The organism is Agrobacterium sp. 22-221-1 (assembly GCF_053522445.1).
In genome coordinates this window covers 173,015-285,175 of record NZ_JBNWCL010000003.1, presented here as the reverse complement: position 1 = coordinate 285,175, position 112,161 = coordinate 173,015, and the positions used below count along the sequence as shown (strand labels likewise).

The window sequence follows — 112,161 nt, the reverse complement described above, 5'->3', positions numbered from 1 at the left end:
CGGTGAATACCCGGTTTGTCGCATCCGTCCCACTGGCAGGTCGGGGCCTGAACCTCAGGTTCCCTCTCCCTTTTCCGGCGCGTGCGGATGCGATCGAAATATTTCGAATCCAGTTTCATGATGCCCTGATTATGGGGTGCGAAAAGCCGCACAACAAGAATTGACAAAGCGGAATGTTGCTGGCTTTTAGGTAGCCCCCTTTAAGACCAGCCAACGAGAATGGAGCCCGTCGCATGTCCCTGCGAGAACGCATAGAAACGAAGCTTCGGGAAAGCTTTTCACCGGAGCGCCTGAGGGTCGTCGATGAAAGCCGGATGCATGCCGGCCACCAGCCGGATATCACCGGCACGGGCGAGACGCATATGCGTGTTCAGATAGTGTCGGAAAGCTTTTCCGGCAAGTCTCGCGTCGAGCGCCACCGGGCGATCAACGCGCTTTTGAAGCCGGAACTCGATGCCGGCCTGCATGCGCTGGCGATAGAGGCGGCAGCGCCCGGGGAAGCGGTGCGGTTCTAGGCACGGCTTCCTTTGTCTCGCGGCCTTAACCCGGATGTTTTTCCGACAGGAAGGACTGCACCTCGGACGCCGCAACATCATCGGCCACGAAGGACTGGCCGATGCCGTGGGTGAGGATGAAGGTGAGCTTGCCGCCCTTGACCTTCTTGTCCTGCGCAATTGCCGTCATCAGCGTTTCGACCGGCGGCAACTCGCCGGGAATATCCTTCATCGTCGTCGGCAGGCCCACCGCCTTCAGATGCGCCTCGACGCGGGCGGCATCGTCCGGGCTTGCGAGGTTGAGGCGGGTGGAGAACTGGTGCGCCAGCACCATGCCGATGGCGACGCCTTCGCCATGCACCAGCCGCTTGCTGTCGTAATTGGTCGCCGCCTCCAGCGCATGGCCGAATGTATGGCCGAGGTTCAGAAGGGCGCGCACGCCGTTTTCCTTCTCGTCGGCCACCACCACCTCCGCCTTGGCCTGGCAGCTCGTTGCAATCGCCTGAATGCGGGCGGGTCCGCCGGTGCGGATTTCATCCCAGTTCTTTTCCAGCCAGAAGAAGAAGTCCGGCTTGTCGATCAGCCCATACTTCACCACTTCGGCATAACCGGCGCGGAATTCACGCGGGCTCAGCGTATCGAGCACCGCCGTATCCGCCAGCACCAGATCGGGCTGGTGGAATACGCCGATGAGGTTCTTGCCATGGCGGCTGTTGATGCCGGTCTTGCCACCGACGGAGGAATCGACCTGCGCCAGAAGCGAAGTCGGTATCTGCACGAAGCGCACGCCCCGGCGCACAATACCGGCCGCAAAACCGGCGAGATCGCCGATCACGCCGCCGCCGAGCGCGATTACCGCATCGTTACGCTCCACCCTTGCTGCCAGAACCGCATCGCAGACGGTGACCAGATGTTCGAAGCTCTTGGTCTTTTCGCCGGCCGGCAGGGTCAGCGAGACGGCCTCGATGCCATCCGTCTGCAGGCCATCCATCAGGCCTTCGAGGTAGAGCGGCGCGACATGTTCATCGGTGATGATGGCCGCGCGCCGGCCCTTCAGCCGCGCCGAAATCTCGCCGCCCGCCCGGCCGATCAGGCCCGGCCCGATCAGAATGTCATAGGCGCGCTCGCCGAGCGGCACATGGACGAGACGTTCATCGGCGTGGATTTCGGAAGGCGTCATGGGGATCAGTCTTTCTGTTCGATGCCGGCTATGGCGGCCAGCACTTCTGTCACGATGATTTCCTTGCGGACATCGCGGGATTCGATGGTCAGATCCGCTTCGGCATAGATCGGGTAACGTTTCTCCATCAGGGCCGCGAGCGTGGCCTTGGGGTTTTCGGTCTTGAGAAGCGGGCGGTGGTCGCGCTTGTTGACCCTCTCCCACAACACCTCGAGATCGGCCTTCAGCCACAGCGAAATACCGCCGCGCGTGATGTGCCGGCGGGTATTGTCGTTGATGAAGGCGCCGCCGCCGGTGGAGATGACCTTGGGGCCGCCGCGCAGCAGCCGCTTGATGACCCGCGTCTCCAGCGCCCGGAATTCTTCCTCGCCATAGGTGGCGAAAAGTTCCGATATCGTCATGCGCGAAACGCGCTCGATTTCGACATCCGTATCGATGAACGGCACCCTGAGCTGCTGGGCGACCATGCGGCCCACCGCCGACTTTCCAGCCCCCATCAGCCCGACGAAGACGATGTTGCGCCGTCCGAGCTTTGCCCGCGCTTGCTCCCCGAGTGTGGCCGGGACGGATAAATTCGTTTCATTCATAGATTTGAAAGCCCGTTTGGCATGGATATCTGCAAATGTTTACGAAGCGTCAAGCCAAATTGCTGACTGAATTGCGGTGAATCACAATCATCGCCGCATGCGGCACGGGGCGGAGCGGGCATTTTGATCTTGTCGCCGCTTTCGCCGCACCGCATATACATTTCGACCGCCACCTTCACGGAGCCGCCATGCCCACCCTCTTCCGCTTCACGATGATACTGGCGACCATCGCGGGGCTGATCTATGGCGGCATGGTGCTGCTCGTCATGGTCGTCAAACCGCGCGACCGCGAAGTGACGGTTCGCATTCCTTCCGAGCGACTGAACCCGCCGTCGACCGAACCGGCAAGGCGCACCCCATGAGCGGACAGCCGACGGCAGGACGCGACGGCGCGCGGCTCGAAAGTTTTCTGGAAATGATGAGCGCCGAACGCGGGGCAGCCACCAACACGCTTTCTTCCTATGAGCGCGATCTTTCCGATCTGCGCGAATTTCTCGGTCAGCGCGGCCAGTCCCTGACGCAGGCGCAGACGCCTGACCTTTCCGCCTATCTGACCCATCTTTCCGCTCAGGGTTTTGCCGCAACCTCACAGGCGCGACGTCTCTCCACCATGCGGCAATTCTATCGTTTTCTCTATTCGGAAGGGCTGCGCGGCGACGACCCCACCGGCATCATCGACGCTCCCAGAAAAGGTCTCGCTTTACCGAAAACGATGAGCGTCGCCGATGTGAACAGGCTTCTTAGCCTCGCGGCGCAGGAAGCCGCCACATCCGGTCCCGGCCAGATGGCGCGCATCCGCATGCATCTGCTGCTCGAACTGCTTTATGCCACCGGCATGCGTGTCAGCGAACTCGTCTCGCTGCCGGTCAAGGTGCTGCGTCAGGAAGGCCGCTTCCTGATGATACGCGGCAAGGGCAACAAGGACCGCATGGTTCTTCTTTCCCGCGCCGCCATCGAGGCGATGGAAAAATACGAGGCTGCCAGAAAGGCGCTTGCGTCGGAGAAAAGCAAGGTGGCCGCTTCGCAGAAAAAACCGGAGACGCCGGAGAGCCAGTGGCTGTTTCCTTCCAACAGCAAGGAAGGCCACCTGCCCCGCCAGGTCTTTGCCCGCGACCTCAAGGACATCGCCATCCGTGCGGGCCTGACCCCGTCTGCGATATCGCCGCATGTGCTGCGCCACGCCTTTGCCAGCCACCTTCTGCAGAACGGCGCGGATTTGCGCGCGGTACAGGAACTGCTCGGCCATTCCGACATTTCCACGACACAAATCTATACACATGTGCTGGAAGAACGCTTGCAAGAGCTGGTACAAACACATCACCCCCTTGCCAAACAGGGCAAAAACCTTGATTAGAGCGACCGGAACCGCCGGATAATCCGGTCAAACCTTGCGCAAAACGATCGGAAACGGATCTCATGCACAATTATCTCGACTTCGAAAAACCTATCTCGGACCTTGAGGGCAAGATCATCGAGCTGAAGAAGCTTGCCGATGAAGACGAGAGCATAGACACCTCGGAGGAGATCAACCGTCTGGAATCGCGGGTCAACGACGCGATGCAGGACATCTATTCCAAGCTGAACGCCTGGCAGAAAACGCAGGTCGCGCGCCATCCGCAGCGTCCGCATTTCGTCGATTACGCCAAGGCGCTGTTCACCGATTTCACGCCGCTGGCCGGTGACCGCAAATTTGCCGAAGACGCCGCCATTCAGGCAGGCCTCGGCCGCTTCAACGGTCAGCCCGTCGCCATCATCGGCCAGGAAAAGGGCAACGACACCAAAAGCCGCCTGAAGCATAATTTCGGCAGCCCGCGGCCGGAAGGTTACCGCAAGGCGATCCGCGTGCTGGAACTGGCCGACCGTTTTTCGCTGCCGGTGATCACCCTCATCGATACGGCAGGCGCCTATCCCGGCGTCGGCGCGGAAGAACGCGGCCAGGCCGAAGCCATCGCCCGCTCGACGGAAATGTGCCTCAACGTGAAGGTGCCGATCGTCTCCGTCGTCATCGGCGAAGGCGGCTCGGGCGGCGCAATCGCGATCGCCACCGGCAACCGCGTCTATATGCTCGAACATGCGATCTATTCGGTAATCTCGCCGGAAGGTGCCGCCTCCATTCTCTGGCGCGATTCGACCCGCGCCAAGGAAGCCGCAACCAACATGAAGATCACCTCGGAAGACCTGAAATCGCTCGGCGTCATCGACGGAATCATTCCCGAGCCGATCGGCGGCGCGCATCGCGCCCCGGAAACCGTCATCAATGCAACCGGTGACGTCATCGCCAAGGCTCTGGCCGATCTTTCCCAGCGTTCCGGCACACAATTGCGCGCCGAACGCCGCCAGAAATTTCTGGATATCGGCCGGAACCTTTAGAGCATTTCCAGTAAAAGTGCGCAGCGGTTTTACGTCCGGAAAATGCGTCAAAAGAAAGAGTCAGATTGTTTTGGCGGTTTGAAGAAAAGCCGAAACAATCTGACTCCGGCCTTATTTTCCTTGAATGTCGCCCCAACTCGGCCATAGTCCGGTCACATCAACAGATGTATCGGCGGCCGCGGGGCGGATCCGATTTGAGTTAAGAAGATGTAAACGGTTAATACCGTATTTAAAATACACACGGGACGGTGTAGAACTGCCGCCGCTTCGTGCCATCGTCTTTCGGATCAGATCATGCGTTTGACACATTTTGCACTTCTTGCCTGCACCGCGCTCGTTCTTGCCGGCTGCAACGATACGCTCGAAACCGTTGAGCGCGACGTCTCCCACGTCAAGAACAAGGTCGATTACCCGCTGTCTCCGTCCATTCTGGCCGAGATCGACAAAAGGGGCATGGACCGCACCTCGCCGATCATGATCCGCATCTTCAAGGAAGAAGGTGCCTTGGAAATCTGGAAAGCCAGGCGCGACAACCGTTTCGAGAAGATCGCCGGCTACGAGATTTGCGCATGGTCCGGCAAACTCGGCCCGAAGGTGAAGGAAGGCGACCGGCAGGCGCCGGAAGGTTTCTACAACCTGACGCCCGCGCATCTCAATCCGAACTCGAAATATTATCTCGCCATCAATACCGGCTTCCCGAACCGCTACGATGCCGCCAATGGCCGCAACGGCACCAATCTGATGATCCATGGCGCCTGCTCGTCCTCCGGCTGTTATTCGATGACGGATGCGCAGATTCTTGAAATCTACGGTTTTGCCCGTGACGCCTTCAAGGGCGGCCAGAAGACCGTGCAGCTGCAGGCCTTCCCGTTCCGCATGACGGCGGAAAACATGGCCCGCCATCGCCAGAGCGAACATCTCGAATTCTGGAAGATGCTGAAGGTCGGTTACGACAATTTCGAAGTGACCAAGCGCCCGCCGGAAGTGAATGTCTGCGAGAAGAAATATGTCTTCAACCAGCAGACCGAAGGCGGCAGCTTCAACGCCTCCGCCCAATGCCCGGCCATGAGCACCCCGCCGGCGCTCGTCAGCGCGCTTTCGAGCTACGAGAAGACCTACGATCTCGCCTATGAAAAGGCGATGAAGAAATATGACGGCATGGCCTGGTACGATCCGAGCGAAGCCGAGCGCAAGGCGCTCGTCGCCGAAAAGCGCAAGGGCCGCGAGCCCGCCTATGCCCCGACCGGCTCGGCGCTGAAGGCCGGCAAGCTTATGAAGGAAACGGAATATGCCGCGCTGATGGAGAAGAAGGCGCAGCAGGTGACGTCGTCCTCTCCGGCGACGACCGCAACCGCTTCTTCCTTACGCGGCCCGCGCCCTTCGGCTGTCCAGCCCGCCACGGCACCGCAATCGAACCCGGCCCCCGCGACACCGACGATGGTTGCCTCGGCTGCCCCCGCAGCAGCCGGCCAGACCGGAGCTGCCGCCCAGAGCATCCCGGTTCCGGCCATGAACCCGCTTGCCTATTCCGCAGCGCCTGCTCCGGAAGCGCCGGAAAAGAAGCCGTTCTGGAAATTCTGGGCCAAGGAATGAGCGACACGGCTGAGATCGTCTATGATTTGAGGGGGCTTAAATGCCCCCTTCCGGTTTTGAGAAGCCGCAAGAAACTCGCAACCCTCAAGGCAGGCGATATTCTGACCGTCGAGACGACCGATCCACTGGCGGTGATCGATATTACCCATATGTGTAATGAGGATGGGCATAGGCTGGTGGAAACCACTGCGCTGGATAAGGGGCATCGGTTTCGGATCGTGAAGGGCGGGTAACCGACGTCCAACGCTGACGCTCCGGGCTTACCCCCCTCTGCCCTGCCGGGCATCTCCCCCTCAAGGGGGGAGATCGGCAAGAAGCTCTCCCATCACTTCATTCTCAAATGTCGAGACGGCCGAAACCTCGCCTCGATTCGATCTCCCCCCTTGAGGGGGAGATGCCCGGCAGGGCAGAGGGGGGTAACCCCACCCGCCGATTTAAACACCGTCGCGCGATCTAAAACCGCAACCCCGAAACCGCCAGCGGATTATCCGTCATCGCCTGCCTGTCCGGCCGGTCGATGCCCGGTGCGCTTGTGAAGGCCGCGAAGAGGTCCTGCACGAAAGCCTCCGGCAAATCCTTCGTAATCAGCACCATGCGCGTGCGCTGATCAGCCGGGTCCGGCCACGCCGCGAGACGCTCCGGCGTGTGGAAAATATTCTGCACCCCATGCAACACCAGCGGTCGGCCCGGATTATCGGACAGCTTGACGATGGCCTTCATGCGCAGGAGCTTTTCACCATGTGCCGAGCGCAGCAGATCCACGAACATGTCGATCGCCATCGGGCTGACCGGCTGATCGTGAATGATCGAGAAGGAACGGATAGACGCATCGTGCCGGTTCACATCGTGATGATGGTGATGGTCGTCGTGATCGCCATGATGGTGGTGGTGGCCATGGTCATGATCGTGATCGTGGTGATCGTGTGCCGCCTCCTCGCCCAGCCAGCGGCCGACATCGGCGTTCTTGCTGCCGGCATCGTAAAGGCCGTTGTCGAGAAGCCCCGCAGCACTCCAATCGGTTTTGTCGCCATCCTCGATGGTCGCACGCGGATTGAGCGCCTGAAGACGGGCTGTCAGCGTGGAAATCGTAGCGGCATCGGCAAGCGCGCGCTTGGTCATCACCAGGCGGTCAGCCACGGCGGCCTGTTTCACCGCCTCCTGGTGATTGTCGAGCGTGGAAAGGCCGTTCACGGCATCCACCACCGTAATCATGCCGTTCAGCACGAAATTCTGCGCGATGACCGGGTTGCCCATGACCGACTGCATGACGGGGGCGGGATCGGCAAGGCCCGTGGTCTCGATCACTACCCGTTTTACCGGCTTCAGCTTGCCTGTCTGGATGCCGTCCATCAGTTCCGCCAGCGTATCCACCAGCTCGCCGCGCACCGTGCAGCACAGGCAGCCCTCCGCCAGCTCGATGATGCCCTCACCCGCGCTTTCGACGAGCATGTGATCGATGCTGACATCGCCGAATTCATTGATGATGATCGCCGCATCGCTCATCGCCGGATCCTTGAGAAGCCGGTTGAGCAGCGTCGATTTTCCGGCGCCGAGAAATCCGGTGATGATGGAAACCGGGATGCGATCGCGAGACATGACTTGCCTGTGTGTTGATGGCCGCTCCGGCAGGTCACTGGACGACACGAAACCCGGAGCCGCATGGAGCTAAAAGAAATCGCCCGCGCCTGGAAGCCGCGAGCGACACTGTAATATCATAACATCATCGACCTGCGAATACACAAACCGCATTGCAACCGCGAGGCTCTCCCTCGAGGCAGTCACCGATCATCAGAATGTCGGACGCGGGATCGGGATCGGCACGTTCGCGAGTTCGCCCTTGCCGGCTCCCTTGGTCGCATTCACCGCCACCGTTTCGCTGCCGGGAATGAGACCGGCGAAGGAATATTCCGGCGGGCGGGTCATTTCCTGCACATAGGGCGAATGGATGACCATGCGGCCAGCCTCGTCGCGGCTTTCGCTGCGCACCTTGGCGGCCTTCGGGTTGCAGATTTCAGCGCTGACATCGTTCACATCGCCGGTATCGCCATAGGGCGCCAGCGCGGCGAGCGAAACGCCTTGGCCCGAAGGCGCCGTCAGCCCCATCTGCAACAGATCGGCCGACTGGTCGGTGCGCCCCGCGAGGCTGTCCGCGCCCAGCACGACCGTGATGACCGAGCGGCCATTGCGCACGGCCGACGACACCTGGTTGAAGCCGGAGGCACAGATGAAGCCGGTCTTCATGCCATCCGCGCCATCGAAACGGCCGACCAGCATGTTGAAATTGGCGTAGTTCTTCTTGCCGGTGCTGACGCCTTCCAGCGAGAAATAATGGGCATATTCCGGAAACTCGCGCTTGATGATCAGCGCCAGCAGCGCCAGATCCCGGGCGGTCGTATATTGTCCCTTGCCGGGCAGGCCATTGGCGTTGATGTAACGGGTGGAGCTCATGCCCAGCCGCTGCGCCTGCGCATTCATCTGCGCCACGAAATTGTCGCTGGTGCCGCCGATGGTCTCGGCGATCGCCACGGCGATGTCATTGGCGGATTTGATGAGCAGCAGCTTCAAAGCGCTATCCATCGTCAGCTTCTGGCCGGGCTTGAAATACATTTTCGAGGCCGGCTGATCGGCGGCCTTCTTGCTCATCACCACTTCCGTCTGCGGGCTGATCTTGCCGGCCTTCATCTGCGAAAAGGCGATATAGGCGGTCATCAGCTTGGTGAGCGAAGCGGGATACCACTTGCGGAAGGCTTCCTGATGGGAAATCACCTTGCCGGTTTTGACATCGACCACCATTTTCGGATTGGCGTTTGCCACGGGTGCTGCGGCAACGAGGCCTGCGGTCATGATGGCAACGGCTGCGGAGAGCCGTCTGGCGGCGTTTGGCGATTTAAATATCTGTGGCAAGGCTTGTCCTCGAATTCCCGTCTTCGGTCGGGGAATGGCAATATTCACCATATATGTCCTAGCAATGGCAAAGTACATTGATTACGTCAATTATGCGGCGCACTATCCACCACGGAGGATAGGATTTTACGACACGCCGCACCGATGAACCCAGGAATGAACGAATGCCGATTTTGAACAGAGCCGCCGAACTCCAGCAGGAAGTCAGCGAATGGCGGCGTCACCTGCATGAAAATCCCGAGATTTTGTATGATGTCGACAACACCGCAGCCTTCGTTGCGGAGAAGCTGAAATCTTTCGGCGTTGACGAAATCGTGACCGGTCTCGGCCGCACGGGTGTGGTCGGCATCATCAGGGGCAATCTTCCGGGTAACCGCACCATCGGCTTTCGCGCGGATATGGACGCTCTCCCAATTTTTGAGGAAACCGGCAAGCCCTGGGCCTCCAAAACCGCGGGCGCCATGCATGCCTGCGGCCATGACGGCCACACGGCCATGCTGCTTGGCGCTGCCAGATATCTCACCGAGACCCGCAATTTCGCCGGCTCCATCGCCGTCATCTTCCAGCCGGCGGAAGAAGGGGGTGCCGGCGCGCTCGCCATGGTCGAAGACGGCCTGATGGAGCGTTTCGGCATTAACGAGGTCTATGGCATGCACAACATGCCGGGCATTCCGCTTGGCGCCTTCGCCATCCGCAAGGGCGGCATCATGGCGGCACCGGACAAGTTCTCCATCACCGTCAAGGGCCGTGGCGGCCACGCGGCGCAGCCGCACCGCACCGTCGACCCGATCACCATCGGCGCGCAGATCGTCGGCAATCTGCAGATGATCGCCTCGCGCAATGCCGACCCCATCCGCTCGGTGGTCGTCTCCGTCACCCGCTTTCAGGCCGGTTCCAGCCACAACATCATCCCCAACGAGGCATTGATCGCCGGCACGGTGCGCAGCCTGGATGAAACGGTGCGCGATCTGGCGCAGGATCGCATCAAGCAGATGGCTGAAGGTATTGCCCTTGCCAACGGCGCGGAAGCGGAAGTCGTCTATGAGCGTTATTGTCCGGTGACCTTCAACCACGCCGCCGAGACCGACCACGCCATCCGTGTTGCCCGCGATGTGGCAGGCGAACCGAATGTCGACCCCGATGTCGATCCTTCCATGGCGGGAGAGGATTTCTCCTTCATGCTGAAGGAAAGACCGGGCTGCTTCATCTTCATCGGCAACGGCGATTCGGCCGGGCTTCACAATCCCGGTTATGATTTTAACGACGACGCCATCGCTTACGGCATTTCCTATTGGGTGAAACTGGCCGAACAGCGCCTGACGAGCTGATTGCCGGCCAACGCGAAGAAAGCCGAGGAAGAGATCGACCGCGATGAAGAACGCGGTTGATCCGCAGGCATCGTCAGGTTAAAGAGCAATTCAGTGTCCACGTAGCTCAGCAGGATAGAGCACAGGATTCCTAAGACAAATTGGGGGTTGCGCCCGGAAACGACGCAATCGATCTGCTCAAAGTCGGGGAAAGCTTCGCTGGTCTTCCAGCATGCCAATCCCGAGCCAAGCTCCGGAGAAATCCGGTGAAGGTGTAGAGACTGGATGGGCAGCACCTAAAGGCCGCAAGGCCCATGGTGAAGGGACAGTCCAGACCACGAACGTCTTGCCGGCAAACGGCGGGACGGCGGCGAAAGCCGAAGCGGTATGAATCCTGGGGTCGGAGGTTCGAATCCTCTCGTGGACGCCAAAAAATCCTATGAAAATTCCCCTAATCGCTTGTAATTAAAGGGATTTTTCTGATAACAAGAGAGGCGACAAACCCTCACCGTGTGGCCCACTACGACTATTGATTTTGTTATTAAACCCGCCGCGAACCCCTCACCTTTTGTCCTTGTGAAAATCGATTTAGGATGCACAAGCGAATGTCGGAGGGCTGGAGACAACCTGATTGCAAATCCCATTGCACTTTCAATCTAATTCATGTGCGTGAAGTTGCGCCACGTATAAAACGAAAATCTCAAACGCTCGATGTTTCCAAGTGTGCCAGCATCAAATTGTAAGATGAAATCCACAGAATATGCCTGCTGTGGATGATGAATAGGAAGGGCCTAAAACAAAAATTGGAATTCAACGGGTTGACTGATCGGTTAGCCACTACTTTTCACGATGTGTTCCACAAAGCTTGGCTAACCATTTTAGAGAGGTGAAGCGCAGGCTACGCCCTACCGAGAAGCGCACCGGTTAACCCTCAGCCACACGTTTCGGCGTCGTCGCGGATTCCTAGTATCAATCAAGATTTCGTAGGCTCGAATCCATCCTGCGTCCCTTCTTGCGCCTAGAGATATACACGGGAACACACTACTTGCGCACGGCCAATCTCGTTTTCCACTTCAGCGAACCTGTCGGAAAAATGAACGAGGATTGACCGAAGATAATTTTTCTTCTTTAAGTTGAGTGCCAGATGTGCAAGCCTTTGCAATCAAGCTGATATCCTTAATTATTATTTCAGCACTTCGTGAAATTTAAGTTGCATTGGTAATCATGGGGATGGAAATGCGCCGTAAGACGATCATTGATGGGTTGCAAAAAATAACTACAGACATTCAGAATTCAGGCGTAGTTGACCTGATGCAGGGAATAATACAAAGAGCGGAAAAGAAGGACAGTGCGTTAAATATACTTCCAGTTTTCCAATCTCTATTATTGTCTTATCATACCTATTCTGAAGACGAGCGGCACCTAGTCAATTTGTTGGAAATCAGCCGTGTGTACACCGTTGATTTCTGGACCCCATTTCTTGAGAAAACAACCGACAATAATTTCCCTACGCACCTCTACCCAATGTATGGTGCTTTGCAAAGCGCACTCGTAATCTCAGGGCGTTTTGTTAACATTCTGAAAAATGATCGTGTTGAAATCGTTTTAGCCAACGATCCCAAGGCGCCTCAGATACTGAGGGACAAAGATCTTCTTACACTTATACTGCCAGAGACAAATGACCAGTTCTCGTCCCCAGCAAGAGTGGCTTTTGCAATCGAAGCAGTTGATCTGCTGTATAAGGCCTATGCGCAAATGTTTGGGTTGGAAACTGGTGACCTGGTGATATTGTCGTGCGATTCAGGAAGCGACAAGTCTTTTGACTTCACTGGTCTTCCTCAGGTAATCCAATCGGTCAAGGACACGGTATTCGGCATTTGGGATCGTATAGTTTTCCATAGCCACTCCCAGCAACATGCCAATCTGAAACTCATCGCAGAGTCGTTACCTGTATACGAGAAGATCGGCCAGATGGTGGACAGCAAGTCAATGTCGCCTGAGCAAGGTGAAATTCTGCGGCGACAGGTGATAGCGGCAGCCACCAAATTCATTGAAGCTGGCGCAACCATTCCTGAACTGGACTCACGAGCACTGAATTCTCCTCGTGAACTAATGGCGCCGGAACGGAAGCTTCTTGCTGGCCCCTCACAACAAGCTTCACCTGCCAATACCTCTGACACGGCGCCGCGGCCCCGTTCGGAAGAGCAAGCAAACGAGTCATATTTACTTAAAAGGATTGAGGAGCTCGAGGCAGAAATTCAAAAAAAATCTTCAGCGCCCAAGCCTGCCAAGCGGAAATTAACCGCAAAGACGATTAGAAAGCCAACGACTACCAGCAAAAATTGATCATAAAATTCGATTTCCCCATGCGGACGCGATTTTCATGAAATATTTTTAAAAACAATAGGATAGATGCTGATCAGATGATCTGCCCGCCTCCGGACATGGCGAAGACATCCCGCCATGCATGGAACCGTTTGGCAGACACCATAACTCTTCTGGATTGAGCGACGAAGTATCCCGCATTTCCTGCGAAGCCCATTTGCCGGATGGCAGAAAACTTGGCGCTGTGTGGGAATATTGAATGGGAACATTGAAAGCCGAAGATCGCTTCCTATTATGAATGATATGCGGCGAAGCAAGGTATCGAAGCAGCATCCGCAAGACGAAGGAGATTTGATGATCAACGAATATGGTCCATACGTGCAGATGTCGACGCTTGGAGAGCGCATGGCCGCCCTGTACCAGATGGATGCGAATCTCGCATTGGAGTCGCACCTGACTCACTATATGGACGAGGTCGAGGTCAACATTGCCGCCGATACGTTTGACCACGTTGGTTTCATGAACAAGATCAGTGGCCAGTTGCAGGTAAAGCTGAAGGCAACGGACGACTCCAGACGCCGGGAGTTTCTGCAGGCCATCGTCTCATCGCTCCAGGAGCGTATCCGCCGCCATTCACTGGATATTGCTTGACGGCAGGCCGCCGCACGACATTGTCCTGCCTGAACCGCATGGCGCTGCCTCGTCGGGCGGACTTTTCTGCCGGTTACTCGACGAAAACCCGCACGCTCGAGGCGCGGCCGTCGGCGTCGATCACCGTAAGTGTGGAAAATCCCTGGCCTTCCGGCCGCCATTCGCTGTTGCGGCGATGGGATGCGTTCGGCAAGGGCAAACCATTGGCGAGCCAGCGGAAGGGTGCGCGCCCGCCCTGCAGCTTCAGTACCAGCGGCGAGATGCCCGACTGGCCGGAAAGCTCCACGCGCGCGCCTTCGGGCGGGTAAACGATGCGCGGGGCGCTTTCACGTCTTGAAGCAGAAAGCAGGCCGCTGGCCGTCGTGGTGAAACGCCGCTGGTTGGCGGGGAGGTCATTGACCGCGACCCGCGCGACACCGGAAGGTGCGGCCGGCATCGGCGTGATCGCCACGCCGGATTTTTCGAAAGCCTCGAACAGGATCGGAGCGGCCGTCGCATAACCGGCAATGCCCGGCACCGCACCATTGTCGGCCCGACCGACCCAGACACCGACCACATGCCGCCCGTCATACCCCACCGACCAGGCATCGCGATAGCCATAGCTGGTGCCGGTCTTGTAGGCGATGCCGCGCTGTTTCATGCCGAGCGGCGGCAGCACGCCGGACAGGATGTCGGAGATATTCCAGATCGCGGCATCGGAGAATAGCCGGTCGCTATCCAACCGTTCCGGGTCCGAGCGGACGCCGTCTCCAAGCCGCACGGGATCGCCGCCGCCGGCAAGCCCCGCATAGAGCTGCACCAGATCGACCAGCGAAACACCCGCGCCGCCAAGGGCGATGGCAAGCCCCGGCGCTTCATTGGCGGGAAGCACGAGTTTCACGCCCACCCGCCGGAACCGCACCATCAGCGCCGAGGGGCTGACGGCGTCGAGCAGCTTGACGGCAGGCACGTTGAGCGACAGTTGCAGCGCCTGCCGGATGCTGACATCGCCCTGATAGTGCATGTCGAAATTGCGCGGCCTGTAACCGGAAAAGTCGGCCGGGCGATCCTCGATGATGGTTTCCTGCCCGACAAGACCGTCTTCGAAGGCAAGGCCGTAGATGAATGGCTTGAGGGTGGAGCCCGGCGAGCGAACGGCCCGGCTCATCTCCACGAAACCGCGTCTTGCCGTATCGAGATAATCCGCCGAGCCCACTTCCGCCAGAATATCGCCGCTCTGCGCATCCGCCATGACGATGGCGACGGAGACCCTGTCGCCGAGCTTTTCCGCCGCATGGCGGGCGACACCCTCCAGCTCCCGCTGGATCGGCAGCTTCAGCGTGGAGCGCACCTCGGCAGTATTTGGGAATTTCACCCGTGCGGCGACGGCCATATGCGGCGCATAGGCCGGCAGGTCCCGCCGGTTGGCGGGCACATTCGCAAGAGCCGACCGTTCCGCCTCCCCCTCACCCACCACGCGTTCCACGGCAAGCCGCTGCAGCACCCGCTCGCGCGCCTGCTTCGCCGCCTCAGGAAAACGATCCGGACGGCGCTTTTCCGGCAATTGCGGCAGCGCCACCAAAAGGGCCGCCTCCGCCGTATCGAGCCGGCCCGGCTCCTTGCCGAACCAGGCGAGGCTTGCGGCACGAATGCCTTCGAGATTGCCGCCATAGGGCGCGATATTCAGATAGAGATCGAGGATTTCCGCCTTGCTTAGCCGTCTCTCTATCTGGAGCGCGCGTGCGGCCTGTAGGAATTTCGCCGAAAACGACCGGTCGGCGCGCGGCTCGATCAGCCGCGCCACCTGCATGGAAAGCGTCGATGCGCCGGAAACGATCCGGCCGTTGCTGGCCAATTGCCAGGCGGAGCGCAAAAGCGCCCAGGGATCGACGCCGTGATGCTCATAGAAACGCTGGTCTTCATAGGCCACCAACATGCGCAGGAACTGTGGGTCGACTTCGGCGGCCGTGGTTTTCAGCCGCCAGCGGCCATCGGGTGTCGCAAAAGCGCGCAAAAGCTTGCCGTCACGATCCAGAACCTCGAAGGATCGTTGCTGCGCAGCGTCCAGCGGCGGCGGATAGGCCTTGTCCAGCGCATCGAGACCGAAGGCCGCACCGCCCATAAGCAACGCGGCCGTCATGATGCCGACAATGATCGCCTTCTTCCGCCTCATGGGTTTGCCGAGCGCACCTCCATGCGGCCGGTTGCCGTGCGGGCGGCAAATTGCGGCCGGTACATATCCTCAACCGAAGCTGCCGGATGATCGTAGGTGCCGGGGGTAACGGCGCGGACCACATAGGCCAGCGCAATTTCCGAACTGTCGCCCGCCGATCGGTCGAAGGCCGCCACGAAACGGTCGTAGCGGAATTCGGTATGCGCCGCTTCCGTTTCCGGCAGCCAGTCGAAATTCGACAGTTCGGCCGAATTGACGAGGCTCGGATTGTCGATTTCGAAACCGGAGGGCAACAGGTCCGTCACCAGAATGCGCGACTGCCAGTTATTCTGCGGCACCACATTCAGCACCACGACATAACGCTCGTTCTGGACCACCTCGCTCGGGTTCACCTCTTCGCCATCCATGGAATAATAGGTGCGGGTGATGGTGAAGCCCTCGCCGCCTGCGGCAAGCGGCTGGGCCGGCGGCGCCACCGTGGTGACGACGGCCGTGACCGGATCGGCCGAGGCATTGGCGATCTTCAAGGGTGCGGCCAGCAATTCGTCGCCGCTCATCCTCTTGCCGAAGCCACCGGTCTGCAGATCGCCGTTCACATCGAGACGGATATCCTTGTCCTCGCCTTTGACGGCGCGGGCGGCCAGCAGCATCCATGCCTGTTCCTGGGTGCTGGTATAGGGCTTCTTTTCCCATTCCTTGGCCACCGCACCGGCAAGCTGCGGCACGACGGCCGGAACCGGCCGGCTTTCCGCCGCAAGCGCCAGCGTCGCCGCGCTGTCACGCAGGGCGGAGCCATAATCCGCGCGCGAGAAGCTGACATTGGTGGTGCGGCTTGCCATGTCGAGCGAAGCGCCGAATACGGCCTTCGAACGGGCCTGATCGCCATAAAGCGAGAGGGCCGCGGCAACCTGCGCCTTGGCAAGCGGTGTCGGGAAATCGGCAAGCGCCGTATCCGCGTAATAACGCAGATCGTTGATTGCCGCCTTGCGGTTGCGCGCCAGCACATAAAGCGAATAGGCGATCTCGTTGCCGCGATCCTTGACATTGCTGTCATAGGAAAGACCGTTTTGCAGGTTGTTCAGCGCCTGCACCATGGCGGCTTCGGGCACATCGTAATTCTGCTCACGGGCGCGGGTCAGGAAGTCGCTGATATAGGCATCGAGCCACAGATCGCCATAACCCGGCGACCAGAGGCCGAAGCTGCCGGAACTCGACTGGAAGGACAGCACGCGGTAGATCGCCTCCTGCACCCGCCGGCGGGTGTCGGGGTCTTCTGCAAGGCCGCTATCCTTCGTCAGTTCCGAAACGTAAAGCAGCGGCAAAGCGCGGCTCGTCGTCTGTTCGGCGCAGCCGTAGGGATATTTGTCCAGCATCATCACCAGCGCCGGAATATCGAAAGCCGGCGAGCGCGTGACATTGACCGCGACGGACGAGCCGAGCAGCATGCTGTCGGCCAGAAGATCGCCGTTGATCGTCAGGCTGCTATTGGGCGCGATCTTGATTTCGCGCCGCGTTGTGACGGGCAGAACGGCCGGACGTACCGGCACGTTCAGAACCTGCTCCAGTGAAAGACCGGCGGCATTGGAAACCTTGATGGTGATCGCGCCATTGCCGGGCTGTTCGCCCGTCAGCGGGACCGTCAGTGAAGACTTGCCGCCTTTCTGAAGCGCGAGAGTTTGCGACATCTCGCCCTGATCGACGGTCAGCGCCGTATTGCTGGTCACGTCCAGCCGGTAATCGCCGGCCTCGCCATCCGTATTGGCGATATCGAGCCGCAATTGCGAGACATCGCCGGGAGCGAGGAATTTCGGCGCGCTGGCCGTGACCACCACGGGATCGCGAATGATGGCGTCAGAGACGGCATGTCCCACGCCTGTCTTCGTCCAGGCCACCGCCATGATGCGGGCCGTACCGTTGAACTGCGGGATATCGAAGCTGACCGTCGCCTTGCCGTCTGCATCGAGTTCGACCGGACCGGCAAAGAAGGCCACGAGCTTTTCCGTGGGCGGGCTGCCCTGAAGGGCTGCCCCGCCGCCGTCACCGCCGGTGCGCAGCCGGCCGGTGGCGCCGAGCGAACCGTCGATCAGGCGGCCGTAAAGGTCGCGGATTTCCAGCCCCAGCCGGCGCTGGCCGAAATACCATTCATCCGGCTTTGGCGGCTCATAGCGGGTAAGGTTCAATATGCCGACATCGACGGCCGCAACGATGGCATAGGCCTTTTCGCCCACGCCGGCACCGGCAACGGTGATCGGAATTTCAAGCGGCTGGCGCGGCAGCGTTTTCTGCGGCGCGCCGAGCGTGACGGCAAGTTTGCGCTCGGCCGGATCGACGGCGAGCCATTTGATGCCGATGGCGCGCATCGGCATACGGCTTTCCTGCGCATCGCCGGGACGGAACAGCGTGGCTGTCACATAAGCGCCCGCACCCCATTCCTCGGTGACGGGAATGTCGATCTCGCCGCCATCCTCGCCGATCTCGGCATTCTGCACGGCAATCAGCTTTTCCGAACCGGAAGTCACCATCAACTCGCCGGCAAAACGCGAGGAAACCTTGAGTTTGGCCGTATCGCCGATCTTGTAGCTCTGTTTGTCGAGAGCGATTTCCAGCGCATCCGGCGTTTCGGTCGAGCTTGCCTCGACATAAAAACCGGCATCGAACTCAACGCTGGAAACAGGCGCGCCATTGCCGGCGCCCTCCACTTCCAGCCGGTAGCGGCCCCAGGTGACAGGCACGGAAATCTCGCCGCCATTGGCATCGACCGAAAGCGTGCCGGCTTCCTGCTGCTTGGTATATTCCACCGGCTCGTAACGCCAGGAATTGCCCTGACGATACCATTGATAGTTCCGCTCGACCTTGATGAGCTTCCAGGTAAGGCCATTCATCGCCTGTCTGGCGCCGTCGGCACTGACACCGATGATGTGGAAACGACCAACGGAGTTCTGGGCGAGATCGCCGGAAAATTGCGGTTTGATACCGATGACCGGCGCTTCAGCCTTGATGGGCAGCGTCAGGGAGCGCTCCACGGCACGGCCGCCGGCCTCGCGCATGCGCACGGTGATGTTGGCGGAAAGAAGCTGCGTTGTGAATGGCAGGTCGGTCAGATCGACATTGAAGCTCGCCTTGCCTTCTTCGTCCAGAACCGGCAGATCGGCAAGTGTGGTGCGGTTTTCCTCTTCGCTCTCCTCATCGGCCAGACCGAAGAAATAGCCTTCGAAATCGGCACTGGTGCGCGTCGGTTTGATGGCGACCTCGCCTTCCAGCGTCAGGCCGGCAGCGGGCGCGCCATAGAGATAGCGGCCATCGACGTCGATTGCCGTTTCCGCGCCAGGGTCGATCTGCTTTGCCTTGCTGGAAAGATCGAACTCGGTGCGGTCAGGCACGAAATCATCGACGAGGAAGCTCTTTTCGCTGATCGCAGGCGTTTTCGGATCGGTATGGATGCGCAATGTCCAGGTGCCGCGCATCGCATTTGCCTGCAATGGCAGATCGACCGCATGGCCGCCCAGCGCCTTGCCGTCGCTGACGAAACGCCGGTCCTCGACACCATCCGGGCGCGAGAAGATGAAGGTGAGCGGCAGATCCTCGATTGCCTTGCCGTCGACATCGCGGGCAAGGGCTGCGGCATGCACAGTCTCGCCGGCGCGGTAGATACCGCGTTCCGTCCAGCTGAACACGTCGATGGCGCCGGGGGCTGCACGGCCCGTCACGCCGCGATCCGAAAGATCGAAGCCGGCGCGGGTCATGTCGAGGAAGACGTAATCCTTGTCGCCGTTGCGCGCCGTCAGGATCGCAGGCGCCTGCGCCGCCGTGCCGCGCATCAGGCCAGCCGAGAACACCGCGCGGCCGTCCGCATCCGTCTTCGCGGTGCCCAGCACCTCGTTATTCTTGGCGAGCAGCTGCAAATCCACATCTGCTAGCGGCTTGGCGCTGCCAAGTGCACGGACAAAGACATTCAGACCATCGGTTCCGGCATAGGTGGTGATGCCGGTATCGGAAACCAGGAACCATTGCGTGGCGCGCGAATCCCACGTTTCCGGCGCGGTGCCCGGCGGCACGGCGGTCAGCACATAGATGCCGGGCTTGCGCTCCGGCAGGGCCTCATCCACCGGGAAGCTCGTCACCACATCCTTGTTGAGATCGGGCTGGATATCGATCGAGCCCTGCCAGACAAGCTCGCCAATTTCGTTTTCGATACGGTCGGCGTTGTAGCCGTCCATCTGCGTCAGAAACTGCGAGTTTGAAAGAAGCGAGGTGATGTTGCGGTCGCCGACGCGATAAAGCTTCAGGTCGGCCTTGTCGGCATTGACAGAGACGATTGGAATGCCTCGGCGCGCCGTGCCCGGCAGCACGAAATTCTCGCCGGTGAAGCGCACGCTGGCGGCGCGGTCACGCACGTAGATATCGAGATCGACCTGCTTTTCCAGAGGCTCTTCCACCGATGACGGCAGGCCGGCGCGAAACGCGATCTTGTAACGCTGGCCATGGGTCAGGCCTTCCACGCAAATCTCGCTGCCCTTCGCCTCGATGGCCTTGGGGGCTGCCCCATCCAGCGTGATGAAGGAGGAGTAATCGACGCCGTTCTTCACCAGCGGCTCGGAAAACTGCACGCAGGCGCGCGGGCTGACGCTATCCGTATCCACGGTATTATTGATGACGCGGAAACCCTGCCGGGTGCGCAGATCGGCATAGGCCGCCTTGGTCTGTGCATTGTCGACAAGCGCAAGGCTTTCCTTATAGGCATTGAGTGCCGCGCGATAATTCTGGGTTCTTTCAAACGCCTTCGCCAGCCGGTTCAGGGCCTCGGTGCGGGCGCTGACCGTGCGGCTCAGCTGGTAGGCATTGATGGCAGCGGAAGCGGCCTGTCCCGCTATCGAATAATTATCGGTGACCTGCGCGGCCTTTTCCGACAATTCCGCCCAGAGCGCGCCATCGTCAGGTGTGATCGCAAGGGCCTGTTTATAGGTCGTGACCGCATCGGGAATATTGCCGGCGGCTGCCTGCTGCCGCGCCGTCTCCACGAGGGCCTCCAGGCCCTGTTCGCCCTCACCTTCATTCGCCGCAAGGCCGGATTTCAACCGGCGCGCTTCCTGCTGCAGGCTGTCGGTCACGAAGGACAGGCGCTGCGGTGCGCCGATATCGGCTTCCGCGGCCACTTCCACGATCTTGCCGGCAACCGCGCCGGGGAAGGCGTTCAGCTGATTGAAATCCGATTTGAGGAAGCACCATTTCACCTTGGGATTGTAGGTAAAGGCCTTGCAGGCGCTATCGCCGACGCAAATCTCGCCACATTGCTCCAGCGAGACATTTTGCTCCGTCCTGAGATCGAAGCCGAAATAATCGCCATTTTGGGTCGTAACGACCTTACGGGAGGGTTCCGCCGCCATGGCTGGCGGAAAAAACAGGGCGGTTGAGACCGCAACCAGCGAAATCCGGACGAGCGCGCGCAACGACATCAGTTTTCTCCCCGCAACAGACATGTCGGGCGGGACTCTGGTCAAATCCACGCATGGTTGTCAACGCATCTTCGTCAATTCGCGACACGCAATGTGCGAAGGCGGGCAAGCGGGAAGGTTAGTCTTCTATTTTGCGGGCTTCCGAAATCAGCATGATCGGCACGCCATCGCGGATCGGATAAGCGAGCCTCGCGCTTTCGGAGATGAGTTCATTGCGGGCGCGGTCATAGGCAAGGCGCCCTTTCGTCAAAGGGCAGACCAGAAGCTCCAGCAGCTTGGGATCGACATTGCTCATCCTGTCGTCCATGGTGGCGATCCTATTGCAGCACGTTGCCGCTCTCGCCCGACCCCTGGGCAAGAACGATCTCGGTGATGGCGATCAATGTTTCGGCCCGCGTCTTCAGGTCCGGCGCTTCCAGCAGCGCCTGTTTTTCAGCCGGTCCGAACGGAGACATCATGGAAAGCGAATTGACGAGGACGCGGTTGCCAGCCCTTTCCACGCTTTCCCAATCCGCTTCCAGCTGGTTGGCATCCAGAAACGAGCGGAATACCCGGAGCAGGTTTTCGCGGTCCACCGCATCCTCGTCATATTCGCCGGAAAGATCGGCGATGAAGGGCGCATGCCGGAAGCTGCGGTAGGGTTTGCCCGCCTCCACCTCTTCCAGCAGGCGGAAGCGGCACACGCCGGTCAGCGAAATGATATAACGGCCATCGCCGGTTTCGGAAAAGGACGTGATGCGGCCGAGGCATCCGACGGCGCTCAGCGGACCGCCCTCAAGTCCCGCCTCGATGACATGCAGGGCGGGCTGCACCATGCCGATGATGCGATGGCCGGCCAATGCCCAGTCGATCATGGCGAGATATCGAGGCTCGAAAATATTAAGTGGAAGATGGCCTTCCGGTAGAAGCAGCGCGCCCGGCAATGGAAAGACCGGCACGGTTTCCGGCAGATCGTCGTTCTTTACATATCTCGCATTTCCGACATGCATGGGAATCAAGCCCCCTGTTCACTGCTGCCCGGCCGGCGGATCAACCGCCACGGCCGGGATATGCCCGCATTACGAAAACAGTATCGCCGAAAGCTTCCTGCGGCCGGCAACGGTTGCCGGGTCCTTGAAGCCCCAGGCCTCGAAAAACTCCAGAAGCTGGCGGCGCGCGCCGTCGTCGTCGAAGGTCCGGTCCTTGCGCATGACGTAAAGCAGATGGTCCGCAGCCTCGTCGCGCCGCCCTTGAGCATTCAGCACCTTGGCAAGCTTCACCCGCGCCTCGTGACGATCGGGATCGAGCGCAAGCTCGCGCTCCAGCGCCACCGGGTCGCCGATCTTGCGGGCTTCCTCATATTGCGCGATCTTTTTCGAAACGAGCTGAATGCCCGCATCTTCGTTGAGTTCCGCAGGCAGGGAAGAGAGCAGTTCGCTCGCCCGCTCATATTGGCCGGCGGCGATCATGCATTCGGCGATACCGGCAATCGCTGCCGGATTTTCCGGATCGGCCTGCATGACGGCGCCGAAAAGCTGCGCAGCACCATTAAAATCGCCATCCGCCAGAAGCTGCTTCGCCTCCGTCAGAACAGCCTCGATCTCGGCCTTGGGATCGCCCGCATCAGGCCCGGCGATCTTCTCGATGAACTGCTTGATCTGGCTTTCCGGCACGGCACCCATGAAGCCATCCACCGGCCGGCCGTCGGCAAAGGCGACGATTGCCGGAATGGACTGGATACCGAGCTGGCCGGGAATCGACGGGTGGTCGTCGATGTTCAGCTTCACGAGCTTCACGCGGCCATTCGCCTCGTTGATGACCTTCTCGAGCACCGGCGTCAACTGCTTGCACGGACCGCACCAGGGCGCCCAGAAATCCACCAGAACCGGCTGGCGGCGCGATTCCTCAAGAACGTCCCTGGAGAAACCCGCCGTCGTGGTGTCCTTGATGTGGCCGGAGGCCGCACCGTTCAGCTCGCCATTATGATGGGCGCTTGCGGTCATCTGCCCGCTATAGGAACCGCCGTAAGGATTATTTTCGCCGCTCATACCGGTCTCCCGTAACCTCTGTCATATGTCTTATTTGAAGCAAAGATCGTATCTCACTCGCTGACTTTCAAGACAAGCGGCGCATGTCCGGTTGCCTCGAGAAAGCGAATGAGATCCGTGGACGCGATCGTTGTCGTCTGGTCGTTGGAAAGCGGATGGCCATTGACCAGCTCGTTTTCCAGAAGCCCGCTGTCGAGCACGAAGGTGACCTGCCTGTCGGTGTCGTTGATGGCTCCGAACACCGTCACCGAGCCCGGCGCGACGCCCAGATATTCAAGCATCTTTTCCGGTCTGCCAAAGGATACACGGCTTGCCGCACCGATGGTCTTGTGAACGCTTTTCAGATCGACGACCGCATTTTCCTCAACGGTCAGAACGAAATACTGATCCTTCTTGTCCTTTACAAAGAGGTTCTTTGTATGGCCGCCGGGAATGAGGTCGCGCAGCGACTGGGATTCGGCGACGGTAAACACCGGTTCATGCTGCTTCGTGGTGTAGGAAATGCCGAGTCCGTCGAGAAACTCGAACAGCTCCGTTGCCGTCTTCTGGGAATTTTCCGCCATATCCTGCCGCCTGCCTCTACCGATTCCACTATCCTTGTTTCCTGATTAAGGGGGCAACCGACGCTTGGCAACGCAGGAAAAAACAGCCGAATGAAAAATTCTCAATCATTTCCGCCGCTTGTCGCATTTCTCAAAGAAATTTTCGCGTTTTTGTCATTTCCCTGTTGCATTCCAAAATCGATTGAGCGATATAGCGCCCGTCGCCGCTTGGCGGCCCACGGTTCAGCGAACTACCCCGGACCGGTGGATTTGAGCGGGTGTAGCTCAGGGGTAGAGCACAACCTTGCCAAGGTTGGGGTCGAGGGTTCAAATCCCTTCGCCCGCTCCAAATTTTCCTAAAGATAGAATTATCATCAAAGTATCGCCGTTCGCGCGTGTCGCATCGTTCCGTGTCGTGCGGCTTGAGACTCGGCCTGCGCAGCCCCTTGTCGGCAAGTCGCGACGGAAATTATTCCGCAAGCGGAACTTATGCGGAAGATGTCCGTTTCAGACCCGAGGCTCCTAACCTCAGTTCCCCTCTGATTGCCCGCCATGAGCGGGCATTTTTTTGCTGCCGCCCCTGGAACAGCTTATGTGCACAGCACGTTCTCCTGCGTTGTTCAACGCGGGGAAGAGCCATGTCCGCACATCCTGGAAGAATTCTCTTGATTGCCGCATTCGCCACCTTGTCGATATCAGGCACATCGCTTGCCGCCAATATCACGGTTTATCGTGAGGAACGGGTTTTGCCGCACAAAACACATCATCAACCGCGGCGGATCGGAAATACCTATTCCAATTCCGCAGAAATGCACTGCACCGAAAATATTGTGTCCTATCGCTCCCCTTACGAACGGCACACGGAACAGGTCACGCTCTGCCATCCGCCACTAAACTGGCAAACAGGGCCATCAACAGCAACAATATGGTCGCCTTGATCTTGCCATAATTCATTCAATGTGCTTTTGTGCAGCCGCCCTTGTGGGAGGGGGTAGAGGTTGAGACCCGCTGGCTGCATTTTGGCAGTAAGCGGGTTTCCCTTTTTTTTGGGCACAACTTACCGGCAGGCACCATCGGATCCATCGCTTCTCCGGCTCGGAAAAGCAATGAAACACGGGCGCAGAATGGTGCGATCTGGATTTTTCACATGAAGGAAAGTGGTAGCGGGAGAGGGACTTGAACCCCCGACACGCGGATTATGATTCCGCTGCTCTAACCACCTGAGCTACCCCGCCACAGGGGAAACGTGACAGTCATGTGACCGGCCGTTCCATCAGGATGAGCGGCTTATAAGGTGCCGCTCCCCAAAGTGTCAAGCGCAAGATGCGCAAAAAATTCGCTTTCCGCATCGCTGCAAAAAGCGAATGGTTTCAGGCGGCAACCGGCTTTTCCAGAAGCGCCTTCAGCGACGCCTCGGCTTCCGCCGAGCGTTCCGACCGTTCGATGAAACCGCCGCCGTAAACGCGGGCATCGGCACCCGGCGCGGAATAAAGCACGCAGGCCTGACCGGGAGCGACACCGGCCTCCCCGGTCATCAGGTCCACATAGATACCGTTTTCGTCCGCATGCAGCATCGCTTCCGTCGGCGGGCGGGTGGAGCGCACCTTGGCGAAACAGGCAAAGCCCTGCCCGGCATCGCTCGTCAGCTCGCCGTCACCCAGCCAGTTCATGTCACGCAGATAGACCCGGCGGGTTTCCAGCGCTTCGCGCGGGCCAACGATGACCCGGCGGCCGCGCGCATCGAGATGCACGACATAAAGCGGCTCCCCGGTCGCGACACCAATGCCTCGGCGCTGGCCGATCGTATAATGCACGATGCCATCGTGGCGGCCGAGCACGCGGCCGTCGAGATGGACGATATCGCCCGCCAATGCCGCATTCGGCTTCAGCTTGTTGATGATATCGGTATATTTGCCCTGCGGCACGAAACAGATGTCCTGACTGTCAGCCTTCTTGGCGACGACAAGCCCCATATCTTCCGCCAGAGCGCGCGTCTCGGCCTTGGAGAGGCCACCGAGCGGAAAGCGCAGATAGTCGATCTGTTCCTGCGTCGTGGCGAACAGGAACCAGCTCTGGTCACGGTCGCTGTCGATCGGCCGATAGAGCGCACGCCGCCCCGGCTGGCCGGAAACGGGATTGGGACGCGAGCGGATGTAATGGCCGGTCGCCAGCGCATCGGCGCCGAGTTCCTGCGCGGTGGCTAGCAGATCGGCGAATTTTACCGTCTGGTTGCAGGCCACGCAGGGGATCGGCGTTTCACCCATCGCATAGGCTTCGGCAAAGGGGTTGATGACGGTTTCGCGGAACCGCGCTTCGTAATCCAGCACGTAGTGGGGAATGCCGAGCGTTTCGCAGACCCGGCGCGCATCGTCGATATCCTGCCCCGCGCAACAGGAGCCCGCGCGGTGCACGGCAGCACCGTGGTCGTAAAGCTGGAGGGTAATGCCGAGGACATCATAACCCTCGCGCTTGAGGATACCGGCCACCACCGAAGAATCGACGCCACCGGACATGGCGACAACGATCCGGGTATCTTCCGGCCTCTTGTCAAAATCGAGCGTATTCACGTTTTTTCCCATCGTCAGTCATAACGGGGGTAAAGGCCCCGCCGCCTGTCGGTCATCCGCCGCGAGAAACCTGGCCATCAATGGGGCCGTCCTGTCTCGCCATCCTGCGGATTTAAGGGCTGCATATAGAAAGGAATGGCCGCGCACGCAAGTACGGGGCGGAAAACCGCCCCGCAAAGCCGCCAGATTCGGGCTGGGACCCGGCCGTCAGGCGCCGGCCGTTTTCTGGCCGCTGCTGCCGAACCACTTGTCGCGCTCCCGCCACAGGGCTGGCAGGGCCAGCAGTCCGATAGCCGTGAAGGCAATCAGGGTCTTGTTGAGCTGCGACAGTTCGGCTGTGCGGCCATCGAGATAATAGACGCCATAGACGATGGCCACGTGCCAGACATAGACCTGCAGCGAATGGCGGCCGAGCAATTGCAGGAACTTCAGCGACAGCACCCAGATGACGCCCTCGGCGATGGAGCGCACGAGCGGACGGTGGTGCTTCGGACCTGCGATGACCAGCCAGGTCAGGCCGACGCCGACAGCGAGGAAGTTCATGAGATAGACCAGGCCGAAATCGGCGCGGATTTCCATGGTGGAAAATTTGCCCATCATGAATTCCGGCATCAGGCCCCACGCTGTGGCGATGCGCAGCGGCATGAAGAACAGGCAGATGACGAGCGCCGCCTTCGGCAGCCACGTATGCTCAGGCGAGAAGATCGCCTTCCACGGAATGCGGTTCTGCGCCGTCATCGCGCCCATCACCAGCGCCGAATAGAATACGAGCTGCCAGCCGAGCAGGTTGAAGCTGACGCGAATGCCCTGCTCATCCGCACCCTTCACGAGTTCGTTGAGCGGGGTCGTCACGATCTGCTGCAGGCCAAGCTGGCCGGCCATCCAGACCAGCAGGGAGCCGGCCATGACATAGGCCCACTTGCCATCCAGGCAGAGCTTCACCAGCACCGGCGCAAAGATCATGTAGACGATATATTGCGGCAGAATATCCATGAAGGTCGGCTGGAACAGGAATGTCGCAATCGCCGCCAGTCGCAGCGGATCATCGAACGACGTCATGCCGAGCCAGTTGTACCAGATATAGGGTGCATGCGGGATGACCATGCGGAAGAACAGCACGGCGATGACGAGACCCATCGCGTAACGATAGAGTTCCAGCGCCCGGTTCCAGATCATCTGCTTGCCGGCATCATAGCCGTATTTCATCATCTTGCGCGCATAGACCATGCCGATCAGCAGGCCGGACAGGAACACGAAGCCCTGGGCGTCCTCGACAAAGGCAAACTGCCGGTGATTGATTTCCACCAGCCAGAAGCCGCCGGCAAACACCAGATGGTTGATCAGCATGAAGACGAGGAAGTAACCGCGCATCCCGTCGATCAGGTCAAAGCGTTTCATCTCGATAGCTCTCCGTTCTCGCAGGGCCTGCATTGCCCGGCCACCCAGCCCGGCTTGGGAGGGGCCGGGGATTGGATTGTCAACGCTGTTTTGCGCCTGAGGTTCCCTTTCCAAAGCGGTTTAGAACCGGCGCGAAAAGTCACATTGACGTGTATGCGTTCTGGTTAGGATGCAGGGACTGAATGCCGGATGAATAAAAAAAGGCAATTCCGTGAAGCGGATGAGCCATGCGCGGGTAACATGTCGCGGCAAGCAGGGCTCAAAGCCTTGCATAGCAGGGCGAAGCGGAATTCACCGCCGATGACCGGGGGAGATATCACCCGTTAGATTTATCAGTCGTTTTTTGACCGCATATTGCTGTCCCTTTGGCGGAGCGAGCGTCGGCGTGACCATGCTTTCTGGAAGCGAGACGAGCAAAGGCCCGGCGGTCACCAAACCGCCGGGCCTTTAACCGTTAAACACGCTCCGATTCGTCAGGCAGCGGCCTGAATAGCGGCCACCTGCCAGTTGTCGTTTCCGGGGCGGCGAACGAAGGTCCACATTTCCACCGCTTCAGAAGGCTGGTGCTCGTCGCCTTCGATCACCTTGCCGGAGGTGCGGTCGCGCATCACATCGATGGCGGAATAGCGCATCGCCACCGTTGCATAATCCTGGCCCTCTTCGTGCCATGCTTCGGCTACATCGCCCTGTAGCAGCGTCACGTCGCGCACGTCGTTTTTCACACCGCTCGTGGCGTTGTCGCTCAGTTCTTCCGCGAGGTAAGACATGGCTTCCGGCGTCGTCAGCTTGCGCAATGTGCCGTAATCCTCGGCGGCATAGGCGGCCTGCACGTCTTCCAGCATTTTCTGGAAAGTTTCGAGATCGCCCTGGGTAATGCCGATTTCATCGCCTTGCGACATGGCATTGGCATGAGGCGCAGGCTTTGCCGTTGCGGCAGTGGCGGCCACGCCGCCCGCAGCGCCGGCCAGCGCGCCGATCTTTGGAATCTTGAACGAGGATGCGGCAGAGTGCGCCTGCGAACCGCCATTATAGGAGGAACCGGAATGATCCGTGCGCTGCGACCCGCCAGCCGAGCCATAAGCGGGCTGGCCCTGACGGCGCGAGGCGAAGAAACGCATGGCGAGCATGACCAGAAGGCCGATCAGCGCCACCTGCAACAGCATGCCGAAGAAACCGGCCATGCCGCCAAAACCGCCACCGAGCAGCATGCCGAACAGACCGCCCATCAACAGGCCGCCCATCAAACCACCCATCATGCCGCCGAACAGGCCGCGATTCTGTTGCGGCGCCTGCGCGCCCGGACGGGCCGGCTGAGCAGCGCTCGGCGCTGCCTGATTGGTGTTGGGCGTCATGCTGCGGTTGATCGGCGCGGTCTGGCCGGGTGCCGTGCTGGTCGAAGGCGGAGCGGAATAGGTCCGCGTGCCGCGGCTGCCGAAACCGCCGCTGGCGCGACGCGCTTCTGCCATATCAACCGCCACGAAAGACACCGCGATACCAAGCGCGGCGACTGCGAACAAACCCTTGAAGCGCCGAAAGGCAGCAAACATCGTTATCTCCTGTTGGCCGCCCTCCCATGAGCGGCATGTCAGCAGGCGATATAGCAACTCATGATCATCATTTTTAGAGCACTTGGCTTAAATTTTTTGTGATATGCAACCAATGCGATAGTCGACCGTATTTTGCGACGAAACAGACACTGGAAAAACGAAAAACCCGGCACAGGGTCTCCCCTGCGCCGGGCCTTATTGTCCCCTTGGGAGGAACGATAAGATCAGTCGACGTTGAAGGTCAGCGGCTTGACCTGACGGATCGCCGGGTTGGCGCGCAGCTTGTCCAGCACGGCTTCGGAAACCGGGCCGTCGACATAAAGCAGCGCGATGGCGTCGCCGCCTTCCTTTTCACGGCCGAGCTGGAAGTTGGCGATGTTGACGCCAGCCTCGCCGAGCGTGGTGCCCATGAACCCGATCATGCCGGGAACGTCGGTGTTGGTGATGTAGATCATGTGCGATCCGACATCGGCATCCATGTTGATGTTCTTGATCTGGATGAAGCGCGGCTTGCCATCCGAGAACACCGTGCCGGCAACCGAGCGGATCTGGTTTTCCGTCTTGACCGTCAGCTTGATGTAGCCGTCGTAAACGCCGGTCTTGTCGCGCTTGACCTCGGAGAGGATGATGCCCTTTTCCTTGATCATGACAGGTGCCGAAACCATGTTCACATCCGCAACCTGGCTGCGGATAAGGCCGGCCAGCAATGCACTGGTCAGTGCCTTCGTGTTCATGCTGGCGGTTGCGCCGTCGTAAAGGATTTCGATTTCCTTGGTGGCGCTTTCCTGCACCTGACCGACGAAGGAGCCCAGAACATCCGCCAGACGGATAAACGGCTTCAGACGCGGCGCTTCTTCAGCCGTGATCGACGGCATATTGATGGCGTTGGAAACCGCACCCTTGACGAGGTAATCCGACATCTGCTCGGCAACCTGAAGGGCGACGTTTTCCTGCGCTTCCGTGGTCGAAGCACCGAGATGCGGTGTGCAGACGACGTTAGGCAAGCCGAAAAGCGGGCTCTCGGTGGCGGGCTCGACTTCGAACACGTCGAAACCGGCGCCGGCGACATGGCCGGACTTGATGGCATCGGCAAGGGCCGCTTCATCCACCAGACCGCCACGGGCGCAGTTGACGATACGCACGCCTTTCTTGGTCTTGGCAAGGTTCTCTGCATTGAGAATGCCGCGCGTCTTGTCGGTCATCGGCACGTGCAGGGTGATGAAATCGGCCTGGGCCAGAAGCTCGTCCAGCTCAACCTTGGTCACACCCATTTCCTGCGCACGCTCGGGCGACAGGAAGGGGTCATAGGCCAGAACATGCATCTTGAGGCCGAGTGCACGCGAGCAGACGATGGAGCCGATGTTGCCGGCGCCGATGACGCCAAGCGTCTTGCCGGTGATTTCGACACCCATGAATTTCGACTTTTCCCACTTTCCGGCCTGCGTGGAGCTGTCGGCGGCTGGAAGCTGGCGCGCGACGGCGAACATCAGCGCAATCGCATGTTCGGCTGTCGTGATGGAGTTGCCGAAAGGCGTGTTCATGACGATGATACCGCGGCGCGAGGCAGCCGGAATATCGACATTGTCGACGCCGATGCCGGCGCGGCCGATGACCTTGAGGTTGGTCGCCGCCTCGATCAGCTTTTCGGTTGCCTTGGTGGCGGAACGGATGGCCAGACCATCGTAATTGCCGATGATTTCGGCAAGCTTGTCCTTGTCCTTGCCGAGCTTCGGCTGGAAATCGACTTCGACGCCACGATCGCGGAAGATCTGGACGGCGGTTTCCGACAATTCGTCGGATACGAGTACGCGAGGTGCCATAGTTCACGGGCTCCTTGAAAAACGGTGCAGTTTTGAAAGCGGGGAATATGCGGCCCTGCATCAGCGCAGGGCCGGTATCAAAATCAGGCGGCAGCCTTGGAAAGTACTGCCTTCTGCGTCTGGTAGGCCCAGGCGAGCCAGGGCATGACGGCTTCCATATCCGCCGTCTCGATGGTCGCGCCGGCCCAGATGCGCAGGCCGGACGGGGCGTCGCGGTAAGCGCCGATATCGAGGGCGACATTCTCCTTCTCGAGCAGGGCGACGACGCCCTTGGCGAAATCGGCCTGCGCGGCCGCATCCAGCGCCTGTACCTCAGGATCAACGATCTTCAGGCAGACGGAGGTGTTGGAGCGGGTTTCCGGCTTGACAGCCAGGTTAGCGATCCAGCTATTCTTCTCGATGAAGTCGTAAATGACCTTGGCATTGGCATCGGCACGGCCGATCAGCGCCTTGAGACCACCGAGGTTCTTCGCCCACAGCAGCGCGTCGATGTAATCCTCAACGCAGAGCATGGACGGCGTGTTGATGGTTTCGCCGGTGAAGATGCCTTCGATCAGCTTGCCGCCGGAAACCATGCGGAAGATTTTCGGCAGCGGCCATGCCGGCGCGTAGCTCAGCAGACGCTCGACGGCGCGGGGCGAAAGGATGATGACGCCATGGCCGCCCTCACCGCCCAGAACCTTCTGCCAGGAGAAGGTGACGACATCGAGTTTCGTAAAGTCCATGTCCTGTGCGAAGGCCGCCGAAGTGGCGTCGCAGATGGTCAGGCCCTTGCGGTCAGCCGGGATGAAATCGGCATTGGGAACACGAACGCCAGAGGTGGTGCCGTTCCAGGTGAAAACCACGTCGCGGTCGAAATCGACTTCGGCAAGGTTCGGCAACAGGCCGTAATCGGCCTCGAATTTGCGGACGTCCTTCAGCTTCAGCTGCTTGACGACGTCGGTGACCCAGCCAGCGCCGAAGCTTTCCCAGGCGAGCATATCGACGCCGCGTTCACCGAGCAGCGACCAGAGCGCCATTTCAACGGCGCCGGTGTCGGATGCGGGAACGATACCGATGCGATAATCGGCAGGAACGTTCAGAACTTCACGGGTGAGATCGATGGCCTGCTTCAGCTTGGCTTTGCCAACCTTGGCGCGATGCGAGCGACCGAGCGGCGCATCGGAGAGAGCATCTAGCGACCAACCGGGACGCTTCGAGCAGGGACCAGAGGAAAAATGCATATTGCCCGGACGGACGTCCGGCTTCACGATATCTGTCATTTAACTACCCTTTCAGATAGGCGCCTCTCGTTAGGGAGAGGTGTCCTGACGCCGTTGCTATTCCTCTCGCCGATCCCAGTCAAGCGGAATATGTCGCTACGCAGAAGAATTTTGGTCCATATGCGTCATGCCCCGTGTCAGATGCCGGTAAAACAAAACCGCCCGCACCCGGAGGATGCGGACGGTCTGAAACTACCAGCTGGGCGTGACGTTTATTTATAAACGGCAGGCTGCAGCGGAATATCGGCGGGCGGCATGTATTGCGCGGTATCGCAGCCGTTGAAGACATAACGGCCACCGACGCGCACTTCATGCGAATAAAGGCCCTTGTCACGACCCGGCCCGCCGCCATTCTCATAAGCGAACATATCGCCCTTGTTGATGTGGCGGAAACGATAGCCGATATCGGCCTTCAGGTTACAGGTGACGTCGATGGATGCGCCGGCCATCAGAGCGTAGGCAAAGCGCCACTTGCCCTTGCCGCCATGTTCCGTGGTGGGGTCGCAGCCAAGGCCATTGACGCTGCAGGATGTGTTGCGCAGCTTGTCCCACTTGACGTAGGAGCCGCCGATACCGCCGCCGACATAAGGCGTCACCCGACCGTAAGTGCCGAGATCGACGTAGGCATTCGCCATCAGAGTATAGGCGCGAACCGAGCTAAGGTCCTCCGAGACGCAGCGACCGGGAACGGAACCGCAGAAACCGCTCGTGGAGCCGCGGAAATCAGACTTACCCATATAGTCGAAGGTCACGTCACTGCGGAAATAGTTGTTGAACTGATAACCGACACCGGCACCGATGACATAGCTGTCCTTGATCGTCGCGGTATCAAAATCCGCGAGATAGCCGCCGGGGCCGCCCTGATAATAATGGGCGCCGCGCAGCTTGTTGAAGGAATAACCGACATCGCCGCGCAGATACCAGCCGCTTGCCTGGGTGATCTCGACTTCGGGGGCCTCGACATAGGCCGGTGCGGGCTCGGCTTGATAAAGATCGGCAGCGATAGCGCTGGTACCGGTCAACAGGACGGCCAGAAATCCGGCCAGGGCGTTTTTCATGACTTCCACTCCAGAAGAGGCACGTGCGGTTTCGGCAGCAGATGCCAGTGAACTGTTCAGTCACGGAGATTGACGTAAAATGGTTAAGTCCCGATTAACCACGATCATTCACTATATTTATTAGGAAATACTCAAAGAAAAAGCCGGCTGCGGAGCCGGCTTTTTCAGGCGTTACTGTTGCGGAAGTTCACGCCGCCGAGCGGGCATTGGCGATGACGCCGACGAGATCGTTGACGATCTGCTCCACCTTCGCGCTGTCGTCGCCTTCCGCCATGACGCGGATCAGCGGCTCCGTGCCCGAGGGGCGGATGACGAGGCGGCCATTATTGGCCAATGCGCTTTCCGCATCCGCAATCGCCTGTTGCACGACCGGGTTTTCCAGCGGCTTGCCGCCGGAGATACGGACATTCTTCAAAAGCTGTGGCACCGGCTCGAACTTGCGGCAGACTTCGCTGACCGTGAGGCCGGATCGCTTGACCTTGGCGAGAACCTGCAAGGCCGCGACAAGGCCATCGCCCGTCGTACCATAATCCGACAGCACGATATGGCCGGACTGCTCGCCGCCGACGTTGAAATTGTGGTTACGCATGTGTTCGACGACATAACGGTCGCCCACCTTGGTACGGGCAAGGGTGAGGCCCTTGTCGCCCAGGAAGCGTTCCAGCCCGAGATTCGACATGACGGTCGCCACGATACCGCCGCCGCGCAGCGTGTTGTCGGCAGCCCAGCTATCGGCGATGACAGCCATCAGCTGGTCGCCATCGACGATCTCGCCGCGCTCGTCAACGATGATGACGCGATCCGCATCGCCATCGAGCGCGATGCCGATATCGGCCCGAACTTCATGCACCTTCTTCTGCAGCGCTTCCGGGTGGGTAGAGCCGCATTCCAGATTGATGTTGATGCCGTTCGGCTCATTGCCGATGGTGACAACTTCCGCGCCGAGTTCCCAGAGCGCAGCGGGCGCCACCTTGTAAGCGGCACCATTGGCGCAGTCGATGGCGATCCGCAGTCCGCTCAGCGTCACGTCGCGCGGCAGGGTGCGTTTTACGAATTCGATATAACGATAGATGTCGCCGTCCACGCGCTTGGCGCGGCCGATCTCGCTCGGCTTGGCAAGCTGCGCATAGATATCCTTGTCGAGAAGGTCCTCGATCTCCAGTTCCAGCTCATCGGAGAGCTTGTAACCATCCGGTCCGAAAAGCTTGATGCCGTTATCGGAGAAGGGATTGTGCGAGGCCGAGATCATCACACCGATATCGGCGCGCAGCGACCGGGTCAGCATAGCGACGGCGGGCGTCGGAATGGGGCCGAGCAGGAAGACATCGAGACCGGCGGCGGTGAAACCGGCGACCAGCGCGTTTTCCAGCATATAACCGGAAAGACGCGTATCCTTGCCGATGACCACGCGATGGCGATGATGGCCACGGCGGAAGATCGTCCCGACCGCAATGCCCACACGCATCGCCAGATCAGGCGTCATGGGAAATACGTTCGATTGTCCGCGGATACCATCGGTTCCGAAATAACGGCGTGCCATTTGAACTCCAAATCTTTTCCAGCATTCCGGCAAAAGCTGAAAACAGCCGGAAGCGTTTTTGGCTAGATGCCACAAACCACGATAAACAGCACGTAAATTAGCGCAAAAATGGCTTATATCTTGTTACCAAAATGAAAAGGCCACCCGGAAACCCGGATGGCCTTTTACAATTTTTAGCTTGCGCGAACGATCAATGCGGCTGCGGCTCCATGCCGCCTTCGGCCTCACCGTCGCCCTTGGCTTCGCTTGGGCCGTCCTTCTTGGTGCCTGCCTTCGGCACGGCCGAACCACGGCTGCCCGGAGAATCGTCGCCCAGATCGCGGGCGGGCTTCTCGCCCTTCAGCAGGGCCTTGATCTCGTCGCCCGTCAGGGTTTCGTATTCAAGCAGACCCTCGGCAATCGCAACGAAACCATCGTGGTTTTCCGTCAGGATGCGGCGAGCCTCACCATAAGCCTCGTCGATCAGGCGGCGAACTTCCGTGTCGATGGTCTGAGCCGTCGCCTCGGAGACGTTCTTCGACTGCGAGACGGAATGGCCGAGGAAGACTTCCTGCTGGTTTTCACCATAGGAGACCTGTCCGAGAGCATCGGAGAAGCCCCATTGGGTGACCATGGCGCGGGCAAGCTTGGTGGCCTGCTCGATATCCGAAGACGCGCCTGACGTGATGTTCTCCTTGCCGAAAGTCAGTTCCTCGGCAACGCGGCCACCCATCATGATGACGAGACGCGACACCATCCACTTGTAGCTCATGGAGTAGCGGTCGCCTTCCGGCAGCTGCATGACCATGCCGAGTGCGCGGCCGCGCGGAATGATCGTCGCCTTGTGCAACGGATCGGCCACAGCGACCTTCAGCGCGGTGATGGCATGGCCGGCTTCGTGATAGGCGGTCAGCTTCTTTTCGGCCTCGGTCATGGCGGAGGAGCGGCGTTCCGCGCCCATCATGATCTTGTCCTTGGCGTCTTCGAATTCCTGCATGGTGACGACGCGCTTGTTGCGGCGGGCAGCCATCAGGGCGGCTTCGTTGACGAGGTTCATCAGATCCGCACCCGAGAAACCGGGGGTACCACGGGCCAGAACCTTAAGGTCGACATTCGGCGCTAGCGGCACGTTGCGGATATGCACCTTGAGGATGCGCTCACGGCCGACAATATCCGGGTTCGGCACGACGACCTGACGGTCGAAACGGCCGGGACGCAGAAGTGCGGGGTCGAGAACGTCGGGACGGTTGGTGGCGGCGATGAGGATGATGCCTTCATTCGCCTCGAAACCGTCCATCTCGACCAGCAGCTGGTTCAGCGTCTGCTCGCGCTCGTCGTTACCGCCGCCAAGACCGGCGCCGCGATGGCGGCCGACGGCGTCGATTTCGTCGATGAAGATGATGCAGGGCGCATTCTTCTTGGCCTGCTCGAACATGTCACGCACACGGCTTGCGCCGACGCCGACGAACATTTCCACGAAGTCCGAACCGGAAATGGTGAAGAAGGGTACATTGGCCTCGCCGGCGACGGAACGCGCCAGAAGCGTCTTACCCGTACCGGGCGGGCCGACGAGCAGCACACCGCGCGGAATTTTCCCGCCGAGGCGCTGGAACTTCTGCGGATCGCGCAGGAATTCCACGATTTCCTCGAGGTCCTGCTTGGCTTCGTCCACGCCTGCAACGTCATCGAACGTCACGCGGCCATGCGCTTCCGTCAGCAGCTTGGCCTTGGATTTGCCAAAGCCCATCGCACCACGCGAGCCGCCCTGCATCTGCCGCATGAAGAACAGCCAGACGCCGAGAATGAGGAACATCGGCAGAAGCGTGCCGAGATAGCTCAGGAAACCGGAGGAACCGTCGCTTTCGGGACGCGCCACGATGGTCACGTTCTTGCTCTGCAAGCGCTCCATCAGGCTGTCGTCGATGACGGGGGAATAGGTCTGAAAGGCCGTGCCGTTTTCGGTATAGGTTCCGAGAACCCGGTTACCGGTGACGGTCACGTCGCGAACTCGCCCGGAATCCACATCGCGAAGAAATTGGGAATACGGAATTTCCCGCGAACCCGTTTGCGTCGGCGACGTCTGGAACATGCTGAACAATGCGATCAGCAAGAGGGCAATCACGGCCCACAAGGCGAAATTTCTGAAATTTGGGTTCATCGAACTCCCCGAACTCACACGGGCATATTTGCTGCCCGCTCTTACGTGCCCCTAACATAAGGACGACATCTGCCGTTGCCAAGGCAAAGCGCATTATCTGATGCGTTTTGGTGTAAAAACTATTCCAAGGCAATTCACGAAAAAGAGGCCGGATTTAAACCGGGGGCTGTGGATATGCCGCCCGCCCGAATAAATTGGCGATTGCATTCGCCAACTCAAGGTCGAAACGCGACAGAAACAGATCGAAAGGTGCGAGCCTCGGCGTGACGGTGACGGCATCCGCCCGCGAACCCGGCTCATCGGCCGCTGCGGCAATTTGCGGCAGCCCCGCCATCGCCTGTTTCGCCACCCCGGCCGGTACCGACGGAAAAAGCCCGGCCGCTTCCGCGGCATCGCTGGCCCTGCGCGCTTTGACATGGACTGGAAAAGCCGATCCGTTCTTCACGAGGAAACGATCGTCCCACAGCCCTCGGTCATTTGCGCCAATATGAAGCTCCGGCAGATTTCGCTGCTCGCGGAACATGTAGAGCCCGTCCCGCCGGCGATCGAGCAGGACGCGACCGACCGTCAGTCGCCCGTGTTCAGCCGTTTTGAGAAACCGCAGAACACGTTCCATGCTGCTTGCAGCCGGAAAATATGCCCTTCCGCCAAGGGTGGCGATCAGCGCCGCCAGCCCATGCCGGAACTCGGGAAGATCGGGATTGACGCCATCGCCGGCCAATCTGGCGAGCGCAGCGTTTAAAACCTGTGTGTGACCGCGCAGGAAAGCAGCCGTTGTTTCGGAAAGCGCCTGTCTTTTGAGAGAGGTTTCCCAATCGATCCGGACAGGAGAGACGGGAAGCGCCTGCCGTACACGCACCCTCTCATATCGGGTATTTTCATTGCTCGGATCGTCAAACCAGCCGCGCGAGCGGGAGGACACATAGTCACGGATCGCCTGCCTCTCACACATCAGGAACGGCCGCATGATCCAGTGGCGGCCATCGTATAAAACCGCATCCGCCATGCCGGAGAGACCGAGATTGTCAGAGCCGTCGCTGCGGGCGGCGCGCATCGCCACGGTTTCACGCTGGTCGCCGATTGTATGCCCCGTCACGACAAGATCGGCGCCGGTCTCGCGGGCGACCTCGGCAATCAGGCGATAGCGGGCAAGCCGGGAGGCTTCGGAGAGGCCGGAGGCCGGTTTGGCACCGTCCCATCGGCGGGTGACGTGGGGGATGCCGAGTTCGGCGCAGAGCATCGCCACCTTGCCCGCCTCATCGGCGGATTCCGCTCTCAGCGCATGGTCTATGGTGACGGCGGAAAGGCGCAAGCCATCCCGATCCATCTCCGCCATTGCCTCATGCAAGGCCAGCAACAGACCGGTGGAATCACTGCCTCCGGAGATTGCGACGAGGATATGGGCGGGTGTGTGGAGATTTTCGACAAAAGACCTTGCCGCCGCGAGCGGCGCAACAGTCTTTTCGTTCAGAATGCGGGCATCAACCGGCATGGAAATACCCGCGATCGCAGGGAAAAATCAGCAGCTAAGCCGTTTCTGTTCGCTGGCAACCTTGCTCAGCACGGTCTTGGAAGCATTGGGATAACGCTTCGGCACCTCGCGCAGCGTGGCGCAGGCGGTTTCGGTATTGTCGAGAGCGGCAAGCGACATGCCGAGCTTCATCAGCATTTCCGGCGCCTTCGGAGATTTGCCATAGGCCTGATGGCCGTTCAGGAAGGTCTTTGCGGCCTCATTGAACTTGCCCTGGGAATATTGCGCTTCGCCCAGCCAGAAGCTCGCATCGGCGGCCTTCGTGCCCTTGGGATAACCCTGCAGATACTGCTGGAACCCCTGTTCCGCCAGCTTGTAGTCACCGGAAAGAACATGGCCGTAAGCGGCCTGATAAATATCGCCTTCGCTGGTAAGCGCCGCCGTATTCACCGGATCCGTCTTGCGCTGGCTGTTGCCCGTGCTGACGCCCGGAAGGCTGGCGGAGGAATTGTTAGCGCCCTGATTCAACGTGCCGCCAACCGGCATCCCCTTGGAATCAAGCTCGATGGAACCGAGCGTCGTCTCTCCCGGTGCGCCCGTCGGGGCTGCGGAGGGAGCAGACGGAGAAACGGAAGCGCCACCCTCGGGTGGCGTTTCGATGATCGTTGCAACGTCGTCGGTCGGCGGTGAGGCCGGATTGACCGGACTGGCTTCCGCCTTCTTTTTCGGCGCAGCGGTCGGGCTTGCACCCTTGCCGCCGGCATTGCCGCTCTCCAGTTCCTGGAAGCGGAACTCATTGTCTTCCTGCGCCTTGCGGATCGTTTCCTGCATCTGCAGAAGCTGGAAGCTCATTTCCTCGATACGGCCGTTGAGCTGCCGGATCTGTTCTTCAAGCTGCTGAACCCGATAGGCTTCATTGGCCTGAACCCGGACGACCGGGGGCCGCTGAGAGTTGATCGTGCCGAAGCTACCCCCCGCACCGAACAGCGGACCCGAAACGGCGATGCCGCTCAAGCCGGTGCAGGCTGCAAGCCCCAGCATTCCCGCCACGACAAGTTTCTTCATCTCATTCGTCCTGCCTTAACTGATTTGCACCGGAATGGCGCAAGCCGGATTTTTTCCATATCAACCGAAAAAGCAACTTAACTTCGGCCAAACTATGAAAAAAACAAAAGGCGGCCCAAAGACCGCCTTTCATTCAAGATCACAATAACGTCAGGCAATCACATGCCCGCGCCACCGAGAACCGTCACGGCGCGGCGGTTCTGCGACCAGCAGGAGATGTCGTCGCAAACGGCGACCGGCTTTTCTTTGCCGTAGGAGATCGTCTTCATGCGGTTAGCCGGAACGCCCTGGGAGGCCAGGAAGTCGCGGGTTGCAGCCGCACGACGGGCGCCGAGCGCCAGGTTGTATTCGCGCGTGCCGCGTTCGTCGGCATGGCCTTCAACGGTGATGGCGTAGTTCGGATAACGGGCGAGCCACTGAGCCTGGCGCTGCAGGGTCTGCTGGGCGTCAGCGCGGATAGAGGTCGAGTCGGTGTCGAAGAAGATGCGGTCGCCGACATTGACCGTGAAGTCCTGCTGGGAGCCCGGCGTTGCGGAGCCCGCGCCACCAAGGCCGAGTTCACCGGCGCTGTTCGGCATGTTCTTCTTGTTCGCGCAGCCTGCGAGAGCGAGCGCGAGCGTCATGGCGATGACAGCCGGGTTACGGGCCAGTTTCTGCATGGGGCTGAGTGCCGAAATGTGTGTACGGCTCATCGCCGGTCTCTCCTTAGGATTTCAATAACGTTGCCGGACACTAACTGATCGCGGTTAATAGCCGGCAAACGCTTATGGTTAACAGAAAGGAAATGTCCCATTTTTTTGCTCCCTCACAACACTTTGCGGCAAGAAAGAGGCGCACTTCCCCATGGTATCAAGTAAAACATGACGGCGCCGGTTCATGCCGGCGCCGTCGTGGCAGGCATATCAGTCCAGAAGCGGCGACCATGCCGGATCCGAAGCGAAAGTCGGCGTCTTGATGAGCTGTTCATTGTAGCCCGTCAGGTCGATCGAATAGAGCTGCGGACCGCCCGCACCGGCGTTCTGACGGAAGAACATCAGCACGCGGCCGTTCGGCGCCCAGGTCGGGCCTTCATTGTGGAAACCGCTGGTCAGGATGCGCTCGCCCGAACCGTCGGTCTTCATCACGCCAATCGAGAACTTGCCGCCCGACTGCTTGGTGAAGGCGATCAGATCGCCGCGCGGCGACCAGACCGGCGTGGAATAGGAACCATCGCCGAAGGAAACGCGCTGCTGGCCGGAACCATCGGCATTCATGACGTAGATCTGCTGGCGTCCGCCGCGGTCGCTTTCGAAGGCGACGCGCTGACCGTCGGGCGAATAGGACGGCGCCGTATCGATCGCCGACGTGTTCGTCAGCCGCGTCGTGGTGCGAGAGCGCAGGTCCATGGTGTAGATATTGGCATTGCCATCCTGCTGCAGGCTCATGATGACCTTCTGGCCATCCGGCGAGAAGCGCGGCGAGAAAGTCATGCCGGGGAAATTACCGACGACTTCGCGCTGTCCGGTTTCCAGCTGCAGCAGATAAACGCGCGGCTGCTGGCCTTCGAACGACATATAGGTCACTTCCTGACGGTTCGGCGAGAAACGCGGCGTCAGGACGATGTCGTTCGAGTTGGTGAGGTTACGGACGTTGAATCCGTCCTGGTCCATGATCGAGAGCTGGCGCTTGCGGGCCGTCTTCGGGCCGCTTTCAGAGACGAAAACGACGCGGGTGTCGAAATAGCCCTTTTCACCGGTGATGCGCTCATAGATGGCGTCGGCGATGATGTGGGCGACGCGGCGCCAGTTTTCCGGCTGGGTAAAGAACTGCTGGCCAGTCATCTGCTGGTTGGCGAATGTATCCCACAGGCGGAATTCGGCGCGCAGGCGGCCATCGCTTTCACGCGTGACACGGCCGGTCACGAGCGCCTGTGCGTTGATGACCTTCCAGTCCTCGAAACGCGGCTGCTGATCCGGATTGCTGATCTTTTCGATGAAGGCGTTCTTGTTGACCGGCGCAAAAAGGCCGGAACGCTGCAGGTCGGCGGCAATGACCGCGGAAACCTGCGCGCCGATGCCGTCGCTCGACATGAAGTCGGTGATGGCGATGGGCAGCGGCTCGACATTGCCCTTGTTGATGTTGATTTCCACCCGCGCAAAAGCCGGGGCGGAGAAAACCGACATGAGGGCCGCGACAGCGAGCACCAGCCGGATCGGCGAAAATATCTTCATGTTGCCAGGCCTTTCAGCATTCATAGCAATTCACTGGGATCGAAGTTCACGACAACTTCGTTCCATGCGTCATATTTGTCGGCAGGAAGGTTGGTGAACGGAGCAGAACGCATGATGGCGCGATAGGCTCCGCCGGAAAGAGCACGGCGCGTCCCTTCGGAACCGCCGGTCGCCTCGATCTCGGGCCGACCGATGATGGTTCCATCACGGTCGAGCTTCATGGTGACCCGGACGCGAACGTCCGAGGCATCCGCCATGCCGGGAATGATCTGCCAGTTCTTCTGGATCGCGCCGCGCAGCGCATCCATTTCCGTCTGGCTGAGCGTCGAACCGCCCGTCGTCTTCTTGCCGCCAAGCGAGGCCTGCTGGGTGGAGCGCTTGGCGCCGCCGCCCGAGGGGGCCTGTTTGTTCAAAAGCGCGGCGATATCGTCAGCGTTAAAATCGCTTTCCTTCGAAGAAGCCGATTTCGCAGTCTCCTGCTTTTTCTCGCCGGGCTTCTTGTCGGAAGGCTTGTCGGTGGACTTCGCCTGATCGGGCTTGGTCTCGGCCGGTTTTTCCGCGGGCTTCTGCTCGGCAGGCTTGGTTTCGGCCTGCTTCGGCTCTTCCGGCTTCGGCGGCTCGGGACGGGAATTCGGACGCGGCACGTTCTGTGGCACGGGGATTTCGGCCGGTTCCTGCTGCGCGGGCGGCGGCTCTTCGGCCTTGGTTTCCTGCGGCGGCGGCTCCGTCTTCGGCTGCGGCGCGATCTCGGGCTTGGTCTGCGGCAAGGCGGCCATTTCCTGCGGCTTCGGAGCCGAGGTTTCTTCCTTGACGATTTCCTTCACCTCGTTCGCCTTGGTGTCGACGACGGGTTGCGGCTTTTCCTGCTTTGGCGGAGCGGCGGCGCTGATATTGTCGTTGGGCTTGGTGGTCGGCGTCGGCGGCGCATCAAGATCGACCGTGTTGTTGCCGACGTTCTGGGCGTTCTCGACAATATCCGGACGCGTGGTCGGAACCGGGGCCGACTTTTCCGCTTTCGGCGCGTTCTTGTCACCCTGCTGGATCTGGCTCAGCTCCTCGATGGGCACCAGTTCCACCGGCAGAGCCTCGGCCTGCGACACGTCAAGCGGCTCCGGCGAGCCCAGGGAAACGAGGGCGAAAGCCAGAAGCGACGCATGCACGATCGCGGATGTGGTAAGGCTGCCCTTCATCGTTTTACGTCAATTGTCCTGTTTCTGCTGGGTCACAAGGCCGATATTCTTGAAGCCCGCCGCCTGGATGCGCGCCATCACATCGGCAACGACGCCGTAAGCGGCAACGGAATCCGCGCGCACGAAGATACGTTCGTTATAACCTGTCGTGGCGATTGCCTGCAGCTTGTCGGCCACTTCGGCCGCCTGGATTTCCGTTTCCTGCAGATGGATCTGGCCATTGGCGTTGACGGAAATGGTGATCGGCTGCGTGTCCGAGTTCAGCGCATTGGCGGATGTCTGCGGCAGATCGATCGGCACGCCGACCGTCATCATCGGTGCCGCCACCATGAAGATGATGAGCAGCACGAGCATGACGTCGACCAGCGGCGTCACGTTGATCTCGCTGATCGCGCCGCCCCTGCGTCGTCCGCCGCGCCCCCGGCGTCCACCGGAACCGCCGCCGCTGCCACCTGCTGACATACCCATATCATCTACTCCATTTTGCCTTGCGGCAAATTACTGCACAGCATGTGGCCGCTTACTGGGCGGCCTGCCGCGTCTGAAGTTTTTCATCGATCTGGCGCGACAGGATCGCGGAGAACTCGTCGGCGAAACCTTCCATGCGGGCGGAAAGCTTGTGCGCATCGGCCGTGAACTTGTTGTAGGCGATAACCGCGGGAATAGCCGCGACAAGGCCGATGGCTGTTGCCAGAAGCGCTTCGGCGATACCCGGCGCCACGACCGCAAGGTTGGTGGACTTCGACCCGGCAATCGCCTGGAACGAGGTCATGATACCCACAACCGTACCGAAGAGACCGATGAAGGGACCGGCCGAACCGATGGTGGCGAGCGAACCGAGGCGCGCCTCGTATTGTTCACTTTCACGCGCCATGGTCACGTCCATCGCCCGGTCGATGCGCATCTGCAGACCGATGGGCGAGCGTGCGCCGCGCTCGAAGGATTTCTTCCATTCGCGCATGGCGGAAACGAAAATCGCCGCAAGACCGCCATTCTGGCGTTCCGCCAGCGTGCGATAAAGCTCTTCGAGCGACTGGCCAGACCAGAAGACCTGTTCGAACTGGTCGAACTGGCGTCTTGCCTTGCCGAAGCTCACATATTTGTCAAAGACGATCGCCCACGTCCAGACCGAGGCGGCGATAAGTCCGATCATCACGAGCTTCACGATGAGGCCCGCCTGCATAAACAGTGCCCAGAGACTTACATCGTGCGTCGCCGCTGCCAAACCTGCCTGTTCCATAAATATCCAATCCCCGAATCCAAACGCCCGGTACGGGACCGGGCGATTCAAACGCGTGTTAACGCTCGAAGTCCTGCGGCAACAGCCGCCAACCCCTTAGCCATACCCCGATACTTGCCAGTAAGCCTTACTTGCCAATAAATTTGGTGAAAGGAAGGCGTGCGCCGCACAAATGCCAGTTGCTAAAGTAAGACACCATTATGGTTAAAGGAGTGTTACAGCAGGGCCACGCCGGATGGATTTACTGGACCGGGCCGCCAATTACTTCAGGAATTTTTCCGCCACCGTCTCCGGAAGACGCCTTGGGCGACCATTGGCGTTGATGACGGCGATGATGACCTTGGCGGCGACCAGCAGCGTTTCGCCGCGCCGGATTTCCTGATTGAGCACCATTTTCGCCCCACCGGCCTTCTCTGTAACGGTGGTGATCGTCAAGACGTCATCCATCCGCGCCGGGCTTTTGAAATCGATCTCCATGCGGTGGACGACAAAGACCAACCCTTCCTCGTCAGCGGTCAGAAGCGCGCTTTGTTCGCAGCCGAGGCAGCGCAGGTAATCGGTGCGGCCGCGCTCGAGAAAATGCAGGTAACGGGCGTGATAAACGAGGCCCGAGAAATCCGTATCCTCGTAATAGACACGCTGCGTCAGGCGGTGGCCATGTTCGATAAGCTCACCCGAAAGCGAAACCACAAGCTCGCTCATACTATCTCCTTGGGAATTTCAACTGCATCGGGACGTCCTTCGCGGACGATAAGATGCTCGTGCCGGTGCGGCAGCGCCTCGATACGCTCCGCGATGAAACGGGGCCTCAGATCGCTCTTCAGAAGCGCGGAAGGCTGCGCGGGCAGCCAGCGGAACTCCACTTCGACGCCATCCAGCACCCGATGCACGATATCGCTTTCATGGAACGGCAGGGGCTGGCGAAGCGAAACGAGATAATAAAATCCGAGTTCATGCGCCGCAAAATCGTCATAGGCGAAAAAATTTTCGGCCGACCAGAGAAGACGCTCGACCGAGCAATCCCGGTCAAGCTCCTCGCCGATCTCGCGGATGATGGTTTCCTGCGAACTTTCGCCGATTTCGGCCCGCCCGCCGGGCAAGGCCCAGTAACTGTCCTTCGTGCCGCGCTGGACGAGAACATGGCCGTTCTGAAAGATCAGCGCCGCCACGCGCATGCTGAAAAGCTGCGGTTTCCGGTCCAGCCGGATCATGTGGCGTTCGGGGGCAGAGGTCATTTATCGTCCAGATCGCCGTCATGCCAGACGAGGTGTCTTGTGGCCTTCGGCAGGTGCTCTATTTCGTCGGCGATGAAATAGGGCGGAATATCAAGCTCCGTCAATGCCTGCCGGGTTGCGGCGACCCAGCGGAATTCCAGCTCGTTATCGCCATCCTGAACGCGGTGAATGATATCGGTCGGATGAAAGGCCAGCGTCTCCGGCAGGTCCATCAGGTAATAAAACCCGAGTTCGTGCCAGTCCTTGCCTTCATAATGGAAAAAATTTTCGACCGCCCAGAGAAGCCGCCCGATCTTGGCCTCGACGCCAAGCTCTTCCACCATTTCGCGCGCCAGGGTTTCTTCGGAGCGTTCGCCCATTTCGGCGCGGCCGCCCGGAAAGGTCCAGAATTTTTCATGCGACGCCCGGTGCACCAGCACGTGGCCATCGCGAAACGCCAGTCCCGCGACCCGCATCTGGAAAATGCGCTTCGGCTTGAACTTCATGCGGATGCGGGTGTCCTGCTTGGTATCGTGTGTCATGGCGCTGACCTGCGGGCTGGAAACATCAAATCGGTTTCCGTCCACCCTAGCGCATCCATCTCGTCTTTTCTCGCCTTTGCGTCATCTCCCACAATGAATTCATCCAGTTGCGGCGGCTTGAGCGCGGTGCCGGACAACATCGCATGCGCCTGCCCGCGATGATGCGTCTGGTGCTGGAAGAGATGCGACAGGATATCGTCGCAGCGATCCTGCTGGATGCGCGCGCCGCGATGAATATTGACGTTAGCCACAAGGCCGTCTTCATCGAGACTGTCGACAAATGCGATCAGCGCCTCGTCCAACTCCGTCTGGGCGACACGCAGATCCGCCATGGTGGCGAAAGGCTCTTCTTCGGCAAAGGCGGCAAGGCCGAGTGTGCCGCCCTGCAGGGCATCGATATAAAACCGGTCAACGGTGTAGATGTGGTTCAGCGTCGCGCGCAGCGTCGGAAAGAAACTCACACGGGAAGCCACAAACGCCTCCTGCGAAAGCTGATGACAGGCCCGATGCAGCCGAAAATTGGCTAGCCGGTTGTTGCGCGCGAGTTTGCGGAAGACCCGCAGCGGATCGTAAGACATGAAGGCTCCTCCATTGACGCCGAAGGACGGCGTCGTTCAATCGACGCGCTCAAGCTCCGATCTGCTTTTCAGAACACTGGCGCCGTCTTCCTGCTCGATCAGATAGGCAGGCTCCTGCCTGCTCGCTTTCCGCTTTATTCTGGAGCCGGCGATGGTGCGTTCGACATCATCCGTGAAAGTCTCGACGATTTTACCTTCACCGGTACCACTGCCCCAGTTCCACCGGACCTTCGTGCCCTTGCGATACACCGACATGATCATCTCCGTGCCAAAGACGATCAAATGCCGGCACAGCGGGCTTGTTCCCTCAATCCTCCTCCAGAGTCAGCCGGAACTGCGCCGCCTCGATATCCTTTGGCGGCTGCATGCCCAGATGTTTCCAGGCCGTGCCGGTCAGAATGCGGCCGCGCGGCGTGCGCTGGATGAAGCCCTGCTGGATCATATAGGGTTCGATAATATCCTCGATGGCGTCGCGCGGCTCCGAAAGGCCAGCGGCGATGGTTTCGATGCCAACCGGGCCTCCGCCGAAATTGACGGCGATCATGGTGAGATAACGCATGTCGAGTTGGTCGAGACCCATTTTGTCGACCAGAAGCCGGGTCAAAGCCTCATCGGCGATCTCGCGGGTAACGGCTTCCGCCCGCGCCACCTCGGCGAAATCGCGCACGCGGCGCAATAGCCGTCCGGCGATACGCGGCGTGCCACGGGCACGCCTTGCCACCTCGCGCGCGCCCTCGTCGGTCATGTTCAGCCCCATCAGCCGCGCGCCGCGCCGGACGATCAGTTCCAACTCATCCACAGTGTAGAAAGCCAACCGGACGGGAATGCCGAAACGGTCGCGCAGCGGCGTCGTCAAAAGCCCAAGACGGGTCGTCGCGGCGACAAGGGTGAATTTGGAAAGATCGATCTTCACCGAACGTGCCGCCGGTCCTTCACCGATGATGAGGTCGAGCTGGAAATCCTCCATTGCCGGATAGAGAATTTCTTCCACCGCCGGGTTGAGACGGTGGATTTCATCGATGAAGAGTACGTCGCGCTCCTCGAGATTGGTCAGAAGTGCGGCAAGATCGCCCGCCTTGGCGATGACAGGGCCGGATGTCGACTTGAAGTTGACGCCGAGTTCCTTGGCCATGATCTGCGCCAGCGTGGTCTTGCCGAGACCGGGCGGGCCGACGAACAGCACGTGATCCAGTGCTTCGCCACGGTTCTTGGCCGCCTCGATAAATACCTTGAGATTGGCGCGGGCCTCCGCCTGGCCGGTAAAATCGTCCAGGGACTGCGGACGCAGGGTGGTGTCGATGTCCTCACCGCGCTTTTCGGGGGTGATCAGCCTTGCCGCATCACTCATGTCAGAAGTTCCATTCCCGGCAGCTTGCGAGCAGCCTTTTTGTCAAACGTATATGTCGCCACGCAGCCATTGACCCTGTTGCTTTCCGATACAATCGCGTCGGAAAAATCCGCATTTGTATTCCGGCATATGTCGATGGCATTGCCAATCGCCTCATAATCCGGAATTTCCAGTTCCCGCCGCTCAAGCATAAGCTGGAAAAACTCCAGAACGGCGCTTTTAGGATAACCGTAGAACTGGCCTAGCACCCACGCCGTCTCCAAAATCACAGCGAGACTTACAAGCAGGGTTTCTCCGTCCTCAAGCCGTGTAAGAAGACGCTTCACCGTTTCTTTTTGTTCGACATCGTCATCTACCACGATACGGAGCAGAATATTCGTGTCTATTCCGAAACGGCTGGTCATTCGTCTTCCGTCTTACCCGTGGAACGCTTGTATCGCGCAACGGCTCCCTCACCAATCGCGTCATTCATCTGCTCGACGGTAAGCTTTTTGCCATTCGGGGGTTTACCGAGAATTCCTGCCAGATCGGCAAGAGATTTATTGCGAGGGACCACGATCATCTCCCCGTTACGAACCCAGGCGTAACATTTGTCGCCAGGCTTGATTTTCAATTGTTCGCGCACGTTCTTGGGAACTGTCATCTGCCCTTTGGAGGTGATTGTCACCTGAAAGCCCATGCTGCTGCCCTTTTCTTACTTTTCACCCATTGTAAGGAATTTAGCATTAAGCGCATCAACGCGAAAGCTCTTTCAGCCCGAGCCGGATCAGCTTGGCGCTGTCGCCGCCCTCCCCGCCGTTCTTCAGCGCGGCGGCAACCGCATTGGCGGCCTGGTCGCGCGAATAGCCGAGATTGGTGAGCGCGGAAACGGCATCCGCCACCGGTGCGGATGCGACGCCTTCGCCAAGCTCCTGCTTGAGGCCGATCGAGGCGGAAGCCTCTCCTGCGAAGGCCGGCGCCTTGTTGCGAAGCTCGGTCACAAGACGCACCGCCACCTTCGGCCCGACGCCCGGCGCGCGTGAGATCATCGTTTTGTCCTGTAGCGCAATGGCATTGGCCAGTTCGGAGGGTGACAGCGTGGAAAGAACGGCCAAGGCCACTTTCGAGCCCACACCCTGCACGCTCTGCAGCAGGTTGAACCATTCCCGCTCCAGCGCCGATAGAAAACCGAAGAGCTTCAGTTGGTCCTCACGCACATAGGTTTCGATGAACAGCACCACCGCTTCCCCGACGGAGCCGATTTTCGACAGCGTGCGCGCCGAACAATAGGCGACGTAACAGACGCCGTGCACATCCACCAGCACATAGTCCGCGCCGATTTCCTCGATGCTGCCTTTCAGTTTTCCGATCATGATGCCGCCCGCTGCAATGAGACTTTAAATATTCAACCGGCCGCCAGCAGTCGCCGCATCCTGTCACCGCCGCGATTATGGGCGTGGCAGATTGCGATGGCGAGCGCGTCCGCCGCATCGTTACCCTTGAATTCGGCCTTCGGCATCAGGATTTTCAGCATCATGTGAATTTGCTGCTTTTCGCCGTGCCCAACGCCGATGACGGCCTTCTTCACCGCGTTCGGCGCATATTCAAAGACCGGCAATCCAGCGCGCGCCGGAACCAGCATGGCGATGCCGCGCGCCTGGCCGAGTTTCAGGGTCGCAACCGCATCCTTGTTCACGAAAGTCTGCTCCACCGCCGCCTCGTCGGGCTGGTGGCTGTGCACGATATCAGCTAGCCCGTCATGCAGCTGGCAGAGCCGCGAGGCCAGATCCATATCACCGTCCGACGTCACCGTGCCGGAGGCGACAAACCGCAGGCTGTTGCCGAGGGTGTCGATCACCCCCCAGCCGGTGCGCCTTAATCCGGGGTCAATGCCGATGATTCGAATCGTCTTTTGCATGAGGCACCTTATCTTTCCGGCTGCGACCCTGCCAGCGATAAGTGAACAAAACGACAACATTCATCAAATTTGCAGTGCAGCATTTACCTCTGCTTAAACCGCGTACCGCATTGTTCCCCCACAAAATCAAAAAAGGGGAGCTGCGGACATGATGATCCGCAGCATAATATTTGAGCCATATCAGCCATCCGGTGGCGCCACATGCTTGGCGCGGGAACTGATCCGGCATTGGGGGCTGCATCGGCCATGCTGAACCGTTTTCATTCCATATCCACCAAAGTGCTGGCGATTTTCCTGGCGCTTATGGCGATCTCGACCGGGGCTCTGACACTTCTCGGTTATCAGAGCAGCAGCGGCGTTCTCGAAGAACAGGCGTCGAAATCCATGGAGAGCATTCTCGTCTTTCGCGGCGACATGCTCCAGGAGCGTCTTGAGCAGCTGAAAACACAGGCGGATTCCATTGCCAAGATCGAATCCCTGCAAATGGCTGTCGTCTCCATGCGCAGCGGCTGGGCGACCGTGCAGAAGAACTCCGGCGACGCGAAGGCGGAACTGCAGCGCGTCTTCGTCAAGGAAAACCCCTTCGGCGAAAAGGAAAAGCTGATCAAGCCGGAAAGCCCGAGCGGCTTTTATTATTCCACCCATGAAAAAACCCAGACGGATATTGGCGGTTATCTGCAGGGAACGCCGTTCAGCGACGTTCTCTTCATCGATCCCGCAGGCACGGTCTATTACTCTTACCTGAAAGGATCGGCTTTCGGGGAAACCGTCGCAGGCGGCGCCTGGGCGGAAAGCGGCCTCGGCGCGGCTTTCGCACGCGGTGCCGCGAATGCCGAAAAGGCCGTGAACGACGTGGCGCAGACCAGCTTCTCCGGCCTGCGCATTGATGCCGCCACGAAAGAGGCCGGCATTTATTTCGGCGTTCCGGTCGTCAAGTTCGGCGCTTTCAAGGGCATCGTCCTCTTCCGGGTCAAGGAAGAGGTCTTCAGCCAGATCCTCACGAAGGGTGTGACGGCCGGCAGTTCCGAACAATCCGCGATCGTTTCCGCCGATGGCAAGGTTATCGGCGTGGAGGGTAACAGGCTGGTCGGCCTCGATCCGGCAATCTATGGTTTCCATGGGCAGGCGCTGAATACGACGGGCATGACGATTGCCAAGATCGACCGTGCGGATGGCGAGGCCAATGCCTATGCCCGCCCCTTCTCCTTCGCCGGGGAAAAATATCTCGCGGTGGAAAGCATGCTGCGCAGCGAATTGAATGCGGGCTCGGTTTCGATTGCCGGCACGCTTGCCGTGATCGGCCTTTGCGTTCTGGCGGCCATGTGCGCGGCGACGGCCTTTTTCGCGCGGCGTCTCTTTGCACCGCTGGAAAAGCTTGCCGGGCTGACCGGCGAAGTGGCCGCAGGCCGTCTCGATGCGGAGATCGGCAATCAGGACCGAAAGGACGAGATCGGCCGCATGGCGCAGGCGCTCGGTAGTTTCCGTGAAAAGCTCATCCTGCAGCGGGAGATGGAAGAAACCGCTTCGCGCACGCGGGAGGAAGCCGAAACGGCCCGCCGCGCGCATCTTGCGGAACGGGAGGCCGAGGCCGGCACTCTGCAGATGGTCGTGCATTCCCTGGATGAAGGTCTCGACCGGCTGGCGAACGGCAACCTCGCCTATCGTATCGAAACCGTCTTCCCCGACGATCTCGAAAGCCTGCGCCATAACTTCAACACGGCGCTTTCCCGGCTCAGCGAAACCATGCAGGCCATCGGCGGCAACTCCGCCGCCGTTCGTGGCGGTTCCGAGGAGATGCGGGTGGGAGCCGATCAGCTCGCCGAACGCACCGAGCGGCAGGCAGCCTCCATCACCGAAACGGCAAGCGCCATCAAGGCGATCACAGAGGCCGTCCGCGACCAGATCGAACGCGCCGAACAGGCAACGCGGATCGCCCACGACGCCAGTGCGGAGGCCACGGCATCCAGCCGCGTGATGGAGCAGACAATCGCCGCCATGGAGGCGATCCAGACCTCATCACGCCAGATCAACCAGATCATCGGCGTCATCGATGAAATCGCCTTCCAGACCAATCTTCTCGCCCTCAATGCCGGCGTGGAGGCAGCCCGTGCGGGCGAAGCCGGCAAAGGCTTTGCGGTCGTGGCGCAGGAGGTGCGCGAACTGGCGCAGCGTTCGGCGGCGGCCGCAAAGGAGATTACCAGTCTGCTGAAGCGCTCCACCGACGAGGTTTCCGCCGGCGTGGCGCTGGTGGAAAAAGCAGGCACGTCGCTTTCCGGCATCGGCAAGCATGTGCAGACCATCAGCGCGCGCATCGAGGAGATCATGGACTCCACCCGCGAGGAAGCGCACACGCTCTCGGAAATCAACAGCACCGTCGCCAGCCTCGACACCATGACCCAGCAGAATGCCGCCATGGTGGAAGAAACGACGGCCGCCATTCACAATCTCGCCTCCGAAGCGGGTGAAATGGATGGCAGGCTTGGACAATTCACGCTGGCTTCCGACCGGGATGCGGCAGGCCATCACAACGCCCGACAAATTCGGCGGGCAGGCTGAGAAAGAAATGGGCCTCTTCGGAGGCCCAATTTTTTTGAACCATCCTTCAATTCTGCGCGACTTCACTGGTAAATCGGGACACGCGCCTTACATCCGCAGCAAAGATTTAAATTTCGCAGGAGCGTCGGATGATCCCCTTTTCCATTCTCGACCTTTCGCCCATCGGCGAAGGCGAGAGCGTCAGCGAGGCGCTTGAAAATTCCCGCCGAATGGCGATCAAGGCCGAAGAACACGGCTATAACCGCATCTGGCTGGCGGAGCACCACGGCATGCCGGGCATTGCCAGTGCGGCGACATCGCTCGTCATCGCCCATGTGGGCGCGGCGACGAAACATATCCGCGTCGGTTCCGGCGGCATCATGTTGCCCAACCACTCCCCGCTCGTCATCGCCGAACAGTTCGGCACGCTTGCGGCGCTGCTTCCCGGCCGTGTCGATCTCGGTCTCGGCCGTGCGCCCGGAACCGACATGCGCACGGCACGGGCGCTGCGCCGCAATCTCGATGCCGGCGCGGAAAACTTCCCGCACGATATCGTTGAACTCCAGCGTTACCTCGGCCCGCCGCAGCAGGATCAGGCCATTCTCGCCGTGCCGGGCATGAATTCCAACGTGCCGATCTGGCTGCTCGGCTCCAGCACCTATAGCGCGCATCTCGCCGCAGCCCTCGGCCTGCCCTATTCCTTCGCCTCGCATTTCGCGCCCGATATGCTGATGGAAGCGATCCATATCTATCGCGAGCGCTTCCAGCCCTCTGAAGTGCTGGACAAGCCCTATGTGATGGTGGGTGTGATGGGGGTCAGCGCCGATACGGACGAGGAGGCGCAACATCTCTTCACCTCGTCGCAGCAGCAATTCGTCAACCTGCGCCGCAACGTGCGCACGCAGTTTCCGAAGCCGGTGCACAGCATGGACGATTACTGGAACGAGATGGAGCGTTTCTCTGTCGAACACACGCTGCGTTTCGCAGCTGTGGGCTCGCCTGAGACGATCCAGCGCCATCTCGACGGTTTCCTGGCGGAAACGCAGGCGGATGAACTGATCATTTCCATGCCGATCCATGACATCGAAAAGCGGCTGCGATCCGTGGAGATTTTTGCCGACGTGCGGACCTCCATAAAGAAGGCCGCCTAAACAAAAAGCCCCGGAGCGGATCGCTACCGGGGCTTTTTTTTGAAATATGAGACGTCAGGCGGAAAGCTTGGCGAGAATTTCTTCGGACACTTCGAAGTTGGAATAGACGTTCTGCACGTCGTCATCGTCTTCGAGATTGTCGATGAGCTTCATCAGCGACTGCGCCTTTTCTTCATCCACCGGCACCGTGTTCTGCGGCTTCCAGATGGCCTTGACGCTTTCGGCTTCGCCCAGCACGCCTTCCAGCGCCTTGGAAACCTCGTTCATCGCTTCGAAACCGCAGATGATGGTGTGACCATCTTCGGAAGATTCGACGTCGTCGGCACCGGCCTCGATGGCGGCTTCCATGACCTTGTCGGCATCGCCGACTTCAGCCTTGTAGGAGATTTCGCCGACGCGGTCGAAGGAGAAGGAGACCGAACCGGTTTCGCCAAGCGCACCACCGGCCTTGGTGAAGATGGAGCGAACGTTGGAGGCGGTGCGGTTGCGGTTGTCGGTCAGGGCCTCGACGATGACGGCAACGCCACCCGGGCCGTAACCCTCGTAACGGACTTCGTCATAGTTCTCGCCATCGGCGCCGGACGCCTTCTTGATCGCACGCTCGATGTTGTCCTTGGGCATGGACTGGGCCTTGGCGTTCTGGATCGCCAGACGCAGGCGCGGGTTCATGTTCGGGTCGGGCATGCCCGTCTTTGCCGCAACGGTGATTTCGCGCGCAAGCTTGGAAAACATTTTGGACCGCACGGAGTCCTGCTTGCCCTTGCGGTGCATGATGTTCTTGAACTGTGAATGACCAGCCATGGAAAACCTGATTGTCGTAATTTGGAGATTGCGGGCCTTATAAGTGCGATAGCCGCGCCATTCAACCCCGCAAGCGCTTTCTCTTGCCGCAACAACAGAAGGAACTGATTTATCCGCTCTTCGTTCTGATCATGAACGCGGCGGAACAGGGCATTTTTCCTCCGTCGCAGCATGACACCCGAAGGAGAAAACATATGGTCAGCCTGACTGAAGCACGAGAAGCACCGGCCCGCCAGCTCTGGGACGAGATCAATTCCGTCCATGCCGGCATGCTCGGGCTGGAGGGACTGCACAACCACATGCAGCCCATGGCGCCTCATGCTGACCCCAAGACCAACACCATCTGGTTTTTCTCCAAAAAAGACACCGATCTGGTGAAATCGCTGAAATCCGGCTCCCGGGCGCATTTCTGCGTGGTGGGCAAGGACCATGACTACCACGCTTGCCTTTCAGGCATCCTCGAAGCGCGCGATGACAAAACCAAGATCGACGAATATTGGAACTCCGTCACGGCGGCATGGTACGAGCACGGCAAAAGCGACCCGCAACTGACCATGCTGGCGTTGCATGTCGACGATGCCGATATCTGGGCTTCGACGGACAGCACGCTGAAATTCGGCTGGGAAATCGCCAAGGCGAACATGTCAGATGACAAGACCCCTGACGTCGGCGTTCGCCAGCATCTCACCTTTGCCTGAGAAACGGCTCTCCCCGGACTTCCTCGCCCGTCGCCATGCTACATGCCTTTCGGCACCAGTATCTGCGGCTGGCGGGGAAGGTTCCTCATCGAAACGCGGATCACCGGATCGGTCGCATAGGCAATACGGAAACTTTCGCCGAACATCGTCAGAAACTGCTCCAGCGGCGGGCCGGTGCGGTGCATCGGCAGGATAAGCGCGGAGCGCAGGCGCTTGACCACCCGGCTCATGCTGTCGGCACCCATGGTCAGCCCGCCATCCACCGGCACCATCAGCACATCCAGACGGCCGATCTCGGCATAATGCGTATCCGTCAACTCATGATGCAGATGCCCGAGATGGCCGATGCACAGCCCGGCAACCTCGAAGATGAAGATGGAATTGCCGTTCTCCTGGAAGGACTCGTAATCGCCCCAGCGGTTGCGGATATCGGTTGCGACATTGCGGATATAGACATCGCCCACCAGAACCTTGTGCTCGGCCTTTTCTCCCGGCGTATCGCTCCAGCCATGCAGCACATATTGAATGGCCGGGTCCGGACTGAGGGTAAAATGCGTCGAATGCGCCCGGTTCATCGTCACCACCGTCGGCGTGACTGGCGGACGATAGACGCCGTTATAATCGGTGGCGATGGTCACACCGCCGGGGCTTTCGATCAGATAGGTGGAATGGCCGATGAAGCTGATCTTCACCTCTTCCTTTGCCGCAGCTTGCGCCAGCTGAACACCCGGCGGATTGAAGCTCGCGAACATGACGCCCGGAATGTTGCTGGCGATCGCCTGGCACTGGCTGACGGGAGGACGGCTCGCCGTCTGGGAGAAGGCCGCTCCCGAACAGGCGATCAGCCCAGTTATTGCAAGCATTAGCACGCGCAGCATCACGCCACTCCCCTGAACTTGCGAAGCTGAGAGGATGGGACAGGTTTTGGCGAGCGTCCAGTTACAAGAGCAACGGAAGGCTCACACTCTCGTCATTGTGAACGCGTCGGGGAAGATTAAACCCAGAAGGACGGCAGGGTTTCCGAAAGCCGCGGCCCGATGCGCAGCGGCGCAATCTTTTCCGCCAGTCCGGTTCGGTCGGAAATCTCAACGCCGACGCCGCAGATCGTCGCAGGTCCGCTCGCTGCCTCGAAACGGCCCTTCGGCATTTTGGAAATGAAGCGGTTGATCGGCTCTTCCTTCTCCATGCCAAGCGAACTGTCATAGTCGCCGCACATGCCGGCATCCGACATGTAGGCGGTTCCGCCATTCAATATCTGGGCATCGGCGGTCGGAACATGGGTGTGAGTGCCGACGACGAAGCTAGCGCGCCCATCGACGAAATGGCCGAAACACTGTTTTTCGCTGGTCGCTTCCGCGTGGAAATCGAAAATGATGGCGTCGGCCTGTTCCTTCAGCGGGCAGGCGGCAAGAATGTTTTCCGCCGACTTGAAGGGATCGTCCAGTTCCGGATGCATGAAGACCCGGCCCATGATGTTGGCAACCAGTATGCGCGCGCCGTTGCGAGCGTAAAAAATGCCCGAGCCCTTGCCCGGCGTACCATCCGGATAATTGGCGGGCCGCAGGAACTGGTCATGGCGCTCACAGAAGGAAACCGCTTCCTTCTGGTCCCAGACGTGGTTGCCGGTCGTTACCACATCGGCGCCGGCATTGATGGTCTCGAGATAGATATCCTCGGTGATACCGAAACCGCCGGCAGCGTTTTCACCGTTGACGATGACGAAATCCAGCTTCAGGTCGGAAATCAGCCCCGGCAACCGCTCCCAGACAGCCGTGCGTCCGGTCTTGCCAACCATATCTCCGAGAAAAAGAAGCCTCATTCACCCGCCCCGATCTTGCGCATGTTTCTATATTTCGTCCCCTCTAGTGCATTTCCAGGAAAAGTGGAACCCGGTTTTCCGTCCGGAAATGCGACGAAACAAAGAGTTAGAGGGTCTTCGCCATTCAAGGAAAAGTGGAGACCCTCTAACCGGTAATCCATCTTTTAAAAAGTGCTAAAGCGCCTTTTGTCCACTATCGGGGATCGACAGTGGGGCGGAAAACCAGCGCAGGCCGCTTTCCGTCAGAATGGCGTGAAGCGACACATCATGCGGCTCCGCCGGTACGGACGGCACTTCCTGACAATCGAAGGCGACGCCGATGAGCACAGGCTGGCGACCCCTGGCGTGCAACCGCGCAATGGCGCGGTCATAATGGCCCGCGCCATAACCGACCCGCTGCCCTTTGCCATCGAAGACGGAGAGAGGCACGAGCAGAATATCCGGATCGAGAACCTCCGCATCCTCGCCCGGGCCGGTCGTGCCGAAGCCGGTCTTCACCAGCGGCGTATCCGTTTCAAAGGCGCGGAAGACAATGGTTTCACGATCCAGCACAACGGGCAGGACGAGACGCCCGCCCCTTCTCCGCAACGCTTCCATCAGCGGCCGGGTATCAGCCTCGGAGCGGATCGGCATGAAGCCGGAAATTACGGTGCCCGGTGCAAAGGGGATGCCGGAAGCGCCATGAGCCGTCATGGACTGGCTCTTTTGCTGGCGCTCCGCCAGCGTCAGCGCATCGCGCGCGGCGAGCCTTTCGCCGCGCAGCCTTGCTTTTTCGGCAACGTCACCGGGCATCAGGCGGCCCGGCTCACGAGAACCTTGTCGATGCGGTGGCCGTCGAGATCGATGACCTCGAAACGCCAACCATTGCGGGTGACATGTTCGCCCAGTTCCGGCAGGCGGCGGAACTCGTCCAGAACCAGACCGGCAACGGTTTCGAACTCGGCATCCTCGTCGATCTGGAAACCCATGCGATAAGCGAACTCGTCGGCGGGCATCCAGCCAGCGACGAGGAACGAACCGTCCTCGCGCTCGACCATGGCCGGCTCCTCGTCATCGTCTTCCTGGAACGCGCCGGTGATGGCTTCCAGCACATCGCCGGAGCTGACGATACCTTCGAAATGGCCGTATTCGTCGTAGACCAGCACCATATGTACGGTGGAGCGACGCAGCGACTGGATGACATCCACCGCGCTCGTCAGATCCGATACGACCGGAACTTCCCGCAGAAGCTCGCGAATGTTGAGTTCCTTGCCGGAAGCCAGCGCATCGAAAGCGTCCTTGGCGAAAAGCACGCCGAGAATTTCATCCGAGGCGCCGTTGCGCACCGGCAGGCGCGAACGCTGCGTCTGGCGAAGCTGCTCGCGGATTTCCTCCGCGCTGTCTTCGATATCGACCACTTCCACATCGCGTCGCGGCGTCATCAGGCCGCGCGCATTGCGGTCGGCAAGGCGCATGACGCTGGTGATCATCGCCGATTCCTCGGTCTCGATCACGCCAGCACTGTGGGCTTCGGCCAGAACCGTGCGGATTTCATCGTCGGTGACCGACGCGTTGGATTCACCGCTATGGCCGAGAAGCGCCAGAACGGCCTTGCCCGACCGGTCAAGCAGCCACACCAGCGGCGCGCCGACCTTGGACAGCAGCATCATGGTGGGGGCGACGCGGGCGGCGACCTTTTCGGGATCGCGCAGCGCAATCTGCTTGGGCACCAGCTCGCCGACGATCAGCGACAGATAGGTGATGGCGACGACCACCGAGCCGACGCCGAGCGCATCGGCGGCACGGTCGGGAACGCCCTGCTCCAGAAGCCACGCCGTGAAGCGCGCACCGAGCGTGGCGCCGGAAAAAGCGCCGGAAAGGACGCCGACCAGCGTGATGCCGATCTGCACCGTGGAAAGAAAGCGTCCGGGATTTTCGGAAAGGCTGAGCGCCATCGTGGCGCCCTTGCTGCCTTGTGTGGCAAGCACTTTGAGCCTCGCCGGTCTGGAGGAGACAACGGCAAGCTCGGACATGGCAAGCACACCGTTCAATACGGTGAGCAGGACCACGATCATAATTTCAGTAAACAAGTTTAGCTCTTTGGGCTGTTGAACGGCACGTCGCGGTTTTGACCGCAGCGCCCTTTTTAAAGGGCATGACAGACATACCAATCCGGATAATAGGGAATTGTTCCGCCATTGCAATGACGGCAATATAAAAAAGCCGCGTCCGGCAGTTATGAAAAATGACTGTCGAATATATCAAGGGTACAGGGAAGCCGCGGGGGTTGATCCGAAACTTCAAGCGCGATCCACGGCGACCGATGGAGATTTACGATCCTGGGCGCCTACAAAAGTAGGTGGGCACCGTGTGTCCAGCCCCACGGGACTGGCCAGGGACAGCTCCCTTTGGATCGAGTATGGCCCCAGGGATTGTGGTTCCTGTCGGGAAGCGCAGAACGCATCCAAGATATAGGACGGATCGGAGAAAACCGCCAGAGGGCAGCGCGCGAAATTTTGCCGCCTCAGAACCCTTCAGGCCATCAATGCGCGGCGGGCTTCGGCCGCGCCAGCAGTTTTTCGGTAATCCCGTTCAGGCGGTCGGCCAGATCGCCGATGGCGAGCGCCACCATCTCGTCCGATTTCGCCCGGTGCTCGGCCATGCCGTCGCGGTTGCGGGAAAGGGATGCGACCTCCCCTTCCAGCTTCTCGATCTTGCGATTGAGTTCGGAAAGCTCGTCCATCACCATGATGCCCGCCATCACGGTCAGGCGAAGATCGCCGATTTCACCGAACTGGCTCTTGAGGTGACCAACATACCGGTCGAACCTCGTTGCGAGATCGGTCAGATGGTCTTCCTGCCCCGCCTCGCACGCCATGCGATAGGCCTTGCCGTCGATCATAACTGTGACTTGCGCCATGAGCCCGCTCCTATCGATCCAGCACCGCGCGGATCGTCTCCATCGCCGTTACCAGCCGGCGGGAAACCTCGCGGTTGACTTCTTCAAGACGATTGGCGCGAAACTCGGCCTGATCCAGCTCATGCGCGAGCCTTGCGCGGTCGACATGGACCCGCTTGACCTCGTTATCGATCTCGCCCGTCTCCCTTTGCCGCTCGATACGCATATCAATGGCATTTTCGAGATTTGTGATGGCAGCATTCAGCTCCGTCAGCGCAGATTGTACGGTCTTGTCAGCCGACATCGTTTTTTCCAACTCGCACGCCACCGGCCGAATCGTCCGGTTTCAGGCCTTTTCAACAATCACGAGGTTATTACCCGATTTACCATCCCGTCAATCAAACCAGTGCATTGAGCCGTTTTGCTCTGTGGATGAACGAAGAGGCGGCAGCGCCTATCGCACGGATTTTGTCAGGATGCCCGATTTTCTAAACGATTTTTTCTCCCTCAGCGAACCGCAAACGCCCGTGGATTTATTGACTTGCCGGCCTCACCTGCTATGGATCAACCCGCTTTTTGGATAGTTGCGTAAAACTATCTCCTTTCACCCGGAAACAGACGGAAAAGCCATGATTTCTCGCGACAAACACAACCGGATGGCAAATGCGATCCGATTTCTTGCCATGGATGCAGTGGAGAAGGCCAATTCAGGCCATCCCGGTCTGCCGATGGGCGCCGCTGATGTCGCCACCGTTCTCTTCACCCGTTACCTGAAATTCGATCCCAAGGCGCCGCTCTGGGCGGATCGCGACCGCTTCGTGCTGTCGGCAGGTCATGGCTCGATGCTTCTTTACTCGCTGCTCTATTTGACGGGCTACGAGGACATGACGATCGACGAGATCAAGCGTTTCCGTCAGTTCGGTTCCAAGACTGCCGGCCACCCCGAATACGGCCATGCGACCGGCATCGAAACGACGACCGGCCCGCTCGGCCAGGGCATCGCGAACGCCGTCGGCATGGCAATCGCTGAGCGCAAGCTGGAAGAGGAATTCGGCTCCGACCTGCAGAGCCACTTCACCTATGTGCTGTGCGGCGACGGCTGCCTCATGGAAGGCATCAGCCACGAAGCCATCGCGCTTGCCGGCCACTTGAAGCTCAACAAGCTCGTTCTGTTCTGGGATGACAACAACATCACCATCGACGGCGAAGTCGGCCTCTCCGACAGCACCGACCAGATTGCCCGCTTCCAGGCCGTTCACTGGAACACCATCCGCGTCGATGGCCACGATCCGGACGCGATTGCCGCCGCCATCGAAGCCGCGCAGAAATCCGACCGCCCGACCTTCATCGCCTGCAAGACCGTCATCGGTTTCGGCGCGCCGAACAAGCAGGGCACCCACAAGGTTCACGGCAACCCGCTCGGCGCCGAAGAAATCGCCGCCACCCGCAAGCATCTGAACTGGGAAGCGGAAGCCTTCGTCGTTCCGGAAGACGTACTGGATGCATGGCGTCTCGCCGGCCTGCGTTCCACCAAGACCCGCCAGGACTGGGAAGCCCGCCTTGAAGCCGCTGAAGCCGGCAAGAAGGCCGAATTCAAGCGCCGCTTCGCCGGCGACCTGCCCGGCAATTTCGACAGCGCCATCGATGCCTTCAAGAAGAAGATCATCGAGAACAACCCGACGGTCGCGACACGCAAAGCTTCGGAAGATTCGCTCGAAGTCATCAACGGCGTCCTGCCGGAAATGATCGGCGGTTCGGCTGACCTGACGCCATCCAACAACACCAAGACCAGCCAGATGAAGTCCATCACGCCGACGGACTTCTCCGGCCGTTACCTGCATTACGGCATCCGCGAGCACGGCATGGCGGCGGCGATGAACGGCATCGCGCTGCATGGCGGTCTCATCCCCTATGCCGGCGGCTTCCTGATCTTCTCGGATTATTGCCGTCCGTCGATCCGCCTTGCAGCGCTCATGGGCATCCGTGTCGTCCACGTTCTGACGCATGATTCCATCGGCGTCGGCGAAGACGGCCCGACCCACCAGCCGGTGGAGCAGATCGCAGCCCTGCGCGCCATTCCGAACCTGCTCGTCTTCCGCCCGGCGGATGAAACCGAGACGGCGGAATGCTGGCAGCTCGCGCTGGAACAGAAGCATCGTCCTTCCGCGCTGGCGCTTACCCGCCAGAACCTTGCGCCCTCGCGCAAGGAATATGAAGAGAAGAACCTCTCCGCTTACGGCGCTTACGAACTCGTCTCCGCCAGCGACGCCAAGGTTTCGATCTTCGCATCCGGTTCGGAAGTCGAAGTGGCGCTGAAGGCCGCCGCAACGTTGAAGGACAACGGCGTTTCCGTCCGTGTCGTTTCCGTTCCCTGCTTCGAGCTTTTCAAGGAACAGCCGGAAACCTATCGCAACGCCATCATCGGCAAGGCTCCGGTCAGAATAGCGGTCGAAGCCGCCATCCGCCAGGGCTGGGATTATTTCATCGGTAACGACGGTGCTTTCGTCGGCATGCACTCCTTTGGAGCGTCCGCGCCGGCGAAGGATCTCTTCAAGCACTTCGGCATCACGGCGGAAGCCGTCGTCGCCGCAGTCGAGGCAAAACTTGCGTGAGGGCTTCCCAGGCCCTCACCATTCAGCAAAGACCACGCCCATTCTTGTTCGGGAGACTGTAAATGACTGTAAAAGTTGCCATTAACGGCTTCGGCCGCATCGGCCGCAACGTCCTGCGTGCCATCGTCGAATCCGGCCGCACCGATATCGAAGTCGTTGCCATCAACGACCTCGGCCCGGTTGAGACCAACGCACACCTGCTGCGTTACGATTCGATCCACGGCAAGTTCCCGGCCGATGTGAAGGTCGAAGGCGACACGATCATCGTTGGCGGCGGCAAGCCGATCAAGGTGACGGCCGTTCGCGATCCGGCAACGCTGCCGCACAAGGAACTCGGCGTCGACATCGCGCTGGAATGCACGGGCATTTTCACCGCCCGCGACAAGGCTGCCGCTCACCTGACGGCCGGCGCAAAGCGCGTCATCGTGTCTGCTCCGGCTGACGGCGCAGACCTGACGGTCGTTTTCGGCGTCAACAACGACCAGCTGACAAAGGACCATCTGGTCATTTCCAACGCGTCCTGCACCACCAACTGCCTCGTGCCGGTCGTGAAGGTTCTCGATGACGTCGTCGGCATCGATCATGGCTTCATGACCACGATCCACTCCTACACGGGCGACCAGCCGACGCTGGACACCATGCACAAGGATCTGTACCGCGCCCGCGCCGCAGCCCTGTCCATGATCCCGACCTCGACGGGTGCAGCCAAGGCCGTTGGCCTCGTTCTGCCGCACCTCAAGGGCAAGCTGGACGGCACGTCGATCCGCGTTCCGACCCCGAACGTTTCGGTCGTCGACTTCAAGTTCATCGCCAAGCGCGACACGACGGTCGAGGAAATCAACGAGGCGATCAAGTCTGCCGCCAACGGCAAGCTGAAGGGCATTCTCGGCTATACCGAGGAGCCGCTGGTTTCCCGCGACTTCAACCACGACAGCCATTCCTCGATCTTCGCTATCGACCAGACCAAGGTTATGGAAGGCAAGTTCGTGCGCGTTCTGTCCTGGTACGACAACGAATGGGGCTTCTCCAACCGCATGTCGGACACGGCCGTCGCCTTCGCGAAGACCATCTAAGCAGGCATCGCTTCCATAAAAAAACCGGCAGGAGCAATCCTGCCGGTTTTTGTTTGCCTGAAAAATGCCGACGGGAGTGAGGGATCCCGCCGGCGTCGATCCCGAAGCAAGGCGGGGCGCTTCGGATCGAAAAACGTCACCGGCCGATCGACGATGCAAGCCGTCCCTCAACCAGCCGGAAGAGGCGCGCGCATTCGTCATTTTCTATTGTTGATAATGACCGGACCGGAATTGCCGGCACTGCTCCAGATCGTATCGAAAGTCTGTTGCCTCAATTCGCTTTGCTGCATGGAGAGTTTCATCATGCAGTCGGCGAAATCCGGCGAGCCTTCGTAATAGCCGAAGACGCGACAGCGCTCTCGTTGCGCGGCCATGTTTTCTGCCGTCTGCTCCGTGCTCGAGCAACCCGAAACTATCGGGCCGGCCGCCAGCAGCATCATAAAGGTAGATATCCGTTTCATCCGATCGCTCCGATAATGGGGAAAAGCAATTCGGAGGCGAGAACTAACGCAGCTGCATTGTCTCTATGTTACGTTGAAACACCGGTGGATGAATTGTTTTTGCGGGGGTATGTGACGCTTCTCCGGGCCTTGCATGTTTTCCCTGCACGCCGAAAAAATTCCCATTTCCTGCCTTTGTCTGGTCCACTTTGGGACGGACAAGAAACACAGGGATAACGGTCGTGCGCAATGCACTTCGGCCCTGCCGTATCATTCGATACACCCCGCCTTGCGTCGCCTTTCAACGCCACCCGAAACAGCGCTGACAGACCGCAACCCGTGGCGCATTGACTGCAGACGCGCAGAGCATTCATTGCGCCACGGGTTGCGGTCCATCAACGCGGTTTGAATGAGGCGGTGGACGTGGAATCATTTTATCTTCTGTTGCTGGTCGCAACCGTTCTCGTTCTCGTCGCCGCCTTTTCCAGCCTCATCGCCTTCCGCTTCGGCGCGCCCCTCCTCCTGCTTTTCCTGATGATCGGCCTTGTGGCTGGTGTGGATGGTCTCGGTATCGAATTCACCAACAATCCACTGGCCTATATGCTTGGCTCGCTTGTGCTCGCCGTCATCCTCTTCGATTCCGGGTTCGGCACGTCCATCCAGTCTTTCCGGCTTTCCGCAGCACCCGCCGTCGCTCTCGCTACAGTCGGCGTCGTCCTCACATCCGTCTTTTTTGCAGGCGCGGCGGCCCTCCTGCTCGGGCTTTCATGGCTTGAGGGCCTGCTGCTTGGCGCCATCGTCGCTTCCACGGACGCGGCGGCCGTGTTCTTCCTGCTGCGCATCGGCGGCATCCATATCCGCGATCAGGTACGCTCGACGCTGGAAGTCGAATCCGGCACCAACGATCCGATGGCGATCTTCCTCACCATCGCCCTGGTCGAAATCATCGCCAAGGGCCAGGGGCTGGCCGGCATCGATAGCGGCTTTCTGCTGCTTTTCATCGAGCAGATGGGCCTTGGCGTGATTTTCGGCCTGCTCGGCGGCGTCATGATCGCCACCGTCGTCAACCGTTTCGCCGCCGACCGCGGGCTGGCGCCCATCTTCGTGCTGGCGCTGGCGCTGCTGGTCTTTTCCTTCACCGGTACAATTGGCGGCAGCGGTTTTCTGGCGGTCTATGTGGCTGGCATCGTTGCCGGCAACCGCCGGATCTTCGCCAAGGAAACCATTCGCCGTTTCCATGAGGGGCTGACCTGGCTTGCCCAGATCATCATGTTCCTCATGCTCGGTCTTCTGGCCACCCCGTCGCAATTTCCGGCAATCGCCATTCCAGCCGTGCTGCTGGCGCTTTTCCTGATCTTCGTCGCCCGCCCGCTGGCGGTGTGGCTGAGCCTCATGCCCTTCAACTATACCCAGCAGGAAACCTCCTTCGTGGCATGGGTGGGCCTGCGCGGGGCCGTCTCCATCCTGCTCGCCATCATGCCAATTCTCGGCGGGCTTGACGATGCGCAGGTCTATTTCAACGCCGCCTTCATCATCGTGCTGGTGTCACTCCTCGTGCAGGGCTGGACCATCAAGCCGGTGGCGACACGACTCGGGCTGATCGTGCCGCCGCGCATGGGTGAGGTGGACAAGCTGGAAGTCGACCTGCCCGGCACCGCCAATCATGAGCTGATCTCCTACCGGGTCGCGAAAGGCAGCGCCATCATGCAGGGCGAGCGTATTCCGCGCTGGGCCATGCCTTCGCTGGTGGTGCGCGACGGCAAATCGATCCGCTATCAATATGCCGGGCGGCTGCGCGAGAACGATCTCGTCTACCTCTTCATCGCGCCCGGCTATTCCCGCCTTATCGACCGGCTGTTCGCCAGCGCCCTGCCGGTTGCCGATGACGACGCCGATTTCTTCGGCACCTTCGCGATCTCGCCAGCCCGTCCGGCGAAGGAGCTGGACGCAGCCTATGGTCCCGGCCTGCTTTCGCCCGCCGAACAGGCGATGAGCGTTGCGGAACTCATCGAAGCGCGCCTTGCCGGAAAGGCCGATTATGCCGACCGCGTGCGCCTCGGCTCCATCGTCCTGATCGTTCGCACACTGGACGAACACGAGGCGATAACGGGTGTGGGCATCTCCCTCGAACCGGTGGAACCGGCTACCAGCCTGCCGATCTTCATCAGCTTTTCGGAAATCCTCAATCGTGTGCGCAACCATCTGGCAGAGAAGCGCCAGCCACACTCCGCCAGCGTTGAAGAAAGCGCCCCCGCCGCTCCGAATACAGTGAGAGAAAATGAGGCCTGACCGGCTTGCGTCGTCAATCAGGCATAGTATGGTCCGTGCCGAACTCGCAACAAATCAGGATCGACCTATGCCCGCTTTCAAGACCCTCAACGACCTCAACGACATTGCCGGAAAGCGCGTTCTCGTCCGCGTTGATCTCAACGTGCCGGTCGCAGATGGCAAGGTGACGGACGCAACCCGTATCGAACGCGTTGCGCCGACCATTCTGGAACTGTCCTCCAAGGGCGCGAAAGTCATTCTGCTTGCCCATTTCGGCCGTCCGAAGGGCGAACCGGTGGCCGACATGTCGCTTTCCCAGATCGTGCCTGCCGTCGAGGAAGTGCTGGATCATGCCGTTTCCTTCGCAACCGATTGCATCGGCGCACCGGCGGCGGATGCCGTCGCGAAACTGAACGATGGCGATATCCTGCTTCTGGAAAACACCCGTTTCCACAAGGGCGAAGAAAAGAACGATCCGGCCTTCGTCGAAGCTCTGGCAGCCAATGGCGATATCTATGTGAACGACGCCTTCTCCGCCGCCCACCGCGCCCACGCTTCCACCGAAGGCCTTGCACGCCACCTGCCCGCCTATGCCGGCCGCACCATGCAGGCCGAGCTTGAGGCGCTGGAAAAGGGCCTCGGCCAGCCGGTCCGTCCGGTGGTCGCCATCGTCGGCGGCGCCAAGGTTTCAAGCAAGATCGATCTCCTGATGAACCTCGTCAAGAAGGTCGATGCCCTCGTCATCGGCGGCGGCATGGCAAACACGTTCCTCGCAGCCCGTGGGACAAATGTCGGTAAATCGCTCTGCGAGCACGATCTGGCCGAAACCGCAAAGCAGATCATGATTGAAGCCGCGACATCCGGCTGCGCCATCGTCCTGCCGGAAGACGGCGTGGTGGCTCGCGAATTCAAGGCCGGTGCGGCCAATGAAACGGTCGACATCAATGCCATTCCCGCTGACGCCATGGTTCTCGATGTTGGCCCGAAATCGGTCGAAAGCATCAAGGCCTGGATTTCGCGGGCAGAAACGCTGGTCTGGAACGGCCCGCTCGGCGCCTTCGAAATCGAGCCCTTCGACACGGCGACCGTTGCCGCTGCAAAACACGCGGCGGAATGCACCAAGGCCGGCAAGCTCGTCTCCGTCGCCGGCGGCGGCGACACCGTGGCCGCGCTCAATCATGCCGGCGTTTCCGAGGATTTCTCCTATGTTTCGACGGCCGGCGGCGCCTTCCTCGAATGGATGGAAGGCAAGGAATTGCCGGGCGTTGCCATCCTGACCGCCGCCAAGTAAACTCACCCTACTTGCCTGACACAAGGCCGGACAAGCCATGCTTGTCCGGCCTTGCTTTTTGGTAAGCGGCACCGGGAGGAAAAGTTTCAAACGATTGAAATCATTTCAATCGTTTCAATGAGTTAGCGTGCCATTTCCCTGCCCTGGAACTTCTGTTATCGGAAATTTATTGTGCCTTGGGAGAATAGCAAATGACCGAACGTCTCGAAGACATTGCAATCAAAATGGTCGCCGACGGCAAGGGCCTGCTCGCCGCCGACGAATCCACGGGAACGATCAAAAAGCGTTTCGACAGCATCAATCTGGAGTCCACCGAGACCGCCCGCCGCGATTATCGCGAGATGCTGTTCCGCTCCGACGACGCCATGAAGAAATACATCTCCGGCGTCATCCTTTATGAAGAGACCCTGTTCCAGAAGGCCGCCGACGGCACGCCTTTCGTGGATATCATCAGGGCGGCCGGCAGCCTGCCGGGCATCAAGGTGGATATCGGCGCCAAGCCGATGGCTTTCCATCCGCATGAATTCATCACCGAAGGCCTCGACGGTCTTTACGAGCGCCTGCGCAAGTATCATGAGGCCGGCGCGCGTTTCGCCAAGTGGCGCGGCGTCATCACCATTGGTGAGCAGCGTCCGAGCTGGGGTTCGATCAAGGCAAACTCCCAGTCGCTCGCCCGTTACGCCGCCCTCTGCCAGCAGGCGGATATCGTGCCGATCGTGGAGCCGGAAGTGCTGATGGACGGCGAGCCGGGCACGCATGACATCGACCGCTGTGCGGAAGTCACGCAATGGGTTCTCCAGACCGTCTTCGCGGACCTGTTCGACGCTCGCGTGAACCTTGAAGGCATGATCCTCAAGCCGAACATGATCATCGACGGCAAGAAGGCCCGCAAGGCTTCCGTCGAGGAAGTGGCCGAAAAGACCGTGAAGGTTCTGAAGGCGACCGTGCCTTCCGCCGTTCCGGGCATCGCCTTCCTTTCCGGCGGCCAGTCCTCCGAAGAGGCAACCGCACATCTCTCCGCCATGAATTCCGGTTACGACCTGCCCTGGTCTCTGACCTATTCCTACGGCCGCGCGCTTCAGGATACGGCCCTCAAGACATGGGGCGGCAAGCAGGAAAATGTCGCCGCCGGCCAGCGCGCCTTCACGCACCGCGCCGCGATGAACAGCCTCGCCGCCAAGGGTAACTGGAAGCAGGAACTCGAAAAGGCAGCCTGAGGCTGACAGAGAACATCAGATAAACAGCAGCCGCCCCAACGGGCGGCTGCTTCGTTTGATAAAGCAAGATCATCATCCGTATTCCGTCACCCGGACCAATCGTCTTTCATTTTACCTGACTGATAATTCTCAACCGTTTTGATTTTGCATCGCTACCTGCGTGGAAGCATGTCCACCATGGGCAGCCTTATCCGCTCAAGTCGTGCGACCTGACGACTTTATGACCGTCATTGCCGCAATAGGCAGCGGATTTGCTCCCCGACTTCTCCAGCGCATAGCGCCAGACCATCCGGATCGCTGACATCATAAGCGCTTTCGTCTCGACGGGCTTCCGAAAAGCCCCGGAAATTGCTGCACGCTCGTTACATCACAGATAAATTTCAATCAATTATAGTATGATCCACTATGTGGACCTATAAACACGCGATGAAAACCGCGCAATACTGCATTTATACAGTTGATTTTGGCACTTTTCCTGTGTATCCCGAATGCATAGTTTTTTAACGGTCCATATTGTGGAGGCAATATACCGCTAGTTTCAGGCTTTTGGAGGGGTCTGGCCGGTCTGGCAATGACAGATATATCCTGATGCGTCGGTCATGATATTGGCCTCGACGCGGATAACTTTCTTTGTCTGCCGCAGTCCGTTGCGAAGGTTGTTCTGTGGGAGAGGAGGCCCCGATGACCATGACCGCAAACGCGAATGACGATGTATTTGTACTCGATGGAGAGCTTTTGCATACCGGACCGGTAACAGGCTCATGGTTCATGCGACCCATCGAGGCCGTGGCGGCTGTGCTGCTGGCGGTGATGATCGGCCTGCTTCTGCTGGGCGTGACATCGCGCTATGCCCTGCATTTGCCAATCGTCTGGATCGATGAAACGGCGTCGTTGAGCTTCCTGTGGTTTGCCATGCTGGGTGCGGCAATTGCCATCGATCGTAGCGAACACCTGCGACTGACGCTGTTTCTCAACATGTTTCCGCAGCGCATTCTGGGCTATGTCAATTCGCTCGCTTTGGTGCTGGTGGCGACATTTCTTGCGGCGATTATCAAGCCGGCGATAGAATATGCCATCGAGGAATGGGTCGTCACCTCGGCGGCGCTGAATATTCCAATGTCCTTCCGCGCCGCGGCATTGCCGGTTGGCGCCTGTCTGATGCTGCTGCTGGTCCTCAACAATCTCTTCCGCAGGGAAAATCTGCGGGACATCATCGCAGCCGTTGTCACCGTCGCGGTCGCCTCCGGCCTGCTCTATCTGGCATCGCCGACGCTCGAAACTTTCGGCAATTTCAATCTGGCGATCTTCCTCGGCCTGTTCGTGGCGGTGTTTCTGGTGCTGGGCGTACCGATCGCCTTCTGTTTCGGCCTTGGAACCCTCGCCTACCTGACCTTTACCACCTGGGTTCCGACCATCGTGATGATCGGTCGCATTGACGAGGGCATGTCGGGCATCATTCTGCTGTCGGTGCCGGTTTTCGTGCTGCTGGGCTGCGTGCTCGATGCCACCGGCATGGGCAAGGCGATTGTCGAACTACTATCCTCGATGTTCGGCCATATTCGCGCGGGCATGTCCTATGTGCTGCTCGGCTCGCTGTTTCTGGTCTCGGGCATTTCCGGCTCCAAGGTTTCGGATATGGCGACGGTTGCACCGGCGTTGTTTCCGGAAATGAAGCGCCGTGGCCACAAGCCCAAGGAAATGATTGCGCTGCTCGCCACCGGCGCCGCCATGGCCGATACGGTTCCGCCCTCCATCGTGCTGATCGTTCTCGGTTCGGCGGCGGGCGTGTCGATTGCCGGCCTGTTCACTTCCGGCTTCATGATCGCCATGGTGCTGCTTCTGGTACTGGCCGTTCTGGCCCGCTGGAAGGCGCGGCATGAAAACATGGAAGGCGCAAAACGCACCCCGTGGCCGCTGGTGGGCAAGGCAGCGCTGGTTGCCGCCCCGGCGTTGGTTCTGCCCTTCCTCATCCGCAGCCTCGTCGGCGGCGGCGTGGCGACGGCAACCGAGGTTTCCACCATTGCCGTGCTCTATGCGATGATTATCGGTGCGGTGCTTTATGGCGGCATCAGCCTCAAAAAGCTCTATTCCATGCTGGTGGAGACGGCAGCCCTTTCCGGGGCGATCCTGCTGATCCTCGGCTGCGCCTCGGCCATGGCCTGGGGGTTGACGCAGAGCGGCTTTGCCTTCCAGCTGACCGCGATGATCACCGATCTGCCGGGCGGCTGGATGACCTATATGGTCGTGTCGATCCTGATTTTCATGATCCTCGGCTGCGTGCTGGAAGGCCTGCCGGCAATCGTATTGCTCGCACCGATCATGTTCCCCATTGCCCGCACGCTTGGCATCAACGACATCCATTATTCGATGGTGGTGGTGGTCGCCATGAATATCGGCCTGATGGCGCCGCCCATCGGCATCGGTTTCTATATCGCCTGCAAGATAGGCAATGTTTCGCCTGACGAGGCCATGGGCGCCATCTGGCCCTATCTCGCAGCCATGGTCATCGGTCTGCTGCTGATTGCGGCAATTCCGGGCTTCTCGACAATTCTGCTCTGAGACCGTGGCGGGTCCACCCGCCACGCCGATGAATGACACATGCTTTTATTTTGGGAGGAGAAAGCAATGAATATCAACAGACGTACCGTGTTGGCCGGCGCCGGTTCTGCCGTTCTTGCCACCGCTTTTGTGTCGCGCGCCCGCGCTGCGCAATTCAATTATAAATACGCCAACAACCTGCCTGCCGCGCATCCCATGAACATCCGCGCCAAGGAAGCGGCTGACCGTATCGCCAAGGAAACCGACGGCCAGGTGAATATCAACATCTTCCCCAGCAGCCAGTTGGGTGCCGATACCGATGTGTTGAGCCAGGTGCGCTCGGGCGGCGTTGAATTCTTTACGCTTTCGCCACTGATCCTGTCGACGTTGGTGCCGAATGCATCCATCAGCGGCATCGGCTTCGCCTTCCCGAACTACGATTCGGTTTGGGCAGCCATGGATGGCGATCTCGGCAAATATGTACGCGGCGAAATCGCCAAGCAGAACCTCGTTGCCATGGACACCATCTGGGACAACGGCTTCCGCCAGATCACCAGCGCGTCCAAGCCCATCGCCACGCCGGCCGATCTCGAAAGCTTCAAAATCCGCGTGCCGGTAAGCCCGCTCTGGACCTCGATGTTCAAGGCCTTCAAGTCGGCCCCAGCCTCGATCAATTTCGCTGAAGTCTACACCGCCTTGCAGACCGGCGTTGTCGATGGCCAGGAAAACCCGCTGGCGATCATTTCCACCGCCAAGCTGTTCGAAGTGCAGAAATTCTGCTCGGTCACCAACCATATGTGGGACGGCTTCTGGTTCCTGGCGAACAAGCGCGCCTGGGAGCGCCTGCCGGATGACCTGCGCGCCATCGTTGCCAAAAACCTCAATCAGGCCGGCAAGGACGAGCGGGCCGATGTGGCGAAACTCAATGCCTCGGTGAAGGAAGACCTCATTGCCAAGGGCATGACCTTCAACGACACCGACGCCTCACTCTTCCGTGCAACCCTCAAGGAAGCCGGTTTCTATTCCGAATGGAAGGGCAAATATGGCGATGAAGCCTGGGCCATTCTCGAAAAGGCCGTTGGCGCCAGCCTGACCTGATCGGTCCGCTGAATAGCTGGCCCCGCATCAGGCGGGGCCGACCCGACTATTTCTGACGATTGTAATGGAGACTGTTTTGACAGGTCGCCTGACGGGAAAACGCGCCATTGTTTTTGGCGCAGGATCATCTGGTCCGGGTTTCGGCAATGGCAAGGCTGCGGCCGTGCAATTTGCCCGCGAAGGCGCGCGCGTGGCCTGTGTCGACCTCTCCGCTGATGCGGCCGAGGAAACCGCCCAGATCATTCGCGGCGAAGGTTTCGAGGCGATTGCGGTTGCTGCCGATGTCACGGAACTCGATTCCGTATCGGCCACGGTTGCGCGAACCTGCGAGGTCTTCGGCGGCATCGATATTCTGCACAACAATGTCGGCGTGACCCATATGGGCGGCCCGGTCGAGCTGGATGAGGAACGCTTTCGAGCCTCGGTCGACCTCAATATCGGCTCCGTTTATCGCACCGCCAAGGCGGTGCTGCCGGTGATGCTGGCGCAGGGCGGCGGGGCCATCGTCAACATCTCCTCGCTCGCCTCCATTCGCTGGACCGGCTATCCCTATTTTGCCTATTACGCCATGAAAGCCGCCGTAAACCAGGCAACCGTGGCGCTGGCCATGCAATATGCCCGCCAAGGCATTCGCGCCAATTGCGTTCTGCCCGGAATGATCGACACGCCGTTGATCTACAAGCAGATCAGCAATCAATATGCCTCCGTCGAGGATATGGTGGCGGCGCGCAATGCTGCAGTCCCGGTCGGCCGCATGGGCGATGCCTTCGATATCGCCCATGCGGCAGTCTTTCTGGCATCCGATGAAGCCAAGTTCATCACCGGCATCTGCCTGCCGGTCGATGGCGGGCAAAGCTGTGCGGTGGGAGCGTTTTCCTGATATGGCCACGATGATCCCGACGGAAAACGACCTGACAGGCGCCCGCGCGGTAGACCGGGCGCTGGGACTTCTATCAATGGTGGGGCGTCATGCCGAACGCGGTGTGGCGCTTTCGGTCATCGTCACCGAAAGCGGGCTGAACAAGCCCACGGCCCGCCGCCTGCTGCTGGCGCTGATCCGCGCAGGCCTGGTGGAGCAGGATGAGGAAACGCGCCGTTATTATCTGGGCGAGGAAGCCTATGTGCTAGGCAGCCTGTCATCGCGCCGTTTCGGCTTGCTGCAGATGGCCCAGGATAGTCTGACGCGGATTTCCCGCCGCACCGAGGATTCGAGCTTCCTTTCCGTTCGCCGCGATACGTTTGCATTGTGCCTCTATCGCGAAGAAGGCACCTGGCCGGTGCGCACCCATGCGCTTCAGGCCGGTTTCGAGCACCCGCTGGGCATTGGCGCGGGATCGCTCGCCATGCTGGCGGCGCTGCCCGATGCCGAGGTGGAAAGCGTCATTGCCGCCAATAGCGGGCTGATTGCCGCGAACTATCCCGGCATCACGTTGGACGGGCTGCGCCGCGATGTCGAATTGACGCGAACCAATGGTTATTCGCTCAATCCGGGTCTGATCCTCTCGAATTCCTGGGGTATCGGCGTTGCCATCCGAACACCGGATGGCGCGGTGGCGGGGGCGTTGAGCATTGCCGCCGTCGACAGCCGCATGCGGCCGGAGCGCCAGCCGGAACTGGCGGCGGTGCTGCGCGAGGAAGTGACCCGCATCGAGGCACGCATTGCGGAAATGATGGCCAGCCGCGCCCGCACGCGCGGCGAAGGCGATGCGAAACGGCAAACAAGGAGAACGAGCAAATGAGCAAAGCGCAGATCGTCGGCTGGGCGCATTCGCCTTTCGGCAAATCGGCCCTTGAAAATACCGAACAACTGATGGCTTCGGTCGTGGCGCCGGCCATAGACCATGCCGGCGTCGATGTCGGCGATATAGACGGCATTTTCGTCGGCGTCATGAATAACGGTTTCTCGAAACAGGATTTTCAGGGCGCGCTGGTGGCCATGGGCGATGAGCGCCTCGCCTATACGCCCGCCGTGCGTTTCGAGAATGCCTGCTCGACGGGATCGGCCACCCTTTACAGCGCCATGGATTTCATCGAGGCCGGGCGTGGACGCATCGCGCTCGTTGTCGGCGCCGAAAAAATGACGGCGCTGCCAACCGCCGAGGTGGGTGAAATCCTGCTATCCGCCTGCTACCGTGCTGAGGAAGCCGATATTTCCGGCGGCTTTGCCGGCCAGTTCGGACGCATAGCACAGGCCTATTTCCAGCGCTATGGCGATCGCTCGGAAGAACTGGCGATGATCGCCGCCAAGAACCACGCCAATGGCGCGGTCAATCCCTATGCCCATATGCGCAAGGATTTCGGCTTCGATTTCTGCAACACGGTATCGGAGAAAAACCCTTATGTCGCAGGCCCGCTGCGCCGCACCGACTGCTCGCTGATTTCCGATGGCGCCGCCGCCATCATTCTGGCCGACGAGGAAACCGCAGCGACACTCAACCGGGCCATCGGTTTCAGGGGGCGCAAGCATGTCAATGACATTCTGGCGCTCAGCCGCCGCGACCCGCTGGCCTTCGAGGGCGCGCGCCGCGCCTGGGCAGGTTCGCTGGAACTCGCCGGGGCGACGCTCGACGACCTCTCCTTCGTCGAAACCCATGATTGCTTCACCATTGCCGAACTCATCGAATATGAGGCGATGGGATTGGCAAAGCCCGGTGAAGGCCACCGGGTGGTGCGCGAAGGCACGGCCCTGAAAACCGGTCGCCTGCCGATCAACCCCTCCGGCGGGCTGAAATCCAAGGGGCATCCGGTCGGGGCAACCGGAGTCTCCATGCACGTCATGGCGGCGATGCAATTGATGGGTGAAGCGGGCGACATGCAGATCCCCGACGCCTCGCTCGCCGGTGTTTTCAACATGGGGGGAACCGCGGTTGCCAACTATGTCTCGATCATGGAGCGCGTGAAATGACGATACATCCTCCGGGCGGGGTTGCGCCTTCGACCACGCGGGTCATGAATCTCTCGCATTTCCTGACCCAGGCAGCGCGCCGCAACCCCGCCGACATCGGCTTCGTATGGGGTGACAAGAGCTGGACATGGGCTGAAATGGACGCCCGCGTCGATGCGATGGCACAGGCGCTGGTAACAGAATTCGGCGTCAGGAAAGGCGACCGCATTCTGGTGCAGTCTTCCAACAACAACCAGATGTTCGAATCCATGTTCGCCTGCTTCCGCGTGGGCGCGGTGTGGGTGCCGACCAATTATCGCCAGTCGCCCGATGAGGTGGCCTATCTGGCAAAAGCCAGCGGCGCACGCGGCATGATCTGCGCCAGCGCTTTTCCCGAGCATGCAAGGGCCAGCAGTGAAGCGACGGCGATCGATTTCACCATCGCCATTGGCACGGCCGAATTCGGCGAGGACTACGACACCATCGTGGCCCGTCATCTGGGCCAGAAAGTCAAAAGCCAGGCGGTGGATCGGGACGATCCCTGCTGGTTCTTCTTCACCTCCGGCACGACGGGTCGGCCCAAGGCGGCGGTGCTGACCCATGGCCAGATGGCCTTCGTCATCACCAACCATCTTTGCGATCTGATGCCCGGCACCGGACCGGGCGACGCTTCCATCGTCGTTGCGCCGCTTTCGCATGGCGCGGGCATTCACCAGCTGGTGCAGGTGGCGCATGGGGCAAAAACGGTGCTTCCGGCTGCGGAAAAACTCGATGTGCCTGCGGTTTGGGCGCTGATCGAGAAATGGCGTGTCACCAATGCCTTTACCGTGCCGACCATTCTGAAAATGCTGATCGAAGACTCTTCCGTGGATCGTTTCGATCATTCCTCGCTGCGCTACGTCATCTATGCCGGCGCGCCCATGTATCGCGCCGATCAGAAACGGGCGCTCGCCAAGCTCGGCCCGGTGCTGGTGCAATATTTCGGCCTCGGCGAAGTGACTGGCAACATCACCGTGCTGCCGCCCTCCTTCCACAACGCCGAGGACGGCCCGGAGGCGCGGATCGGCACCTGCGGCTTTGATCGCACCGGCATGGAAGTGCAAATCCAGAACGATGCGGGCGAGGAGCTTCAGGCCGGTGAAACCGGCGAGATCTGCGTGATCGGTCCTGCTGTTTTCGCGGGTTATTACGATAATCCCGATGCCAATGCCAAAGCCTTCCGCAACGGCTGGTTCCGCACCGGCGATCTTGGCCACCGCGATGAGAACGGTTTCGTCTACATCACCGGCCGCGCCTCCGACATGTATATTTCCGGCGGCTCGAACATCTATCCGCGCGAGATCGAGGAGAAAATCCTGATGCACCCGGATATCAGCGAGACAGCGGTTCTGGGCGTGCCGGACGCGGTGTGGGGCGAGGTCGGCGTCGCCGTCTGCGTGGCGCGGGAGGGCGCGGATATCGCCGGCATCGACCTGAAAGCCTATCTCGACGGCAAGATGGCCCGTTACAAGCTGCCGAAAGCCGTTGTGTTCTGGGATGCCATGCCGAAATCCGCCTATGGCAAGATCACCAAGAAGATGATCCGCGAGGAGCTGGAAAAGCGCGGCCAGATGCCGGTTTTCGAGGAAAAACTGACCGGCTGAAGGCCGTAACGCATAACCGGGAGGAGACGGTATGACACAGCAGACGAGAGAGATAAAAGGCGCTGTCGCCATCACCGGCGGCGCATCGGGTATCGGCTTTTCCACGGCGCAGCTCTTAATGGCGCGCGGCTGGCAGCCATGGCTTTTGGACCTCAAGCGTGAGGCGCTGGATGCGGCCTGCGAAAAACTCGGTATCGATGCCTCGCGCGGCATCGTCTGCAACGTGGCGGATGAGACGTCGATAGAAGAGGCTTTCGCCGCCTTGACGGCAGGCGGCGCCGATCATGCCGTTGATCTGGTGGCCGTCGTCAACAGCGCCGGCATCGGCATCGACAAGCTTTCCGTCGATACCAGCGTGGAAGAATTCCGTCGTATCGTTGACGTTAATCTCGTCGGCAGTTTCGCCGTGGCCCGCACCGCCGCGCGTTACTGGCTGGACCGCGCAATTTCCGGTTCGATCGTCAATATCAGCTCGGTCTCCGGCATGTGTGGCAATCGCGGCCGCAGCGCCTATGGCGCTTCAAAAGGCGGCGTCAATCTTCTGACGATGGTTATGGCAAACGAGCTGGGGCAATCGGGCATTCGCGTCAATGCGATTGCGCCCGGCCCCGTCGATACCCCCCTCACCCAGGCGGTTCATACGGAGAATGTTCGCAGCCAGTGGCACAGCCGCGTTCCCATGCACCGCTATGGCAGGACGGACGAGATCGCCTCTGCCGTGGCTTTCCTTGTGTCGGACGACGCGAGCTACATCAACGGTCAGGTGCTGGCCGTAGACGGTGGCTTCATTACCGCAGGGCTTGCGGTATGACGATAATGCCCCCGGAGGGGCTTCCGCGCAGCATCGTCCATCCGGGGCCGGCAACACCCGAACGCTTCCGCGTCGTCGGCTGCCACGCCCATCCGGTCACGCTGAATGCCAGACCTGGTGTCTGCGTCAACGAGGCGATTGCAGAAGCCTTTGTCGAACAGGGTTTCGATGGCGGTTATGTCAGACTGAAAAATGTGCCGATGAAGCGGTTGCGCTATGTGATGCCCGCAGCCGCACCCGATGACGCCCATGCCGCCTGGTATAGCGAAACATTCTCCATGCCGGGGGGCACGATCATCGATGCCGGCCTGCATATGGGGCGGCGCGACGGTCAGCCGTTCCTGCACTGCCATGGTTCGTGGAAAAGTACCGAAGGCGTTCTATCCATGGGCCACCTGCTGCCTTTGGAGTCCGAATTTGCCGGGGAAACGCCGCTCGAGGCGCTAGCGCTGGATGGCGCCATTCTGGACGTGCAAAAGGATGAGGAAACCAATTTCCCCCTCTTCACGCCCATCACGCAGCCGCGCAACCGGAAAGATGCAGGGCTCCGGGCGCTGTTGTGCACCGTGCGGCCCAATACCGATATCTGCACGGCGCTTGAAGCCGCCTGCAGACAATTCGACCTGCGGGAGGCCGAGGTCAATGGTATCGGCAGCCTGATCGGTGCGGATTATGAAGACGGAACAAGCCTCACCGCCTATGCCAGCGAAATCCTCATCCGCAATGGCCGCATCCACCCCTCCGCCACGGGTGGCGAACGGGCAATGCTGGATATTGCGATGGTCGATCTTACCACGCAGATTAGCGGCGGGCGGCTGGTGCGCGGCAAAAACCCGGTCTGCGTGACTTTCGAGCTGCTTCTGACCGAAAGACAGGGGGCGGCCTCATGAGTTGCGCGGTGCAACTCCACCGCCCGCCTTACCGTACCTCACGCCGCCTGCGGCTTTTCCGCAGGCAACCATTCTTCCAGCGTCACCTCAAAGGTCATGCACACGGGGTTGGCACCGGCGATGAAGGGACCGCCGTAAACCGCGCCATCGGTATCGGCGACAACGCCGGTCAGCGCGGCGCGCAGGGAGCCATCCGGCTGGGCGCGCACCTCACCGGCAATCGAAACGATCTCAACGGCAGGACCGCTTATCTGCAAAAACGCGCCGCTGCGAGTGCCGAGGCACGCATCCACCAGACTGCCCAGCGCGCCGCGCACGAAGGCGTTGCGGAAACCTTCGGCCAGACACAGTTTCTCGACGCCCAGCACGAGATCTTCATTGGGCGCGATGCGGGCATAGGCCACGCGGCCCATGGAGCCGGATTCGACAGTGTTATGCGTGTTCATCGGCGCGCTCCGTGCGGTTCCTGGGTTGAAGAAGGGGAATATTGGTTTCGGGATCGAAGGACTGCTGCAGCACGAAACTGTCGAGCGAGGTCACAAGTGCGGAAATGCCGCCTTCTCCGACGATACAGGATTCCGTCAGCAAATGGCCGCCTTTGACGACACCCGCCGCAGTCCGCATGGCGGCATGGCAATGCACGATCGGCTCGCCCTTCATGCTCCGCCCCAGCGTGGCGTTGCCGAAAACCAGCCAGGCCGCCCCGGCATCGATGGGTTTCGTATAGGCGATGACCGCCCTGCCGGAAGGATCGGGTGGGGCCACGCAATAGGACAGGATGTCGAAATAACCGCCGAGAATGGTCAAAGAGGCATTTTCGATGCCGTTTTCGGCCAAAGACCGCACGATTCCATCATAGAGGCTGCATCGCGGCGCGATGAACAGCCGCAAATGGCGCGCAGACGGCGAGCGCAGGCTGTTGATACGCACCGGCGAAGAAATACCGGGATGTATCAGCGTTCTCGGCCTTGGAAAATGCTGTTGCTGTGTTGGTGCCATGCCTGCTCCTCCCTGCTGCCTGTACCTTGCAGTACGGTACTCAAAGACCAGCCAAAGGTGCTTTCGAATGGCGCCGCCAAAGTGCCCTTCGGAAAACACTTCTTTCGCAAGCGGCCCCACGGACGGCAGATTTTTTTGCGATATATTTCAGGGAGGCCGGCATGACGAAGCCGCTGGACAGAATTGACCGCAAAATATTGCAGGCCCTGCTGGAGAACGGCAGGCTGAGCAATACGGAACTATCGGAAAAGGTGGGGCTGTCGCCCAGCCCTTGCTGGCAGCGCGTCAAGCGGCTGGAAGACGAAGGGGTCATTCGCGGCTATACCGCCATTCTCGATCAGGCCCATCTAGGACTGACCGAGACGGTGATCATTGAGGTCATGCTGGAACGTCACGACGATGAGGTTCTGGAACGTTTCGGTAAGGCCATGGCCGCTCTTCCCGAAGTGCTGGAAGCCTATCTGACGACCGGCGAATATGATTATCTCATCAAGGTGGCGGTGGCGGGAACCGCGGGCTACGAGCAGTTTCTGCGCCGCAAGCTTTACAAGATCGAGGGCGTGCGCCATTCCCGCTCCTGTTTCGCACTTAAATGCCTCAAGCACACATTGTCAGTCGTGCCCGATGCCGAGCCTCCGTCTGGTTGAATGGGCCTTACCGGGGACAGGAATGGTACGGTGGAGAGATTTTCGCACTTTGCCAGCCCTTGAAACCATTCCGACGGGCGGCTTTTCCGTTACGGGCGCAGAAGCAGCGTCACCGACCAGATGACAAAGGCGGCAACCGCGATCTTCCAGCAATCGCCTCTTTTTTTCAGGCCCGGCAGACCAAGCGGCCGGATGATCTGGACCACCATGGCCAGCAGTAAAAAAAGGCCGATCGCCTTTGTCATTTATTGAGCCTTTTCTTTATTTCTGCATCGTCACAGGCTGGACATTTTTACCGTTCACCAGAAGAGTGCAACTCATTCGGGTAACGCCCGTCCTATGACCTGTCCGACCGTCCGTCCGAACGCATGAGAGTGTTTTCATGAGCAGAAATCTTCTACCCGTATTCGCTCTTTTATCCAGCACTCTGTTTCTTTTTCTCGGCAACGGCCTTCAGGGCCTCGTGCTGCCGGTGCGTGGTTCGGCGGAAGGTTACTCCAATGAAATTCTTGGCTTTCTGGGCACCTCCTGGGCAGCGGGCTTCGTCGTCGGCTGCTTTGTCGCGCCTGCCATAGTGCGCCGCGCTGGCCATGTGCGGGCATTCGGGTCCTTCGTGGCGCTGGTGTGCCTGACGGTGCTGATGACCGGCCTTATCATCGACGACACCTCATGGATCGCGCTGCGCGCGCTTACCGGTTTCTGCACAGCCGGAACCTCGATGATCATCGAAAGCTGGCTGAACGAGCGCGCCACCAATGAAAGTCGTGGCATGATCTTCTCGCTCTATATCGCCATCACGCTGCTCGGCGTCGTGGCGGGGCAGATGATCGTGCCGATGGGGGATATCAGCAATACCTCGCTGTTCATGATCTGCGGCATCATCTATTGCATCGCCATTCTGCCGGCCACACTTTCTAAAGCGGCGAGCCCACAGCCGTTGCAGAAGGTGAAGCTGGATCTGCCGGCCCTTTACCGCAACTCACCGGTTTCCTTCATCGGCATTCTGATGATCGGCATTGCCAATGGCGCTTACGGTACGCTCGGCGCCGTCTTCGGTGCGCGGGCAGGGCTGGACCCGACCATGATCGCCATCATGGTGTCCGTCACGATTTTCGTCGGTGCGCTGGCGCAATTTCCGGCAGGCCGGCTTTCAGACCGGATAGACCGCCGCTATGTGCTGGCCGGGCTGGCCGGGCTTGGCGCGGTCGCGGGCCTGGCTGTCGCGGTGGTCCAGCCGCATGATGTCTATGTGCTGATTTCGATGATCGCCATTTATGGCGCCGCCGCCAACGCGCTCTATCCCATCGCCGTGGCCCATGCCAACGACTTCGCCGCATCGGAAGACTTCGTCAAGGTTTCCGGTGGTCTGCTGCTGCTTTACGGCATCGGCACCATCATCGGCCCGACGCTCGGCGGCGCGATCATGACCCATTTCGGCCCCTATGCGCTGTTCCTGGTGACGGCCGTGGCGCATCTGCTCATCACCGCCTATGCCATCATCAGAAGCCGCCGGCGCGCTGCGCTTTCAACCGAGGAAAAAGACAATTTCTCGACGATGATGCCAACGACACCCTCACCGCTCGTCACGCCGGAAAGTATTGCGCTTGACCCGCGCGCGCCGCAATATCCAGGCGACGATGGCGACTATGTGGAAAAAGGAGCAGGCATATGAGCCTCTTTGACGATGACCGTCCGCAAAAACCGGCAGCGCATGAGATCGGAGGCGATCTCAGCCTTCTTTCCGTGGACGAGCTGAGCAGCCGTATCGATCTTCTGCAAGCCGAAATCACCCGACTCGAAGAGGAGAGGACACGGAAATCCGCCGGAAGGCAGGCGGCGGAAAATCTCTTCCGATCCTGATGCGCACTTCAGAATAGACACACGACTGCACTTCCGCTGCCTTAAGCTAAGGCTCAGCCAGCCCCCAAAAATGAATATTACGGGGCAGTCTTTCGTTTACCATTAACCAAAAATTAAGCTTTCTGAGAGATTACTATACATGTCCAGTTCTTCTGGACCTCAGGCATCTTCTCCATACGGCGAATTGGTCTGATTTTTCTCCCTGTTTTACCTTGAGAGCCGCTTTCGCGGCTCTTTTTTTGCCGCTGGCCGGTTTCCGTAAAACTGTGGGTATTAACCCTTCTTTAATAATTGCCTTGCGCATTTCAGGTAAAGATACCATCCTGAAAACACTAAAGGCCGGAACAAAATATCCGGGTCGTCGTTGCCTGACAGTGTGGTGCGTGAGCAGGGATTTAAAGAAAATGTCGGAACAGGTTTTAAATACCATAAGCTTTGCGGGTCGCGCGGCTGCTTCCAACCAGTTCAAGACCCTCTATACCGAAGGCATGACCTTGGTTGAGGAAACGGCAAGTTATCTCGACGGTGCCGGCCGCGCCGCCTCCAAGGTGCTGCCGCGTATGGCCTCGGTGCTTTATGCGGCGGAATCGATGCGCCTCACCACCCGCCTGATGCAGATGGCCTCCTGGCTGCTTCTGCAGCGCGCCGTCAACAACGGCGAAATGACGCGCGATCAGGTTCTGAACGAAAAGAACAAGGTGCGACTCGACAGCTTCAACGTCGACCGCAACGCGCCCGGCTGGAACGACCTGCCGGAATCCTTCCGCGATCTCATCGAGCGCTCGCTGCGTCTCCAGAACCGCATCGCCCTGCTCGACCGCGAAATCTATCGCCCATCCGAAGCCGCCAAGGTGCCGGACAATGAAAACAGCGTGCAGGCGCAGCTCAACCTTCTGCGCACGGCTTTCTCGATCAACTGAGAAAAGACGACCTTATCCGGACAATTTGAAAAGCAGGCTCACCGGCCTGCTTTTTTCTTTGCGTGCTACGCGGGCGCGAGCGCCATCGCCGAAAAATGGCAACAAAAAAGCCCGGTAAAACCGGGCTTTTTTTAAACGATCCGTCCGCAAGAGGATCAGAGGCCGAGGCCGCCGAAACGCTTGTTGAACTTGGAAACGCGACCACCGCGGTCCATAAGCTGCTGGTTGCCGCCCGTCCATGCCGGATGGGACTTGGGGTCGATTTCAAGGTTCATGACGGCGCCTTCCGAACCCCAGGTGGAGCGGGTTTCGTATTCGGTGCCATCGGTCATGACCACCTTGATCGTGTGATAATCGGGATGGATATCAGCCTTCATGACAATCTTCCTGGTTAAGTGACGTGCGGTCCATTTGCCGCAATTGCGTCAACTGAGCCATTTCAATAAATGAAGCCATAGACCAGATGGGCTATGGCTTCCCAATTCGATGCGGAGCCTATACATGAAGGTCGCCCAGATAACAAGAGCCTGCTATCCCCTTGTGAAAGGAGATGGCCAAAGGGGCGGGAATTTTACCGCACACCGGAAATTCACCCGCAAAAGGCCCAAAACGGCAGGGAATGAGGAGCATAGAGGACGTGGCAGACATTGACGAGCAGAAAGCGGCGAAACAAAGAAGCCTGAAGCCGCTTCTTGGCCTGTTTCCCTATCTACGGCGCTACCGCGGCCTGATGGCGGCCGCCCTTTTCGCTCTCGTGCTTTCTTCCGCCACGACACTCGCCCTGCCGCTTGCCGTTCGCCGCATCATCGATCACGGTTTCCAGACGCCGGATGGCGGCATGATCAACAGCTATTTCGCCATGCTTCTGGCGATTGCCGTTGTCCTCGCCCTCGCCAGCGCCATGCGTTATTATTACGTCATGACCATCGGTGAAAGGGTCGTTGCCGATCTGCGCCGCGATGTCTTTGCCCATCTCACCACACTGTCGCAGCAGTTTTTCGATAGCAATCGATCCGGCGAGCTGACCTCGCGGCTGACCGCCGATACCGTGCAGATTCGCTCGGCTTTTGGCTCGTCCGCCTCGGTGGCGCTGCGCAACATCATCATGTGCTGCGGCGCGGTGGCGATGATGATCTATACCAGCCCCGGCCTTTCCGGCCTTGCGCTGCTTGCCATTCCCTTCATCGTTTTTCCGCTGATCGCCTTCGGGCGCTCGGTTCGCGCCCGCTCCCGCACCACGCAGGATACATTGGCCAATTCCGCCGCCTATGCTTCCGAGACGATTGCGGCGAGCCGCACCGTGCAATCCTTTAATGCCGAGCAATTGGCAAATGCGCGTTATGGCGCCTCCGTGGAAGCCGCCTATCAGGGCGCACGCGCCGCCATCGGCGCCCGCTCCATCCTCACCGCCGTCGCCATCGCGCTCGTCTTCGGCAGCGTCGTCGGTATTCTCTGGTATGGCGCGCAAAGCGTGCTGTCGGGCACTATGACGGCCGGTACGCTCGGCCAGTTCGTGCTCTATTCGGTCATCGCGGCAAGCGGTCTCGGTCAGCTCTCGGAAGTCTGGGGTGAACTGGCGCAGGCGGGCGGTGCGGCCGAACGGCTTTCCGAACTGCTGAACGAGCACTCACCCGTCGCGGAACCCACATCGCCCGTCGCCATGCCGCAGCCGCCGCGCGGCGAGGCGGAATTCGAAAATGTCGATTTCGTCTATCCGCTCGCGACAGGACGGCCGATCGTTTCCGGCCTCTCCTTCAAGGTCAGCGCCGGCGAAACCGTCGCCATCGTCGGACCTTCCGGCGCCGGCAAGAGCACAGTCTTTTCGCTGCTGATGCGCTTTTACGATCCGCAGCAGGGCCGCATCACCGTCGATGGCACGGATATTCGCGACGTCGCCCTTGCCGATCTGCGCGCGCGCCTGTCCATCGTTCCGCAGGATGTGGCGATATTCGCCTCCTCCATTCATGACAATATCGCCTTTGGCCGACCTGACGCGACGCGCGAGGAAGTGCGCATCGCCGCCATCGCCGCACAGGCCGACAGCTTCATCGAACGTCTCACCGACGGATATGATACGCAGGTGGGTGAACGCGGCGTGACGCTTTCCGGCGGCCAGCGCCAGCGCATCGCCATTGCCCGCGCCATCCTGCGCGATGCGCCAATCCTGCTGCTGGACGAAGCCACCTCGGCGCTGGATGCGGAAAGCGAAACGCTGGTGCAGAAGGCGCTCGATGAGCTGATGAAAACCCGCACCACCATCGTCATCGCTCACCGCCTCGCCACCGTACTGAAGGCTGACCGTATTCTGGTGATGGATGAGGGCCGCATCATCGAAGAGGGCACGCATCAGAGCCTCATTCGCCAGAATGGCCTTTATGCGCGGCTTGCCCGGCTGCAATTCCAGACCGGGCCGGACGAATTACGCGCCCAGGCCTAGATCACGCCAGCACTTTGCGCCCCGCGACGCGGCCCGAAAACAGGCAGCCGCCAAGGAACGTACCCTCCAGCGCATTATAACCATGCATGCCGCCGCCGCCGAAACCCGCCACTTCGCCGGCTGCATAAAGGCCCGGCACCGGCGCGCCGGCAGCATACAGCACCCGCGCCTCAAGATCGGTGTGAAGGCCGCCAAGCGTCTTGCGCGTCAGCACATGCAGGCGCACGGCGATCAGCGGCCCCATTGCCGGATCGAGCAATCGGTGCGGTTTTGCCGTCCGCATCAGCCGGTCACCGAGATAACGGCGCGCGCCGTGGATGGCCGTTACCTGCGCATCCTTGCTGAAACCGTTTTCGATTTCGCGGTCGCGCGCTTCTATCTGATGGCGGATATGGTCTATATTCAGCCGGTCGTCGCCGCTGATGGCATTCATCGCTGCCACCAGTTCTTCCAGCGTATCCCGAACGGCGAAATCTTCGCCGCGCTCCATGAAGGCACGCACCGGTCCCGGTGGTTCCTTGCCCAGTCTTTTGAGCAGCAGCCTTATATCCTTGCCGGTCAGATCCGGATTCTGCTCCGAGCCTGAAAGCGCAAATTCCTTCTTGATGATCGCCTTGGTCAGAATGAACCAGCTATGGCCGCTGCCGCGTTCGCCCAGCATTTTTAGCGTGCCGAGCGTATCGAAACCCGGCATGGCGGGGGCGGCGAGGCGGTTTCCATCCGCATCGCACCAGAAGGACGAGGGACCGGGCAGGATGCGGATACCGTGACCCGGCCAGATCGGATCGTGGTTCTTCACGCCCTCGGTATAATGCCACATGCGGTCACGATTGATGACGGCTCCGCCGGCGGTTTCCGTAATGGCGATCATGCGGCCATCCACATGCGCAGGAACACCGCAGACCATGCTGGCAGGAGGCTCGCCCAGCCGTTCCACCGGCCAGTTGCGCCGCACCAGTTCCTGATTGCCGCCGATACCGCCGGAGCTGACGATGACCGCCGCAGCGGAGAAGATAAAATCGCCCTGCTCTTGCCGGCTGCTCTCCTGCCCGCGCTGCACGGGGTCGGCTGCGAGAACCGCCCCTGAAATACCGGTCACCCGACCGTCGGCGATCTCCAGACGATCAACCCGGTGGCGAAAGCGAAAGGTCAGCCGGCCTGTTGCAGCCATGGCCTTCGCCTTTTTTACGAAGGGTGCAAGTACGCCTGGACCCGTGCCCCAGGTTACATGGAAACGCGGAACGGAATTGCCATGGCCGTGGGCGAGGCTGCCGCCGCGCTCAGCCCAGCCGACAACGGGAAACCAGCGCATGCCCATGCGGTGCAACCATTCGCGTTTCTCACCGGCAGCAAAATCGAGATAGGCTTCCGCCCAGCGACGCGGCCAATAATCCTCCGGGCGGTCGAAACCGGCCGAACCGAACCAGTCCTGTCTTGCAAGATCGAGACTGTCTCGCACGCGCATCCGGCGCTGTTCGGGACTATCGACGAAAAACAGTCCGCCCAGCGACCAGAAGGCCTGCCCGCCAAGGTTCTGCTCGCCCTCCTGATCCACGACGCAGACGCTTAAACCCCGCTCAGCCGCCTCGGTTGCCGCCACCAGCCCGGCAAGCCCCGCGCCGACAACAATCACATCGTAGCCTTCCATCAGCCCCTCCCAGATATGACGGAATTACTTTTACGCAAACGTAAATTTACTTTCATCAGAAGGCAACCGCGATGACGCGGTCCGCGATTTCAGCGCTCGGTGAGCTTGAGTTCGATACGGCGGTTTTGCTGCCGTGCTTCCGGCGTATCGCCTTCGGCAATCGGCTGATATTCGCCGAAACCGGCGGCGACCAGCCGATTTGCCGGCACGCCCTTGGAGATCAGGAATTTCACCACCGAGGTGGCGCGGGCAGAGGAGAGTTCCCAATTGTCCCGGTAACGCCCGGAACCGGAAAGCTGGACATTGTCCGTATGGCCATCCACGCGCAGGACCCAATTGATCTCCGCCGGGATTTCCTTGGCGAGATCGAGCAGCGCGACAGCCAGCTTCTCCATCTCCGCCTGCCCTTCCGGGTTGAGTTCGTTGCCGCCGGAGGGAAAGAGCACTTCGGACTGGAAGACGAACCGGTCGCCGACGATGCGGATGTTTTCGCGGTCCGACAGGATTTCGCGCAGCCGCCCGAAGAAATCGGAGCGATAGCGGTTCAGTTCCTGCACCCGCTGCGCCAGCGCGACATTGAGACGGCGGCCGAGATCGGCGATCTTGACCTGAGAAGAGGCGTCCTTGGCTTCCGATGCCTGAAGCGCGGCTTCCACCGAGGCAATCTGCGCTCTCAGCGCCGCAATCTGCTGGTTAAGCAATTCGATCTGCGCGGAGGCGCGGGAATTGGCCTGTTTCTGGTCGTCCAGTTCGCCGGTCAGGCTACCGATCCGGGCATTGGCGCTTGCGTTGTTGCCCGACCCCGCATCGAGAAGCGACTGCAGGCGCGAGCGCTCGTTTTCGGATGCGGCAAGGGTGGATTGCAGGCTCGCGAGTGCGTCCTCAATATCCTGCTTGTTGCCTTTTTCCATGGCCAGAAGTTCGGTCAGTTCCGCAATCTGGCTGTTGAGACGTGTCAGCACTTCATCCTTGCCGGTGATTTCCCGCGACAGAACGAATTGCGCCAGCACGAAGACCGTAAGCAGAAACATGATGGCCATGAGCAGCGTCGAGAGCGCATCGACGAAACCCGGCCAATAATCCACACCCCTGTCGCGGCGGCGGTTGCGCGCAAGCGCCATGGCTACTCGCTCCCGTTATCGTGCCGGGTGCGTCCGGAAGATTTCGTGTCGCTGTCGATCCGCGCCGACAGCCGGTCGAGCGTGCGGCGGAGCGATTTCGATTCTTCCTGCTGCGCTTCGATCCAGTCACGCAGCATCTGCTGTTCGCTGCGCATGTTCTTGACCAGGCCCTGAATTCCTTCGGCAAGGCTGGTCATGGCCGCAAGCGAACGCTCGGTGCTGACCACGGCGCCGGGCTCGCCCTTGAACTCCCGCGGCCCTTCCGTCGTATCCGTCACCGAGGAAAGCCAGTTTTCGAGCTGTGTATAGAAACGGTTCTGGGCGCGACCGGCCTGAAGATCGAGGAAACCGAGAATCAGCGAACCCGAAAGACCGAGCAGCGACGAGGAAAAGGCCGTTCCCATGCCCGCCAGCGGCGCAGTCAGGCCAGCCTTGAGGGAGCCGAGAATATCGTTGCTGTCGCCGGCGCTCGGATCGAGCGACTGGATAACGTTACTGATGGCGCCAATAGTGCCGATCAGGCCCCAGAAGGTGCCGAGCAGGCCGAGAAATACCAGCAGGCCGACGAGATAACGCGATGTGTCACGCGTCTCGTCAAGGCGCGTCGCGATGGAATCGAGGATCGTCCTTTGCGTAACGGCAGAGAGCCGGACTTCGCCACGCTTACCGATCAGCGTGCTCATCGGCGCAAGCAGCTTGGGCGCACGGCCGACCTTTTCGACGCTGCCGGCAGCACGAAAGGCATTGAACCAGCGAACTTCGGAACGCAGGCTCATCGTCTGCGTAAACACCAGAATGATGCCGATGGCCAGCACACCGAGAATAAAGCCGTTGAGCCCCGGATTGGTCATGAAGGCGGTGTGGGCCTGCCGGTAAAGAATGGCCGCCAGAAAGCCCACGAGGATCAGAAACAGAACCATCGTCCAGAGAAACGGTGTCGGGCTGGACAGCTTGTGGCTGTATTGCCGTGTGGTCACCGGTTTCTCGACGCCAAGATCGAGCAGCTCCGAATCCGCCATAACGTTCGCATTCCCTCTGGTCAGCTATCCAGCGGAAGCTATTTGAAAATTGCGACGATTTGAAGCGAAAAGCCGGTCTTTCGTCACAGGCGTTTCACGAAAACAGCCTGGAACCGGATGACGGAAAACAAAAACACCCGGCGAATATTCGCCGGGCGTCTAAAACTTGCAGAAAACGGCAGGTTTTCCGCCGAAAACCAATCAGCGGCCCGGAATGGGACGGTTGGCGACCTCAACGAGCGCCTTGTGGATATATTCGTTGCCGGCAGCGACGGAGCTGCTGCCGAAGATATCCGTGCCGCCCTTGATGTCGGAGGCGAAACCGCCGGCTTCACGAATCAGCACCAGGCCTGCCGCCATGTCCCAGGGCGAAAGATCGGCTTCCCAGAAACCGTCGAGACGGCCTGCGGCGACATAAGCGAGATCGAGCGAAGCCGCACCCATGCGGCGGATGCCGGCTGCCTCACCCATAACGTGGCGAAGTTCAACGAGGAACTTGCCGTGATTGCCGCGGCCGAGATGCGGCACGCCGCAGCCGATGACGCAATCGGTCAGCGCCTTGCGCGCAGCGACGCGGATGCGGCGATCGTTGAGGAACGCGCCGCCGCCGCGCTCGGCAGTGTAGAGTTCGTCGGTGGCCGGATTGAAGATAACGCCGGCGACGACTTCACCGTTACGCTCGAGCGCGATGGAAACCGCGAAATGCGGAATGCCGTGCAGGAAGTTGGTGGTGCCATCCAGCGGATCGACGATCCAGCGATGTGCGCCGTCCGTGCCTTTTTCCTCGCCGCCTTCTTCACCCAGGAAGTCATAGGTCGGGCGGGCCTTCATCAGCTCGTCGCGCACGATCTTCTCGGCTTTCAGGTCCGCCTGCGAGACGAAATCGCTCGGTCCCTTGACCGAGACCTGAAGGTTCTGCACTTCACCGAAGTCACGCGACAAAGACTTACCCGCCTTGATGGCGGCCTGAACCATGACATTGAGAAGGGCTGAACGGGCCATCGATGTTGTTTCCTGGAAAGCTTGCGAACCGCCCGGAAGCTCACCGGGCAGGCACGTCATTATTTTCTTGAATTGAAAGTTTGCGGTTCAAGACCACAAAACGCGCGGAAATTCAAGGCAAAAAGCCCATGGGTCAACGCCGGCGTGGCAAGGCTACCCTTCCATCACGTCGGGCGGAAACGATTTGCGGCCTCAATCGCCTTCTTCTGTTGCTCGTCGGTGATGCCGAGATAAAAGTCCTCGAGAGACGGATCCTTCAACCCGGCGCGGCGGGAAAGCACATACCATTTGGCCGCTTCGACCGGATCGGGCCGGGTGCCGAGCGCCTGAATGTAAAGATGCGCCACCTTGTTCTGCGCCACGACATTGCCGCGCTGTGCCGCGCCGTAGAGCCAGCGGAAGCCCTCATCCAGATTGCGCTCGCCGCCAAAACCATTGACCAGCCAGATGCCGAGATCGACCTGCGCGGTATCGTATCCAGCCTTCGCGGCCCGTGTCAGCCAGTCCCGCGCCTTTGCCTTCTTCTCGGCCGGCACATCCTTGAGCGACCAGTAAATCTGCGACACCGCATATTGCGCATCGGCAATGCCCTGTTCAGCGGATTTCTCATAGAACGGCAAAGCCATCAGCAGGCCCTTGGCGCCGGGATTTTCCGAAACCAGTATCTGACCCCAGTTGAACTGGGCAGATGCGTTGCCGGCTTCCGCCGCACGGCGCATGAAATCGTCAGCTTTCGCCTTGTCGCGGGTGACGAATTTTCCCTCCATCAGGATCAGCGCGAATTTGAACATGGCGACGGGATCGCCACCCTGAGCCGCCTGCTGGTACCAGAAAGCAGCCGTCTTCTCGTCACGGGCGATGCCCAGACCACGCGACATCATTTCCGCCACCAGCGTCTGGGCGGCTGCGTCACCGTTCTGCGCGCGGTTCAGCGCCTTGTCGAGCGCCTGCACATATTCGCCGCGCTGGAAATGCCCGTAAGCTTCGTCCACCCGGCCCTTGAATTCCTTTTCAGGCGGCAGCGCCGGCAATTCCGCGCCCATGCGCTGATAGACATTCACGCCTGCAGAGGGCTGCAAGTCCTTCTGCTCTTCGGATTGCACCCTGCCCTGACGGGTCGGCTGAGCCTCATTTTCCAGCTGGCGGGACAGTGCATTGCTTTCGCTCTGCGGCCCGGACTGGGCAAAAGCGACACCCACCGGCGCGCCGAAAGCGAGCGCCAGCAGCGAAACGGAAAGGCAGAGGTGAACCGAGCGCATGATCATCGCCTGTATCAACCGTCAAACCGTGGCGCTTTTTCGTCAAGCAGGGCGTTGATTTCAGAAACGGCCTGGGCAGCGCCACTGGCGTTATCGAAAACGCCGCTGCGCATCGCCACGAACTCCACACCGGTTTCGGCCACTGCAACCACCGAGGACACATCGGTACCACCCATGACGATGGCCGGGATTTCGATCATCGAGGCCCACCACTCGCCGAGCGCCAGGTTTTTGGGGTGCGCTTCCGGCTTGATGTCGCCTTCGAGCTTTCCGAAAAACACATAATCCGGATTGGCCTCGCCCTGCTCCAGCGCCTTGTGACGGTCATCCGCATTGCCGCCGCCGACGATGAGCTTCGGCGTGAATTTTTCCACGGCCTCGGCAAGCGCCTCGCCATTGCCAACCACATGCAGGCCATCCGCCTTCACGCGACCGGCAACGCGGCTGTCACCGGCGATGAGCGCTGCCGCACCTGCCTTCTGGACAACCGGCACGATCAGCTCGGCGCGTTTCTGGAAAGCGGCGTCATCCAGACCATATTGCGGAATGATGACGGAAGCGACATCGCCACCCCGCAATGCGTCTTCCACCTCTGTCGCCTGCTTTTGCGCGTCGTCCGATTGCGGAACGATCAGGACAAGGCGGCAACGATCTTCAACTAGGGTCATCGGTTCGTCCATTTCAGACAGAAGACGCCTACCGCGCAATCTGCACTCGTTTTCATATGACAAATCCGATAAACCGGACCGGCGAAAGGATCAACCGTCCATCCATGCTCACCGATTTTCATTTTTATCTCGTCGCCATCCCCGCAGTCGTGCTCGTCGGCCTTTCCAAGGGCGGGCTGGGCGGTGCTCTCGCTCTTATGGGCGTGCCGTTGATGGCGCTTGCCGTATCGCCCGTGCAGGCGGCGGCCATCTTCCTGCCGATTCTGATCGTCATGGATATCGTGGCGCTTTTTGCCTGGCGGCACTACAACCACCGGGAAACACTCCTCATCATGCTGCCGGGTGCAATCGCCGGTATCGCGCTCGGCTGGGCGACCTCAAGCCTCATTTCCGCGGACGCCATGCGTCTCGTCGTCGCCTCTGTCACGATCCTGTTCGTGCTGCGTTATTTCTATGAGAGCTTCAAAAGCCGCAAAGGCCAGGAAATTCCGGCCAAGCCGCAAAGACCGGCGGCTGCGACCCTCTGGTCCAGCCTGTCGGGTTATGCGAGTTTCGTGGCGCATGCGGGCGGTCCGCCCTTCCAGATCTATGTTCTGCCGCTGAAGCTCGATCCGAAGACCTATACCGGCATGAGCGTGCGCTTCTTCGCCATCATGAATGCGATCAAGCTCATTCCCTATTTCGCGCTCGGCGCGCTGGACGCCACCAACCTCAAGACATCGGCGAGCCTGCTGCCGGTGGCGATGCTGGCGACGCTTGCCGGCGCCAGGGTGGTGAAATATCTGAAACCCGCCGTGTTCTACCCACTCATGTATGCCATGGCGCTGATTGCGGCGCTTAAACTGCTGTGGGACGGACTGCCGTTCTAAGTCCGACAATAAAAAAGCTCTGGCAGCAGGTTTTCGCCGCCAGAGCTCGAAAGGCTCAGACCGTCGACCCTTCATTCATCGAGGGCCGACGGTCTGGCATAAATCAATGTCTTGTCGAGGCCTTGAGCCTCTGCAGTTCATCCTTCAGGCGCAGTTTTCGACGTTTAAGGTCCGCGATCTCTCTATCGTCAGACGACGGGGAAGCAAGAATACTTTCGAGCTCCTCCTCCAGAGCACCGTGTTTCTTTTCGAGCGATGCAATATGAGCCTGAATGGTCATGCGGCACGTCCTTCCTTTTTGAACCTACCTCCAGCTCTCCATCGCTGGAGTTTCAGGTTTGCGACGACAATGTGACACGGATCGACCGGCTTGTCGAAGGCGAAATGAAGGCAATAAGTGGGCAATTTGGTCGCAAGGGATAACTTCCCGTTACCGCGATTTGATGATAGAGCCTCCAGAACGGATGACATACGCGCCGGACACTCTCCGGCTGGCATAAAATGGGGATGACGAGATGCCCGATCAGGACCAGGCGGACATCAGGCTCACGCTGGCGCGGCTGCGCCAGGAGCATGAGGATTATGACGCGGCGATCAACGCGATGATCCAGACCAGCTGCGATGCGCTGAGAATACAGCGCATGAAAAAGAAGAAGCTGGCCGTCAAGGACAAGATGACCCAGCTCGAAGACCAGGTCATTCCCGATATCATCGCCTGAGCCCGGAGACATTACGTGACAGCAGAAACGCCCCCCGTCGCCATCATCATGGGCAGCCAGTCCGACTGGGAGACCATGAAGAACGCCGCCGATACGCTGGATGCGCTCGACATCGAATACGAAGCCCGCATCATTTCCGCCCACCGCACCCCGGACCGGCTTTATGACTTCGCCAATGGCGCGAAGGACGAAGGCTTCAAGGTCATCATCGCCGGTGCGGGCGGCGCCGCCCATCTGCCGGGCATGACGGCCGCCATGACGCCGCTTCCGGTCTTCGGCGTTCCGGTACAGTCCAAGACCATGTCCGGTCAGGACAGCCTCTATTCCATCGTGCAGATGCCCGCCGGTATTCCGGTCGGAACGCTCGCCATCGGCAAGGCCGGCGCGATCAATGCGGCCCTTCTCGCCGCCGCGGTTCTGGCGCTGAGTGACGAGGACCTCGCCGACCGGCTGGATGCCTGGCGTGCGCGCCAGTCGGCGGCTGTCGCGGAATATCCCATGGACAGCGCCCAGTGACGACAAAAGTGATGGCAAAGACGACCAACCTGACCATCGGCATCATCGGTGGCGGGCAGCTCGGGCGTATGCTGGCGATGGCGGCAGCCCGTCTCAACCACCGTACCATCGTACTGGAACCGCAGGCCGATTGTCCGGCCGCGCAGGCCTGCAACGAGCAGATCGTGGCGGAATATGACGATGAAAACGCGCTTGCGGAACTCGCAAGCCGTTGCGATGTCGTGACCTACGAATTCGAGAACGTGCCTGTCGCGGCTGCCGAAAAGCTCAGCCTCTCCGTTCCCGTCTATCCGCCTCCGAAAGCGCTCAGCGCCTCGCAGGACCGGTTGACGGAAAAACGCTTCCTCAACGGCTGCGGCATCCCGACCGCCGATTTCCGCGCCGTGGACAGCCAAGAAGAGCTGGAGGCCGCATTGGCCGCCTTCGGCGGCAAGGGCGTGCTGAAAACCCGCCGCATGGGTTATGACGGCAAGGGCCAGCGTCTTTTCCGCGGTGGGGAAGACCTTACAGGCGCTTTTGCGGCGCTCGGCGGCGTGCCGCTGATTCTCGAAAGCTTCATCTCCTTCGAGCGGGAAATTTCGATCATTGCCGCCCGTTTCCAGGACGGCGCCGTTGCCTGTTACGATCCCGCCGAGAATGTCCATCTGAACGGCATTCTACACACGTCCACCGTTCCGGCCGCACTTTCTGACGCCGCCAGGGAGGTTGCCGTGCAATCGGCGGAAAAGCTTCTGGCCGCGCTCGATTATGTCGGCATCATCGGCATCGAGTTTTTCGTCCTGCCGGATGGTTCGCTGGTCGCCAATGAAATGGCACCACGCGTTCACAATACCGGCCACTGGACGGAGGCGGCCTGCGTAATCTCGCAATTCGAACAGCATATCCGGGCCGTATCGGGCCTTACGCCCGGCAGCACGGATCGCCATTCGGATTGCGTCATGACCAACCTCATCGGCGACGACATCGACGATGTGCCGGCATGGCTGTCGAAAAAAGACTGTCTCGTGCATCTCTACGGCAAGACGGAAGCACGGCCGGGCCGCAAGATGGGCCATGTGACCGAGCTTTTGCGCACAGGAAAAGCCTAGTCTTTTAAGGCAAAGACACGGGCAAGTGTTGACAGGCAGGGCTCAAACGGGTATCTGCCTGCCAACCGAAAAGAGCGCGCCCCGTTGCGCGCTTTTGATTGTTTGAATAAGCACGGCAGAAACCGTGCAAAACTGCGGACCAGTAAAATGAAGATCAAGAATTCGCTTAAAGCGCTTAAGGCCCGTCATCGCGATAACCGCCTGGTTCGCCGCAAGGGCCGCGTCTACATCATCAACAAGCAGAACCCGCGCTTCAAGGCTCGTCAGGGCTGATTGACTGCGACTGCGGTTCGCGATCAGGCTCGCGGATCACTTTGTTGACAGAGCAGAAGTTTGCATTTGATATTGGGCGCAGTCGGGTTAAGCTTTAACCCATGCGCCCAAATCGTTTTTGCACGGCTATCATCCTCGCTCAGGGCTTCCTGTTTTCAAGCCTCCCGATTCCGGGAATGGCTGCCATTGCCCATGCGGTGGACGGGCAACCGCCTGCTGTTGCGGACTCCGCGCCTTCACCCGCCAAGACGATCGACACGCTTTTCGCATCGCTGAAAAAAGAACGGAATGCGGTCAAGGCGCGCAGCATCGCCAACCAGATCGCCTCCGAATGGAATGATTCCGGCAGCGCAACGATCAACCTGCTGATGCAATGGGCGGGCGAAGCCGCAGACGAAAAGCGCAACGCCGCCGCTTACGATTTTCTCGACCAGGTCATTCTGCTCGATCCGGACTATGTGCAGGCGCCCTATCGCCGCGCCATGGTGCATTTTGCCGATGGCGACACCCGCAAGGCAATGGCGGATATCAACCTAACGCTGGAAAGGGAGCCGCGCTATTTCCCGGCGCTGGCAAGCCTCGCCAACATCCTCGAAGCCTCGGGCCGGGAGGAGCTGGCGCTGAAGGCGTGGGAGCGTTATCTGGCGCTTTACCCCGCCGACAAGGACGCCCGCAAGGAGGCCGTCGACCTTTCGGAAAAGCTGGCAGGCACGCGCGGCTGAATTCGCAAGACGCTCAAACAAAAATCGCCGCAAAAGCGGCGATTTTTCATTGAGGCGTTTCCACCCGATCATTCCATGCCGAGCGCGGCCATATAGGTCTGGAGAATCGTTTCCTCCTCGATGCGCTCATTGGCATCCTTCTTGCGCAGGCGAATGATGGTGCGGATCGCCTTGGTGTCGTAACCACGGCCCTTCGCCTCGCCCATGACATCCTTGATATCGCCCTGAATGGCGGCCTTTTCTTCTTCGAGGCGCTCGACGCGCTCGATGAACTGGCGCAGTTCCGCGGCGGCGACGGTTTCGGTGGTGCTGGTATCGTCCATCATGTCATCCTTTATTGACGGCCCGAATGCGAGCCTTGTTCATTATTTCCGGGCGAAGCCTTCGCCGGTCGCTGCCGGCAGGCAGCAGAATTCCGGCCTGTGAACTGCCCACTGAAAGGCGTCGCGTCAAGTCGTTTCCGTCGATCGGGGTTATTCCCTGGGCCTGTTCTGCTCAAAGGCGGCTTTCTGGGTATCACTCGCCTCCACCTGATATTTTTCCTTCCAGTCCTCATAAGGCATGCCGTAGACGATTTCCCGGGACTCTTCCTTGCTGAGCGGAACACCGGCCTCCTCGGCCGCTTCCCGGTACCAATTGGAAAGGCAGTTGCGGCAAAAGCCGGCGAGATTCATCAGGTCGATGTTCTGCACGTCGTGACGTTCGCGAAGGTGCTGCACGAGACGGCGAAATGCCGCCGCCTCGAATTCGACCTGCCAATTGTCGTTTTCATTCGTCATGGCAAAACTCCAGGCTCAATAAGGGCCGGTGCGGGAGGCGAACAGCTGATATTCATGCAGGACGGGATCGTCGTTCATTGCGGCGAAAATGGGAGCGAGCCGGTCCGACCATTCGGCGATCCCCTCTTCATTCGCGATCAGATCCTGCCGAACCTCGAGAAGCGCATGCGGTATGCCCTTCATCATGCAATGGCGATACATGGTATCTCCCTTGAGCGCTCCGTCATAGGGTTCGTTGTCACCGACGAGGATGTCGCCCGTGGCGCGCAGATGCGCCAGAAGCGGATCGACCGCACGATGATCCGTATCCCACAGAACCGCCGCATGCCACGGCCGCGGCGTTTCCTTCCAGAACGGCGTGTAAGAATGCAGCGACAGAACCAGCGGCGCTTCTTCCGAGGCCTCGGCCACGCCGGTCAGCACACGGTCCACGGCATTGTGATAGGGCCGGTGAAAAATTTCGATCCGCTTCTGCCATTCCTCGTCCGAAATCGGATGGTTGCCGGGGATGATCGCTCCGTCCGAAATCTTCATGATGAGAGTGGGATCGTCCTCGCCGCGATTCGGATCGATCAGCAGCCGGGAAAACCGCCCGAGCACCGCCGGCACGCCAAGGCGCGCGGCAAGTGAGCGCGTCAGCCCCTCTATACCGATATCAAATGCGATATGGCGATGAAAAGCGGTTTGCGGAAGGCCAAGTTTGCCGTAGTGTGCCGGCAGGAGGTTCATGGCATGGTCCGCCAGAAGAACCATGCCTTTGTCATAATCGCCTTCTATGATTTCATAGGGTATGAAGTCGTTCATCGATGATTTTCTGGGGCAGGATTGAGGAGAGAAGCTTGATGGCATGGCTTGAGGCCGGGCGCAAGTTGCGGCGAAAGAACAGCCATCTACCTTATCGCACTCACGATCCGACGAACAATATAATCGATTAAAATCGCGTTGACTTTCTTGGGCGGCCACGCCAAGAAGTGTGTTCATTATAACCATGGAATCCGGATGGAAGCCGTGACTCAGTCATCTCTCGCTCTTCCTCGCCACTTTCGGCATATCGCCCGTCTTTTTTCCGCAGCGGCATTGTTTCTGACCCCGTTCATGATCGCGGCGCCCGCGCATGCGGATTTTCGCGTGTGCAACAGCACGCAGAACCTCGTGGGGGTCGCAATCGGCTACCGGGCACAGGAGGGCTGGGTCAGCGAAGGCTGGTGGCAGGTCCCCTCCTCGACCTGCGCGACGCTGATCGAGGGTGAGCTGCAGTCACGTTATTATTATCTCTATGCCGAAGATGCCGCCCATGGCGGCCGCTGGACCGGTGACGTCAACATGTGCGTGGCGGAAAACGAGTTCAAGATCAACGGCGTGGACGATTGTTTTGCCCGCAGCTTCCAGAGAATGGGTTTCAAGGAATATGACACGGGCAGACAGGGCAGCTGGATGGTCCAGCTCTCCGATACGCCAGGCACACAGGGAAATCAAAACTGATGAAGCGTAACCGCAAAGTCAAAATTCTTGCAACTCTCGGCCCGGCCTCTTCCGAAGAGGCGATGATCGAGAAGCTGCATCTTGCTGGCGCAGATCTTTTCCGGATCAACATGAGCCATGCGAGCCACGACGTGATGCGGACGCTCATTCAGCGTATCCGTTCCGTCGAGAGCCGTACCGGCCGCCCCATCGGCATTCTGGCCGACCTGCAGGGTCCCAAGCTGCGCGTCGGAAAATTCGCCGAAGGCAAGGTCGAACTCGTTCCGGGCCAGACCTTCACGCTGGACAATAACGACACGCCCGGTGACAACACCCGCGTTTTCCTTCCCCATCCGGAAATTCTCGAAGCAGTCAAGCCCGGCCATCGCCTGCTGATCGACGACGGCAAGCTGCATCTGCGCGCTGAAAAGAGCGACGGCAAGAGCATCGTCACCACCGTCATTTCCGGCACCCGCATTTCCGACCGCAAGGGCATCAGCCTGCCGGATACGCTGCTCGGCGTTGGCGTTCTGACCGACAAGGACCGGGTCGATCTCGATGCCGTTCTCGCCACCGGCGAAGTCGACTGGGTGGCGCTTTCCTTCGTCCAGCGTCCGGAAGACCTTGCGGAAGTTCGCAAGATCGCACGCGGCCGCGTCGGCCTGATGTCCAAGATCGAAAAGCCGCAGGCTGTCGAGCGCATCGAGGAAATCATCGAGCTTTCCGACGCACTGATGGTCGCACGTGGCGATCTCGGCGTCGAAATGCCGCTGGAAGCCGTTCCGGGCATCCAGAAGCAGCTGACCCGCGCCTGCCGCCGCGCCGGCAAGCCGGTCGTGGTCGCCACGCAGATGCTGGAATCGATGATCACCGCGCCTGTGCCGACCCGCGCCGAAGTCTCCGACGTCGCCACCGCCGTCTTCGAAGGCGCGGACGCCATCATGCTCTCTGCTGAATCCGCCTCCGGCGACTATCCGGTCGAAGCGGTTTCCACCATGGCCTCCATTGCCAGCACGGTGGAGCAGGACCCCTATTATTCCAATATCATCTATGCGCAGCGCGCCCAGCCGGAACCGACCGGCGCCGACGCCATTTCGCTTGCCGCCCGCCAAATCGCCGAAACCCTGAAGCTTGCGGCAATCGTCACCTATACGTCCTCGGGCACGACCGGCCTGCGCGCCGCGCGCGAACGACCGCAGGTTCCGATCATCGCACTGTCGCCGATCATCCAGACCGCCCGCCGCCTGTCGGTCGTCTGGGGCCTGCACTGCGTCGTCACCGGCGATGCCAGCGACCTCGACGACATGGTGAACCGCGCTTGTCGCATCGTGGTTTCCGAAGGTTTCGGCAAGCCGGGCGATCGTATCATCATCTCCGCAGGCGTACCGCTCGGCACCCCCGGCGCGACCAACATGGTCCGCATCGCCTATATCGGCTCAGACGGCCAGAGCGGCGTCTAAAGCTTCCATATCCCGCATAAAAAACCCGCCGGTAACGGCGGGTTTTTTGTTGGCCTCTCGGCCGTCTTACTTATGAAAGCAGGCTCAGTGCATCTTCACCGGCGTGCTGAAGCGGCTGGATTCGATGGCCACTGCACCGGGCTTGAAGCTCGCCGAGGTGGCGGAAGCCGACATGTCGTTGCTGAGCATGCGGTTGGCGACAACACGCGGCGCCTTTACCGAGCGTCCGGTCGTACCCTTGTTCTGATTGAGCGCCCAATCCGAAATCAGATCCTGCGTCAGGCGTCCACCGCCCACCATGGCCTGCTGGGAAACGGCGGCATCCTGCCTGCTCGGGCGCGAACCCTTGGTCGGCATGCCGGCGCTGAGACCGCCATTGATGGCAGGCTTCAGGTCGAAAGCATCACCGAAGCCAGCCTGCGGTTCGGCCTTGGCCGTTTCGGCGGGTGCGACGGTAACCTTGTGGTTGACGGCGGCCGGGAATGGCGCGGCTGTCGGCATGGCAGCCGACTGGACCTGCGACCGGGCGGCCTGACCGCTCTGCTCAAGAGCCGCGACCACCGTCGGCGAAAGCGTATCCTCCTGCGCCTCGGCAAGATCGTCCTCACCTTCTGGATCGGCATTGGCCGCCGCCAGCAGGGCTTCCGCCACGGCCGGACGATTGGCGGGAACCGGAACAGAGGCAAGTTCGCCGGTCGCAGCCGGTGTCGCACCATCTGCGGAAGCCGTCAGGATCGATCCTTCCGCATCACCTTTCATGCCACGCGGCCCGAGAAGTGTGGGCACCGGCACGGACACCTCAGCCAGATCGGCAAATTGCTGGCGCTCGGCCGGCGCGGAAGCCGGAGTCGGCGTGGTCGCTGCCTGCAGGGCATCCTGTGCGGCATTGCGGGCCGGAGAATAAAGCGCGGTCGCAAGGCCTGTATTGGCCGGCGGCTGGTTACCGAAGGCAGGTCGGGCCGTCGGCAGCGGCGCATCGTTCACGCCAGGAAGCGCCTGTGCCGAAGCAACTGCAATGGTGGGTTCAGGCTCGGGAGCCGCCTGCTGCGGCGCCGCCGGACGGGCGACAGCCGGGCGTTCTGCGGGCTCCGGCGCTGCGATGCTATCGGGATCTTCATCCTCGTCGCCGCCACCGCCAAAGAGGGCCTGCAACAGGGTCTTGCGCTTGCCGCCGCCAGATGAGGCAGGGCCGGCACCGGCGCTGGAAGCAACCTGAATGGAGGAGGAGCTGACGCGCTTCTTGTAATCGGCGAGCGCCTGCTCATAACCGGGAAGCGGCTTGCCGTCGGAAGGAAGATGCAGCGTATTGCCGTTCGGGAAGATGCGGACGAGTTCCTGGCGGCTCATGCGCGGCCAGGCGCGAACGCCGCCGACATCCATGTGCACGAAGGGAGAGCCCGACGTCGGATAGAAACCGACGCCACCGATCTGCATCTGCATACCGATTTCACGAAGGCGGGCAAGCTTCACACCGGGGATATAAAAATCCATGGCCTTGCCGAGCATGTGCTGGCTTTTTTCCGCGACACCCTTGGTGCGCGTCCGCAGCAAACCGTTGGTCTCCGGCGAGCGGAAGGCCGAAACGACGTTGATATAGTCGGTCGCGCCGCTGCGGCGATAAACTTCCCAGACGAGATCGAAAAGGCGCGGGTCCATGCGTGTCGGCTGGTTGCGCCGCCAGTCGCGCAGGAACCGGTTCAGTTCCTGCAGACCTTTCTGGTCATATTTTCCATTGCGCTTGAAGGTGATGACCGCCTTCTCGCGTGTATGGATATAATACAGTTTGAGGCTGCGCGTCTCGGCGGCGGCTTCCGTCGCCGAAACACCTACGAAAGGCATTGCGGCGAGCATCAGGCAGGCAAAGGTGACAGCGCGCGCCGACAGCTTCGTGCATATATCCTTGATCAAGCCGCGCGCGATCTTTGTCGAAAGCGCGTTATTCCGATGCAGATATGGCAATTCGATCCCCGCCTGGAAGACAATTTCTGTCACATTGCCTCAAATGAACGTCAAATACGGTGACACGATGGCAAAATTGCCACACACATACAACCTTCCTCTACATAGTGAATCAGCCACTAACAAGAGGTTTATAGACGGTAAGCGGATATCCTTGCTCAGAAGTTAACGAATTTACGATCTGCCTTCGAATGCGGGGTTTGTGCGCTCAGGCTGCATCTCGAAGGGGATCGTCGGGATCGATGCCATAATCCTTCAGCTTTCGGTAAAGAGTCGAACGGCCGATACCAAGCTTTCTGGCGACCTGGCTCATCTGCCCGCGATAGAAGCGCAGGGCGAAACGGATAAGCTCCTCCTCGATCTCGGCCAGTTTGCGGATATTGCCCGATTCATCCATGCTGGAGATCAGGTTTCCACCCCGGTAGATGGTGGTGGAAATATCCGACGGCTCCTCAATCACAGCGTGGTTTTCAGCGGCCGGTGGCGGGGCCGGTGAATACGCCGCAAGCTTCAGCGACGCTCCCGATGGTGTGCGGATGACATCGTCGGCATCGTCGCCGGTCGAAAATTCCGGCAGCTGAAGCGCGATCTGCGGAAAATCGGAATCCGACAGTTCCTCGCCCTGCGAGAGCACTACCGCACGGAAGACGGCGTTTTCGAGCTGGCGGATATTGCCCGGCCAGTCATAGGCCGTCAGCAGCGCCAGCGCGCTGGCGTTGAGGCCGACGGGATTGGGCAATTTCTGTTCCGCCGAAAAGCGCTCGGCGAAAACCCGCGCCAGATGGGGAATATCTTCCTTGCGGCGGCGCAGCGCCGGAATGGTGATCGGAAAGACGTTGAGGCGATAATAAAGGTCTTCGCGGAAGCGACCTTCCTTCACCTCTTCGATGAGGTTCTTGTTGGTGGCGGAGATCAGCCGCACATTCACCTTCTGCACCCGCGCGGAGCCGACGGTTTCGATTTCGCCCTGCTGGACCGCACGGAGCAGCTTCACCTGCACGTCCAGCGGCAGATCGCCGATTTCGTCGAGGAACAGCGTGCCGCCATCCGCCTCCATGAATTTGCCGACATGTTTTTCCGTCGCGCCCGTGAAGGCTCCCTTTTCGTGGCCGAAGAGGATGCTTTCCACGAGATTATGGGGAATGGCGCCGCAATTGACGGTGATGAACGGCTTGCTCGCCCTGTCGCCGGCCGACTGGATGGCGCGGGCGACCATTTCCTTGCCCACACCGGATTCGCCTTCCAGCACCACGGGAATGCTGGACTGGGCGGCGCGCTGCGCGAGTTCAATGACCCTCAGCATTGCGGGGCTTGCGGAAACGATATCGGTAAAATTCACTGCATTGCTCCGTCCGCGCCGGCCCGTGCGGGCCTTTGCCTCTCTCCTGTCGAGCTTGAGCGCATTGGAGATGGCAGCGCCGATCCTTTCCGGCGAAACCGGCTTGACGACAAAATCGAAAGCGCCGGCGCGCATGGCCTGCACAACGGTATCGATGCCGCCCTGCCCCGTCTGGACAATGACGGGAACATCGGTGCCGAGTTCGCCGATAGCTTTGAGAAAGGTAAGCCCGTCCATTTCAGGCATCATGAGGTCGAGGACGATGACATTGATCTCGCCGCTATATTGCTTGAGCAATTCCAGCCCCGCCTTGCCGTTTTCGGCGAGCAAGGCGAGATGCCCATAACGTTCCACCGCATTTTTGAGCAGGCGGCGCTGGACGGGATCATCGTCTATCACGAGAACATGCGCGGTCATTTTTAGCTCCGGTTTCCGGTTTATGGACCTGCTTCATGCGGTCCCTTATTCCGCACTCTGGCATGGGAGACTTGAACATCCAGTTTTGAGAATTGCTTGCATTTTATCCATTGTCGCGGGAAACAAGGTCCCCATATGCTTCGCACGCATAATCAGAAGGACACGTTCGATGACCCTCAACCGCCCTACCCCGCAACCCGTCTTCTCCCTTGCCGAAACCGCCGGTCCTGCGCTTGGCGATCTGCCCGGCTGGAAGCTCTCGGACCTCTATCCGTCAGGCGATTCGCCGGAATACAAGGGTGATCTCGACAAGGCGGCGTCGATGGCGGCGGCTTTCGAGAAGAAATGGAAGGGCAAGCTTGAAGCTGCCGCGAAGGCCGCCGGCGAAAAGGGCATTGGCGCTGCGCTCAAGGAATATGAAGCGCTGGACGATCTCATCGGCCGCATCGGCTCCTTTGCCGGGCTCACCTATTTTTCCGATACGTCGAACCCGGCAAACGGCAAGCTTTACGGCGATGCCCAGGCGAAGCTGACGGATATTTCCTCCCATCTCCTGTTCTTCACCCTTGAGCTCAACCGTATCGACGACGCCACGATGGACGCCTGCATGGCGAATGACGCCGTAGCGGGTCACTACCGCCCATGGCTGGTGGATTTGCGCAAGGACAAGCCGCACCAGCTCGACGACCAGCTGGAACAGCTTTTCCTCGAAAAATCGATGACCAGCGCGGCGGCTTTCAACCGCCTGTTCGACGAGACGATGGCCGATCTGCGTTTCGACATTGACGGTGCGAGCCTGCCGCTGGAAGTGACGCTCAACATGCTGCAGGAGCCGGAGCCGGAAACCCGAAAGAAGGCGGCTCAGGCGCTGAGCGCCACCTTCAAGGACAATCTGCGCGTCTTCACGCTCATCACCAACACGCTCGCCAAGGACAAGGATATTTCCGACCGCTGGCGCAAATTCGAGGATATTGCCGATAGCCGTCATCTCGCCAACCGCGTCGAGCGCGAGGTGGTCGATGCCTTGGCGGCGGCGGTCAAGAAGGCCTATCCGCGCCTCTCGCATCGTTATTACGCCATGAAGGCGAAATGGCTCGGCATGGAACAAATGAATTATTGGGACCGCAACGCGCCGCTTCCCGATACGTCGAACACGATCATTCCCTGGGATGAGGCAAAGGACACCGTGCTTTCCGCCTATGGCAATTTCGCCCCCGAGATGGCCGATATTGCCCGCCGTTTCTTCGATGAAGAATGGATCGACGCGCCGGCCCGCCCCGGCAAGGCGCCGGGCGCCTTCGCTCATCCGACCGTGCCCTCGGCCCATCCCTATGTGCTGGTCAACTATCTCGGCAAACCGCGTGACGTGATGACGCTTGCCCACGAACTCGGCCACGGCGTTCACCAGGTTCTGGCCGGCGAACAGGGCGCTTTGATGTGCGCGACGCCGCTGACGCTTGCCGAGACCGCCTCCGTCTTCGGGGAAATGCTGACCTTCCGCAAGCTGCTCGACGACACCAGGGATATCCGGGAACGCAAGGCTATGCTCGCCCGCAAGGTCGAGGACATGATCAACACGGTCGTGCGCCAGATCGCTTTTTATGAATTCGAGCGCAAACTGCACACCGCCCGCAAACAGGGCGAACTGACCTCCGAGCAGATCGGCGAATTGTGGCTGTCCGTTCAGGCCGAGAGCCTGGGCCCGGCGATCCGGATTTCCGAAGGCTACGAGACATGGTGGACCTACATCCCCCATTTCATTCACTCGCCCTTTTACGTTTATGCCTATGCCTTCGGCGACTGCCTGGTGAACTCGCTCTATGCGGTTTACCAGAAGGCCGAAACGGGCTTTCAGGAGAAATATTTCGAGCTTCTGAAGGCGGGCGGCACCAAGCACCATTCGGAGCTTCTGAAACCATTCGGCCTCGATGCGACCGATCCCTCCTTCTGGGATAAGGGGCTTTCGATGATCGAGGGGCTGATCGACGAGCTCGAAGCGCTGGATAATAAACAGGCTTAATCTCTTCCGCCGGCAGGGCTATCCTATTTCGGACAAGCTTTGCCGGTTGATATTGCCGGCGGAAGACACCGGCAACAATTCAGGCGACGAGCACAGGCAATGAAACGCAAACCCGCCGATCTGACCTTGAGGGAAACCCTGCGCTGGGAGCCGCAGACCGGCTTTCAGCGCATCGACCAGCATATGCGCCGATTGCTGCGCTCCGCCGACGCGCTCGGTTTTCGCGCGCCAGTCAATGCGGTTCAGGTGCTGGAAAAGAAGGTGGGCGGCGAAAAGCCGCTCTGCGTCAGGCTGGTCATGAACTACAAGGGCGAACTCGATATCGAAACCGCCGACTTCCAGCCCTTACGGCAGGATGCCGTCTGGCGGGTTCGCATCGCCCGGCAGACCACGCTCGATTCCTCCGATACCTTTTATCGCCACAAGTCCTCACGCCGCGAGCCCTATGATGCCGCCCGGGCCGAATTTTCAGCCGGGGAGGCCGACGAGGTGCTGCTGCTCAACGAGCGCGGTGAGTTGTGCGAGGGATCGTCGACCAGCATTTTCGTCGAAATGCCGGATGGGCAATTGCTGACGCCGCCGCTCGACAGCGGCATTCTGCCGGGTGTGCTGCGCGCCGATCTGATCCGCGAACGCAGGGCGCGCGGACAGGCGCTGAAACCGGAAGACATTGCCGGCCGGAAACTCTTCGTCGGCAATTCGCTGCATGGATTGATTGCGGCGGAACTCGTCTAAACAGTCACCGCCAGAAGCCGGTCGCGGCCTTTTTCCTTGGCCGCATAAAGAGCCTGATCGGCCCGCATGAAAACATCGTCGGCGCTTTCGGGTGCGCGATAGACCGTCAGCCCGGCTGAGCAGCTATAGGAAAAATCCGGGAATTCGGAGAGGGGCCTCGAAAGGCGCACCTTCTGCAGCAGCCGTTCGACGATCTCCCGGCTCTCAGCCACCGTGCTGCGCGGCAGGATGAGCATGAATTCCTCGCCGCCGATCCTGCCGAAACAATCCACCCGCCGGATGACGGAATGGGCGATGCCGACGAAATCGCGAAGCACCGCATCCCCGCATTTATGGCCGAAACGATCATTGATCTGCTTGAAGAAATCGATATCGAGCGTGCACAGGCAAAAGGGCATTTCCAGCCCCTTGGCAACCCGCTCCACCTGCAAAGCCAGCTTGGCGAAGACGAAACGGCGATTTGCCGTTCCCGTCAATTCATCCGTCTGCGAGGCGCGGACTGCCAGATCCCGATCCTGCCGCAGCGTTCTGTAACCCTGGCGCAATTCGGTGACGTCGCTTGCAACGCACAGCATCCAGCCATCCTGCTGCACCGTTTCCGTCATCCAGAACCAGCGGCCGTCATGCATATCCATCTCAAAGGCGCGGTAAGGCAGCTTGCCGCGCCGGGACTGCGCCGACAGCAGCCATCCCTCGAAATCATTGTTGCGGACGACGACACCGGTGCGCAGCCGATGGTTCAGCCGCATGATATCCGCCCAGGTCGGGAAATCGCCGGCGGCGAGCTGAAAGCTTTCCCGAAACGACGGATTGGCATGGCGCAACCGGTCCTCGGAATCGTAAAGCGCAATAAGAACGGGGGTGGCACTCTGAAGCGCTGCGACACGCTCGATAAGATTATTCAACAGGCAACTCCCCCGTGATGGCGAAAATTCCCCCGTCGTCATCCGGCCAAAGCCCCCAAGCCTTTGGACATAGAGAGGAAAAGAAGAACTTAATTATAAACGCACTCTCTAAAATGCGAAGAGGCTGAATGCGGTGGAAAGGGTGCGCGCGACCGTCTTGCCGTCGCCATCGTCATATGTCCGTCATCCACCTGCCCTTTATTGTGGCACGCTTTTGTGATCTAGCTTACTTATTGGCTGAAAAAGGAAAATTGACGAATGACGGATGCAAACCACCCGATTTACGGCGATATTGACGGCCCCATCATCATGATCGGCTTCGGCTCCATCGGGCGCGGTACTCTTCCGTTGATCGAACGTCATTTCAATTTCGACAGGACCCGGCTCGTCGTCATCGACCCGCGCGAAGACATCGCCGCCTTTCTGGCCGAGAGGAACATCCGCCATATCCAGACGCATCTGACCAAGGAAAATTACCGCGAGATTCTCAAGCCGCTCCTCAAGGGCGTTCAGGGCCAGGGCTTCTGCGTCAATCTTTCGGTCGATGCCGCCTCCGTCGATCTGATGCGGATCTGTCGCAAGCATGGCATGCTTTACATCGACACGGTCGTCGAACCCTGGCCCGGGTTTTATTTCGACGCCGATGCCGACAATGCGGCCCGAACCAATTATTCGCTGCGCGAAACCATGTTGAAGGAGAGAGCGCGCAAGCCAGGCGGCACGACGGCGGTTTCCACCTGCGGCGCCAATCCGGGCATGGTGTCCTGGTTCGTGAAACAGGCACTCGTCAATCTCGCCAAAGATACCGGCCTCGACATCGAGGAGCCGCAGCCGCATGACCGCGATGGCTGGGCAAAGCTGATGAAGCGGCTTGGCGTCAAGGGCGTTCACGTGGCCGAACGCGACACCCAGCGGGCGAAAGAACCCAAGCCCTTCGGCGCTTTCTGGAACACATGGTCGGTCGAAGGTTTTATCGCGGAAGGTTTCCAGCCTGCCGAACTCGGCTGGGGAACGCATGAAAACTGGATGCCGAAAAACGCGAAAAAGCAGAAAAAGGGAAGCAAGGCGGCGATCTATCTCGATCAGCCCGGCGCCAATACGCGGGTACGGACATGGTGTCCGGGCCTTGGGCCGCAATACGGATTTCTCGTCACACATAACGAAGCGATCTCGATTTCCGACTATTTCACCGTCCGCAACGAAGATGGCGACGTGACCTACCGGCCGACCTGCCATTATGCCTACCATCCCTGCAATGACGCCATTCTTTCCCTGCATGAGCTTTTCGGCAATGGCGGCACCCCTCAGCCGATCCAGCATGTGCTTGGCGAAGACGAGCTTGTCGACGGCGCCGATGAACTCGGCGTTCTTCTTTATGGCCATGACAGGAATGCCTATTGGTATGGCTCTCGGTTGAGCCTACAGGAAGCACGCTCCCTCGCCCCCAACCAGAATGCGACCGGATTGCAGGTCAGTTCCGCTGTGCTCGCGGGCATGGTCTGGGCGATTGAGAACCCGCAGGCCGGTATCGTCGAGGCGGATGAAATGGATTACCGCCGTTGCCTTGAGGTGCAGCGCCCCTATCTCGGACCCGTCGAGGGACATTATACCGACTGGAAGCCGACCGATGGCCGCCCCGGCCTGTTTCCCGACAATATCGATACGTCCGATCCCTGGCAGTTTCGCAACATCCTCGTGCGCTGACGGGACGGAGTCTCATATTTGTCACGCCGGGGCTTTCCTGCACGACATCAGGAACCGGGGAGAGCGAACAACGTTGCCTTGAAATAAGCAACGCTTCGCGGCATGGTCGAAGCACAGAAGGTTTCATCGAATCGCAGGAGAACAGGCTCATGAACTTCAAGACAAGCGCTGCTTTGCTTTCAGCCGCCATCGCGGTGTCTTCATGCGTCGCGCCGGGTCCCTCCCAGCAGACCTCGATGGCGCCTTCGCTTGCCCGCGGCCCGGCCGTCGACGGTCGCTGGATCGACCGCAACGGCATCGTATCGACGTTCCAGAACGGCGCCTTCTCCACCCGTTCGACCGACACCAATACGCTTCTGGCTTCCGGCACCTATGTGACGATTTCGCCGACGCTTTACGAAATCAACATGACCTCGCTGGTGCGCAACACGCAGTCGCGCGTCAACTGCGCCCTCGTCTCCCCGTCACAATTGAACTGCACGACGGACACGAACAGCCAATTCTCGCTGACGCGCCAAGGCTGATAACGTCACCTTTTCAAAGAGATGATCTTCTGGAACGCACGCCTCAGGCGTGCGTTTTTGTTTATTGTGCGCCTGTCATAATTTCGCTTGCGGCGATTGCCGCTAAATGGAAACATCGCGCTTTGAAAGACTGACATGATTTCAGATTAGAAAATGAGCACGGCCGGAGGATGATCGACCGGCCCGGGCTTCCGCTTTGAACAGGAGAGAGGGACCATGAAGAAAATTTTGGGACTGGGCATGCTGAGCGTTTCAGCGATAACGCTTTCGGCTGGAGCGGCTCTGGCCGATTACGAGCTCAACATTCTTCACATCAACGATTTTCACTCCCGTATCGAATCGATCAACAAGTTCGACTCGACCTGCTCGGCGGAAGAAGAAGGCAAAAACGAATGCTTCGGCGGCGCCGCCCGTCTTCTGACCGCAATCAATCAGACCCGTGATGCCCTGAAGGCTCAAGGCAAGAATGTCCTCCTGCTCAATGCCGGCGACAATTTCCAGGGATCGCTGTTCTACACCACCTACAAGGGCACGGTGGAAGCGGAAGTGCTGAACGCCATGAAGTTCGACGCCATGACCGTCGGCAACCATGAGTTCGACGACAGCGAGGACGGACTTGCCGGCTTCCTCGACAAGGTGCAGTTCCCCGTCGTGACCGCCAATGTGGTGGCCACCGCCGCCTCGAAAATCGGCGACCGCGTCAAGCCGTCCATCGTGCTCGAAGTCGGCGGACAAAAAATCGGCATCGTCGGCGCGGTCGCCAACGACACGGCTGAACTGGCAACGCCCGGTCCCAATATCACCATCGCCGAAGATGTCGCGAAAATCAGCGAGCAGGTGCAGAAGCTGAAGCAGGACGGCGTCGACAAGATCATCGCGCTGACCCATGTCGGCTATCCGCGCGATCTCGAATTCATCGCCAAAATCCCTGACGTCGACGTCGTGGTCGGCGGCCACACACATACGTTGCTTTCCAACACCGACCAGAAGGCCGAAGGTCCCTATCCCACCCTCGTCGACAATCCCGGCGGCTACAAGGTTCCGGTCGTTCAGGCCGGGCAGTACAGCAAATATCTGGGCGACCTCAAAGTGGTCTTCGACGACAGTGGCGTGGTCAAGGAAAGCAAGGGCGATCCAATCCTGATCGACTCCTCCTTCAAGCCCGATGAAGCCACGCTGAAGCGCATCGATGAGCTGAAGGCGCCGATCGAGGCTCTGAAATCGAAGGTCGTCGGCTCTTCGGAAGGCCCGATCGAGGGAGACCGCAAGGTTTGCCGCGTGAAGGAATGCTCCATGGGCAATCTGGTGGCCGATGCGACACTTGCCCGCGTCAAGGACCAGGGCGTGACCATCGCTTTCGCCAATAGCGGCGGCCTGCGCTCCTCCATCGATGCCGGCGATGTCTCCATGGGCGAAGTGCTGACGGTTCTGCCGTTCCAGAACACCGTCGCGACCTTCCAGCTGAAGGGTGAGGACATTCGCGCCGCCCTCGAAAACGGCGTCAGCCAGATCGACGACGGCGCGGGTCGTTTCATGCAGGTCTCCGGCCTGAAATATTCCTTCGACCGCTCCAAGCCGGCCGGCGGCCGGGTCGTTTCGGTCGAGGTCAAGGAAGGCGACGCCTTCGTGCCTCTCGATCCCGCCAAGACCTATATCGTCGCGGCCAATAATTACGTGCGTACCGGCGGCGACGGCTTCAAGGTCTTTGCGACCAAGGCCATCAACGCCTATGACTTCGGCCCCAACCTCGAGGAAGCCGTTGCGGCCTATATCACCGCCAACAGCCCCTATAAGCCCTACACGGATGGCCGCATCAGCGAAGTAACGCCTGCCGGTTATGTCGCTCCGGCAAAGCCTGCGGCACCTGCGCCGGCCGCAACCGCACCTGCGCCGGCCGCCACACCGGCCCCCGCTCCCGCGGCACCTGCTGCCACAGCACCGGCCGCCACGGCTCCGGCCGCGACGACGCCCGCCGCAGCCGCTGCTGCCGCCAGCAAATATGTCGTTGAAAAGGGCGACTCGCTCTGGAAGATCGCAGCGGAGAAATATGGCGACGGCGCTCTCTGGAGCAGGATTGCCAAGGCAAACACGCTGAAGCATCCGAACCACATCGAGATCGGCGAGGAGCTGGAACTGCCGGCTCAATAAGCCGGACGGGAACAGACAGGGCAATTTGCCGCAGACAGAAAGCCGGCCCTCGGAGATCGGGGCCGGCTTCTTATTTTCCTTTTAAAAACAAATCTTTACAGATCAAATTTTGGCAAAGGACATCCTGCAGCGCCCCCCGCCCCGGAAATAGCCTCCGCCGGTGGTTTAATCCTGAAAAATTTCGTCTAGAACACGTGAACAAATTGACGGCACGAGCGTATAGCTCGGGCATTGCCGGTCCAACCGTCGCGGTTTGCGTTCGGCACGCATAAACAGAAGATGGAGCGTTTCCGCCCTTGTCCGAAACGGAACCGCTCCTCACGCAACCAGTCCGAGTTTCAGGGTGTCATTCATGGCGACAGAACTATCCGCACTCCCCGCAAACCATGCCCGCACGGCATTTGGCAAGGTCGGCGTCCTGCTCGTCAACCTCGGCACGCCTGACGGTACGGACTATTGGCCGATGCGCCGTTATCTGGCGGAATTCCTGAGCGACAAGCGGGTAATCGAATGGTCGCGTCTCTACTGGTATCCGATCCTTTACGGCATTGTTCTCAACAAGCGCCCACAGAAAGTCGGTAAGGCCTATGAGGAAATCTGGAACCACGCGCGCAATGAAAGCTATCT

Annotated in this window: 106 protein-coding genes, 3 tRNA genes and 1 other RNA gene (2 of these 110 only partly in view); 47 read left to right on the top strand and 63 right to left on the bottom strand. The window is 59.9% G+C overall.

Features of this window, described 5'->3' with window-relative positions:
- Window positions 1-119, bottom strand: partial view of a J domain-containing protein gene (locus ACQZ5N_RS07015; RefSeq protein ID WP_059755848.1) — the start only. It extends 517 nt beyond the left edge of the window; the window shows 119 of its 636 coding nt (coding positions 1-119); the start codon lies at window positions 117-119; the stop codon falls past the left edge of the window.
- A 114-nt stretch (window positions 120-233) separates the two neighbouring features.
- On the opposite strand from ACQZ5N_RS07015, the gene ACQZ5N_RS07010 reads away from it, so the two are divergent.
- A complete protein-coding gene (locus tag ACQZ5N_RS07010; protein ID WP_448732500.1) occupies window positions 234-515 on the top strand; it encodes a BolA family protein in 282 nt (93 codons plus the stop codon).
- Between the two features lie 25 nt (window positions 516-540).
- On the opposite strand, the gene aroB is transcribed toward ACQZ5N_RS07010, so the two are convergent.
- Entirely contained in the window at window positions 541-1,674 is a 1,134-nt protein-coding gene (gene aroB, locus ACQZ5N_RS07005; protein ID WP_448732499.1) for a 3-dehydroquinate synthase, read from the bottom strand.
- Window positions 1,675-1,679: 5 nt separating this feature from the next.
- A complete protein-coding gene (locus tag ACQZ5N_RS07000; RefSeq protein WP_035262338.1) occupies window positions 1,680-2,261 on the bottom strand; it encodes a shikimate kinase in 582 nt (193 codons plus the stop codon).
- Between the two features lie 188 nt (window positions 2,262-2,449).
- Between ACQZ5N_RS07000 and ACQZ5N_RS06995 the strand changes: the two genes are divergently transcribed.
- The 5 genes from ACQZ5N_RS06995 (at window position 2,450) to ACQZ5N_RS06975 (ending at window position 6,457) form a co-directional block, all read left to right on the top strand.
- Complete coding sequence (locus ACQZ5N_RS06995; protein WP_035239639.1) at window positions 2,450-2,623, top strand: hypothetical protein; 174 nt, start codon at window positions 2,450-2,452, stop codon at window positions 2,621-2,623.
- Window positions 2,620-3,615, top strand: coding sequence for a site-specific tyrosine recombinase XerD (xerD, locus tag ACQZ5N_RS06990; RefSeq protein WP_448732498.1), 996 nt, complete (start codon window positions 2,620-2,622; stop codon window positions 3,613-3,615). Before ACQZ5N_RS06995 ends, xerD begins: the two co-directional genes overlap by 4 nt.
- Window positions 3,616-3,677: 62 nt before the next feature.
- Entirely contained in the window at window positions 3,678-4,631 is a 954-nt protein-coding gene (locus ACQZ5N_RS06985) for an acetyl-CoA carboxylase carboxyltransferase subunit alpha (protein WP_448732497.1), read from the top strand.
- A gap of 294 nt (window positions 4,632-4,925) precedes the next feature.
- Window positions 4,926-6,224 carry a L,D-transpeptidase family protein gene (locus ACQZ5N_RS06980; protein WP_448732496.1) on the top strand — a complete coding sequence of 433 codons (1,299 nt, stop codon included), beginning with the start codon at window positions 4,926-4,928 and terminating at the stop codon, window positions 6,222-6,224.
- A complete protein-coding gene (locus ACQZ5N_RS06975) occupies window positions 6,221-6,457 on the top strand; it encodes a sulfurtransferase TusA family protein (protein ID WP_020811686.1) in 237 nt (78 codons plus the stop codon). The genes ACQZ5N_RS06980 and ACQZ5N_RS06975 overlap by 4 nt, the downstream gene beginning before the upstream one ends.
- Window positions 6,458-6,677: 220 nt before the next feature.
- On the opposite strand, the gene ACQZ5N_RS06970 is transcribed toward ACQZ5N_RS06975, so the two are convergent.
- Complete coding sequence (locus tag ACQZ5N_RS06970; protein ID WP_448732495.1) at window positions 6,678-7,820, bottom strand: CobW family GTP-binding protein; 1,143 nt, start codon at window positions 7,818-7,820, stop codon at window positions 6,678-6,680.
- A gap of 192 nt (window positions 7,821-8,012) precedes the next feature.
- Complete coding sequence (locus ACQZ5N_RS06965) at window positions 8,013-9,068, bottom strand: D-alanyl-D-alanine carboxypeptidase family protein (RefSeq protein WP_052025775.1); 1,056 nt, start codon at window positions 9,066-9,068, stop codon at window positions 8,013-8,015.
- 224 nt (window positions 9,069-9,292) lie between these two features.
- Here ACQZ5N_RS06965 and ACQZ5N_RS06960 point away from each other — a divergent pair, with 224 nt between their 5' ends.
- The 4 genes from ACQZ5N_RS06960 to ACQZ5N_RS06945 all read left to right on the top strand — a co-directional run bounded on the left by ACQZ5N_RS06960 (window position 9,293) and on the right by ACQZ5N_RS06945 (window position 13,411).
- A complete protein-coding gene (locus tag ACQZ5N_RS06960) occupies window positions 9,293-10,456 on the top strand; it encodes a M20 aminoacylase family protein (RefSeq protein WP_448732494.1) in 1,164 nt (387 codons plus the stop codon).
- Window positions 10,457-10,768: 312 nt separating this feature from the next.
- A tRNA-OTHER gene (locus tag ACQZ5N_RS06955) sits at window positions 10,769-10,865 on the top strand.
- 806 nt (window positions 10,866-11,671) lie between these two features.
- Entirely contained in the window at window positions 11,672-12,781 is a 1,110-nt protein-coding gene (locus ACQZ5N_RS06950; protein WP_448732493.1) for a hypothetical protein, read from the top strand.
- A 333-nt stretch (window positions 12,782-13,114) separates the two neighbouring features.
- Window positions 13,115-13,411: a hypothetical protein gene (locus ACQZ5N_RS06945; RefSeq protein WP_448732492.1), complete on the top strand. Its 297-nt coding sequence runs from the start codon at window positions 13,115-13,117 to the stop codon at window positions 13,409-13,411.
- A 73-nt stretch (window positions 13,412-13,484) separates the two neighbouring features.
- On the opposite strand, the gene pbpC is transcribed toward ACQZ5N_RS06945, so the two are convergent.
- The 6 genes from pbpC to ACQZ5N_RS06915 form a co-directional block, all read right to left on the bottom strand.
- On the bottom strand, window positions 13,485-15,563 hold the full coding sequence (gene pbpC, locus ACQZ5N_RS06940) for a penicillin-binding protein 1C (protein WP_448732491.1): 2,079 nt from the start codon (window positions 15,561-15,563) through the stop codon (window positions 13,485-13,487).
- The gene (locus ACQZ5N_RS06935; RefSeq protein ID WP_448732490.1) at window positions 15,560-21,016 is read right to left on the bottom strand and encodes an alpha-2-macroglobulin family protein; all 5,457 of its coding nucleotides are present in this window, start codon (window positions 21,014-21,016) and stop codon (window positions 15,560-15,562) included. The genes pbpC and ACQZ5N_RS06935 overlap by 4 nt, the downstream gene beginning before the upstream one ends.
- 118 nt (window positions 21,017-21,134) lie before the next feature.
- Window positions 21,135-21,323, bottom strand: a complete 189-nt coding sequence (locus tag ACQZ5N_RS06930; RefSeq protein ID WP_003523265.1) for a Trm112 family protein — start codon at window positions 21,321-21,323, stop codon at window positions 21,135-21,137.
- Between the two features lie 10 nt (window positions 21,324-21,333).
- On the bottom strand, window positions 21,334-22,005 hold the full coding sequence (locus ACQZ5N_RS06925; RefSeq protein WP_020808696.1) for an LON peptidase substrate-binding domain-containing protein: 672 nt from the start codon (window positions 22,003-22,005) through the stop codon (window positions 21,334-21,336).
- Between the two features lie 69 nt (window positions 22,006-22,074).
- Window positions 22,075-23,043, bottom strand: coding sequence for a thioredoxin (trxA, locus tag ACQZ5N_RS06920; RefSeq protein WP_035261692.1), 969 nt, complete (start codon window positions 23,041-23,043; stop codon window positions 22,075-22,077).
- 53 nt (window positions 23,044-23,096) lie between these two features.
- Window positions 23,097-23,606, bottom strand: a complete 510-nt coding sequence (locus ACQZ5N_RS06915) for a prolyl-tRNA synthetase associated domain-containing protein (RefSeq protein ID WP_448732489.1) — start codon at window positions 23,604-23,606, stop codon at window positions 23,097-23,099.
- 253 nt (window positions 23,607-23,859) lie between these two features.
- Here ACQZ5N_RS06915 and ACQZ5N_RS06910 point away from each other — a divergent pair.
- Window positions 23,860-23,934 (top strand) — tRNA-Gly (locus tag ACQZ5N_RS06910).
- 289 nt (window positions 23,935-24,223) lie between these two features.
- Entirely contained in the window at window positions 24,224-24,523 is a 300-nt protein-coding gene (locus ACQZ5N_RS06905) for a hypothetical protein (RefSeq protein WP_448732488.1), read from the top strand.
- A 220-nt stretch (window positions 24,524-24,743) separates the two neighbouring features.
- Here the strand turns inward: ACQZ5N_RS06905 and ACQZ5N_RS06900 are convergent.
- From ACQZ5N_RS06900 to ruvC, 26 genes are all read right to left on the bottom strand, one after another.
- Window positions 24,744-24,820, bottom strand: a tRNA-Met gene (locus ACQZ5N_RS06900).
- 135 nt (window positions 24,821-24,955) lie between these two features.
- Window positions 24,956-26,152: a tRNA 2-thiouridine(34) synthase MnmA gene (gene mnmA, locus ACQZ5N_RS06895; RefSeq protein WP_035239631.1), complete on the bottom strand. Its 1,197-nt coding sequence runs from the start codon at window positions 26,150-26,152 to the stop codon at window positions 24,956-24,958.
- Window positions 26,153-26,359: 207 nt separating this feature from the next.
- Entirely contained in the window at window positions 26,360-27,550 is a 1,191-nt protein-coding gene (locus tag ACQZ5N_RS06890; protein WP_035264188.1) for an OpgC family protein, read from the bottom strand.
- A gap of 473 nt (window positions 27,551-28,023) precedes the next feature.
- Window positions 28,024-29,097, bottom strand: a complete 1,074-nt coding sequence (locus ACQZ5N_RS06885; protein ID WP_448732487.1) for a Tim44 domain-containing protein — start codon at window positions 29,095-29,097, stop codon at window positions 28,024-28,026.
- A gap of 224 nt (window positions 29,098-29,321) precedes the next feature.
- Window positions 29,322-30,917 carry a phosphoglycerate dehydrogenase gene (gene serA / locus ACQZ5N_RS06880; RefSeq protein WP_003523252.1) on the bottom strand — a complete coding sequence of 532 codons (1,596 nt, stop codon included), beginning with the start codon at window positions 30,915-30,917 and terminating at the stop codon, window positions 29,322-29,324.
- Between the two features lie 83 nt (window positions 30,918-31,000).
- Window positions 31,001-32,179: a phosphoserine transaminase gene (locus ACQZ5N_RS06875; RefSeq protein ID WP_448732486.1), complete on the bottom strand. Its 1,179-nt coding sequence runs from the start codon at window positions 32,177-32,179 to the stop codon at window positions 31,001-31,003.
- Between the two features lie 212 nt (window positions 32,180-32,391).
- Window positions 32,392-33,237: an outer membrane protein gene (locus ACQZ5N_RS06870; protein ID WP_080854266.1), complete on the bottom strand. Its 846-nt coding sequence runs from the start codon at window positions 33,235-33,237 to the stop codon at window positions 32,392-32,394.
- A 187-nt stretch (window positions 33,238-33,424) separates the two neighbouring features.
- A complete protein-coding gene (gene glmM, locus ACQZ5N_RS06865) occupies window positions 33,425-34,777 on the bottom strand; it encodes a phosphoglucosamine mutase (protein WP_003523248.1) in 1,353 nt (450 codons plus the stop codon).
- Window positions 34,778-34,967: 190 nt separating this feature from the next.
- Window positions 34,968-36,914, bottom strand: coding sequence for an ATP-dependent zinc metalloprotease FtsH (ftsH, locus tag ACQZ5N_RS06860; RefSeq protein ID WP_003523247.1), 1,947 nt, complete (start codon window positions 36,912-36,914; stop codon window positions 34,968-34,970).
- A gap of 154 nt (window positions 36,915-37,068) precedes the next feature.
- Window positions 37,069-38,406 (bottom strand): tRNA lysidine(34) synthetase TilS, encoded by a 1,338-nt coding sequence (gene tilS, locus ACQZ5N_RS06855; RefSeq protein WP_448732485.1) that lies wholly within the window; start codon window positions 38,404-38,406, stop codon window positions 37,069-37,071.
- A 27-nt stretch (window positions 38,407-38,433) separates the two neighbouring features.
- Window positions 38,434-39,450 (bottom strand): tol-pal system protein YbgF, encoded by a 1,017-nt coding sequence (ybgF, locus tag ACQZ5N_RS06850; protein ID WP_448732484.1) that lies wholly within the window; start codon window positions 39,448-39,450, stop codon window positions 38,434-38,436.
- 158 nt (window positions 39,451-39,608) lie between these two features.
- Window positions 39,609-40,142 (bottom strand): peptidoglycan-associated lipoprotein Pal, encoded by a 534-nt coding sequence (gene pal, locus ACQZ5N_RS06845; protein ID WP_003506243.1) that lies wholly within the window; start codon window positions 40,140-40,142, stop codon window positions 39,609-39,611.
- A 210-nt stretch (window positions 40,143-40,352) separates the two neighbouring features.
- The gene (tolB, locus tag ACQZ5N_RS06840) at window positions 40,353-41,660 is read right to left on the bottom strand and encodes a Tol-Pal system beta propeller repeat protein TolB (RefSeq protein ID WP_003523242.1); all 1,308 of its coding nucleotides are present in this window, start codon (window positions 41,658-41,660) and stop codon (window positions 40,353-40,355) included.
- Window positions 41,661-41,680: 20 nt separating this feature from the next.
- Window positions 41,681-42,850 (bottom strand): cell envelope integrity protein TolA, encoded by a 1,170-nt coding sequence (locus ACQZ5N_RS06835; RefSeq protein ID WP_003523241.1) that lies wholly within the window; start codon window positions 42,848-42,850, stop codon window positions 41,681-41,683.
- Between the two features lie 9 nt (window positions 42,851-42,859).
- Window positions 42,860-43,318, bottom strand: a complete 459-nt coding sequence (gene tolR / locus ACQZ5N_RS06830; RefSeq protein ID WP_003523240.1) for a protein TolR — start codon at window positions 43,316-43,318, stop codon at window positions 42,860-42,862.
- Window positions 43,319-43,370: 52 nt separating this feature from the next.
- The gene (gene tolQ / locus ACQZ5N_RS06825) at window positions 43,371-44,090 is read right to left on the bottom strand and encodes a protein TolQ (RefSeq protein WP_003523238.1); all 720 of its coding nucleotides are present in this window, start codon (window positions 44,088-44,090) and stop codon (window positions 43,371-43,373) included.
- Window positions 44,091-44,351: 261 nt separating this feature from the next.
- On the bottom strand, window positions 44,352-44,792 hold the full coding sequence (gene ybgC, locus ACQZ5N_RS06820) for a tol-pal system-associated acyl-CoA thioesterase (protein ID WP_020812213.1): 441 nt from the start codon (window positions 44,790-44,792) through the stop codon (window positions 44,352-44,354).
- A complete protein-coding gene (locus ACQZ5N_RS06815) occupies window positions 44,789-45,325 on the bottom strand; it encodes an NUDIX hydrolase (protein WP_448732483.1) in 537 nt (178 codons plus the stop codon). The genes ybgC and ACQZ5N_RS06815 overlap by 4 nt, the downstream gene beginning before the upstream one ends.
- Window positions 45,322-45,846, bottom strand: coding sequence for an NUDIX hydrolase (locus ACQZ5N_RS06810; RefSeq protein WP_080819505.1), 525 nt, complete (start codon window positions 45,844-45,846; stop codon window positions 45,322-45,324). Before ACQZ5N_RS06810 ends, ACQZ5N_RS06815 begins: the two co-directional genes overlap by 4 nt.
- Window positions 45,843-46,424: a DinB family protein gene (locus ACQZ5N_RS06805; protein WP_448732482.1), complete on the bottom strand. Its 582-nt coding sequence runs from the start codon at window positions 46,422-46,424 to the stop codon at window positions 45,843-45,845. Before ACQZ5N_RS06805 ends, ACQZ5N_RS06810 begins: the two co-directional genes overlap by 4 nt.
- A gap of 36 nt (window positions 46,425-46,460) precedes the next feature.
- A complete protein-coding gene (locus ACQZ5N_RS06800; RefSeq protein ID WP_448732481.1) occupies window positions 46,461-46,679 on the bottom strand; it encodes a DUF2945 domain-containing protein in 219 nt (72 codons plus the stop codon).
- 52 nt (window positions 46,680-46,731) lie between these two features.
- Entirely contained in the window at window positions 46,732-47,772 is a 1,041-nt protein-coding gene (gene ruvB, locus ACQZ5N_RS06795; RefSeq protein ID WP_003523226.1) for a Holliday junction branch migration DNA helicase RuvB, read from the bottom strand.
- Entirely contained in the window at window positions 47,769-48,176 is a 408-nt protein-coding gene (locus ACQZ5N_RS06790; protein ID WP_065656484.1) for a PIN domain-containing protein, read from the bottom strand. Before ACQZ5N_RS06790 ends, ruvB begins: the two co-directional genes overlap by 4 nt.
- A complete protein-coding gene (locus ACQZ5N_RS06785) occupies window positions 48,173-48,451 on the bottom strand; it encodes an AbrB/MazE/SpoVT family DNA-binding domain-containing protein (RefSeq protein ID WP_003523219.1) in 279 nt (92 codons plus the stop codon). The genes ACQZ5N_RS06790 and ACQZ5N_RS06785 overlap by 4 nt, the downstream gene beginning before the upstream one ends.
- A gap of 55 nt (window positions 48,452-48,506) precedes the next feature.
- Window positions 48,507-49,124 (bottom strand): Holliday junction branch migration protein RuvA, encoded by a 618-nt coding sequence (ruvA, locus tag ACQZ5N_RS06780; protein ID WP_003523218.1) that lies wholly within the window; start codon window positions 49,122-49,124, stop codon window positions 48,507-48,509.
- 32 nt (window positions 49,125-49,156) lie between these two features.
- Window positions 49,157-49,669 (bottom strand): crossover junction endodeoxyribonuclease RuvC, encoded by a 513-nt coding sequence (ruvC, locus tag ACQZ5N_RS06775; protein ID WP_003523217.1) that lies wholly within the window; start codon window positions 49,667-49,669, stop codon window positions 49,157-49,159.
- A gap of 246 nt (window positions 49,670-49,915) precedes the next feature.
- On the opposite strand from ruvC, the gene ACQZ5N_RS06770 reads away from it, so the two are divergent.
- On the top strand, window positions 49,916-52,225 hold the full coding sequence (locus ACQZ5N_RS06770) for a methyl-accepting chemotaxis protein (RefSeq protein WP_448732480.1): 2,310 nt from the start codon (window positions 49,916-49,918) through the stop codon (window positions 52,223-52,225).
- 128 nt (window positions 52,226-52,353) lie between these two features.
- Window positions 52,354-53,355, top strand: a complete 1,002-nt coding sequence (locus ACQZ5N_RS06765) for an LLM class flavin-dependent oxidoreductase (protein ID WP_448732479.1) — start codon at window positions 52,354-52,356, stop codon at window positions 53,353-53,355.
- A gap of 54 nt (window positions 53,356-53,409) precedes the next feature.
- Here the strand turns inward: ACQZ5N_RS06765 and ACQZ5N_RS06760 are convergent, their stop codons facing one another.
- Window positions 53,410-54,156, bottom strand: a complete 747-nt coding sequence (locus tag ACQZ5N_RS06760; RefSeq protein WP_003523214.1) for a YebC/PmpR family DNA-binding transcriptional regulator — start codon at window positions 54,154-54,156, stop codon at window positions 53,410-53,412.
- A gap of 194 nt (window positions 54,157-54,350) precedes the next feature.
- Between ACQZ5N_RS06760 and ACQZ5N_RS06755 the strand changes: the two genes are divergently transcribed.
- A complete protein-coding gene (locus ACQZ5N_RS06755) occupies window positions 54,351-54,854 on the top strand; it encodes a pyridoxamine 5'-phosphate oxidase family protein (RefSeq protein WP_031234299.1) in 504 nt (167 codons plus the stop codon).
- 38 nt (window positions 54,855-54,892) lie between these two features.
- On the opposite strand, the gene ACQZ5N_RS06750 is transcribed toward ACQZ5N_RS06755, so the two are convergent.
- The 7 genes from ACQZ5N_RS06750 to ACQZ5N_RS06720 all read right to left on the bottom strand — a co-directional run bounded on the left by ACQZ5N_RS06750 (window position 54,893) and on the right by ACQZ5N_RS06720 (window position 59,855).
- Window positions 54,893-55,735, bottom strand: a complete 843-nt coding sequence (locus ACQZ5N_RS06750; protein ID WP_121490329.1) for an MBL fold metallo-hydrolase — start codon at window positions 55,733-55,735, stop codon at window positions 54,893-54,895.
- A 113-nt stretch (window positions 55,736-55,848) separates the two neighbouring features.
- Window positions 55,849-56,673 carry a TIGR00282 family metallophosphoesterase gene (locus ACQZ5N_RS06745; RefSeq protein WP_003523211.1) on the bottom strand — a complete coding sequence of 275 codons (825 nt, stop codon included), beginning with the start codon at window positions 56,671-56,673 and terminating at the stop codon, window positions 55,849-55,851.
- Between the two features lie 174 nt (window positions 56,674-56,847).
- Window positions 56,848-57,465 carry a 5-formyltetrahydrofolate cyclo-ligase gene (locus tag ACQZ5N_RS06740; protein WP_448732478.1) on the bottom strand — a complete coding sequence of 206 codons (618 nt, stop codon included), beginning with the start codon at window positions 57,463-57,465 and terminating at the stop codon, window positions 56,848-56,850.
- The gene (locus ACQZ5N_RS06735; protein WP_448732554.1) at window positions 57,465-58,727 is read right to left on the bottom strand and encodes a hemolysin family protein; all 1,263 of its coding nucleotides are present in this window, start codon (window positions 58,725-58,727) and stop codon (window positions 57,465-57,467) included. The genes ACQZ5N_RS06740 and ACQZ5N_RS06735 overlap by 1 nt, the downstream gene beginning before the upstream one ends.
- Before the next feature lie 229 nt (window positions 58,728-58,956).
- Window positions 58,957-59,115: non-coding RNA, 6S RNA (gene ssrS / locus ACQZ5N_RS06730), on the bottom strand.
- 79 nt (window positions 59,116-59,194) lie between these two features.
- Window positions 59,195-59,572, bottom strand: a complete 378-nt coding sequence (locus ACQZ5N_RS06725; RefSeq protein WP_003523207.1) for a cell division protein ZapA — start codon at window positions 59,570-59,572, stop codon at window positions 59,195-59,197.
- A gap of 10 nt (window positions 59,573-59,582) precedes the next feature.
- The gene (locus ACQZ5N_RS06720) at window positions 59,583-59,855 is read right to left on the bottom strand and encodes a DUF4164 domain-containing protein (protein WP_035263131.1); all 273 of its coding nucleotides are present in this window, start codon (window positions 59,853-59,855) and stop codon (window positions 59,583-59,585) included.
- Between the two features lie 325 nt (window positions 59,856-60,180).
- Between ACQZ5N_RS06720 and tkt the strand changes: the two genes are divergently transcribed.
- Together tkt and gap are read left to right on the top strand one after the other, a co-directional pair.
- Complete coding sequence (gene tkt / locus ACQZ5N_RS06715; RefSeq protein ID WP_174058042.1) at window positions 60,181-62,163, top strand: transketolase; 1,983 nt, start codon at window positions 60,181-60,183, stop codon at window positions 62,161-62,163.
- 62 nt (window positions 62,164-62,225) lie between these two features.
- Window positions 62,226-63,236, top strand: a complete 1,011-nt coding sequence (gene gap, locus ACQZ5N_RS06710; protein ID WP_003523203.1) for a type I glyceraldehyde-3-phosphate dehydrogenase — start codon at window positions 62,226-62,228, stop codon at window positions 63,234-63,236.
- 197 nt (window positions 63,237-63,433) lie between these two features.
- Here gap and ACQZ5N_RS06705 read toward each other — a convergent pair whose 3' ends face one another.
- Complete coding sequence (locus tag ACQZ5N_RS06705) at window positions 63,434-63,676, bottom strand: hypothetical protein (protein ID WP_448732477.1); 243 nt, start codon at window positions 63,674-63,676, stop codon at window positions 63,434-63,436.
- A 423-nt stretch (window positions 63,677-64,099) separates the two neighbouring features.
- Here ACQZ5N_RS06705 and ACQZ5N_RS06700 point away from each other — a divergent pair, with 423 nt between their 5' ends.
- The 11 genes from ACQZ5N_RS06700 (at window position 64,100) to ACQZ5N_RS06650 (ending at window position 78,316) form a co-directional block, all read left to right on the top strand.
- Complete coding sequence (locus ACQZ5N_RS06700; RefSeq protein WP_448732476.1) at window positions 64,100-65,965, top strand: potassium/proton antiporter; 1,866 nt, start codon at window positions 64,100-64,102, stop codon at window positions 65,963-65,965.
- 67 nt (window positions 65,966-66,032) lie between these two features.
- Complete coding sequence (locus ACQZ5N_RS06695) at window positions 66,033-67,235, top strand: phosphoglycerate kinase (RefSeq protein WP_448732475.1); 1,203 nt, start codon at window positions 66,033-66,035, stop codon at window positions 67,233-67,235.
- Between the two features lie 191 nt (window positions 67,236-67,426).
- On the top strand, window positions 67,427-68,452 hold the full coding sequence (locus ACQZ5N_RS06690; protein ID WP_448732474.1) for a class I fructose-bisphosphate aldolase: 1,026 nt from the start codon (window positions 67,427-67,429) through the stop codon (window positions 68,450-68,452).
- A gap of 681 nt (window positions 68,453-69,133) precedes the next feature.
- The gene (locus ACQZ5N_RS06685) at window positions 69,134-71,011 is read left to right on the top strand and encodes a TRAP transporter large permease (protein ID WP_142780742.1); all 1,878 of its coding nucleotides are present in this window, start codon (window positions 69,134-69,136) and stop codon (window positions 71,009-71,011) included.
- A 66-nt stretch (window positions 71,012-71,077) separates the two neighbouring features.
- Window positions 71,078-72,088 carry a TRAP transporter substrate-binding protein gene (locus ACQZ5N_RS06680; RefSeq protein ID WP_003520342.1) on the top strand — a complete coding sequence of 337 codons (1,011 nt, stop codon included), beginning with the start codon at window positions 71,078-71,080 and terminating at the stop codon, window positions 72,086-72,088.
- A gap of 76 nt (window positions 72,089-72,164) precedes the next feature.
- Window positions 72,165-72,968, top strand: coding sequence for an SDR family NAD(P)-dependent oxidoreductase (locus tag ACQZ5N_RS06675; protein WP_162936068.1), 804 nt, complete (start codon window positions 72,165-72,167; stop codon window positions 72,966-72,968).
- A gap of 1 nt (window position 72,969) precedes the next feature.
- Entirely contained in the window at window positions 72,970-73,827 is an 858-nt protein-coding gene (locus ACQZ5N_RS06670; protein ID WP_448732473.1) for an IclR family transcriptional regulator, read from the top strand.
- The gene (locus tag ACQZ5N_RS06665) at window positions 73,824-74,993 is read left to right on the top strand and encodes an acetyl-CoA acetyltransferase (RefSeq protein ID WP_448732472.1); all 1,170 of its coding nucleotides are present in this window, start codon (window positions 73,824-73,826) and stop codon (window positions 74,991-74,993) included. The genes ACQZ5N_RS06670 and ACQZ5N_RS06665 overlap by 4 nt, the downstream gene beginning before the upstream one ends.
- On the top strand, window positions 74,990-76,615 hold the full coding sequence (locus ACQZ5N_RS06660; protein ID WP_448732471.1) for an acyl-CoA synthetase: 1,626 nt from the start codon (window positions 74,990-74,992) through the stop codon (window positions 76,613-76,615). The genes ACQZ5N_RS06665 and ACQZ5N_RS06660 overlap by 4 nt, the downstream gene beginning before the upstream one ends.
- A 31-nt stretch (window positions 76,616-76,646) precedes the next feature.
- Window positions 76,647-77,426, top strand: coding sequence for an SDR family NAD(P)-dependent oxidoreductase (locus tag ACQZ5N_RS06655; protein WP_174058048.1), 780 nt, complete (start codon window positions 76,647-76,649; stop codon window positions 77,424-77,426).
- A complete protein-coding gene (locus tag ACQZ5N_RS06650; protein ID WP_448732470.1) occupies window positions 77,423-78,316 on the top strand; it encodes a PCC domain-containing protein in 894 nt (297 codons plus the stop codon). The genes ACQZ5N_RS06655 and ACQZ5N_RS06650 overlap by 4 nt, the downstream gene beginning before the upstream one ends.
- 38 nt (window positions 78,317-78,354) lie before the next feature.
- Here ACQZ5N_RS06650 and ACQZ5N_RS06645 read toward each other — a convergent pair whose 3' ends face one another.
- Complete coding sequence (locus ACQZ5N_RS06645; RefSeq protein ID WP_003520351.1) at window positions 78,355-78,762, bottom strand: PPC domain-containing DNA-binding protein; 408 nt, start codon at window positions 78,760-78,762, stop codon at window positions 78,355-78,357.
- A complete protein-coding gene (locus ACQZ5N_RS06640) occupies window positions 78,749-79,315 on the bottom strand; it encodes a DUF296 domain-containing protein (RefSeq protein WP_448732469.1) in 567 nt (188 codons plus the stop codon). Before ACQZ5N_RS06640 ends, ACQZ5N_RS06645 begins: the two co-directional genes overlap by 14 nt.
- A gap of 161 nt (window positions 79,316-79,476) precedes the next feature.
- Between ACQZ5N_RS06640 and ACQZ5N_RS06635 the strand changes: the two genes are divergently transcribed.
- A complete protein-coding gene (locus ACQZ5N_RS06635; RefSeq protein ID WP_448732468.1) occupies window positions 79,477-79,962 on the top strand; it encodes an Lrp/AsnC family transcriptional regulator in 486 nt (161 codons plus the stop codon).
- 89 nt (window positions 79,963-80,051) lie between these two features.
- Here ACQZ5N_RS06635 and ACQZ5N_RS06630 read toward each other — a convergent pair whose 3' ends face one another.
- Window positions 80,052-80,207 carry a hypothetical protein gene (locus ACQZ5N_RS06630; RefSeq protein ID WP_003520354.1) on the bottom strand — a complete coding sequence of 52 codons (156 nt, stop codon included), beginning with the start codon at window positions 80,205-80,207 and terminating at the stop codon, window positions 80,052-80,054.
- 137 nt (window positions 80,208-80,344) lie between these two features.
- Here ACQZ5N_RS06630 and ACQZ5N_RS06625 point away from each other — a divergent pair, with 137 nt between their 5' ends.
- The 3 genes from ACQZ5N_RS06625 to rcdA all read left to right on the top strand — a co-directional run bounded on the left by ACQZ5N_RS06625 (window position 80,345) and on the right by rcdA (window position 82,742).
- Window positions 80,345-81,634: an MFS transporter gene (locus ACQZ5N_RS06625; protein WP_035262904.1), complete on the top strand. Its 1,290-nt coding sequence runs from the start codon at window positions 80,345-80,347 to the stop codon at window positions 81,632-81,634.
- The gene (locus ACQZ5N_RS06620; protein ID WP_003506186.1) at window positions 81,631-81,822 is read left to right on the top strand and encodes a DUF1192 domain-containing protein; all 192 of its coding nucleotides are present in this window, start codon (window positions 81,631-81,633) and stop codon (window positions 81,820-81,822) included. The genes ACQZ5N_RS06625 and ACQZ5N_RS06620 overlap by 4 nt, the downstream gene beginning before the upstream one ends.
- Window positions 81,823-82,226: 404 nt before the next feature.
- Entirely contained in the window at window positions 82,227-82,742 is a 516-nt protein-coding gene (gene rcdA, locus ACQZ5N_RS06615; RefSeq protein ID WP_035262902.1) for a protease adaptor protein RcdA, read from the top strand.
- Between the two features lie 155 nt (window positions 82,743-82,897).
- On the opposite strand, the gene rpmE is transcribed toward rcdA, so the two are convergent.
- Window positions 82,898-83,119: a 50S ribosomal protein L31 gene (rpmE, locus tag ACQZ5N_RS06610; protein ID WP_003497640.1), complete on the bottom strand. Its 222-nt coding sequence runs from the start codon at window positions 83,117-83,119 to the stop codon at window positions 82,898-82,900.
- 260 nt (window positions 83,120-83,379) lie between these two features.
- On the opposite strand from rpmE, the gene ACQZ5N_RS06605 reads away from it, so the two are divergent.
- Window positions 83,380-85,179: an ABC transporter transmembrane domain-containing protein gene (locus ACQZ5N_RS06605; protein WP_448732467.1), complete on the top strand. Its 1,800-nt coding sequence runs from the start codon at window positions 83,380-83,382 to the stop codon at window positions 85,177-85,179.
- 1 nt (window position 85,180) lies between these two features.
- Here the strand turns inward: ACQZ5N_RS06605 and ACQZ5N_RS06600 are convergent, their stop codons facing one another.
- The 6 genes from ACQZ5N_RS06600 to ACQZ5N_RS06575 all read right to left on the bottom strand — a co-directional run bounded on the left by ACQZ5N_RS06600 (window position 85,181) and on the right by ACQZ5N_RS06575 (window position 91,896).
- On the bottom strand, window positions 85,181-86,827 hold the full coding sequence (locus ACQZ5N_RS06600; RefSeq protein ID WP_448732466.1) for an FAD-binding dehydrogenase: 1,647 nt from the start codon (window positions 86,825-86,827) through the stop codon (window positions 85,181-85,183).
- 89 nt (window positions 86,828-86,916) lie between these two features.
- A complete protein-coding gene (locus ACQZ5N_RS06595; protein ID WP_035262896.1) occupies window positions 86,917-87,948 on the bottom strand; it encodes a peptidoglycan -binding protein in 1,032 nt (343 codons plus the stop codon).
- Window positions 87,949-87,950: 2 nt separating this feature from the next.
- Entirely contained in the window at window positions 87,951-88,967 is a 1,017-nt protein-coding gene (locus ACQZ5N_RS06590) for a hypothetical protein (protein WP_003520359.1), read from the bottom strand.
- A 201-nt stretch (window positions 88,968-89,168) separates the two neighbouring features.
- Window positions 89,169-89,969, bottom strand: coding sequence for an inositol monophosphatase family protein (locus ACQZ5N_RS06585; protein WP_035262908.1), 801 nt, complete (start codon window positions 89,967-89,969; stop codon window positions 89,169-89,171).
- A gap of 164 nt (window positions 89,970-90,133) precedes the next feature.
- A complete protein-coding gene (locus tag ACQZ5N_RS06580; RefSeq protein ID WP_162936878.1) occupies window positions 90,134-91,234 on the bottom strand; it encodes a tetratricopeptide repeat protein in 1,101 nt (366 codons plus the stop codon).
- Window positions 91,235-91,242: 8 nt separating this feature from the next.
- Entirely contained in the window at window positions 91,243-91,896 is a 654-nt protein-coding gene (locus ACQZ5N_RS06575) for a thiamine phosphate synthase (RefSeq protein WP_035262906.1), read from the bottom strand.
- Between the two features lie 104 nt (window positions 91,897-92,000).
- Between ACQZ5N_RS06575 and ACQZ5N_RS06570 the strand changes: the two genes are divergently transcribed.
- Entirely contained in the window at window positions 92,001-92,765 is a 765-nt protein-coding gene (locus ACQZ5N_RS06570) for a sulfite exporter TauE/SafE family protein (protein WP_003520365.1), read from the top strand.
- 103 nt (window positions 92,766-92,868) lie between these two features.
- On the opposite strand, the gene ACQZ5N_RS06565 is transcribed toward ACQZ5N_RS06570, so the two are convergent.
- Entirely contained in the window at window positions 92,869-93,045 is a 177-nt protein-coding gene (locus ACQZ5N_RS06565) for a YdcH family protein (protein ID WP_003506164.1), read from the bottom strand.
- 235 nt (window positions 93,046-93,280) lie between these two features.
- On the opposite strand from ACQZ5N_RS06565, the gene ACQZ5N_RS06560 reads away from it, so the two are divergent.
- The 5 genes from ACQZ5N_RS06560 (at window position 93,281) to ACQZ5N_RS06540 (ending at window position 96,083) form a co-directional block, all read left to right on the top strand.
- Window positions 93,281-93,484, top strand: coding sequence for a YdcH family protein (locus tag ACQZ5N_RS06560; RefSeq protein WP_003497661.1), 204 nt, complete (start codon window positions 93,281-93,283; stop codon window positions 93,482-93,484).
- Window positions 93,485-93,532: 48 nt separating this feature from the next.
- Entirely contained in the window at window positions 93,533-94,000 is a 468-nt protein-coding gene (purE, locus tag ACQZ5N_RS06555) for a 5-(carboxyamino)imidazole ribonucleotide mutase (RefSeq protein WP_035236741.1), read from the top strand.
- Between the two features lie 11 nt (window positions 94,001-94,011).
- Window positions 94,012-95,088 carry a 5-(carboxyamino)imidazole ribonucleotide synthase gene (locus ACQZ5N_RS06550; protein WP_020812291.1) on the top strand — a complete coding sequence of 359 codons (1,077 nt, stop codon included), beginning with the start codon at window positions 94,012-94,014 and terminating at the stop codon, window positions 95,086-95,088.
- Between the two features lie 147 nt (window positions 95,089-95,235).
- A complete protein-coding gene (gene ykgO, locus ACQZ5N_RS06545) occupies window positions 95,236-95,361 on the top strand; it encodes a type B 50S ribosomal protein L36 (protein WP_003497670.1) in 126 nt (41 codons plus the stop codon).
- Between the two features lie 101 nt (window positions 95,362-95,462).
- Window positions 95,463-96,083, top strand: a complete 621-nt coding sequence (locus ACQZ5N_RS06540) for a hypothetical protein (protein WP_448732465.1) — start codon at window positions 95,463-95,465, stop codon at window positions 96,081-96,083.
- A gap of 68 nt (window positions 96,084-96,151) precedes the next feature.
- Here ACQZ5N_RS06540 and ACQZ5N_RS06535 read toward each other — a convergent pair whose 3' ends face one another.
- The 3 genes from ACQZ5N_RS06535 to ACQZ5N_RS06525 all read right to left on the bottom strand — a co-directional run bounded on the left by ACQZ5N_RS06535 (window position 96,152) and on the right by ACQZ5N_RS06525 (window position 97,666).
- Entirely contained in the window at window positions 96,152-96,409 is a 258-nt protein-coding gene (locus ACQZ5N_RS06535) for a DUF2312 domain-containing protein (RefSeq protein ID WP_020812069.1), read from the bottom strand.
- Between the two features lie 147 nt (window positions 96,410-96,556).
- Window positions 96,557-96,862 (bottom strand): DUF1244 domain-containing protein, encoded by a 306-nt coding sequence (locus ACQZ5N_RS06530; protein WP_448732464.1) that lies wholly within the window; start codon window positions 96,860-96,862, stop codon window positions 96,557-96,559.
- 15 nt (window positions 96,863-96,877) lie between these two features.
- Window positions 96,878-97,666, bottom strand: a complete 789-nt coding sequence (locus ACQZ5N_RS06525) for an N-formylglutamate amidohydrolase (protein WP_425645981.1) — start codon at window positions 97,664-97,666, stop codon at window positions 96,878-96,880.
- Window positions 97,667-97,957: 291 nt separating this feature from the next.
- Here ACQZ5N_RS06525 and ACQZ5N_RS06520 point away from each other — a divergent pair, with 291 nt between their 5' ends.
- A complete protein-coding gene (locus ACQZ5N_RS06520; RefSeq protein WP_020012242.1) occupies window positions 97,958-98,344 on the top strand; it encodes a DUF1036 domain-containing protein in 387 nt (128 codons plus the stop codon).
- Window positions 98,344-99,783, top strand: coding sequence for a pyruvate kinase (gene pyk / locus ACQZ5N_RS06515; protein ID WP_003520375.1), 1,440 nt, complete (start codon window positions 98,344-98,346; stop codon window positions 99,781-99,783). The genes ACQZ5N_RS06520 and pyk overlap by 1 nt, the downstream gene beginning before the upstream one ends.
- Window positions 99,784-99,867: 84 nt before the next feature.
- Here pyk and ACQZ5N_RS06510 read toward each other — a convergent pair whose 3' ends face one another.
- Both ACQZ5N_RS06510 and ACQZ5N_RS06505 read right to left on the bottom strand, forming a co-directional pair.
- Window positions 99,868-101,775: a DUF882 domain-containing protein gene (locus tag ACQZ5N_RS06510; protein ID WP_425645979.1), complete on the bottom strand. Its 1,908-nt coding sequence runs from the start codon at window positions 101,773-101,775 to the stop codon at window positions 99,868-99,870.
- A 175-nt stretch (window positions 101,776-101,950) separates the two neighbouring features.
- Entirely contained in the window at window positions 101,951-103,498 is a 1,548-nt protein-coding gene (locus ACQZ5N_RS06505; RefSeq protein ID WP_003520377.1) for a sigma-54-dependent transcriptional regulator, read from the bottom strand.
- A gap of 169 nt (window positions 103,499-103,667) precedes the next feature.
- Between ACQZ5N_RS06505 and ACQZ5N_RS06500 the strand changes: the two genes are divergently transcribed.
- Both ACQZ5N_RS06500 and ACQZ5N_RS06495 read left to right on the top strand, forming a co-directional pair.
- On the top strand, window positions 103,668-105,518 hold the full coding sequence (locus ACQZ5N_RS06500; RefSeq protein ID WP_448732463.1) for a M3 family oligoendopeptidase: 1,851 nt from the start codon (window positions 103,668-103,670) through the stop codon (window positions 105,516-105,518).
- A gap of 99 nt (window positions 105,519-105,617) precedes the next feature.
- Complete coding sequence (locus ACQZ5N_RS06495) at window positions 105,618-106,253, top strand: aminotransferase class IV family protein (RefSeq protein ID WP_269313227.1); 636 nt, start codon at window positions 105,618-105,620, stop codon at window positions 106,251-106,253.
- Here ACQZ5N_RS06495 and ACQZ5N_RS06490 read toward each other — a convergent pair.
- Complete coding sequence (locus tag ACQZ5N_RS06490; protein WP_448732462.1) at window positions 106,250-107,158, bottom strand: diguanylate cyclase; 909 nt, start codon at window positions 107,156-107,158, stop codon at window positions 106,250-106,252. The genes ACQZ5N_RS06495 and ACQZ5N_RS06490 overlap by 4 nt on opposite strands.
- A 258-nt stretch (window positions 107,159-107,416) precedes the next feature.
- Between ACQZ5N_RS06490 and ACQZ5N_RS06485 the strand changes: the two genes are divergently transcribed.
- The 4 genes from ACQZ5N_RS06485 to hemH form a co-directional block, all read left to right on the top strand.
- Complete coding sequence (locus tag ACQZ5N_RS06485) at window positions 107,417-108,862, top strand: homospermidine synthase (protein ID WP_080854240.1); 1,446 nt, start codon at window positions 107,417-107,419, stop codon at window positions 108,860-108,862.
- Window positions 108,863-109,011: 149 nt separating this feature from the next.
- Window positions 109,012-109,386 carry an outer membrane lipoprotein Omp10 gene (gene omp10 / locus ACQZ5N_RS06480; RefSeq protein WP_003497694.1) on the top strand — a complete coding sequence of 125 codons (375 nt, stop codon included), beginning with the start codon at window positions 109,012-109,014 and terminating at the stop codon, window positions 109,384-109,386.
- Between the two features lie 216 nt (window positions 109,387-109,602).
- On the top strand, window positions 109,603-111,534 hold the full coding sequence (locus ACQZ5N_RS06475) for a 5'-nucleotidase C-terminal domain-containing protein (RefSeq protein WP_448732461.1): 1,932 nt from the start codon (window positions 109,603-109,605) through the stop codon (window positions 111,532-111,534).
- A gap of 352 nt (window positions 111,535-111,886) precedes the next feature.
- On the top strand, window positions 111,887-112,161 hold the 5' portion of the coding sequence (hemH, locus tag ACQZ5N_RS06470; RefSeq protein WP_448732460.1) for a ferrochelatase. 760 nt of this gene lie beyond the right edge of the window; the window shows 275 of its 1,035 coding nt (coding positions 1-275); it begins with the start codon at window positions 111,887-111,889; its stop codon lies off the right edge, out of view.

What these genes read in the sequence shown, in the direction of transcription:
- tolB (WP_003523242.1), bottom strand. Translation starts at nt 41,660, where the DNA reads ATGAAGATATTTTCGCCGATCCGGCTGGTGCTCGCTGTCGCGGCCCTC.
- ACQZ5N_RS06965 (WP_052025775.1), bottom strand. Translation starts at nt 9,068, where the DNA reads ATGACCGCAGGCCTCGTTGCCGCAGCACCCGTGGCAAACGCCAATCCG.
- ACQZ5N_RS06520 (WP_020012242.1), top strand. Translation starts at nt 97,958, where the DNA reads ATGATCGCGGCGCCCGCGCATGCGGATTTTCGCGTGTGCAACAGCACG.
- ACQZ5N_RS06645 (WP_003520351.1), bottom strand. Translation starts at nt 78,762, where the DNA reads ATGAACACGCATAACACTGTCGAATCCGGCTCCATGGGCCGCGTGGCC.
- ACQZ5N_RS06575 (WP_035262906.1), bottom strand. Translation starts at nt 91,896, where the DNA reads ATGACCCTAGTTGAAGATCGTTGCCGCCTTGTCCTGATCGTTCCGCAA.
- ACQZ5N_RS06635 (WP_448732468.1), top strand. Translation starts at nt 79,477, where the DNA reads ATGACGAAGCCGCTGGACAGAATTGACCGCAAAATATTGCAGGCCCTG.
- ACQZ5N_RS06915 (WP_448732489.1), bottom strand. Translation starts at nt 23,606, where the DNA reads ATGGCGGAAAATTCCCAGAAGACGGCAACGGAGCTGTTCGAGTTTCTC.
- ACQZ5N_RS06765 (WP_448732479.1), top strand. Translation starts at nt 52,354, where the DNA reads ATGATCCCCTTTTCCATTCTCGACCTTTCGCCCATCGGCGAAGGCGAG.
- ACQZ5N_RS06535 (WP_020812069.1), bottom strand. Translation starts at nt 96,409, where the DNA reads ATGATGGACGATACCAGCACCACCGAAACCGTCGCCGCCGCGGAACTG.
- ybgC (WP_020812213.1), bottom strand. Translation starts at nt 44,792, where the DNA reads ATGAGCGAGCTTGTGGTTTCGCTTTCGGGTGAGCTTATCGAACATGGC.
- ACQZ5N_RS06740 (WP_448732478.1), bottom strand. Translation starts at nt 57,465, where the DNA reads ATGCCCGGTGACGTTGCCGAAAAAGCAAGGCTGCGCGGCGAAAGGCTC.
- ACQZ5N_RS06625 (WP_035262904.1), top strand. Translation starts at nt 80,345, where the DNA reads ATGAGCAGAAATCTTCTACCCGTATTCGCTCTTTTATCCAGCACTCTG.
- ACQZ5N_RS06580 (WP_162936878.1), bottom strand. Translation starts at nt 91,234, where the DNA reads ATGATCATGCGCTCGGTTCACCTCTGCCTTTCCGTTTCGCTGCTGGCG.
- ACQZ5N_RS06630 (WP_003520354.1), bottom strand. Translation starts at nt 80,207, where the DNA reads ATGACAAAGGCGATCGGCCTTTTTTTACTGCTGGCCATGGTGGTCCAG.
- ACQZ5N_RS06885 (WP_448732487.1), bottom strand. Translation starts at nt 29,097, where the DNA reads ATGTTTGCTGCCTTTCGGCGCTTCAAGGGTTTGTTCGCAGTCGCCGCG.
- ACQZ5N_RS06785 (WP_003523219.1), bottom strand. Translation starts at nt 48,451, where the DNA reads ATGGGCTTTCAGGTGACAATCACCTCCAAAGGGCAGATGACAGTTCCC.
- ACQZ5N_RS06640 (WP_448732469.1), bottom strand. Translation starts at nt 79,315, where the DNA reads ATGGCACCAACACAGCAACAGCATTTTCCAAGGCCGAGAACGCTGATA.
- ruvC (WP_003523217.1), bottom strand. Translation starts at nt 49,669, where the DNA reads ATGCAAAAGACGATTCGAATCATCGGCATTGACCCCGGATTAAGGCGC.
- ACQZ5N_RS06735 (WP_448732554.1), bottom strand. Translation starts at nt 58,727, where the DNA reads ATGATCGTGGTCCTGCTCACCGTATTGAACGGTGTGCTTGCCATGTCC.
- ACQZ5N_RS06495 (WP_269313227.1), top strand. Translation starts at nt 105,618, where the DNA reads ATGAAACGCAAACCCGCCGATCTGACCTTGAGGGAAACCCTGCGCTGG.
- ACQZ5N_RS06665 (WP_448732472.1), top strand. Translation starts at nt 73,824, where the DNA reads ATGAGCAAAGCGCAGATCGTCGGCTGGGCGCATTCGCCTTTCGGCAAA.
- ACQZ5N_RS06620 (WP_003506186.1), top strand. Translation starts at nt 81,631, where the DNA reads ATGAGCCTCTTTGACGATGACCGTCCGCAAAAACCGGCAGCGCATGAG.
- ACQZ5N_RS06655 (WP_174058048.1), top strand. Translation starts at nt 76,647, where the DNA reads ATGACACAGCAGACGAGAGAGATAAAAGGCGCTGTCGCCATCACCGGC.
- ACQZ5N_RS06680 (WP_003520342.1), top strand. Translation starts at nt 71,078, where the DNA reads ATGAATATCAACAGACGTACCGTGTTGGCCGGCGCCGGTTCTGCCGTT.
- ACQZ5N_RS06985 (WP_448732497.1), top strand. Translation starts at nt 3,678, where the DNA reads ATGCACAATTATCTCGACTTCGAAAAACCTATCTCGGACCTTGAGGGC.
- ACQZ5N_RS06790 (WP_065656484.1), bottom strand. Translation starts at nt 48,176, where the DNA reads ATGACCAGCCGTTTCGGAATAGACACGAATATTCTGCTCCGTATCGTG.
- tilS (WP_448732485.1), bottom strand. Translation starts at nt 38,406, where the DNA reads ATGCCGGTTGATGCCCGCATTCTGAACGAAAAGACTGTTGCGCCGCTC.
- ACQZ5N_RS06950 (WP_448732493.1), top strand. Translation starts at nt 11,672, where the DNA reads ATGCGCCGTAAGACGATCATTGATGGGTTGCAAAAAATAACTACAGAC.
- purE (WP_035236741.1), top strand. Translation starts at nt 93,533, where the DNA reads ATGGGCAGCCAGTCCGACTGGGAGACCATGAAGAACGCCGCCGATACG.
- ACQZ5N_RS06805 (WP_448732482.1), bottom strand. Translation starts at nt 46,424, where the DNA reads ATGTCTTACGATCCGCTGCGGGTCTTCCGCAAACTCGCGCGCAACAAC.
- omp10 (WP_003497694.1), top strand. Translation starts at nt 109,012, where the DNA reads ATGAACTTCAAGACAAGCGCTGCTTTGCTTTCAGCCGCCATCGCGGTG.
- ykgO (WP_003497670.1), top strand. Translation starts at nt 95,236, where the DNA reads ATGAAGATCAAGAATTCGCTTAAAGCGCTTAAGGCCCGTCATCGCGAT.
- ACQZ5N_RS06760 (WP_003523214.1), bottom strand. Translation starts at nt 54,156, where the DNA reads ATGGCTGGTCATTCACAGTTCAAGAACATCATGCACCGCAAGGGCAAG.
- ACQZ5N_RS06530 (WP_448732464.1), bottom strand. Translation starts at nt 96,862, where the DNA reads ATGACGAATGAAAACGACAATTGGCAGGTCGAATTCGAGGCGGCGGCA.
- gap (WP_003523203.1), top strand. Translation starts at nt 62,226, where the DNA reads ATGACTGTAAAAGTTGCCATTAACGGCTTCGGCCGCATCGGCCGCAAC.
- ACQZ5N_RS06905 (WP_448732488.1), top strand. Translation starts at nt 24,224, where the DNA reads ATGTCCGCACATCCTGGAAGAATTCTCTTGATTGCCGCATTCGCCACC.
- ACQZ5N_RS06705 (WP_448732477.1), bottom strand. Translation starts at nt 63,676, where the DNA reads ATGATGCTGCTGGCGGCCGGCCCGATAGTTTCGGGTTGCTCGAGCACG.
- ACQZ5N_RS06525 (WP_425645981.1), bottom strand. Translation starts at nt 97,666, where the DNA reads ATGAACGACTTCATACCCTATGAAATCATAGAAGGCGATTATGACAAA.
- ACQZ5N_RS06565 (WP_003506164.1), bottom strand. Translation starts at nt 93,045, where the DNA reads ATGACCATTCAGGCTCATATTGCATCGCTCGAAAAGAAACACGGTGCT.
- tolR (WP_003523240.1), bottom strand. Translation starts at nt 43,318, where the DNA reads ATGGGTATGTCAGCAGGTGGCAGCGGCGGCGGTTCCGGTGGACGCCGG.
- ACQZ5N_RS06930 (WP_003523265.1), bottom strand. Translation starts at nt 21,323, where the DNA reads ATGGACGACAGGATGAGCAATGTCGATCCCAAGCTGCTGGAGCTTCTG.
- tkt (WP_174058042.1), top strand. Translation starts at nt 60,181, where the DNA reads ATGATTTCTCGCGACAAACACAACCGGATGGCAAATGCGATCCGATTT.
- ACQZ5N_RS06970 (WP_448732495.1), bottom strand. Translation starts at nt 7,820, where the DNA reads ATGTCTCGCGATCGCATCCCGGTTTCCATCATCACCGGATTTCTCGGC.
- ACQZ5N_RS06875 (WP_448732486.1), bottom strand. Translation starts at nt 32,179, where the DNA reads ATGACAGATATCGTGAAGCCGGACGTCCGTCCGGGCAATATGCATTTT.
- ACQZ5N_RS06595 (WP_035262896.1), bottom strand. Translation starts at nt 87,948, where the DNA reads ATGGCGCTTGCGCGCAACCGCCGCCGCGACAGGGGTGTGGATTATTGG.
- serA (WP_003523252.1), bottom strand. Translation starts at nt 30,917, where the DNA reads ATGGCACCTCGCGTACTCGTATCCGACGAATTGTCGGAAACCGCCGTC.
- ACQZ5N_RS06720 (WP_035263131.1), bottom strand. Translation starts at nt 59,855, where the DNA reads ATGTCGGCTGACAAGACCGTACAATCTGCGCTGACGGAGCTGAATGCT.
- tolQ (WP_003523238.1), bottom strand. Translation starts at nt 44,090, where the DNA reads ATGGAACAGGCAGGTTTGGCAGCGGCGACGCACGATGTAAGTCTCTGG.
- ACQZ5N_RS06670 (WP_448732473.1), top strand. Translation starts at nt 72,970, where the DNA reads ATGGCCACGATGATCCCGACGGAAAACGACCTGACAGGCGCCCGCGCG.
- ybgF (WP_448732484.1), bottom strand. Translation starts at nt 39,450, where the DNA reads ATGAAGAAACTTGTCGTGGCGGGAATGCTGGGGCTTGCAGCCTGCACC.
- ACQZ5N_RS06475 (WP_448732461.1), top strand. Translation starts at nt 109,603, where the DNA reads ATGAAGAAAATTTTGGGACTGGGCATGCTGAGCGTTTCAGCGATAACG.
- pbpC (WP_448732491.1), bottom strand. Translation starts at nt 15,563, where the DNA reads ATGAGGCGGAAGAAGGCGATCATTGTCGGCATCATGACGGCCGCGTTG.
- ACQZ5N_RS06945 (WP_448732492.1), top strand. Translation starts at nt 13,115, where the DNA reads ATGATCAACGAATATGGTCCATACGTGCAGATGTCGACGCTTGGAGAG.
- ruvA (WP_003523218.1), bottom strand. Translation starts at nt 49,124, where the DNA reads ATGATCGGAAAACTGAAAGGCAGCATCGAGGAAATCGGCGCGGACTAT.
- ACQZ5N_RS06835 (WP_003523241.1), bottom strand. Translation starts at nt 42,850, where the DNA reads ATGAAGGGCAGCCTTACCACATCCGCGATCGTGCATGCGTCGCTTCTG.
- ACQZ5N_RS06725 (WP_003523207.1), bottom strand. Translation starts at nt 59,572, where the DNA reads ATGGCGCAAGTCACAGTTATGATCGACGGCAAGGCCTATCGCATGGCG.
- ACQZ5N_RS06755 (WP_031234299.1), top strand. Translation starts at nt 54,351, where the DNA reads ATGGTCAGCCTGACTGAAGCACGAGAAGCACCGGCCCGCCAGCTCTGG.
- ACQZ5N_RS06810 (WP_080819505.1), bottom strand. Translation starts at nt 45,846, where the DNA reads ATGACACACGATACCAAGCAGGACACCCGCATCCGCATGAAGTTCAAG.
- trxA (WP_035261692.1), bottom strand. Translation starts at nt 23,043, where the DNA reads ATGAGCGGCGAAAATAATCCTTACGGCGGTTCCTATAGCGGGCAGATG.
- ACQZ5N_RS06980 (WP_448732496.1), top strand. Translation starts at nt 4,926, where the DNA reads ATGCGTTTGACACATTTTGCACTTCTTGCCTGCACCGCGCTCGTTCTT.
- ACQZ5N_RS06550 (WP_020812291.1), top strand. Translation starts at nt 94,012, where the DNA reads ATGGCAAAGACGACCAACCTGACCATCGGCATCATCGGTGGCGGGCAG.
- ACQZ5N_RS06870 (WP_080854266.1), bottom strand. Translation starts at nt 33,237, where the DNA reads ATGAAAAACGCCCTGGCCGGATTTCTGGCCGTCCTGTTGACCGGTACC.
- ACQZ5N_RS06890 (WP_035264188.1), bottom strand. Translation starts at nt 27,550, where the DNA reads ATGAAACGCTTTGACCTGATCGACGGGATGCGCGGTTACTTCCTCGTC.
- ACQZ5N_RS06590 (WP_003520359.1), bottom strand. Translation starts at nt 88,967, where the DNA reads ATGGCGGATTCGGAGCTGCTCGATCTTGGCGTCGAGAAACCGGTGACC.
- aroB (WP_448732499.1), bottom strand. Translation starts at nt 1,674, where the DNA reads ATGACGCCTTCCGAAATCCACGCCGATGAACGTCTCGTCCATGTGCCG.
- ACQZ5N_RS07000 (WP_035262338.1), bottom strand. Translation starts at nt 2,261, where the DNA reads ATGAATGAAACGAATTTATCCGTCCCGGCCACACTCGGGGAGCAAGCG.
- ACQZ5N_RS06935 (WP_448732490.1), bottom strand. Translation starts at nt 21,016, where the DNA reads ATGTCGTTGCGCGCGCTCGTCCGGATTTCGCTGGTTGCGGTCTCAACC.
- ACQZ5N_RS06995 (WP_035239639.1), top strand. Translation starts at nt 2,450, where the DNA reads ATGCCCACCCTCTTCCGCTTCACGATGATACTGGCGACCATCGCGGGG.
- ACQZ5N_RS06505 (WP_003520377.1), bottom strand. Translation starts at nt 103,498, where the DNA reads ATGACCGCGCATGTTCTCGTGATAGACGATGATCCCGTCCAGCGCCGC.
- ACQZ5N_RS06685 (WP_142780742.1), top strand. Translation starts at nt 69,134, where the DNA reads ATGACCATGACCGCAAACGCGAATGACGATGTATTTGTACTCGATGGA.
- ACQZ5N_RS06500 (WP_448732463.1), top strand. Translation starts at nt 103,668, where the DNA reads ATGACCCTCAACCGCCCTACCCCGCAACCCGTCTTCTCCCTTGCCGAA.
- ACQZ5N_RS06650 (WP_448732470.1), top strand. Translation starts at nt 77,423, where the DNA reads ATGACGATAATGCCCCCGGAGGGGCTTCCGCGCAGCATCGTCCATCCG.
- ACQZ5N_RS06570 (WP_003520365.1), top strand. Translation starts at nt 92,001, where the DNA reads ATGCTCACCGATTTTCATTTTTATCTCGTCGCCATCCCCGCAGTCGTG.
- pal (WP_003506243.1), bottom strand. Translation starts at nt 40,142, where the DNA reads ATGAGCCGTACACACATTTCGGCACTCAGCCCCATGCAGAAACTGGCC.
- rpmE (WP_003497640.1), bottom strand. Translation starts at nt 83,119, where the DNA reads ATGAAGGCTGATATCCATCCCGATTATCACACGATCAAGGTGGTCATG.
- rcdA (WP_035262902.1), top strand. Translation starts at nt 82,227, where the DNA reads ATGTCGGAACAGGTTTTAAATACCATAAGCTTTGCGGGTCGCGCGGCT.
- ACQZ5N_RS06600 (WP_448732466.1), bottom strand. Translation starts at nt 86,827, where the DNA reads ATGGAAGGCTACGATGTGATTGTTGTCGGCGCGGGGCTTGCCGGGCTG.
- glmM (WP_003523248.1), bottom strand. Translation starts at nt 34,777, where the DNA reads ATGGCACGCCGTTATTTCGGAACCGATGGTATCCGCGGACAATCGAAC.
- ACQZ5N_RS06695 (WP_448732475.1), top strand. Translation starts at nt 66,033, where the DNA reads ATGCCCGCTTTCAAGACCCTCAACGACCTCAACGACATTGCCGGAAAG.
- ruvB (WP_003523226.1), bottom strand. Translation starts at nt 47,772, where the DNA reads ATGAGTGATGCGGCAAGGCTGATCACCCCCGAAAAGCGCGGTGAGGAC.
- ACQZ5N_RS06540 (WP_448732465.1), top strand. Translation starts at nt 95,463, where the DNA reads ATGCGCCCAAATCGTTTTTGCACGGCTATCATCCTCGCTCAGGGCTTC.
- ACQZ5N_RS06660 (WP_448732471.1), top strand. Translation starts at nt 74,990, where the DNA reads ATGACGATACATCCTCCGGGCGGGGTTGCGCCTTCGACCACGCGGGTC.
- ACQZ5N_RS06585 (WP_035262908.1), bottom strand. Translation starts at nt 89,969, where the DNA reads ATGGCCCGTTCAGCCCTTCTCAATGTCATGGTTCAGGCCGCCATCAAG.
- ACQZ5N_RS06485 (WP_080854240.1), top strand. Translation starts at nt 107,417, where the DNA reads ATGACGGATGCAAACCACCCGATTTACGGCGATATTGACGGCCCCATC.
- ACQZ5N_RS06560 (WP_003497661.1), top strand. Translation starts at nt 93,281, where the DNA reads ATGCCCGATCAGGACCAGGCGGACATCAGGCTCACGCTGGCGCGGCTG.
- ftsH (WP_003523247.1), bottom strand. Translation starts at nt 36,914, where the DNA reads ATGAACCCAAATTTCAGAAATTTCGCCTTGTGGGCCGTGATTGCCCTC.
- ACQZ5N_RS06925 (WP_020808696.1), bottom strand. Translation starts at nt 22,005, where the DNA reads ATGCATGTCGGAAATGCGAGATATGTAAAGAACGACGATCTGCCGGAA.
- ACQZ5N_RS06815 (WP_448732483.1), bottom strand. Translation starts at nt 45,325, where the DNA reads ATGACCTCTGCCCCCGAACGCCACATGATCCGGCTGGACCGGAAACCG.
- ACQZ5N_RS06800 (WP_448732481.1), bottom strand. Translation starts at nt 46,679, where the DNA reads ATGTCGGTGTATCGCAAGGGCACGAAGGTCCGGTGGAACTGGGGCAGT.
- ACQZ5N_RS06975 (WP_020811686.1), top strand. Translation starts at nt 6,221, where the DNA reads ATGAGCGACACGGCTGAGATCGTCTATGATTTGAGGGGGCTTAAATGC.
- ACQZ5N_RS06960 (WP_448732494.1), top strand. Translation starts at nt 9,293, where the DNA reads ATGCCGATTTTGAACAGAGCCGCCGAACTCCAGCAGGAAGTCAGCGAA.
- pyk (WP_003520375.1), top strand. Translation starts at nt 98,344, where the DNA reads ATGAAGCGTAACCGCAAAGTCAAAATTCTTGCAACTCTCGGCCCGGCC.
- ACQZ5N_RS06770 (WP_448732480.1), top strand. Translation starts at nt 49,916, where the DNA reads ATGCTGAACCGTTTTCATTCCATATCCACCAAAGTGCTGGCGATTTTC.
- ACQZ5N_RS07010 (WP_448732500.1), top strand. Translation starts at nt 234, where the DNA reads ATGTCCCTGCGAGAACGCATAGAAACGAAGCTTCGGGAAAGCTTTTCA.
- ACQZ5N_RS06690 (WP_448732474.1), top strand. Translation starts at nt 67,427, where the DNA reads ATGACCGAACGTCTCGAAGACATTGCAATCAAAATGGTCGCCGACGGC.
- ACQZ5N_RS06745 (WP_003523211.1), bottom strand. Translation starts at nt 56,673, where the DNA reads ATGAGGCTTCTTTTTCTCGGAGATATGGTTGGCAAGACCGGACGCACG.
- xerD (WP_448732498.1), top strand. Translation starts at nt 2,620, where the DNA reads ATGAGCGGACAGCCGACGGCAGGACGCGACGGCGCGCGGCTCGAAAGT.